Origin of the sequence: Microbulbifer sp. CAU 1566, from assembly GCF_023156515.1 — a bacterium.
Taxonomy (GTDB): domain Bacteria; phylum Pseudomonadota; class Gammaproteobacteria; order Pseudomonadales; family Cellvibrionaceae; genus Microbulbifer.
The window spans coordinates 407,501-522,843 of the sequence record NZ_JALNMG010000003.1 but is presented as its reverse complement, the minus strand read 5'-3'; the positions used below and the strand labels follow the sequence as shown (position 1 = coordinate 522,843).

Sequence of the window (115,343 nt, the reverse complement as noted above, 5' to 3'; positions counted from 1 at the left end):
GTGCCAAATTCTCTGCGCATATCGATCGCCACGGCCTGATCTGCACCGGCCCCAATGAATTCCAGTACGCCGCCTTTGTGTCTGGGCGCCGTTCGGACCTGCTGGGCAACTCCGTATCTGAAAAGCTGATGACGAAAATTGTCGACCGCTTTCAGGGCGTGTCGGTGACCGCCTATGAGCCCTGGTCCGGTTCCTACTTCGGTTCCGGCACCATCCGCCGCGCTTACGTGTGCGGTTACCGCAACAACCTGATTTTTGAAGTGGCGGGGCTGGAACATGTGGTTGCGGGTACCCCCGTGGCCTTTACCGACCGCCTTAAGATTGCCGACGGCATCCTGAGCGCGCAACTGGATAACGTGCTGACCGCCGCGCACCTGGTGCATCTCTACGCCCTCGGTTTCCAGGGCACCGCGTTTTTTACCGCTCAGGAAGAGTCCGGCAGTAGCTGGCGTTATCTGCTGGAATGGTTCCGGCGCTTTAACGGCGGTACCGAAAAACTGATCGTGGTGGATACCAGCCCCTACCCGGATCGGGACAGCGCGGACGAGCAGCAGGTGGTTCTTCGCCGGCGGGACGCCAACGCGACTTTCCACACAGAGACCACCGAGCGCCTGGCGGCCCTGTGCGAATCGCGGGGTATCAGTTACAGCTACAAAGACACCTATATCGAGGCGCAAAACCGCCTGGCGGTGGCCGAGGGGCAGGAGCCGCAATCCCTCGGCAGTACCGAATTGGGGCGGATCGTTTCCGCATCTGCCGGGTTTGTGCAGGGCACCACGTTGCAGATTCCCACCACCGGCTACCACACCATGCAGGAGTCGGCGTCCATTGCGGCCAACAGTGCCTTCAGCGATCTGCTGGTGGCTATTGCCGCGGACGGCTAGTGGCCTGATTGCTACTCAGAACTCGTCACTGATCTGGTAGCGGTTACAGCGGTTGTTGCAGTAGGGTTTGTCGGAACGCAAAACGCCAGTTTCCGGGTGCACCGTAAGCTGGCGTTTTTTATTGCCGTGGTAGGCGACCACATTCCAGTAGCCGTTGCGGAAGTAGATGTTGCTGAACGAGTGAAAGCCCAGTTTTTGCAGGCGTGTGCGGACCATACCCGCGCTGAGGGCGATTTCCGACGGGGTGCCGCCGTCCAGGTCGGGGCCGTACAGGTGAGGGGGGATTTGCCGCTGCCCCGATGGGCTCGAAAACTGAAAGTCGTTGGCCGTGAAGGGCCCCGGTTGCTGGGCCAGTGCACTGCCCGCGGCGAGTGCTGCGATAAGGGCCAGTAGCTGGCGCTTTCTGTGATTTCCGGGTTTCTGAATGCCGGGTATCAGACTCCTGCTGGCAAACCGCATGGTATTCCCCAAATTGCCTTTATCAGGCCATTGATAGGGTGGAAGTACCCGGATTCCAAATGGGGTGGGTTCGGCCGTTAGCGGCGATCTCGGTGTGATAGTTGGCGCCATGGTCAATGGGACAAGGTGAGCCCCTGGTACGTTGACCTGCGGGTGACTGAATCGACGGTCACGGCTTGGCTGCTAAAATGGCGCGCTATTTATCATTATAAGTGTGAATGGCGCCACCTCATGAACGTAATTTCGATCTGCCGCCGCCTTGGAGCGGTCTTCGTCAATGTCGGTATCGGCATCAGTGTCAGCACTGTGGCACTGGCCGCTGACCCCCTCAATGTCACCGGTGACAAGTTCCGTCAGCTGGAAGAGCTGCTGCCTACCCCGAATACCTACCGCGCCGCGTCCGGTGCCCCGGGCCACGCCTACTGGCAGCAGCAGGCAGACTACGACATCAAAGTCTCCCTGGACGATGACAAGCAGCGCATCACCGCGTCCGAGACCATCACTTACCAGAACAACTCCCCGGATACCCTGCGCTACCTGTGGCTGCAGCTGGACCAGAACCGCTTCAAGCCGAATTCTTCCGGCAACCTGGCGGCACCGGTAGATGTGGAGTCTATTGCCCCGGATACCATTCCTTTCGGCAGCTTCCGTCGCGAAGTGGTTTCCGCAGAATTTGATGGTGGCTACCAGATCACCAAAGTTGCGGATGCCAAGGGCCGCGACCTGCGCCACACCATCGTCGATACCGGAATGCGCATCGACCTGCCGCAACCGCTGAAGTCCGGCGAAAGTGTGTCTTTCCGGGTGGACTGGGAATACAACATCATCGAGCAGAAGGCCCTGGGTGGCCGTTCCGGCTACGAGTTCTTCGAGCGCGATGGCAACTACCTGTATGAGATTGCGCAGTGGTTCCCGCGCATGGCCGCCTACAACGATGTCAGCGGCTGGCAGAACAAGCAGTTCCTCGGTCGCGGCGAGTTTGCGCTGGAGTTTGGCGACTACCGCGTGGCCATCGAGGTCCCCGCAGACCATATTGTTGCCTCCACCGGTGTACTGCAGAACCCGGGCGATGTACTGACCCGCCAGCAGCGTGCGCGCCTGGAAAAAGCGCGTACCGCGAAGAAGCCGGTGATGATCGTCACCAAAGAAGAAGCGCTGGAAAACGAAAAAGATCGCGCCAGCGGCCGCAAGACCTGGGTGTTTGAAGCGGAAAATGTGCGTGACTTCGCCTGGGCTTCCTCGCGTAAGTTCCTGTGGGATGCCCAGGGTTACAAGAAGGGCGGCACCGATACCATTGCGATGTCCTTCTACCCGGAAGAAGGCACGCCCCTGTGGGACAAGTATTCCACCGAGTCCATCATCCACACCATGGATGTGTACAACCGCTACAGCTTCGATTACCCCTATCCGACCTCCATTTCCGTAAACGGCCCTGTGGGCGGTATGGAATACCCGATGATCACCTTCAACGGTCCGCGTCCGGAGATCGATGAAGAGGATCGCGAGAAGCGCACCTATTCCCGCCGCACCAAATACGGCCTGATCTCCGTCATCATTCACGAGGTAGGCCACAACTACTACCCGATGATTGTGAACTCCGATGAGCGCCAGTGGACCTGGATGGACGAAGGCCTGAACACCTACGTACAGTTCCTGGCGGAGCAGGAGTGGGAAGAAAAATATCCTTCCCGTCGCGGCGATGCGCGCAAGATTGTGGATTACATGAAGAGCGAGAACCAGGTTCCGATCATGACCAATTCGGAATCCATTCTGCAGTTCGGCAATAACGCCTACGGCAAGCCTGCTACTGCGCTGAATATCCTGCGCGAATCTATCATGGGCCGTGAGCTGTTCGATTTCGCCTTCCGTGAATACGCCCAGCGTTGGAAGTTCAAACGCCCGATGCCGGCGGATTTCTTCCGCACCATGGAAGATGCGTCCGGCATGGATCTGGACTGGTTCTGGCGCGGCTGGTTCTACACCACTGACCACGTGGATATCAGCCTGGACGGAGTGAAGCACTACAACGTAGGCACCAAGAACCCGGAAATCGAAAATCCGTGGAAACGTGACCAGTTCGAGCAGGAGCCGGAGACGGTCACCAAGCGTAAAAACCGTGCGAATAACCTGACCCGGATCGTGGACGGCAAGCCGGAACTGTCGGATTTCTATAACGAGCACGACGAGTTCGATGTATCCAATGCCGACCGCAACAAGTACCAGGGTATGGTCGAAGGTCTCAAGGATTGGGAAAAAGACCTGCTGAAGGTGGAGAGCAACGTTTACGTGCTGGACTTCAGCAATATCGGTGGCCTGGTGATGCCGCTGATCCTGAAGCTGGACTATGAGGACGGCAGCAGCGAAACCCTGCGTATCCCGGCAGAAATCTGGACGCGCAATGCCCAGAAGACGTCCAAAATGCTGGTGCGCGGCAAAGACAAAGTATTGAAGTCCGTGGTGCTGGATCCCAACTGGGAAACGGCGGATACCGATGTGGAAAACAATTATTTCCCGCGCCGTATCATCAAGTCCCGCCTGGAGCTGTTCAAGGATGAAGAAGCCCGCAACCTGATGAAGGACTGGGAAGTCGAGCTTAAAGAAGACTGATTCCCGTCGTTCGACAATTCGGGGTGGCCGTTCCGGTCACCCCATGCTCTCCTTAAACTCCTAATCCATCGCACAGACCGTGTCCTTTCCGCGCCTGTGGAATTTTGAGGTATCAATCATGCCATACGGAAATAGCCGCTTGCTGCACTTTGGCTTTTGGGTGTTGTCGCTGTTACTGCTGACGGCCAATGCCGAGGCCCACCGTTACCATTTCGGGATAACCGAGCTTTCGGTCAATGAGCGCACCCAATCCCTGGAAATCTCTCACCGCTTTTTCGTGGCGGATATCGAGCGCGCCCTGTCCCTCAGTGCCAGCAAGGAGATGAAGGATGCCCAGAAGCAAATGGAAGCCTATGTGAATGCGCGCTTCCAGCTGGGGACCGCGGAGGGCACAAACCTGAAACCCAAGTGGGTGGGTATGGAATCCGATGTACACGATGTGTGGGTGTACCAGGAAATTCCCCTGGCGGAAGTGCAGGGGAAAACCTTGAAACTGTCGCAATCCATGCTGATGGAAATCGAACGGGATCAGGTGAATACGGTAAACGTGACCCGCGATGGCAAAACGGAAAGCTATACGCTGAAGCCGGGTTCCAGCCAAGTTACTTTTGAGCTGTAGCAAACGCTCAGGCTGGGGCTAGCCGCAGTTGCAGCAACGCCGGGTTTTATCGGTCTTGCCGATGCCCGGGTTGAAAGTGTTGGTGGGGTCCAGTCGCTCAAAAAAATGCCGCTGGGCATCCGGCGCCTGATACAGGTGCCCCACATTGTGTTCTGCCGGATAGCAGGCGCCGCGCTGGTCCAGTAGCGCCAGCATGGCCTGCTTGACTGCCTTCGGGTCTGCGTCTTTCTTCAGGACGTAATCCTGGTGGAACACATGGCAGAGGAAGTGGCCGTAGTAGAGCCGCTGTTCCAGCTGATCGGCAATGTCCGCAGGCAGTTGCTCCTGCCAGTGCAAATCATTGCGTCGCAGGGCGATGTCCAGCGGCAGCAACTCCCCCACGGTTTTCTCGTGAATCGACTGATAGCGCATGGCGGCACCGGCAGAGACAAAACGGTGCAGCATGGCCTTGCGCGCCTCTTCCTCACTGCAATTGAAAAAGGCTCCTGAGTTTTCACTCCCGGCAAAGAAATTCTGCAGCCACTGTTGCGTACTTTCGATACCCGGATCCGCCACCTTCAGGATCAGGTGATGCTCGTATTCTTCGCGATACGCCAGCATGCGCTCTGGCAGATGCTGGGGTAGCAGGCGGCTGAGCTTCTGCAAAAGGCGGTCACTGAAAAAGCGCGGCAGGAAACGGCGCTTTTCCAGCCAGGCATCCATACGCCCCTTGATGCTGAAAAACTGCGGCATTCTTCCGGTGCCGAGTTTCTCGATGATGTAGAAGCTGTCTTTGCCGTAAGTCGCCGCCAGGTCAAACATGTCCCGGTGCAGGTATTCACCGAGTATTGGTAGCTGTGGTAATTCACTGAGTAACCCGCGACGCAGGCGGGCGAAGACCGCCGGGCTGTTGCTGCCGATATAAAACGTCTGGGTACGTTCGGGTACCGGAAACGTATCCAGACGTACGGCGAACACCGCCAGCTTGCCGGCGCAGCCGCTGGCTTCAAACAATCGCCGCGGGTCGGCATTGAAGCGCGCGGGGGTGTCTGCATCAATATTGCGGATGCGCTCAATGTACTCCCCATCCGACGCCATGCGCGGCTTCGGGTTTGTTTCAGAGTAGGGCGGCACTGTGTCGGGCGTTACTGCAGTAGAAAAAGTGCCGCGTTCGAGGTTAGTGAGTATTTCCTGCGGGGAATTTCCCAATGCAATCCCGAGGTTATTGACGAGTTGCAGTTGCCCGGATTTGTCCACCTGCGCATAGACGGCCAGTTCGGTGTATGCCGGTCCGCGCTGGCACAGGGCGCCGCCAGAATTGTTCGCAATACCGCCAACAATGGAAGCGCCGATACAGGAAGAGCCGATTTCCGAGTGGGGGGCGCGTTTAAGAGGTGCGAGGCGTTTTTCCAGACCGTGCAGCGTGGCGCCGGGAAGGGCGACAATCTGCTCACCTCTGTGGTTGCCTTCGCCCAGCAGGTGGATGGCGTTCATCTGCAGCGTGTTGATGATCACCAGGTTGCGGTCGTAATCGGAACCGCTGGGGGTGGAGCCCTCGGTCAAGCCGGTGTTGGCGGCTTGCATGATGATGATTGCACCGGCATCCACGCAGGCCTGCAATACCTGCCACAGGTCAAACAAATGCCGCGGAAATACCACAGCCAGTGCCGGCCCCTCACCGGAGCGGAAACCTTTGCGGTAGTGCTCGTTGCGTTGCGGGTCGGTGACGACTGCGTCGCTACCGATCAGCTGCTCCAGGGTCTGGAGCAGCGCGCGGCTTTCAGTTTTGATCTGGGTGGATTGCGTCATGCATCGTATTGTTGTCGGTCAGTCTTTGTCGATTTTTGATTCAAGGATTTCCCCGCTATTGGGGTCTACCTCCAGCTCCCACTTTTTGCCTTCTTTATAGGCTTCAATCTCCCAGCGCCCCTTGTCCAGGGAGGCGTCGACGATTGGGGTAAAGCCCTGTTGCTCCAGCTTAGTCAGCAGCACCGAGAGGGCCATCGCACCGGGTGGCGGCAATTCATCTTTGGCGCTGGCCTGTCCGGCACCCACCATGGCGAAGCTGCTGAGGGTGACGGCGAGCAGTGAATTTTTGACGTTCTTCATGCTATTCACTCTTGTATTCAATGAAACAAAACGCAACTGCTATTGGCGTTAGTCGCTGCTTCCCAGGCGCTGTTGCATCATAAAGCACCATTCGTCGCTGCCGCCGTCGGGGCCGTGGGCGCCGTCGCCACCGGTGAGCTTGTCAGCGGCGATAAACCATTCCTGGCTACCTACCGAGGGCATGCCATCCGGATACTGCTCAGCGATTGCTTCGCTGTAGCGGGTCATCAGCTGGCCATTCACCCACTCGAACCATTCCGCATTGCAGATTAACTGGCCTTCGCTGTTCGGGCTTTCACCGCTCAGGTTCTCGCTCGTCTCGGGGGATGTTGCCGGAGGGGCGGTGGTCTCGTCCACGATGACTTCCTCGCGCACCTCGGTTTGCGGTGCCTTGTCCGTCGAGTGGTCCGGGTCATGGGTGTCGGATTGTCGGCTGCAGCCGGTCGACAGAAGAGAGGACATGAAAGTGGACAGAACAGCGGCGATCAAAAGGGGACGAACCATAAATACTCCGGGTGATGTTTTGCTGCTGGCGCGGAATTGATTGGGCCAATGGAAATAAGCATAGGAGGAATTGCGCGACTTGCACGCTCTCTGTAGCGGGGTGAGCGGGCGCAATCGGGTAAGTGATACCAGAGCGAGGCATGGCTGTCGCGCCGGCGTCACAGGATTGGGGGCTGGGTCGCAATTACAGCTTGCTGCGGATGGGAAGTGAATACGTCGTTTGTCTATTAAGTGATATTGTATTATAAAACTGCTCGCTGGCTCCGAGGCCGTCTGTAGGCCCGGTGTCGAGCAGGTACACAACAATAAAAAATACGCCATTTCCGGGATGATATTCATCGTGGTTCCCACCTGGCTCCCCTGTGGCCAAGCGTCGATTCCCGACGTGCAGTCTGGTCCAAATAATAAATAGCGACGAGGCTTATATGTCTTTAAAACAACTGTGGCGAGCATGCTCGCTTCTGGTCGTATTCGGCCTGGGTATCAGTACCAGTGCCAACGCGATGATCGAAAACGGTACCTATTCCATTGTTTCCAAACACAGCGGCAAGCTGGTTGAGGTGGGAAATGGCGACACCGCCAACGGTGCCAACATCAACCAGTGGCCGGGCAACGGCCATGCCACCCAGCAATGGGTGATTACCCATATCAGCGGTGACGATTACTCGGTGATCAATGCCCACAGCGGCCTGGCGATGGAGGTGTACAACTTTGATACCAGCGATGGTGCCAATATCGCCCAGTGGGCCTACTGGGGCGGAAACACCCAGACCTGGACCATCATTGACCGGGGCAACGGGTATTTTTCGCTGATCAACAAGCATTCCGGCAAGGCACTGGATTTGCTCAACTGGGATACCAGTGATGGCGCCAATATCGGTCAGTGGTCCTGGTGGGGAGGCGATGCCCAGCTGTGGTCCCTGAATCTGCTCAAATCCAGCCAACCTGAGTCCATCAATTACGTCAGCCCCAGTTTCGGCAATATTGCGGTGCACGATCCATCGGTGATCCGCGCCAATAACCAGTACTACGTATTTGGCTCGCACCTGAGTGCTGCGCGCTCCAGTTATCTCACCAGTTGGGAGCGGGTGGCCGACGGGGTGTTTGCAAATAACCCGCTGTTCAACGATGTCACCTCTGAGCTTTCCGAGGCGCTGAGCTGGGCGCAGACGAGCACACTGTGGGCACCGGATGTGATCCAGATGAACGGCGAGTACCTGATGTTCTACAACGCCTGCCGCGGCGATTCTCCCCGCTCTGCCATGGGTATTGCGGCGTCGTCCAGTATCGAGGGGCCCTACAGTGACCGCGGTATTTTCCTGAAGTCGGGTATGTGGGGCGAGGCCAGCGAGGACGGCGCGGTTTACGATGCGACGGTGCACCCCAATGTGGTGGACCCGGTGGTGTTTCGCAGTGCTGACAATCGTTTGTGGATGACGTACGGCTCTTATTCCGGCGGCATTTTTATCATGGAACTGAATCCTGCCACCGGTTTTCCCTATGCCGGGCAGGGTTACGGCAAGCACCTGATGGGGGGCAATCACGCCCGTATTGAGGCGGCCTACACCCTGTATGCCCCGGAAACCGGTTACTACTACATGTTTGTAAGCTACGGCGGCCTGGCGGCGGACGGCGGTTACAACATCCGGGTTGCCCGTGCTACCAGTCCTGACGGCCCCTACTACGACGCCAGCGGGACCGATATGGCCAGCGTCAAAGGTGCCCCGGGGAGCATATTTGACGATGCCAGTATTGCGCCGCACGGGGTCAAGCTGATGGGCAACTACCTGTTTGCCAACAGTAATAACCAGCTGGGGTACGTTTCCCCGGGGCACAATTCTGCCTATCGCAAGGAGGACACGGGGCAGTACTTTATCTTCTTCCACACCCGCTTCCCCAACCGTGGCGAAGAGCACGAGGTGCGGGTGCATGAGTTCTTTATCAATGATGCGGGCTGGCCGGTGGTGGCGCCGCTGCGCTATGCGGAAAAGGTCGATGGCAGTAATCCGGGCCGCTCCCGGGAACAGCTTGAGGCGGTATACGCGAGCGAAATTCCCGGCAGCTATCAGCTGGTCAATCACGGCAAGGACATTACCGCCAGTATCAAAGGGTCCAGCAATATCCAGTTGAATGCAGGTGGCAGCGTCAGCGGTGCCCAGTCTGGCAGCTGGATTTACAACGAAGTGACCCGAGCCGTCACCCTGACTCTGAACGGCGTCAGCTATCAGGGAGTGGTATCCAGGCAGTGGAACCAGGTGCGATACCGCTATGAGGTCACTTTCTCTGCCCTGTCCGGGGATGGCACGGCGGTATGGGGGATCAATTCCGACTGAATTTCTGTGGGAGTTAAAAGTAAAACAGGCGGCTAAGGCCGCCTGTTTTTGTAGGTAGGGTAGCTGTACGGATCAGAGCGCCGGGGCAGATCCGCTGGCCTCGGCCAGGGGCGCATCCGCCAGGGATTCACCGTCATCGTTGGCGGCGGCGGCTGCGAGGCGCTGCTCCTCAATCCGGCTGGTCCAGGTCAGGAGCGCCTGATAGTGGCGGATATTCTGCACGTAGGTGACCGGTTCCCAGCCGCGGGCATAGCCGTGTTTCAGGTGTTTGTAGTGCTGGCGCTTGGCCAGCAGCGGCAGGTTGTCGCGCACGTCGGACCAGCGATCGGCGTTTCCACCCAGCTTCTGGGTCAGCACCCGCGCGTCTTCAAGGTGACCGTAGCCGATGTTGTAGGCGGCCAGCGCCATCCAGGTGCGGTCCGGTTCGCGGATACGCTCGGGGATCTTGTCGCGTACCTGTACAAAGTAGCGCGCGCCGCCGTCGATACTTTCGATGGGGTCGAGACGATTGACGCCCATCTCCCGCGCGGTAGCCCGGGTCAGCATCATCAGGCCGCGCACCCCGGTGGGGGATTTGGCGCGGGGGTTCCAGTGGGACTCCTGGTAGCTCAGGGCCGCCAGCAGCTCCCAGTCCAGTTCATACTTGTCGGCGGCCTTTTGCAGCTCTTCGCGCCAGTTGGGCAGGCGGTCCCGGGTCAGCTGGGCAAAGGTCTGGGCGCCGCCCACATTCATTTTGCTCACATGGCCGAAATACAGCTCCCGCAGCTCGGCGACCAGGCCACTGGTATTGGCGCGCAGCATGAAATTGCGCGCCGCACGGTAGAGGCTGTCGTCGTCGCCCCGGGGGAAAGCCCAGGAGACCGGCTGGAACTGGGTCAGGTTAAAGGCGATGTGGGTGTTTGGGTAGAGACCGCGATGCACCGCATAGGCGTTGGAGTCTACGATCGCGTAGTGGTATTTGCCCTCGTGCACCATTTCCACCAGTTCCATGGCGTCCACATCGGAAATTTCTTCCCAGGTCAGGTCCGGGTAGCGGTGCGAGAGTTTGCGCAGCTGTTCCGCGTGGGCACTGCCGGCAATCACCGCGATATTTTTATCTGCCAGGTCGGCAACACTGCGCGGACGAGACTCGCCCAGGCGGTAGATAACCTGCTGGCGAATTTCAAAATAGGAGGGGGCAAAACGCACCTGGGCCCGGCGCTCCGGGGTAACCGTCAGGCCGGCGGCGGCCAGGTGGGCGCCGGATTCGGGGTTTTCTAGTTCCCGGAACAGGTGGCTCAGGTCATGGACGTCGCGGATTTCCAGCTTTACGCCCAGTTCCTTGGCAAAGGCCTTGAGCATGCCGTATTCAAAACCGGTGTAATTGCCGTTGGCGTCTTCGAAGTAGGTCGTTGGACCGTTCTGCGAAAGTACCACCAGCTTACCGGATACTTTGACCTGTTCCAGCAGGCTAGGCGCCTTGCTGGCCACCAACAGAGAAGCACAACAGGCCAGCGCCGCACCTTTCAGCAGGCGGCGGCTGTATCGCAACAGTCGGCTTTTCATGATCATAAGTTGGTCCCTTGAGTCCGTTCTTTGCTTTATTGTCATTGCCCCAGCGAAGAGGAAGTTCGGCTACAGGCGTTGTTTCCCGTGGGTTGCGGCTCCATTGCCACCCCCGGCTAAAGCTGCGCTGTCTATTATTTGCGCAGGCTTGGGTCAAAAGCGCTGCAATTTTACCTTAAACCCCGTTGCTCTGACTAATTTCTTGTTAATGTCGTCTGATACTTTGTGAACGGTCGGCTTGTTTTGACCAGTTAAGTGTAGTAGATCGCGCCTGTTTTGCTTCGGGCCCAGGGCATTCTCCACCTTGTCTCAGGGGTGTCTCAGGGGAAAACCGCGACAGCGAAATAGTCCCAGGAGGTGGCCAGTGGGAGCGCCTTCATCTTTACTGCACTTATGGCAGTGTTGGAGCGGCGGTGCTTCAGGTACAATGCGCGCGCTCACGATACCCTTCAGTCCCTGTGCGGTACTCTCTAGACCTTTTTCTAGACCTTGCATTGATCGGCCATAGCCCGAATGCTGCCGCCCCACAGGTGCTCAAATCCAGAGAAGAGGCCTACTCCCGCGATGCTAGTTCTGCGTGGTGCTCCTGCACTGTCGAAATTTCGCCATCAAAAACTCCTTACTCAACTTCGCGCGCTGCAGCCTGCCATTGCTGACGTGTACGCCGAATTCGTGCACTTTGCCGACAGTGAAAAACTCGGCAAAAAAGATCAGGTGCTGCTGGAGCGCCTGCTGCAGTACGGCCCCACCGAGGAGAAGCACCAGCCGGAAGGCGCGCTGCTGCTGGTCGTGCCCCGTCCGGGCACCATTTCACCCTGGTCCTCCAAGGCCACGGATATTGCGCACAACGCGGGCCTGACCCAGATCCACCGCTTGGAGCGGGGTCTTGCCTACTACATTACCGGTGTCAAATTAACCGAGGCTGAATGGGGCGAGCTGGCGGCTGCATTGCACGACCGCATGGTGGAGAGCGTTTACGGTAAGCTCGAACAGGCGGAACAGCTGTTCCAGGTGGAAGATGCACGCCCCATGGGCAGTGTGGACATCCTGGAAGGCGGCCGCGAGGCGCTGGAAGGCGCCAATGTCAGCCTGGGCCTGGCTCTGGCCGACGACGAAATCGATTACCTGATGACCAGCTTTGAAGAGCTGGAGCGCAACCCCACCGACGTGGAGTTGATGATGTTCGCCCAGGCGAACTCCGAGCACTGCCGTCACAAGATCTTCAATGCCAGCTGGACTATCGACGGCGAAGAGATGCCGCACTCCCTGTTCGGCATGATCAAGAACACCTACCGCCTGGGTGGCGAGGACGTGCTGTCTGCCTACGCGGATAACGCCGCGGTGGTGGTCGGTCACGAGGCCGGGCGCTTCTATCCCGATCCGGAAACCAAAGAGTACGGATTCAGCCAGGAAGCCATCCATCTATTAATGAAGGTGGAAACCCACAACCACCCGACCGCCATTGCGCCATTCTCTGGTGCTGGCACCGGTGCCGGCGGTGAAATCCGCGACGAGGGCGCCGTGGGCCGTGGCTCCAAGCCCAAAGTGGGCCTGACAGGCTTTACCGTGTCTAACCTGCAGATCCCGGGCTACCTGCAGCCCTGGGAAGTGAACTACGGCAAGCCCGAGCGCATTGTGACCGCGCTGGACATCATGATCGAAGGCCCTATCGGTGGTGCCGCTTTCAACAATGAATTCGGTCGCCCCAACATTTGCGGTTATTTCCGAACCTTTGAAGAAGACTTCAATGGCGAACGTCGCGGCTACCACAAGCCGATCATGCTGGCCGGTGGCTACGGCAACATCCGCGAAGAGCATGTCGACAAGCCTGAATTCCAGCCCGGTGCCAAGCTGATTGTGCTGGGTGGCCCGGCGATGCTGATCGGCCTGGGCGGCGGTGCCGCTTCCAGTATGGCCAGCGGCTCCAGCTCGGAAGATCTGGACTTTGCCTCGGTACAGCGCCAGAACCCGGAAATCGAGCGCCGTTGTCAGGAGGTCATCGACCAGTGCTGGCAGCTGGGTGCCAAGAACCCGATCGCGTTTATTCACGACGTGGGCGCCGGCGGCCTGTCCAATGCCTTCCCGGAGCTGGTAAAAGACGGCGGCACCGGCGGCAACTTCGAGCTGCGCAATGTGCCTTCCGACGAGCCGGGCATGAGCCCGCTGGAAATCTGGTGTAACGAATCCCAGGAGCGCTACGTTCTGGCCGTGATGCCGGGCGACCTGGAGCGCTTCCAGCAGATCTGCGAGCGCGAGCGCGCGCCTTTCGCTGTGGTGGGTGAGGCCACCAGCGAGAAACACCTGACCCTGAATGACAAGCAGCTGGATGCCAAGCCGGTAGACCTGCCGATGTCCGTGCTGTTCGGCAAGCCACCGAAAATGCACCGCGAGGCGAGCAAGGTAGAGGTAGCGACCACGGCGTTTGATACCAGCAACATCGACCTCGCTGAGGCCGCCGAGCGCGTACTGCGCCTGCCCACCGTGGCCAGCAAGAACTTCCTGATCACCATTGGCGACCGTACCGTAACCGGCCAGGTAAGCCGCGATCAGATGGTTGGCCCCTGGCAGGTGCCGGTAGCAGACTGTGCCGTGACCACCGTGGCCTACGACAGCACCAAGGGCGAAGCCATGTCCATGGGCGAGCGCACCCCGGTAGCGCTGCTGGATGCCCCCGCGTCTGGTCGCTTGGCGGTGGGTGAAGCCATCACCAACATCGCCTGTACCCCGATCAAGCAGCTGTCTGACATCAAACTTTCCGCCAACTGGATGTGCGCCGCCGGCCACCCGGGCGAGGAAGAAAAACTGTACCGCACCGTGGAAGCGGTCGGTATGGAGCTGTGCCCGGACCTGAACATCACCATCCCGGTCGGCAAGGATTCCATGTCCATGCGTACCGCCTGGAACGACGGCGGTGCAGACAAGGCCGTTACCGCGCCTATGTCGCTGGTGATCTCTGCCTTCTCGCCGGTATCGGATGTGCGCAAAGTGGTGACCCCGCAACTGCGCCGCACCAAGAAAGGCGAGAGCGAGCTGATCCTGGTGGACCTGGGTGCGGGTAAAAACCGCCTCGGCGCCTCCTGCCTGGCGCAGGTGTACAACGAGCTGGGCGACAAGCCCGCCGACCTGGACGATGCCAAGCGCTTAAAAGCCTTCTTCGAAGTCATGCAGCAGTTACTGGAAGAAGAAAAAGTCATTGCCTACCACGACCGTGCCGACGGCGGTCTTTTCGCCACCCTGGCGGAAATGAGCTTCGCCGGCCGTGTGGGTATCGATGTGGAAGTCTTCGACCTGGGTGACGACCCCATTGCCGCGCTGTTTAACGAAGAACTGGGGGCGGTACTGCAGGTACCGGCGTCGGAAGCGGAAATGCTGGTAATGCGTTTTGCGGCGGTGGGTGTTCCCGCCCACCAGATCGGTGAGCTGAACGACAAAGAGCAGCTGCGCATTACCCGTAACGGCAAGCAGATCTTCAATCGCAAGCGCGCCGAGCTGCAGCAGATCTGGTCCGAGACCAGCTACCGCATCCAGTCCCTGCGCGATAACGCCGACTGTGCCAAGCAGGAGTTCGATGCCATCGCCAAGACGGCACAGCAGGACCCGGGCCTGTCGGTAAGCCTGAGCTACGACATCAACGAAGACATCGCGGCACCTTATATCAAGAAAGGTGTTCGTCCGAAGATTGCGATCCTGCGCGAGCAGGGCGTCAACAGTCAGGTGGAAATGGCACACTCCTTCCACCGCGCCGGCTTCAATGCCGTCGACGTGCACATGAGCGATATCCTCAGTGGCCGTGTCGAACTGGATCAGTTTAAAGGCCTGGTGGGTTGTGGTGGCTTCTCTTACGGTGACGTGCTGGGTGCCGGTGAAGGCTGGGCCAAAACCATCCTGTTTAACGACCGCGCTCGCGATCAGTTTGAAGGCTTCTTCAACCGCAAGGACACCTTCGGTCTCGGCGTGTGTAACGGCTGCCAGATGTTCTCCGTGATCAAGGAATTGATTCCGGGTGCCGATCACTGGCCGCGCTTTGTGCGCAACCTGTCCGAGCAGTACGAAGCGCGCTTTGCGTTAGTGGGCGTGGAAGAATCCCCGTCGGTACTGTTCAAGGGCATGGCCGGTTCCTACATGCCGGTGGCGGTGGCCCACGGTGAAGGCCGAGTGGAATTTGCAGATCAGAAAGCGCTGGAGGCCTGTGAAAAATCCGGCACCATCGCCATGCGTTTCCTGAACAACAACCAGCAGATTACCGAAACCTACCCGGCCAACCCCAACGGCTCGGTCAACGGTATTACCTCTTTGTGTTCCGATGACGGTCGCGTCACCATCATGATGCCGCACCCGGAGCGTGTCGCCCGCGCGGTCAGCAACAGCTGGCACCCGGACGACTGGCAGGAGGATTCCGGCTGGATGCGCCTGTTCCGCAACGCGCGGGTATTTGTCGATTGATCACTGATCCGTGTCGGCATAAAACAAAAAAACCGCTCTGATGAGCGGTTTTTTTGTATCTGCAGAAATGTTTGCCAGATTTCAGTTTGTGAGTTCGATCAATCGTCTTTATTCAATGACGAAAGGATGGTCGCAATATCGCGACGATTTAGCTTGCCGGTGGGCGGCATAAACCCGGAGTCGCTGGTCAGTTTCTGCTCCAGCAGCGTCGCGCCGTTTTTTTTCTGCAGCCAACCGTCAACCCGGTTGAGCAGTTCTCCCGGGTTGCCCTGCAGCTCCAGGTGGCAACCGGTGCAATTGTTCAGCAGCAGCTGCCGTGTCGCCCCATCGAAATGTAGTCCGTCGATCTGTGTAACCTGCTGTTGCTGGCTGACTCCCGTATAGGCTTCCCCGCGGGAAAGGCGCAATAGCGCCGCGTTTTTGTCATCGACGATCAGCAGCGAGCCGTCTTTCAGTTGCAGCAAGCCGACGGGCGCGCCCTCCGGTCGCAATCCATCGACCTTGTTCCATTGGCCAATCACTTCCTGGTGCTGCGCATCGGCACTGGAGCCGCCGCGGGGGGCCATGGTGTGTGAGGTGAAAACCTGGGCGGGCGCAATTGGGTCCCGGTTGAAGGTAACCCGCTCCGTCAGTTGCGGCAGCCCATCGGAGGAAGTCGCATAGCTGACCAGTCTGTTACCCACCACCCGATAGCCGTGCCAGCTGACCAGTAATTGATTTTTTAACGTCGGCAGTAAATCACCGTCGTAATACAACATATCCAGCGGAGCTACGTGGGGAGGCATCAGACTGTAGGGCTCGACGTAGTCCGGGCGATCACAGTGCGCGCTGTCTTTACCGACGCTCAACCGCCGGTTGAAGCAGTAAGGCCAGCCGTAGAAGCCGCCAGGCTGGATTACATTGATTTCTTCGTAGGGCTCCTCGGCGTCTTTAAAGTCGGTGCTGTTTTCTCCCTGCAGCACGGTACCGCTGGCGTGTACCACCAGAGCCATGGAATTGCGCAGGCCGGTGGCGAGCAGTGTGAAGTCATCGGCCCACTGGTTAAGTTCTGCCTGGTAGCGATAGCGGCGAAGACCTGTGGTGTTGAGCTCGCTACAGGTTTGTTGTTCGGAACTCAGACCGCAGTCATCGGTTTTCGAACCCGCGTTTACCAGAAGGTCGCCGCCGGGCAGGAAGACAAAACTGGTCAGTGGGTGCAGGTGGTCGCCGGCGGTGTAGGGCAGGCCATCGATTACTGTTTCCCGCTGGATCACTTGGTCACCCTGAAGCTGGAAGCGGGTAATTTGATTGGCTTCACCTACGTAAATCAGTCCGTCAGGGCCGAGCTTGATGTCGTGGGGCAGGTTCATTCCGGTAATGAGTTTGCGCGTGTGTGTCCGCTGTGTATAGCCGCCTTCTTTGTATTCAAGCAGCCAGAGGATGCCTTTACCCCCGCCCCAGCCGCCCATGTCAGTAACCAGAATTCGGTTACCTTCGGGGAGCTCCAGTGCCTTGCGGGGCTTGATAAAGGCATCTCCGGAGTCGGTGCCTGCCAGTAGCCCGAGGCAGGTGCCCGGCATGGTGCCAACGGGGAGTTTGGGCAACCCATCGCACGTCTGGCCTAGCGGTTGATAGCCGGTGGCGAATGCGGCCGCAGCCGTGAGGGGAAGTGCCAGGATGCTAAGTAACATAGCGCCCAGGCGAATTGCCTGGCTGCTGGTGCAAAATCGGGGCGTGTTCATACGGCGGGCTACTCAATCATTCTTGTCGAACTATCAGGGGGGGCAGAACTTAAACCATCTTCCGGTGGCTGTTAAGTAGCAAACTGGTATCGCATCACAGCTCGGTAGTACTATCTCGCGCAATTCGAAAAGTCATATTCAAACAGGGACGTCTGATGGAAGCAGAATATCAATACCGGAAGCGGCGGGTTCCACTGGATCGAAGCAGTGAATTTCGCTGGGGGGAAGGAAAAATCAGTGGATACCTGTCAGTAACACTCGGAGTTTTGAGTTTGCTGGCGGTGCTGGCCTACCGCTACCCGGCCTATCTCACCACGATTGAAGTGCGGCAGGTCTACGATGCGGCCTTTCTTCAGCAGCTCCTCAAGTACGGGATGTATTTTTCCCTGTTTTTCGGTTTGCTGACTTTATTCCTGAATCGTCACAAGCGCTTGGGGCTTGCGGGCATCGCGCTGACTTCGCTGGGCTTTTTGTTCGGTGGCTACGATATTCCCGTGGGGCCGGTGGAACCGGTGCGTCTGTCACTGGGGATTGACTGGCTGATACTTGCCTTTCTCGGTTCGGTTGCGGTGTTCATGACACTGGAGAAGCTGTTTCCCAAATACCGCAACCAGGTAATTTTGCGGGACGAGTGGGGGCTGGATCTTTTCTATTTCTGTTTCAATCACCTGATGATTTCCGCCATCCTGATTTATGGCAACTACCATGCCAGTCATTTTCAGTGGGCGGTGAGTGAGAGCGTGCAACAAGCGGTGCAGTCGGTGCCGGTATTGCTGCAGGTGTGTTTGATCATCGTCTGCGCCGATTTTGTACTCTACTGGGAGCACCGCCTGTATCACGAGGTGCGCGTGCTCTGGCCGGTGCACGCGGTACACCACTCGGTGGAAAGCATGGACTGGCTGGCCGGATCGCGAGGGCATTTTATCCAGGTCTTTTCCGAGCGCGCGATGGTGATGGTACCGCTGTACCTGTTGGGCTCTGACCAGGCTGCACTGGATATCTACGTTGCCTTTGCGGCACTGCAGGCGATTTTGATTCACAGCAACCTGCGGTTTTCCTTCGGCCCCCTGAAATACATATTCGTAACGCCGCAATTCCACCATTGGCACCACAGCTCGGAAAAGCCCGCCATCGATACCAATTACTCCGCACATACGGTGCTGTTTGATCGCCTTTTCAATACCTACCACATGCCCGAGCAGCACTGGCCCGCGGAGTACGGAACCACCGTGCGCTTGCCCCGCAGCTATCTCGGCCAATTGCTGCACCCATTGCGGGCGTTGTTCACGTCTCGCGGAGCTGATGGCTGAGACAAGTTCCGTGAGCGGGTCTCATTGACGCCAAAATCGTCTACGCTCAAAGGAGTGCCGCCGAGGCCGGTAACATCCTTCTTTGTAGACGAGCTTTGTAGACGAGGCGAAGTATGAACAGTAAACCCACGGACCCGCATGCCTGCCAGTCGCCGGATACGTCGCGACGGGGCCTGTTAAAAGCCGCGCTCGGCGCTGGTGCAGTGGGGATGGTTGGAGGTGTCGGGCTTGCGGGCTTTTCTGGAGTGAGCTATGCCGCGGCGCTGAGTAAAGAAGCGCGCGATGCCATGAGTCCGGACGATGTGATTCAAATGCTGGAGCAGGGTAACGAACGTTTCCGCAATGGCCAAATGCAGCAACACGATTATTTGGCCCAGAAGCGCGCCAGTGCCACCGGACAATATCCGGCCGCGGCCATTCTCAGCTGTATCGATTCGCGGACGCCGGCTGAAATACTGCTGGATATGGGGCTGGGTGAATCCTTCAATACCCGGGTGGCCGGCAATATCTGTAATGACGATGTGGTCGGCAGCCTGGAGTTTGCCTGCGCGGCCGCTGGCGCGAAAGTGATTCTGGTGATGGGGCATACCGCCTGTGGTGCGGTGAAGGGCGCTATTGATGGCGTGAAAATGGGCAAGCTCACTGATCTGCTGGATGAAATCAAGCCTGCGGTAAAGGCCACTACTTATGACGGTGACCGCAGCAGCAAGAATGAGGAGTTTGTCGACCTGGTAGCGGCCAGTAATGTCCGCCGGGCGATGAATGAAATCCGCGATGAGAGCGAAATCCTCTCTGCGTTGGAGAAAGAGGGCAAGCTCAAGATTGTCGGCGCCATGTACCACCTCAATGGCGGCCGCCTGGAAATGCTCGATTGACCGCCGATAGCGGTTTATAACCCCGCCAATGACCTGGCCGGATAGCGGGTAGGGGAGAAAATCTCCTGCCAGCCGGCGCCTTTCATATTCTTTGCTACACTTACAACGATAATGGCAAAAAATTTTCTCGCATGGCGCAGATTCCGCAACTACTTGCTGAGTATATTAGCCTGCTCCCTCCCAAGCGTAGTGAGCGTATTCAGGCGTTGCACAATGATACTGCCAGCCAGAAGAATTACATCTCCCTTTACACCTGCTACACCTGCTACACCTGCGCACGCGAATATATCCAAGCCTATTTGAACCTGCACCCGAAAACCCGGTGCGGCACCGGCTGCCTGAATTTCCACGACAGAATTTATAAAGGAAGGAGTGAGTAATGGCTTACAACGAAGAGTTGGCGAAGAAAGTGCGCTACCTGCTGAAAGAGAGCGATGGCCTGAGTGAAAAGCAGATGTTCGGTGGCCTGGCCTTTATGCTCAACGGCAATATGGCCTGTGGTGTGGTGGGGGAAGAACTGATGGTCCGGGTGGGGCCAGACAACTACCAGGATGCACTGGGTGAGCGCTACACACGTCCCATGGATTACACCGGCAGACCCCTCAAAGGCATGGTCTATGTAGAAGAAGATGCGATCGTCGAAGACCTGAATGGTTGGGTAAATAAAGGCGTGGAATTTGCCGGCTCGCTGCCGCCGAAATAGTGCCGGTGTGAAGCCGGCACTGTCATTTTATTGAGGCATCCGTCGAGTATCGGTGGAGCCTCACAGTCCCTCGTTTAATTGCTGCGGGTTGTCCAGTTTCGACGGCGGCGCTATGCCGTCAATTTCAATCGTGAGATGGAAAACCCTGGGGCAGCGCTGTTTCAATTCGGTCTCCAGTTCATCAATCAGCTCTTCGGTTGCCTCCAGTGTCGCCTGCACAATTGCGCGGGTCTCCGCGTATTCCAGTACGGCCTCGGTGCGCCGGTGCTCTGGCACCCGCTCCAATAGCTGGCGCGCGTGATTGCTAATCCGCTCCCGCATATCCCGCATCAATACTTCTTCCCGAAGTTCAACTTCCGCCACGACCACGGTGTGGGTGTCGTCGACGATCACTGAACGCAGGTCGTGATAGCGCTCTACCTCGCGATGATGTTTGACGATGTCATGGAAGGCGCGCTCGGCGTCCTTATCGCGAATATTGGTGAGGTAGCGCATATTGATCTTGCCGAGAAAGATCGCGGTAAACCCGAGCATCAGGGCAATCAATACGGAGAAGCCGATATCCCACATGGGGTTGCCGGTAGACTGGGTCATGCCAATACCGGTGGCGGCAAGAATCACCCCGGTCACTGCGATGGAATCCTCCAACAGTACGGCAATCAGTGTCGGGTCATCGGCATCGGTAAGGTAGCGAAAGGGATTGCGCTTGCCTTCCGCACGCATGCGCGAGAGAAATTCTTTCCCTGCCACGATTAACACATAACCTTCCAGCAGGAAGGCGATGATCAGCACCACCGCCGAAATCCAGATAGGGGCAATTTCCAGGCCGAACACGGAGATGGCTTCGGGGCGCTGGATGTGTCCCAGATTGTGCCAGGCGTGCCAGGCATGGGCGAGACCGAGGCCGCAGCCAATGGAAAACAAGCCAATGGCACTCCACAGGTTCCACAGGTATTTCTTCTGGCCGTGCCCGAAGGCGTACTGCGTATCCGCCGGTTGGCTGCCGCGTTTGAGGCCGATCAGCAGGAAAACCTGATTCAGCGTATCCATCAGGCTGTGAACGGCTTCGTTCATCATTGCCGCTGAGTGGGTGGCCATTGCGGCAATCCCTTTCAAGACGGTGATAATCGCATTGACACAAATGGCGTATAGAACGGCTTTCTTTGAACCCTGAGCCATGGTTTCCCCTTAATGCTGGCTGAGTGGTGATCACTGATGTTCGAAAACAGCGCCCAAATTACCGTATTTATCGGTCTCTTGGCGACAGCTGATTATAGAAGCTGTGAAACTTTATCCTATTTTCACAAGGAGAGCCTTCGCCGCCATTTCTACAGCGCGGAAATATTCGCTGCCTATACTTGCCTCAGCCGGATTCCAGTAAATTTTCGCAAAACTGTTGGTTTTCTCTGAGGTAATAATGAAAACATTGTACAAGTGCGCAGCCGCGCTCTACTTGTGTCTCGCGTCCCTGGTCACGAGTGCTGCAGACAAGCCCAATATTCTCATTATCTGGGGCGATGATATTGGCATGTGGAATGTCAGTGCCTATCACCGCGGCATGATGGGCGGCTCCACGCCCAATATCGATCGCATCGCCAAAGACGGCATGATTTTCATGGATCACTATGCGCATGCCTCCTGTACTGCGGGCCGCGCATCGTTTATCACAGGCCAGTACCCCATGCGTATCGGCCTCAGTACCGTTGGGCTGCCTGGCGCCGAGCAGGGGATAAAGGCAGAGACGCCGACGCTGGCCGAACTGCTCAAGCCGCACGGTTATGTCACCGGGCAGTTTGGTAAAAACCACCTGGGCGACCGGGATGAGCATCTGCCAACGGCGCACGGGTTTGATGAGTTCTTTGGCATTCTCTATCACCTGAACGCCGGTGAATATCCCGAGCAATACGATTACCCGAAAGACCCGGCAATACAGAAGCAGTTCGGGCTGAAAATGCGTGGGGTTGTGCATTCCAGGGCACAGTCCGATGGCAAGCAACAAATCGAGGACATGGGCGCCTGGGGTCAGGAGCGCCAGCGCAACCTCGACTGGGAAGTGCTCGAACAATCCAAGCGCTTTATTACCGAGTCGGTCAAAGCCGGAAAGCCATTTTTTGTGTGGCACAACACCACCCGCATGCACTACCGCACAAATTTGAATAAAAAGTACATGGGCAAAAGCGGTTACGGTATTTATGCGGATGGCATGATGGAGCTGGACGATATTGTCGGCGAACTGCTCGATTTACTGGATGAGCTTGGCGTGGCAGATAACACCCTGGTGATGTTCTCCACCGACAATGGCGCCGCATCCAATTCCTGGCCGGATGGCGGCAATCAGCCGTTTCACGGTGAAAAGGGCGTTGGTGGTTGGGAAGGCGGTTTTCGGGTTCCCATGCTCGTGAGCTGGAAAGGACATATTCCGGCCGGTGTTTCCACCGGCGAATTCATGGCCATGGAAGACTGGGTCCCCACCATCCTGTCCATTGTTGGTGAAAAAGACATCAAAGGAAAACTGCTGTCGGGTGCCAAGATCGGCGACAAGAGCTTCAAGGTGCATCTCGATGGCTACGACCAGACCGACTTACTGCTGAATCAGGGTAAAACCAAGCGCAAGGAGTTCTATTACTTCACCGAAACCACGTTTCATGGCATGCGCCATGGCGACTGGAAGTTCCTGTTTATCGATCAGGAAGAGTGGTTCCGTGCCAGCCAGATACCGTTGACCACGCCCTATATCATCAACCTGAAACTGGATCCGTTTGAGCGCTTCATCGACGCGCGCGGATACGACGAATGGGCGGAAAACCGCAGTTGGACTTTGGGCCCGGCGGGCGCACAGATCGAGCAGTTTGTGAAAAGCTTTCAGGAATTTCCGCCTGTGCAGAAGAGTTTTTCTGCGCAGGTAGGTGAGGTCAGTACGTTGATCAACTCACTGGCAATAAAGGCGAGGTGATGTTGTCAAAATTGTGCTGCGATTATTAAAAGGCGCAGCTGCTACCCCGTCTCTATTGGCTCCCCCGTGAAAGAAGGTGGCCCGAATAGAGCGGGGTAGTTTCGTTTCAATACCTAAGTACCGGGAAGGAAGATATGGATAAGCAGAGATTGGCTCTATCGATTCTGGTGGTCGCAATTGCACTGTCTGCCTGTAGTGGCGATCACGATCGAGAGAAGCAAGAAGCGAGCGAATCGGCCGGCGGAAAAGGTGAGGCCCTAGTCGAGGAAGAATACGGTACAGCGGATGGCCCCGTATCGGATGTAACAGGCAAGGCCCCCATGCCCGACGCGACGCCATCGTCCCAGTCATCGCAGCCTGCCGGTACCGCTTACCCGACTCAGGCGTATTTTGGTGATACCCACGTACACACCGGCTGGTCTGCCGATGCGGGAATGGATGGTGCCATTCTCACGCCGGAAGATGCTTACCGATTTGCCCTGGGCGAAGAAGTGAAATCCAATACCGGGCTTCCGGCCAGGCTCAGTCGACCGTATGACTGGTTCATGATTACCGACCATTCCGATGGTATGGGCGTAATCAATGAGCTCATTGCCGGCAATCCGGAAATGATGGCGGACCCGACGCTGAAGCGCTGGAACGAGGCCCTCAATTCCGGGGATGAAAAAAAGGCGGCGGATGCCAAAAGTGAACTGATTGTGCTGCAATCGGAAGGCAAACTGCCCAAGGTCGTGATGGATCCCAAGTGGATGAAATCCGCCTGGGAACAAACAGTGGATGCCGCCGAGAAATACAATAAGCCGGGTGAGTTCACTACGTTCATTGCCTACGAGTGGACCGTAAACGCCGATGGCGGCGACAATCTGCACCGCAACGTGATCTTCCGCGACGATGCCAGTAAAACCCGCAGTCTGCTGCCTCTGACCACCTTCGAAACCCAGGATCCGGAAAAGCTCTGGGCCTGGATGAAAGCCTACGAAGACAAAACCGGTGGCCAGGTACTGGCCATTCCCCACAACGGCAATATGTCCAATGGCCGCATGTTCGAGGAAAAGCGTTTCGACGGCTCGCCCATGACCAAAGAGTGGGCGGAAATGCGCGCGCGCTACGAGCCACTGTATGAAGTCACTCAGATCAAAGGGCAGAGTGAATCCCATCCCAGCCTGTCACCGGAAGACGAGTTTTCCGACTGGGATCTGTGGGACCGCGGTAACCTGATTTTAAAGCCCAAACCACCGGGCTCGTTCAAATATGAATACTGGCGCCCGGCCCTGAAGGCCGGTATGCGGCTTGAAGATAAACTCGGAACCAACCCCTTCCAGTACGGTGCCAACGGCGGGACAGACACCCACACGGGTTTGTCCACACCGGACGACGACAACTTCTTTGGCAAGTTCAAAACCCTGGAACCCAGTAACAAGACCCGTTGGGACTTTCCCCTGTTAAGTGGGCCGACCGACGTCTACATGGGCTGGGAAATGGCCGCTTCCGGCAGCATGGGGGTCTGGGCGGTTGAAAATACCCGTGAAGCCATCTGGGATGCCATGATGCGCAAGGAAACCTTTGCCACCACTGGACCACGTATGACCCTGCGCTTTTTCGGTGGCTTCGATTTCAGCCCGGAAGATGCCGAAGCGGATATGGTCAAACGCGGTTATGAAAAAGGCGTCCCCATGGGGGGCAAGCTGAAAGGCGATAAAGGTACCAAGGGAATCAAATTCCTCGTTGCCGCCATGAAAGACCCGCAAGGCGCCAACCTGGATCGTATCCAAATTATCAAAGGGTGGGTGGATGGCAGCGGAAACACCCACGAAAAAGTGTACAACGTGAAGTGGTCGGGCAATCGCAAGCTGGATAGTCAGGGACATATCCAACATGTGGGTACTACGGTAGACACGAAAACCGCCAAGTACACCAACGATATCGGCGATGCCCAGCTAATCGGTTACTTTGAGGACAAGGAATTCAATCCCGCGCATAAAGCTGTGTATTACGTGCGGGTACTACAGATTCCTACGCCCCGCTGGACCCTGTACGACAAGGTAAGAAACAAGATCGAGATGGATAAGAAGGTTCCTATGGTTCAGCAGGAACGTGCCTTCTCCAGTCCCATTTGGTATACGCCGTGAGCTTTCTTGGAAAAATCACAGAGAGCTAGCTTTGCTTAGGACGCTCCACGGAAGGAGAGCCGGAATGAAGACTATTGGTGTCGCTTTGTCGGTATTGGCGTTGTCTCTCGCAGTAGTCGGCTGCTCTCGAGAAGCTGCGCCGCCGGCATCAGGTACGGAGACCTCCAATAACGCGATCAGCAACGAAGAAAAATCGACGGTCGTTGTTGACGATCAATCAGCGACCAGTTCGGTGGGGTCCGACAGTGCTTCCTGGCCGGACCGGAAAAATCTGCCCAATGACCTGTCGCCGTTTGAAGGCAAGATCGGCAAGACCTACAAGGAATCCGAATCCAGTTGGCAACAGGTACCCACCGCGCCGAAGGGTGCCCCGAATGTGATCGTCATTCTGTTGGACGATGTGGGCTTCGGTCAGACGTCCACCTTCGGTGGCCTGATCCCCACGCCGAATCTGGATGAACTGGCCAACGAAGGGCTGCGCTATAACCGTTTCCATACCACCGCTATCTGCGGCCCATCGCGCGCGGCGCTGTTGACCGGACGCAACCATCACCAGTCGGGCAGCGGTTTCCTGATGGAGTGGGCAACGGGCTTTCCCAGCTATTCCTCCTATATCCCGAAAAGCACCGCCACCATTGCTGAAATCTTGAAAGACAACGGTTACAGCACCTGGTGGTATGGAAAGAACCACAATACCCCGGACTGGGAGGCAACGGTATCCGGCCCCTTCGACCGATGGCCCACGGGCCTCGGCTTTGATTACTTCTACGGATTTAATGCCGGGGAAACGCACCAGTACTATCCGGTGTTGTTCGAGAACACGGTGCCGGTGGAACCGGACAAGTCCCCGGAAGAGGGCTACCACTTCATGACGGACATGACCGACCGCGCCATCGCCCGTATGAAGTTTGCCAAGTCTGTGGCACCGGACAAACCTTTCTTTATGTACTTCGCCCCGGGGGCCATGCACGCGCCCCATCACGTCACTGCCGAGTGGCGCGAAAAGTTCAAGGGCAAGTTCGATATGGGCTGGGACAAGTATCGTGAGCAGGTGTTCGAACGTCAGAAGAAAATGGGCATAGTGCCGTCCGATACCAAACTGACGGATCGCCCGGAGTGGGTGCCCGCGTGGGACAGCCTGAGCGATGATCAGAAAAAAGCCTACAACGCGCTGTTTGAAAACTTTGCCGGCTACTTTGCCTTTACCGATCACGAAGTCGGGCGTCTTATAGACGCGGTGGATGAATTGCCCGATACCGACAATACGCTGGTGATCTACATCGTTGGCGACAATGGTGCATCCGCGGAGGGCGGGCCGGACGGCACAATGAATGAGATTAAAAACCTCAACGGCCTGCCGACGACACTGGACGAAATCCTGGAAAATCTCGACAAACTGGGTGGTCCGGAATCGGAGCCCCATTATCCGGTTGGCTGGGCCTGGGCCGGCAATACGCCGTTCCAGTGGGTAAAACAGGTTGCGTCACACCTGGGGGGTACCCGCAACCCCATGGTGATCCGTTGGCCCGCCAAGATCAAACACGATGACGCGCCACGGGATGCCTTCCTGCATCTGGTAGATGTGGTACCCACCATTCTGGAAGCCGCCAATATACCTATGCCGGAAACGGTGAACGGCATCGAGCAGAAGCCACTGGTGGGCAAGTCGTTCCTTGCGAGTTTCAGCGACCCGCAGTTTAGTGGGCGCGACGAGCAGTACTTCGAGGTATTCAGTAACCGTTCCATGTATGCGGATGGATGGAAGGCCAATGCCCAGCACACGCTGCCGTGGCGCCAAGATCTGGCGCCGGGCAATTGGGACAAAGACGAGTGGGAGCTCTATAACCTCAACGAGGATTTTTCTGAGGCCAATAACCTCGCCGCAGAAAATCCCGACAAACTTGCCGAACTGAAGAAAAAATTTGACCAGGCTGCAAAGGACAACGAGGTGTATCCAATGGACGACCGCGGTGCGGGCCGGTTGGGTATGCCCAAGCCGCCGGTGCCAGGGGCTAATCCTGATTCCAAGGTCTACACCTATTATCCGGGCGCTGTGCGTATTCCCGAAGTGGCCGGCCCTTCCATGAAGAACGCTTCCTGGACACTGACTGCGAATGTGAACGCCGAGGGTGCCAAGACTGAAGGGGTGATCCTGGCCGTAGGTGGTGTGGCCGCCGGACTGGTGTTGTATCTGGATAGCGGCGTACCGGTATTTGATTACAACTTTTTTGAAAAGCACACCACTTTGAAAGGTACCAAAGCTGTTTCCGGTGACGCGACTATTGAAGTGGACTTCGATTACCAGGGCGATAAGCCCGGCGGCGCGGCGAAGCTGGCGCTCAAGGTCAACGGCGAGACGGTCGCCACCGGAGAAGTACCCGAGACCGTTGCCGGACGTTTTGGTATCGATACCTTCGGAATTGGCGAAGACACCGGGCAGCCTGTGACCCATGAATATGAGCCGTCACATGCGTTTACCGGTGAGATTCAAAAGGTCGTGGTGGAAATGAAGTAGCGGAATAGTTCGGAAGATTTGAAAAACACTAAGAGGTCATCATGCGTTTCCAATTTGCAGGGTTCCTGGTACTTCTCGCTTTGGCGGGGTGCAGCGAGGACGATTCACAGATTGCAGTAAGTCTGCCGGTCGTAGCACAGGCGGTTGCCGATCCCCAGCAGGATCAGACACCGCCTCCTGTCGTCATATCGCCAAATCCTGACGAGACGAGTCAACAGGTGCCGAGTCAGGCTGTGCCAAGTCAGACAGTTCCAAGCCAATCAGTACCAATCACGACAAGCACGAATTCCAGCAGTGGCAAGCCCAATATTCTGCTGATCGTTTCTGACGATACCGGTTACGGTGATCTTGGCCCCTATGGTGGCGGAGAGGGGCGGGGAATGCCGACCCCGAATATTGACCGCATGGCAGCTGAAGGCATGACCTTCTTTTCATTTTATGCGCAACCCAGCTGTACACCCGGCCGCGCAGCCATTCAGACGGGTCGTATTCCCAATCGCAGCGGTATGACGACAGTGGCATTCCAGGGGCAGGGTGGCGGTCTCCCCAAGGCGGAATGGACCTTGGCGTCTGTGTTGAAAACTGCTGGTTACAAAACGTATTTCACCGGTAAGTGGCACCTTGGGGAATCTGATTACGCCCTGCCCAATGCCCAGGGTTACGACGTGATGAAGCATGCGTTTCTGTATCACGCGAACGCCTACACCTACGCTGACCCCACCTGGTTCCCGGACATGGATCCAAAACTGAGGGCGATGTTCAAACAGGTTACCAAGGGATCTCTTTCCGGTAATGCGGGAGAAACCGCCAGGGAAGACTGGAAAGTAAATGGCCAGTACGACAATACGCCGGGTAAAGGTGTGGTTGGGTTGCCGTTCGTTGATGGCTATGTAGAAAAATCCGGCCTTGAGTTTCTGGAAGATGCGGCGAAAGACCCGGGCACGCCGTTCTTTATCAATATCAACTTCATGAAGAACCATCAGCCGAATATGCCGGCACCGGAGTTCAAGCACACATCCATGTCCAAGTCCAAGTACGCCGACGCGGTTGTGGAGCTGGATACCCGTATCGGCCATGTCATGGACAAGCTTCGGGAACTGGGACTGGATCAAAATACCCTAGTGTTTTACACCGTGGACAACGGTGCCTGGCAGGACGTTTTCCCGGATGCGGGTTATACGCCATTTCGCGGCACCAAAGGTACGGTGCGTGAGGGCGGCAACCGGGTGCCGGCCATCGCGGTCTGGCCGGGGAAAATCAAGGCCAACGTGCGAAACCATGATATTGCTGGCGGTCTCGACCTGATGGCTACCTTCGCCTCGGTCGCAGGTGTGCAGCTGCCGAGTCAGGACCGCGAGGGTCAGCCCATTATCTTCGACAGCGTTGATATGACGCCGATATTGACTGGAAGCGGCAAGAGCGCGCGTACATCCTGGTTCTACTTTACCGAGGATGAGCTGTCGCCAGGTGCCGCGCGCGTGGGCAATTACAAGGCGGTGTTCAATCTGCGTGGTGACGATGGCGCGCACACCGGTGGTATGGCGGTAGACACTAACCTCGGCTGGAAAGGCGAGTCCAAGTATGTTGCCACTGTGCCTCAGGTGTTCGATCTGTGGCAGGATCCTCAGGAGCGGTACGACCTGTTCATGAATAACTTTACCGAACGTACCTGGACCATGGTGACGATCAGTAAAGAGGTCGAAGACCTCGTCAAGACCTACGTCAAATACCCACCACGTAAACTCCAGAGTGAAACTTACACCGGGCCAATCACTATTAGCGGTTACCAGCGCTTTAAATGGGTGCGGGAGCAGCTTGAGAAGGAGGGCGTTAAGATTCCGTTACCCACCGGGAATTGATCGATAACGGGAAGCTGGTCGGTGAGTAGAATAAAAAGGCCCGTGAATTTGCGGGCCTTTCTTTTTTTGCACTATGGGAAAATAGTGGACTGTCGTCAGGCTTCGGGTTTCCATTCCAGATTCTCCAACGGGTAGCCGGAAAACCACTTAGGGCGTTCCATAACGATATTGGAAATGATTCGGTTGACACCGATGTCCGCTCCTAGCAATTGATTGGCCAGCGTATTCAGGGCTTCAATATTGGAGCTGACAACAAACGCCACAAAATCCACATCACCACTGACTTTCAGGCAGTCGACGATTTCAGGCGTCTGGTTGACGAAATCATAGAACCGCTTAGTCGTGATTGGCTCATGGCTCTGCATGGTGATATTGAAGTATGCCTGGACGTTGTAACAGATCTTGTCCAGGTCCGCGGCCATTACGTAATCGCGGATACAGCCGCTGTTTTCCAGTTGCTTGGTGCGCTTGAGGCAGGCGCTGGGGGACAGGGCGACCTTTTCGGCGAGTTCCAGGTTACTGATACGCGCGTTCTTTTGCAGCTCAGTCAGGATTCGACGATTGATGTTGTCGATTTTGACAGTTTTCTTCATGTCAGGGTCCCCAGGGCCGCGCGGTACCAATAATTTCCCCGCAGTGTGCCGAAGCGCATGAAGTTTCGCAAGCCGCCGGCACTTTGATCATTTATGCACAGCGCTCCCGTTTAGACTGGATGGCCTATTTGCAAAGGTATGGTCATGACAACATCTATAAGAATGTCCAGCGACGTCGGGGGAACCTTTACCGATCTGGTCTGCGTAAAAGATGGACACATAAGCGTAGTCAAAAGTGATACCACGGTTGGCAATTTTGAGCAGGGCGTGCTGAACGCGATCGGCAAGAGCGGGGCCAATTTGCATGACGTGGTCTTTTTCGCCCACGGCTCCACCGTGGTCATCAATGCCATCACCGAGCGCAAGGGCGTCAAAACCGCGCTGATTACCACCCGGGGATTTCGCGATGTGCTGGAAATCGCCCGCGGTAATAACCCCGATATCTACAATGCCTGTTACCAGAAGCCGCGTCCCTTTGTGGAGCGTGCGTTGCGCTTTGAGCTGACCGAGCGACTGGATAGCCAGGGGCAGGTCATTACCGCACCGGTGTTGTCGGAACTGGACGACATCATTGCGCAACTCAAGGCCGAGGGCGTTGAAGCCATAGCTGTGGCCTTTCTGCATGCCTACCTGAATCCGTCCCACGAGCGCGAGGCGGTACAACACATCAAGGCCCTGTGGCCGCAGGTGGATGTGATTGCCTCCCATGAAGTGTGCAACGAGTGGCGCGAATACGAGCGCACCAATACCGCGGTGCTGTCCGCCTATGTACTGCCGCCCACCAAGGCTTACTTGCAGCGATTGCAGGGGGCCCTGCAGCAGGAAGGCCTCCAGTCATCCCCGTTTATCATGCAGTCTAACGGCGGTATCGAGACGGTGTCTGCGGTGATTCGCAACCCGGTCACCCTGATCGAGTCTGGTCCGGTGGGCGGTATGCTGGCCGCCGCCACCTATGGCGCACTGGTCGGTGAGAACGACATTCTGGCACTGGACATCGGCGGTACCACCGCCAAGTGCACCCTGATTCGCGATGGCAAGGTGCCGGTCAATACCGACTACATCATCGAAAAAAGCCCGAAAACCGCCGGTTACCCGATCAAGACCCCGGTGGTGGATATCGTTGAAATTGGCAATGGCGGTGGCAGCCAGGCGTGGGTGGATGCGGCGGGGTCGCTGCATGTGGGCCCGCAAAGTGCCGGGTCTTATCCCGGGCCGGTGGCCTATGGGCGCGGCGGTGTGCAGCCTACTACCACCGATGCCAACCTGCTCACCGGGCGTATCAATCCCGACCTGTTTGTGGGCGGCACGGTCACCCCGGATATCGATGCGGCCAGGCAGGCCTGTGCGCTGGTGGGTGAATCCCTGGGTGGCCTGGACAGCCAGCAGGTGGCGCGGGGCATCCTGCGCATTGCCAACGCGAATATGAGCAACGCGCTGAAACTGGTCTCCGTGAGCCGCGGCCACGATCCCCGCCGGTTGTCGCTGATGGCCTTTGGCGGTGGCGGGGCCATGCACGCGGTGTCCCTGGCGCGCGAGCTGAATATTCCCAAAGTCATTATTCCCCCGCACTCCGCGGTGTTTTCCGCCTGGGGCATGCTGATGATCGATCTGCGCCGGGATTACCTGCAAACCCGATTGCTGGACTCCACAGTGGCGCACGCCGCTGAACTGTCTCAGGCGTTCCACCTTCTGGCTGCTAATGCCGTTGCAGACTTCGCCAATGAAGGCTACGGCGAGGAGCAGGTGCGTCTGGAATGCTACGCGGAACTGCGTTACCAGGGGCAGGAACACACCGTAAAAGTTGCCTACTCGCATGTTGCTTACGCCCAGCACAGCGAAGACGCCGCGACAAAACACCGTGTTGCGCTGGAAACCATGAACGTCGATTTTCATAAAGCCCACGAACGGGAGTACAGCTTCGAGCTGGATTTGCCGATCGAGATTGTTAGCCTGCATCTGGTGGCGTTTGCCGAAGTGGAAAAATCCCCCATCAATGCCCTGCCCAACTGTGGCGAGGACGCGTCGCCGGCCTTGAAAGGGGAGCGCGAGGTGGATTTCGACGAGTGCGGAATTCACCTGGCGAAAACCTATTACCGGGAAGAGCTTTGTGCGGGAATGAAGTTGACCGGACCGGCGATCATCGAGGAATCCGGTACCACCACGCCGGTGTATCCCGGCAACAGGGTAACCGTGGACGCCTATGGCGGTTTGCATATTGAACTGACTGCCGCGGAGGCCAACCCATGAGCGTCGATCTGTTTACCCTGGAAGTCATCAAGAGTGGCCTGGTAGCACTGGGCGAGGAAATGTTTGAAGCGCTCCGTCGCTCAAGTATGAGCCCGATTATTTATGAGGCGCTGGATTACGGTATCGGCATCACCGACGCCGAGGGCCGGCTGATTTCCCAGGGCAATGGTATCCCTGGTTTTGTCGGCACTCTGGACGGTGCCGTGCAGGAGGTCCTGAAAAAGTTTGGCGCGGACCGGATTCACCCCGGCGACATATTCATGACCAACACGCCGTACATTGGCGGCGGCACCCATTTGTCGGATGTCGCCATGGTGATGCCGGTTTTCTGTGACGGTGTATTGATGGCGTTCGCGGCCAACAAGGCGCACTGGACGGAAGTGGGTGGCGCCTACGCGGGAAGCTTCAGCTCCGGCGCCACTGAGGTGTATCAGGAAGGCCTGCAGTTTCCGGTCATCAAAATTTCCGAGCGCGGCCACATCGTTCAGTCGGTGGTGGATATGATCGAGGCCAATGTCCGTTTGCCGGATATGACCCTGGGAGATATGTGGTCCGGCATCGCGGCCCTGAAGATGGGCGGTAAGCGCTTTCAGGAACTGGTCGCGCGCTATGGCGCAACGGTGGTGAATGAAGCGATTGCTTATTTGTTGGACCACGGCGAGAAAATGGTACGCGACCGCTTTCGCAGTCTGCCCAAGGGCGTATTCGTTGCCGAGGATGTGATCGATCACGACGGGCAGGGCAATGGTCCCTTCCCGGTAAAGGTCAAAATCACCATCACGGAAAGTGAGTTTATTGCGGACTTCACCGGCAGCGCGCCCATGGCGCCCGGTTCGATCAACTGCACGCGCTGTGCGCTGGAATCTTCTGCCCGCGAAGTGTTTATGGGGGTAGTGGACCCTGGCGTATCGGCTACCGAGGGATGCTTCCGGCCGCTTCGGGTCATCTGCCCGGAGGGCACGGTATTCACGGCGACGCGGCCGGCGCCGGTCTCCAATTATTTCGAAGCGATGGTGGGCGCGGCGGACCTGATGCGCAAAGCCCTGGTAAACGCGGTACCGGACAAGTTGATTGCCGGCCAGTTTGGTTCCATCTGTGCGTTCACACTGAATGGCACGGCGCCCACAACCGGAGAGCCGTTTATCCTGGTACAGCCATTGGTGGGCGGCTGGGGCGCCGGGGCCAACAAGGCCGGGGAAAGCGCCCAGTTTTGTGTTGGCAACGGTGAGACCTCCAATATTCCCGTAGAAATTCAGGAGTCCCGTTACGGGGTCCGGGTCGAACGATACAGCCTGAGCGATGATCCATCGGGTCGCGGTCGCTTCAGTGGCGGCCGCGGCGCGGTCATTGAATATCGGATCCTCGGAGAGGATACCTGCCTGTCCATGCATCTGGGCCGCAGCGATACGCCGCCGGCCGGTGTGAACGGTGGCGAACAGGGTTCCTGTAACTATGCGGAGATTGTCAGCAATGGAAAGGTTTCAGAACGTTTTTCCACCGCTGTCTCACGCCCATTGCAAAAGGGCGACCTGGTGCGCGTTGTGACCGGCAACGGTGGCGGCTGGGGAGCCGTGGAAAGTGATTCATCTGGCCAGGCAGTCACTCCTCCGCTCGATGGCGGCTGTTTGGAGCTTCAGGAAATTTAATTCTCTTTTTTACAAAAATAAGAAATTTATGTGAGAGTTTGAGCGCAGTCCGACATTTCATTCACGCGGTTTCGTGACCTAATTAGGTCAATAAATTCCAAGAAACCACCTTCGCCCATGCGAAGTCCAGGACGTCAGGAGCAATAATGAACAAGCACGAAGTGACAGCCGAAGAGATACCGGTAGCGGCAGGTGGAAATACCGTCAGAAATCAGGGCATGCAAAAAACATCGATGCTGGGAACTTTGTTGTCTGCTGCCATCGCTGCAACGGGCCTGACGATTCCTGTCGTCGGCAACGCCCAGGCCAGCGAAACGGTTCTGGAAGAGGTGATGGTCACGTCGCGCAAGCGGCCGGAAAACCTGCAGGATATTTCCGACTCGGTGACCGTATTCAATGCGCAGCAAATTCAGGACGCGCGCATCACTACCATCAAGGATTTCTCTGCGCTGACACCCAACCTGACTGTGGCATCGAACTTCCGCAGCGGCCTTAACTTCGTCACTATTCGCGGCCTGATTACTCCCCAGGTGGGGGAGGCACCACTGGCGTTTGTGGTTGACGGCGTGACCGTGCCCAGTATCGAGTTTATCAACCAGGGCCTGCAACAGATTGAGCGCATTGAAGTACTGCGCGGACCGCAGGGCGCCCTGTACGGCAAGAACGCTATCGGCGGTGCGGTGAATATCGTCACCAGGCAGCCATCGGATGTGTTTGAAGGCTCAGTGCAAACCTCTTATGGACAGGGTGGTGATGAGCGCATCTCCGCAGCCATCAGCGGGCCGCTGAGCGATCGCGTGCGCTATCGTCTTTCCGGTAATTACCGCAGTTTCGACGGCCTGATCGAAAACGACTTCCTCAATGAAGAAGTGGATTATGTGGACGGGGAATATGGTGTCCAGGGCCTGATCAGCATTGATGTGTCGGATAGAACCAACCTGGAACTGCAGGGGCGCTATTCGGATGTGACCCAGGGCAGCAACTATATGGCCTTTATCACCAAGGACCAGCTGGAAGATTTTTCCATCAAAAATGATGGCAATGCCCTGGGCCGGGACGAGTCTACCCTGTGGAATCTGACCACTAAACTGGAGCACGAGACCGAATACGGTGATTTGACCGTAATTGCCGGCTACAACGATGCGGATGTGCTGTTCTTCTCCGATGGCGACTTCACCCATTTGCCCGAGTCCGAGGAAAACTTCTACTTCCCGATTACCCAGAACAACCCCATCAGGGAAGACTCCACCAACCTGGAAGTGCGCTTCGCATCTGATGCCCACGACACGCTGGAGTGGCTGGTGGGGGGCTTCTACGAACGCCGCGATCGCCGTGTTGAGTTCGACCAGATCTGGGATATGACACCGGAAGAGCGGGTGACCTACGCAGACCTGAACGGTATTGATCCCTCGCTGGTGTTCGTTGGTGAGAGAACGGTACAGGACTCCGAATCCTTCGCGCTGTTTGGCAATCTCGGTTATGCCCTGAGCGATACCCTGACGCTGACCAGTGCCCTGCGTTACGACGAGGAGCGACGCGAAGCCTATGATAAGCGCGCACCGCAGGAATCCGCCGCGGACGATACCTACAGCGAGCTGCAGCCAAAGCTGTCCCTGGCCTGGGATGCCTACGACAATGTGCTGTTGTCGGCCACCTATTCCCGTGGTTTCCGCTCCGGCGGTTTCAACGAGTATGCGCCTACCGTACAGCGTGACTACGCCGAAGAAATTTCCGATACCTTCGAGCTGGGTGCCAAAACCAGCTGGCTGGGAGGGCGTTTGTTGCTCAATAGTGCGCTGTTCTATATCGAGCAGGAAAATGCGCAGTTTACCCGACTCAATCCGAGCACCTTCACCCTGGAAAACCTGAACGTGCCGGAAGTGCAGATTCGCGGTTTCGAGGCGGAGATGACTGCGCGCGCGAGCGATAACCTTTCCCTGAGTTTGGGCGTTGGTGTGATCGATAACGAAATCACCAAAAATGCCGGGTTCGATGCCTATACCGGGCTGGATCTGGCGGGTACCGTGGGCGACTCCATGCCCTATGTTTCCGATTACAACCTCAATGGCTCCATCGATTACACCCGGCCGCTGTCGGGTCTGTTTACCATGACTTCCCGCCTGGCGTTCAACACGCTGGGGCCGAGATCCTTCGATCTGTTTGAGGAGGTCAGTGGCCGCTCCGATACCCACACCTTCGTGAACGGCAGTATTGGCCTGGAAACCGAGGACTGGGGCGTGTCATTCTATGGCAATAACCTTTTCGATGAGGCGTCCCCGGAAACGGTGTTCCTGTTCAATCCACTTATCCGCCTGCGCAATCAGCCGCGTCAGTTTGGTATTCAGGGCACTGTCAATTTCTGACAATTGCTGATAATTGGTTTGGCGATTGACTGCAAGCCCGCTCACGCCTGGTCGTGAGCGGGCGTTTATGTTTTAAGGGCCCGGATTCAAGGCTTCCCGCGGATGGGAAGCGGGGGCCAATAGTTAGCAGCCGTCCGTGGAGGACAAACAGATGTCAGAGCAGAATGATTATGCGCGCACGCCGGTGCCGGATACGGCGACGGTGGGCTGGTACAACATCGCTCTGATTATTCTCGGTATTGGTATTACGCTGCCGGTGTTTCTTGTCGGTTCCGAACTGACCCTGGCCCAGGGAATTCCAGGTGCACTCGGCGTTTTCGCGCTCAGTGGCGCGGTGGTGGGGGTTCTGCTGGCGCTCACATCTCTGGTCGGCGCACGCACGCGCCTGTCCACCTACATGATCCTGGAGTTCTGCTTCGGTCGCACTGGTGCCAAACTGGTCAACCTGATAATGGCGGTTGTACTGGTGGCCTGGTTTGCGTTCACCGCAGAAATTCTGGGGGTAGCCGTTGCCGATGCGTTGCGAGCAAACTTCGCGATTGACCTGCCGGTGCCGCTGTATACGTTGAGCGGTGGTGTACTGATGACGTTGACCGCGATTTTCGGCTTCCACGTGATGGAGCGATTTTCACAGATTGCGGTGCCGCTGCTGGCGCTGTTTATGCTCTACGTGCTCTATCTGGCACTGCAGCAAGGTGATGTAACGGAGCTGCTCGCCAAACCCGGTAATGGCTCCATGAGTTTTGGGGTGGCGGTGTCCACGGTGATCGGCACCAATATCCTGATGGCGGTCATGGCCCCGGACCTGACCCGCTTTGCCCGCACCGATCGCGATGCGTTGCTGTCCATCAGCGGTCTGGTGATTGGTTATCCGCTGGTCATGCTGGCCTCGGGGTTGCCATCGCTGGTGCTGGGTGAGGTAGACATCATGAAGATCATGATGGGGCTGGGACTGAGCGCCGTGGCCCTGGTGATTCTGGTGTTGTCCACCTGGACTACAAATACCGTGAATCTGTATTCCTCCATTCTCACGCTTTCCACCATTGCCACCCGCGCGCGCGGATGGGTACTTGGGGTGGTTGCCGCCGCTGCGGGACTGGCGGCGACGCTCGGTGGGGTGATGGAACACTTTTTTGAATTTGTGATTCTGATGGGGGTGGCGGCCACGCCGGTGGCCGGCATCTACATTGCAGACTTTTTTCTGATCCGCCGCCAGAGCTACCAGCTTGCGGATCTGGAGCGCGAGCCGGCGATCAAGCCGGCGGCGTTTATTGCCTGGGGACTGGGGACACTGATCGGCTATCTCGGTTCAGCAGATCTGCTGACGTTGAGCAGTATTCCCGCGCTGGATTCCGTTACCGTGGCTTTCCTCGCCTATTGGGGCCTGGCGCGTATCGGCCATTTCAGTCGCGGACCAGCGTTGCCCCGGTAATGGGGATGGGTGTCTGCAAATAATCTTTGGTTTCCGCCAGAGCAAACACCTGCTGCAACACTTCCATGCCGCTGGTGACTTCGGCAAACGCTGCAAACCCCTGGCCATCGGGATGCCGCGTGCCGCCGAAGTCGAGGCTCGGGCAATCTTCCATACAAATAAACACACTGTGGTACACCGCACCGGGTGCGTAGCGCGCGAGTGAAACGGTGCCGCGGCGGTGACGTAATCCGGTTTGTTCTGTGGTTTCGTGGGCGATGGACGGGGCAATGTCTTCGCTGGTGTGAATATGCCCCAGTTGCACCACGGCAATCGGCGGGCTGGCCTCGGGCGTATCATTCTGATGGTTGACAATGCGGAACACGTTGCCGCTGGCGAAGCGCCCGGACTCGATATCCTCGATAAAGTATTGACAGGAAGCCGGCGCCTGTTCGGAAAATAACTTAAGTTTTATGGTTCCCTGGGGAAGGGAGAATTTAACGTGCATATACACAACCATTGGCGATGGACGGACAGCGATTTTTCGCGGAGCTGCATTGTATTAGTAGGTGCAGATTAGCGCTATCACACTGAGCCAATTAATACTGTCGGTGGGATTGAAGCGGTCGTGGTGGAATTGACGTGGGCGGATTATTCCTGGGTTATAAACGAAAATGCCCGCACTGGTGTACGGGCATTTTTTTTCGGTTGAATGTTTAGTTACTGTGCGTAGCGCCTGATCTCAATTGTTCCTCGATTTTCTTGAGGTTAAACGCACCGGGTGTTTGGCTCGGCGGGTAGTCTTCCATCGTCTTGAGGAAGTCTGCGGCCATCTTCTGCAGGGGTACCAGCGCAAAGCCGCGGTCGATCAGCCAGTTGTAGTAGCCGTTGGCATTGTGCTGGGCGCGCTCCATAGGGTCCCGCCGCAGGTTGAACATCAGCGGTATACGGAGTTCGGTGAAGGGTTCCATCCACACACCGAAGGCCTTGCCGCGGTTTTCCAGGAAGACCGCTTTCCAGGCATCGTAGCGCATGGCGACAATCTGGCCGTCATCATTGACGTAGATGAACTGCATGCGTGGCGCTTCCTCGGTTTTGCCGCTGAAATAGTCGAGCATATTCGTGCCGTCGATATAGTTGCGGTACTTGCGGCCATTCAGGTTTACGCCTTTTGATAACTGTTCCTTGATGTTGGGATTGCCCGCCACCGCGGCAAAGGTGGGTAGCCAGTCTTCATGGCCCACAATACCGTTCAGGGTTTTGCCCGCTGGGAACTTGCCCGGCCAGCGTACGAAGGCAGGTACGCGATAGGCACCCTCCCAGTTTGAATTCTTCTCACCGCGGAAAATGGTGGTGCCGGCGTCGGGCCAGGTGTTGAAGTGCGGGCCATTATCCGTAGAGTAAAAGACGATGGTGTTGTCGGCGATCTTCAACTCATCGAGGAGGTCCAGCAGCTTCCCTACATGCTGGTCATGTTCGACCATACCATCCGCATACTCGTTACTTTGCGGGCCGGCCAGGTTTTTGTGGCTTTCTTTCACATAGGTGGGAAAGTGCATCCGGGTGGCATTCCACCATACAAAGAAGGGTTTGCCGGCGCTTGCCTGCTGTTTGATAAAGTCCATGGCCGCGGCGAGGGTCTCCTCATCCACGGTTTCCATGCGCTTCATGGTCAGTGGGCCAGTATCTTCTATCTTGCCGTCGGCGGTCGATTTGATAACACCGCGCGGTCCAAAATTCTTGCGGAATTCCGGGTCTTTCGGATAGTCGCGGTTTTCTGGTTCCTGCTCCGCGTTCAGGTGGTATAGGTTACCGAAGAACACGTCGAAGCCGTGGTTGGTTGGCAGATGTTCATCCCGGTCGCCGAAGTGGTTCTTGCCAAACTGGCCGGTAGCGTAACCCTGGCTTTTCATCACCGTGGCAACGGTGACATCCGTCTCTTGCCAGCCCTCTTTGGCACCTGGCATACCCACCTTGGTCATTCCGGTACGAATCGGGACGTTACCGCCGACAAATGCGGCCCGGCCCGCGGTGCAGGACTGCTGGCCGTAGTAGTCGGTAAACGACAGCCCCTCTTTGGCGATACGATCGATGTTCGGGGTTTTGTAACCCATCATGCCGCGGTTGTTGTAGCTGATATTCCACATGCCGATGTCATCGCCCCAGATCACCAGAATATTGGGTTTATCCTGTGCCTGGGCGACGCCGTGGAATACGGTCAGTATTGCCGCGGCCGTGAGTGAAATGGGCACTTTGAATAATCGGCGTATTGAAAGTCGCTTCATAGATTCCTCCGGGGCTTTCGGTAGGTGGTGGTACAGCGTTGGTGTTGGGTACTGGATCAGGGCTTTTCGTGAGGAAACACCATGTTCCAGTCCTTTTGCATGTCGATAACGGTCCAGCCTCTTTTGCCGGCGTCATCGAGTCCTTTATTCAGTTGACCGATATGGGAGTCGCGATCGTAGGCCCATTCCCGTTTGGCATCGGTGTGATGCAGTATCAGGCCGAAGCGAGGGCCTTCGCCGGCGGTGGTCCACTCCAGCATTTGGTAGTCGCCGTCGGAATTACCCGAGGCAAAGATGGGGCGCTGGCCGATGTACTGGTGAATACCGACGGGCTTGCCTTCCTTGTCGTCCACCAGGTTGATTTCCGGCAGCTTGATAATTACCGGTTTTCCATCGCGCACCTCGTATTTGGCTTTCAGGCTGGACCCCACTACTTGATCCGGTGGAATACCGTAAGCCTGTTCTGCGAATACCCGCATAAAATCCACACCGCCGCCGGAAACGATAAACGTTTTGAAGCCATTCGCGCGCAGGTAGTCCAGCAGCTCCAGCATGGGCTGGTAAATCATTTCGTTGAACGGACGATTGGTTTTCGGGTGGCGAGCGGTCTTCAGCCAATCACTGACATTGGACTGGAATTCTTCCGCGGTCATGTTGGCGTGGGTGGCGGCGAGGATTTTCATCAAACCTTCTTTGCCACTGGCCATCACTTTTTTCGTGTCGCCCTTGAGTACAGAGGCAAAGGGTTCCTGAGTCTTCCACTCGGGATGCTGGGGGGCCATTTTCTTGACCTGATCCAGCGCATAGATCAATTGGAAATAAACGGGCTGCTCCGCCCATAAATTGCCGTCGTTGTCGAAGGTGGCAATACGCTGGTTTTCGGGCACGAAGTCTGGGGATCCTTTTTTCGTGACCTTTTCTACAAAGCTGACAACAGCCTCTTTGGTAGGGCCGTCATTCCAGGAGGGTAATGGGTCTGCGGAAGCGGATGTGGCTATCGCCAGTGAACAAAACAGAATGAACAGAAAGCGCTGAGTCATTGGAAACTGCATGGTTACATCTCGCAGTATCTGTGCCGCCAGTGGCGGGCAGGTAAATCTACATCTCTAATCACCTTAGACGGATTTTCTCGATGTTGCCTATGGCGTAGGAAAATTTGTGATGTGTATCCGTCGAAGCGAATCGAGAGCGGCATTGGAGGCGCCTCTAGCACCGTGTCAGGGGTTCAGCGGTGGCAGCGGGGCCTGGCGTATGTGCGCGGCATCGGGCCTCAATGCCTCGATGGCCTGGGTTAATTGTTGCCAGGCGGCGGCGCTGGAAACACTGGCTGGAGTGTCGCCGTACTGGATGGCACCGAGGGTGAACAGTGCCGGCTGCAGGGACTGTGCTGCCGAGGGCGCTCGACGCCGATATTCCCCTGCTGCCTGTAGTACCGCAGAGTAATCCTGGGCATTACAGGCGGAGTACAAACGCTGCCAGGCGGCGAGCCCGCTGGCTTCGGCCCGCTTTGTGCGCTCGCTCTGGAACTGGTGGATCCTGGGTACAGCCCATTGCCAGAGCAGCCAGAAGAGCAGGGCTGCGCCCGCGAGTATGAGAAGTTTTTCCCATAGGCTGGTGCCTGAGAATGCGCCGGGTCCACGGGCGTGTACTTTTATGGCGTCCACACTGCTGGTTTTGATCTGGCCGTCGTCCAGGTCGTACCAGCGCAGGGTGATCGCGGGCAGGGTACCGCGCACGCCGCTCTCGGCCACGTAGGTCATGCGCTCGTTGCGGGTTCCGGTGGTTTCGTCGGTGCGTGGGTCGGTTTTATCTTCGGCCTTGTGGGTGTCAGGGTAGGCAGCGAGGCCCTCGGGGGCGCGGCTATCCAGTAGCTGCGGAATAAACATCACCGTGGAACCTTCGATGGTAGCGGTGACATTACGGGAAAAGGCATCGCCCGCGTGCAGCGCTTCAGGCTCGCCTTCGATCTCCTGAGAGAGCGTCAGCTCACGGGCGGCAATAAACGGGTTCAGGCCCGCGGCCCCCTCGGGTGTGGTGACCTCGATCGGGGGCGGCGCGAGTTTGAGTGTGGCTTGCAGGTCGTCACCGTCATCCGGATTTTTGTAGGCCAGCTTGACCTGCCCTGCAGGCAGCCGATAGGTACCGGGTGCCAGGGGAATGATCAGATATTCCCGGGCGACCCCGGACCAGGTGTTGCCGTCGATGACCTGACTGATTGCTTGGGATGAGCGTCCTGGCAGGGTGACAGAGAGGTTGGGCTGGTCGAACTCGGGAAAGTCCGGTGGCTGGGTCATCCAGGTGGGTACCAGAATGGTGACAAACAGGGAGATGGACTGGCCGGGAACCGCCTTTTCTTCCGACAACTTGTACTTGATTATCGGCTTGTCGGCGGCTGCGGCCTGAGCACCGCATAGCAGCCCGAGGATGAAACACAGGAGCCATCGCTTCATGGACGATTCTCCTCACTGTTTTGGTCATCGCGATTGGTATTGCCGCTGCCACCGGCTGCCTCGGCGGCAAAGCGTTGTTTCAGGTATTCACTGGTGCCGGTGTCGAGAGTGGACATCCACTGGTCGGGGCTGACCGGGTTGTCTTTTTTCGCCACCTCCTGCTCCTGAGGAACCTGCTCCTGTTCGAAGTCGGATTCTTCTCCCTCTTCGTCGGACTGCTCCAGCTTTTCTTCCTCCTCGCCGCGAGATGCCTCCATATACGCGAGTATTTTTTTCGTAATCTCCAGATTTTCTCGTGCCCCGGGAAATTCCGGATCGAACTGCAACACCTGCTGAAAGGCGGCAATGGCGCCCTCGTATTGCCCGGTCTTGGTCATTGCCATAGCGCGGGTAAAGATGGCTTCCGGGGTATTGACCTCGGCAAGTACATTGGCGGCGTCTTCGAACTGACCGGCCTGGTACAGCGCGTAACCTTTTCGGTACGGGTCCAGAAAACTGGCTGCAGCGCGGCGGTAATTCTCCCGGTAGCTGAACCACTGCCCCTGTTGGTCTGGTGTCAGCAGCAGGCCCAGAATTCCACCCGCGGTGGTCGGTTCAGCTTCCTCGCTACCTTGAGCCCTCGCCGTATCGGGGATAAAGGGCAGCAGCACGAGAATCACAATGGCGCCGGTACTTTTTACGGCGGCCCCGTTGGGGTTGATCCTGCCTCTCAGGGCCCAGCCGCGGCGAAACCACAACAGCGCCAGCAGCGCGGCGGGCCAGGCCAGCCACCAGCCGCGGTCTTCCCACTGCAGGTTTTTGTCCGAGGCCAGTGCCTGGCGGAAGGCGCTGTCGAAATAGCGATTGAGCGCGCGCAGGTCGCTCTTGTCCGGTGTCACGCGTTCCACTTTCGCATTGCGTACTTTGGAAACCGCACCGCCGTTTTCATTGCCCGGTGCTACCAGCAGCAAACCGAGTCCGTTTGTGTCCGTACGTTGGGATAAGGCGCTCGCATCGCCATCGCTGAGACTGTCGAGCAGGAACAGGATGCCACCGGGTGTTTCGTCCTTGGCCAGTATCTGTTCTGCCAGTTTCAGCGCGGTTGCGGCGTTTTCGCCCGGTACCGGCATCACCTCGGGGTTGAGGCCTTCCAGATAGGGGCGCAGCAGGTCCTGGTCTTCGGTCAGCGGCACTACGCGGTGGGCACTGCCGGCGTAGGCTACGAGTGCGGTGGGGGCACCGTCGCGGGTTTCCAGCAGGTCCAGCACTTTCTGTTTGGCGCGGGCCAGGCGCTCTGGCGGCACGTCTTTTTCTGTCATGCTGTCGCTGACTTTCAACACCACCACCAGCGGCGTGGTTTTGGCCATCAGCGGATCCGGCAGGCGCGTCCAGCTGGGGCCGGCGGTGCCGAGGGTCAGCAGTGTGAGCAGGAGGGCGATCAGGTCAATGGGCCTGAAACGGCGTCGGCTGTGATCCCCCACAGCGAGGGCCCGTGCAAGGTGTGGCGCAATCTGGCCACTGGTCGCGGCATCGCTGCGCTGGTCGCGGCGCAAGGACCACCACAGCAACAAAATTGGCACCAACAACAGCAGCCACGCCGGGCGCAGGAAGTGGAATACGGAGAAGGCATCGAGCAGGCTACTCATGAGTTAGCCCTGCGAAGATCTGTTTTGGCGAAAGTGCCGCTACCGACCAAACGACTGGCGAGGGCCAGCAGCCCCAGTAGCAGCGCCAGGCCCAATGGCCAGTGGGCCAGGGAGTGGTGGGGTCGGTAGGTTTCGCTGTCGACCATTTTCGGTGCCAGTTTGTCGATTTGGTCGTAGACCGCAGCCAGGGCTTTTTCGTCGTTGGCGAAATAGAATTCGCCACCGGTGCGTTTGGCGATGGCTTGGAGCGTATCCACGTCCACGCGGTTTTCTTTTTCTTCACTGTCGGGGTCACCCACGCCGATGGTGAGAATTTTCACTTTGCGCTGGGCCGCAATGGCGGCGGCATTGACCGGGCTCATGGTACTGGCGGTATCACTGCCGTCACTCAATAGAATCAGCAGGCGCTGCTCCACTTCACTGCTCTCAAACTGGCGGATGGCGAGGCCAATAGCATCACCCAATGCGGTGTGTGGGCCGGCCATGCCCACGTCGGTTTGCTGCAGCAGTTCGAGTAACGTATCCAGGTCGGTGGTCAGCGGTGCCTGCACAAATGCCTTGGTGCCGAATACGATCAAGGCCACACGCTCGCCTTCGCGACCTTCCAGAAATGGTTTGAGAACCCGTTTGACGCCTTCAAGGCGCTCCATTTTTTCACCGTTACCGGCGATAAAATCCACCTGTTCCATGGAGCCGGAAATATCCACCGCGACAATCAAGTCCCGCGCCGGATTTTGCAGCGTCACGGCATTGCCCTCGTATTCCGGGCGCGCCATGGCGGTGACGATCAGCGCCCAGATCACGCAGCCAAGTAGCCACTGCCACCAGCTGCGGTCGAGCACTATGGCACCGGAACCGGGTTTGATGCCGATGGCTTCCACCAGTTGCTGGAAGAAGGGCACCCGCAGGGCACGCACACGCTCGCGGTGGGCCGGTGCGAATTTCCACACCAGGAATGGCAGCGGCAACAGTAAAAAGGCCCAGGGTGCAGCAAAGTCAATCACTTGGCGACCTCGGGTTTTTTTAGGGGCGAGTTTCTGTGAGAGTTTCTGTGAGAGTTTCTGTGAGAGCTTCGGTGTGAGTTTCGAGGTAAACGCAACCAGCCCACACTTGGTTTTTCGATTTTGTGCTGGCGGATCCAGTCGCGCGCGGCCTGGGCCAGGGTATTGGATTGGTCTGTGGCGGTTTTTCGGTAAGGGCTTTCCAGCAGGGTGCGGCCCACCTCGCCATCGAAGGCATTGCCGGGGTAATGCTGATTGAGAAACTGGAGCCAGTCGTCTCCGGTAAGCGCGGCTACTTGTTCGCGCGGGTAGGCGGCGAGCGCCGTGCGACGGAGTATTTCGGCGATCTGAGCGGCATCACCCTCGACCTGGTGCAGTTCGGCGAGGGCGGCGCGGCGATAGGCGTTGGCGCGGTAGATCTGAATCTGTCGCCAGATAAAGAACAACAGCAGCAGTAACAACAGTGCACAGAGTCCTTTGGCCGCGGGCGTTGCCGGCCACATGGAAACGGTCGGCGGCTCTGGCGGCGGTACCAGCTGCGCGATCATATCCGGCAGGGTTTCTTCGCCCGCAGCGGGGTTTGTATTTGCCGGGCTTGTGTTTACCGGATCTATAGTTTGCGCTTGCGGATTCGGGCTCGGTTTAACGTTGGTTTCCTGCATCGGCGCTTACTCCTCCCCTGCTTGCTCAGGAGGCAATTTCGCCGATTGTGGAACCAGGCCCAGCAATCGCTGCAGTTGCGGCAGAGTGTCTTCACCGGTGGAAAGCTGGGCGACCGGGAGGCCGTAGCGCAATCGCCAGTCGTTGATCACCTGGCGGCGCTGGCGGTTGAACTGGTCCATGGCCTCCACGGTGTCGCCACTGCGGGTATCCAGGGTAGCCTGCAGGTCGCCATCGGAAATGGCACTGACCAGGGATTCGGGTACCGACTCACCGGTAGGGTCGACCACCGGTACCAGAATCACATCGTTGTGCCGCGCAATGCCGCTCAGCAAGCGCTCGGTGGCGGGGCCCACCACATCGAAATCACTGATCAGCAGTACCAGGTGATCGCGGCGGGCGATATTCGCCACGGCCTGGAGCACGGTGTCCAGGGAAGTGGGATCGGCCGGAGGCGCGTCCGCATGCAGTTGTTGATTGGCGAGTGCGAGTTCGCTGAGAAAGCGGGTGAGGGCGCGGCGGTTGCGTTTGGGGCGCTGGGTATAGAGCCCATCATCGCGCACTACGATACCGCCCACGCGGTCGTCCTGGTCCAGTACGGCGAAGGCGGCGAGTGCGGCTGCCTCGGCGGCGGTGGTGGATTTCATCGCGTGGCGGGTGCCGAAGAACATGGACATGCGCTGGTCCACCACAATCAATGCCGGGCGATCGCGCTCTTCGGTGTAAACACGCACGTGGGGTTCGCCGGTGCGCGCGGTTACCTTCCAGTCGATCGCGCGCACATCATCGGAGGGCCAGTATTCGCGTAGCTCTTCAAAATTCAGTCCGCGCCCGCGCAATCGGGAAGCGTGCCGTCCGGCAAGTACGCTGCGGGCGGGTTGGCGTGGCAATAGATTCAGGGTGTGTGCCGGACCTTCCAGTGCCTGCAAATGGGCCAGATCCACGTGGATACGCGGATCTGTTGCCGTTTCCGGGGCGGCGACGGTGGCGACCCCGGCTCGAGTCCGATTGCGACTGCGAATCTGAAAGTTGAACATGGTGGCCTGATCTTCCGGGCTCAGGGCAGAGCGACGAGTTTTAGCAGTTCGTCGATCACCCGATCGGCACTGATGCCTTCCCCCTGGGCCTCGAAGCTCAACCCCAGGCGGTGGCGCAGGCAGTCGTGAATCACCGCGTGAATATCCTGCGGGTCCACATAATCGCGCCCTTCCAGCCAGGCGTTGGTGCGTCCGGCCTTGTCCAGGGCAATAGAGCCTCGCGGACTGGCGCCAATCTCTATCCAGCGTGCCAGTTCTTCGGACAGTTTGGTCGGGTGGCGGCTGGCTTCGATCAGGTCGGCCATATAGCGTGCCATGGCATCGGATACGTGGATGGCGGCAATTTCGCGGCGGGCGTCGAACACTGCCTGTTGGGGAATCACGTCTGCGGGTTGATGGGATTCTTCCGCGGCCGCTTCAGTGCTCGCTGCATTGGCGGCTGCAATCTCTTCACTGCGAACCAGTTCGATTACTTCCACCTCGTCTTCCACTGGCGGGTAGGTGATCAACACATGCATCAGAAAGCGGTCCATCTGCGCTTCCGGCAGTGGGTAAGTACCTTCCTGTTCGATGGGGTTCTGGGTGGCCATCACCATAAACAGCGGCGGCATCTTGTGGGTCTTGCCGGCCACGGTGACCTGGCGCTCTTCCATGGCTTCTAGCAGTGCCGACTGTACTTTTGCAGGCGCGCGGTTGATTTCGTCTGCTAGCACGATGTTGGCGAATATGGGGCCAGGGTGAAAGCGGAACTCGGACTTCTGCTCGTCGCGATAGAGCATATCGGTGCCGGTGACATCCGCCGGCAGCAAGTCGGGGGTGAACTGGATACGGCTGAAATCCGCCTCCAGGTTTTTCGCCAACGCTTTGATGGCGCGGGTTTTGGCAAGCCCCGGCAGGCCTTCCACCAGCAGGTTGCCGTTTGCCAGCAAACCGATAATCAAGCGCCGGATGACATCCCGCTGGCCCACAATGGCGTGGCCCATTCCCTCTTCCAGTGCTGCGATCTGTTCCCGTGCGGACATGGCGCTTCCTTTTCTGCCATCGATTCAGAGTTCCTCATTAACGCTAGCAGATGGAAGGCTGAGGAAGAGGGCGCAAGAGGCTATACTCTGTGCCAATTAAAAACATAATCCGGAGACAAGATGCGGACGCTGATTATTCTTCTGCTCGCGGCGGTGTTGGTAAGCGCCTGTGATAAAAACGCAGAAGGGGGGGATGCCGAAGTTCATAAGGCGCCAGTTGCGAAGTCGATGACGCAATCCGACGCACCCGGCTCTCCTGAATCGAAACCGACGCCAAAACCGAAAGCGCAACCGGTTTCCGGTATGTCTCCACAAGCCGATGGCAGCGCGGAATATGTCGGCGTGGAGCAGTGTGCCAGTTGCCATCAACAGGCATTTGACGACTGGCAGAAATCCCACCACGACCTGGCGATGAAAACCCCGGACGCGGAAACCGTGGTGGGTAACTTCGATAACGCAACATTCGACTACTTTGGCACCGAGTCAGCCTTTTATCAGCGCGATGGCAAGTACTTCGTGCGCACCGATAACACCGAAGGTGAGTTGCAGGAGTTTCCCATCGCTTACACTTTCGGCGTTTACCCGTTACAGCAATACCTGATCGAAATGCCCGGAGGCCGGTTACAGGCACTGAGCCTGTCATGGGATTCCCGCACAAAAGAAGAGGGCGGTCAGCGCTGGTTTCACCTCTACCCGGATGAAGACATCAAACCCGGCGATCCGCTGCATTGGACCGGTATCAACCAGAACTGGAACTTTCAGTGCGCCGACTGCCACTCCACCAATCTGCACAAAAACTACGACGCAACATCACAGACCTTTGCCACCCAGTGGTCCGAGATCAATGTGGGCTGTGAATCCTGCCACGGCCCCGGGCGCAAGCACGTAGAGTGGGCGGGATTGCCCGAAGCGGAACGCGCCTCGGTGAAAGATCAGGGGTTTGATGTCCGGTTTGATGGCCGCCGCCAGGCGCGCTGGACCATGGATGCCAACACCGGCATTGCGGATATTGCCAATGCGGTGGGCACCCAGACGGAGATCCCCGTGTGCGCCCAGTGCCATTCCCGTCGCGGCACCCAGCACCCCGGAGTAAAACCGGACGACGACTTTCTGGATTTCTTCCAACCCGCGCTGCTGAGCGGTGGCCTGTATCACGCCGATGGCCAGATCAATGATGAGGTTTATGTGTGGGGCTCGTTTATGCAGAGCAAGATGCACGCCGCCGGTGTCACCTGCAGCAACTGCCACAACCCCCACAGTCTGGAATTGCGCGCGAAAGGCAACGATGTATGCGCCCAGTGCCACCTGCCGACAAAATTCGATACCGTAGAACATCACTTCCATCCCACGGGTAGCGAAGGCGCCCAGTGTGTGAACTGCCATATGACCGACAAGGTATATATGCAGGTGGATGCCCGCCGCGACCATAGCTTCCGCGTGCCGCGCCCGGACCTGTCGGAAAAAATCGGCTCCCCCAATGCCTGTATCGCCTGTCACACGGATCAGTCCAATACCTGGGCGGCACAGGTTCTAGAGAAAAAATTTGGTGCGCCGGATCCCCACTATGGCGAGGCGCTGTTCGCAGGTCGCATTGGCGCACCGGATGCGGAAAGTCGGTTGCTGAAACTGATAATGGACGACACCCAGCCGGAAATTGTGCGGGCAACCGCGGTTTCCCTGTTACCGCGCTATCTGTCGCAGACCAGTGCGCAGGTGCTGCAGGTAATCGCCCAGGGTGACGATGCGCTGCTACACCTCGGATTGGCACAATCCCTGGATCAGGTACCGCAACAGGTGCGCCCGGCACTGGCGATTCCGCTGCTGTATGAAGACGAGCGGGTAACCGCATCCCTCGCCGCCAGTGCCATGGCCGGCGCACCTCTGGGGCAGTACCCGGAAGAAGTGCGCAAACGCTATGAACAGGGGCTGGCAGACGTTGTGGCAACGGCGGAGTTCAACGGCGATCGGCCCGAAAGCCTGGTCAACCTGGCATCGCTACGGGGGCGTGAGGGCGATGCAGCCTCCGCAGAGCGGCTGCTGAAACAGGCGGTGGCGCTCGCTCCTTATTACACCCCTGCGGTGATCAACCTTGCAGACCTCTACCGTGCCAATGGTCGCGAGGCGGACAGCGAGGGCCTGTTGCGCAATGCCATGGCCAACGCATTCGACAAGGCACCGATTCAACATACCCTGGGACTGAATCTGGTTCGGCAGAAAAAAATGTCGGAGGCGGTGGAAATGTTACAGGTGTCGGCCCACGCCGATTCGGCAACGCCGCGCTATGTGTATGTGTACGGCATAGCGCTGAATTCTCAGGGCAGGCCCAAAGAGGCGATCAAGGAGCTGGAAAAAGGGCTGGAGCGATTCCCCGGCGACCGGCAGATTTTGTCGGCCCTGGCGTCCATTCATCATGAACAGGGCAATGACGCAGCGGCGCAGAAATATCAGCAGCAACTGCAATAGCAGGCCAAAGATGTAAGACAAAAAAGCGCGGCCGAAACTGGCCGCGCTTCTTTTTAGAGGGTGGATTGGGCGATTAATGGTTTTCCTGAGTTTCCATCGCGGCTTCAATCGCTTTGTTGATATTCAGTGATGCGGATTTATGTCGCGGCGGGAACTTCTTAAAGGTGGCCAGATGCTCGTTCAGGATCTGGATCGCCGGCTGGAACACCCAGCTTTTGCGCATGATCTGATGAAAGCCGGTGACACCGTCGTAGTGTTCCAGCGGGTCTTTGCGCAGGTTGAACAGCTTGGGCATGGTGTGAAAAACCAGATCGCCGTAATAGAGGCCATCGGGTTTGGTCGCGAAGTGCATCTTCCAGGGGCCGACGCGCAGTGCCGTTAGCTGTGATTCGTAGTAATAGAAAATTTTGTTACGCGCGGATTCCTTGCTCTTGCCGGTCCAGTAATCGAGGTTGTTCTCACCGTCGATATACACCTTGTCCGATTTCATCAGCTTGCCACGCAGATCCGGCTCGCCCAGCGCCGCGGCAATCGTCGGGAACACATCCTCGTGGGAGGAAATGCCGTTTAGCGCGAGACCGGGGGGAATGTGTCCGGGCCAGCGCACCAGGAAAGGTACCCGCACACCGCCTTCCCAGGTCGTCATTTTCTCCCCGCGGAACCCGGTGGTGCCGGCATCGGGCCAGGTACTTTGCTCGGGGCCGTTATCGGTGGTGTAGATGACAATGGTGTTGTCAGCGACTCCCAGCTCATCCAGCTTGTCCAGCAACTTGCCGATTTGCGCGTCGTGCTCAATCAGGCCGCTGCCGAACAGGTCGTCTTCGGAGCTGATCTGGGTTGCTAGGTGACGACTTTCCGGCTTCAGGTGTGTGTACACGTGCATGCGGCTGGTGTTGTGCCAGATAAAAAACGGCTTGCCCGCCTTTTGTGCCTTCTCCATAAAGTTCAGACTGCGCTCGAGGACTTCCTCGTCGAAAGTTTCCATGCGCTTGCGGGTCAGCGGACCGGTGTCGGTAATCTTTCCGTCGGCGTAGGACTCGATCACCCCGCGCGGGCCAAATTTCTTTTTGAACTCCGCGTCTTTCGGATAATCCTCCTGCTCCGGTTCCTCGGAAACGTTCAGGTGGTAGAGGTTGCCGTAAAACTCATCGAAGCCATGTTTGGTGGGCAGGTGCTGATCCAGGTCACCAAGGTGGTTTTTGCCGTATTGGGCCGTCATATAACCCTGTGCCTTCAGGAACTCTGCCATGGTGGGATCTTTTTCATCGATCCCCAGCGGGTTGCCCGGCTGGCCTACGGTGGCCAGGCCGGAGCGCACCGGCAACTGCCCGAGGAAGAATGCGGCGCGGCCGGCGGTGCAACTCGGCTGTGCGTAGTGATCGGTGAACAGCGCGCCTTCGTTGGCAATGCGATCAATATTGGGGGTGGGGTAAGTCATGCCGTGGGAGTATGCGCTGAGTGATAGCGACGCCACGTCATCCACCATGATGGCGAGAATATTGGGTTTCTCCGCAGCTTCTACTGCGGCAGTTGCGACAAGTCCAACCAGCAGACTGACGAAAGCAAATGAATTACGTAAATGGCCCAAGAGATACCCTCCTTAGTGCGCGAATGTGTTTTTTCCACAATGTGCCATTAAGCCTAGACGGAGTTTGCTGAAGAGCGCCGAGGATTGGATGGGCAGTCGAAGATTTTCGCTGACGGTAAACCGGTGTTCGATTACTTGCCGCGCCGGGATTCTGCGGCGGAGGGAGGAAAGCCAAACCAGCGTTTGAAACTGCGACTGAATACGGCGAGGTCTGCGTAGCCTAGATTCAGCGCGATATTCGTCAGCGGCATATTACTGTTGAATACCGCGTTTTCGGCAATTTCCCTGCGGGTTTCTTCCAGCAATGCGCGAAAACTGGTGTGACTGGCATCCAGGGCGCGCTGCAGCTTTTTGGGATGTATGTCGAGAGCGAGTGCGACATTGGTCTTGTTGCAGTCTCCGGTCGGGAGGAGTCCGTGGATCGCGTGTTTTACCAGCGGCGTCAAATCCTCGTCGATTTTCAACTGTTCAAATTGCGAGAAGATCACCTGGTTTACTAGCCCTTCTGGCGTCATGGGTTTTTGCGCCAGGGTGGCCTGGTCAATGGTGATGGCGTCGCGGTCGCTATTGAATTCCACAGCACAGGCAAAGAAGTCCTTGTAGTTGTCCCGTGTTTTCTGGTGTGCTGGGTGGCGAAACTTGATGCGACGGGCATGCCAGTGATCGCCGGCCATATCGCGCAGTATCTGAATAACCATGCCGATACTCAGGTCCACCAGTTGTGGAAATTCACCGCCATGTATAAAGGTAATGTTCAGGCGCAGCTCAAGATTCCCATTTTCTGCCGGCTCTATTGCCAGCACCACACCCTGAGCGTGTAGATGGGCGTAGCGGCTACCGATGTTCAAGGCTTCCGCGATTGTTCCCTGGCGCGACATATAGGCGCCAAATAATCCCAATACATGCAGTCCGTTACTCTCAGCCAGTTGCAGACCGAACGTCGGCGTACCGGATTCCAGTGCGGCTAATTCAAGAACCTTACCCACTTTTCGATAGGGAATGAGGTTGTCCGGATTGCGTAACTGGCTTGCGGGTAACCCGGCAGCTTTGAGCAACTTCAGTGGGTTCACACCGAGCCGGCGCGCAAGATCGTCGAAGCCGTAGAGGGCTCCGGCTCTAAGGAGATCCGTCATATTTTCCTGATGCGTCGATATTCTATTCTTTTCTGTCGCTGCAGATCTGACTTCTGAAGAGTAAACGGGGTGTCCTAAATTGCAAAGCCCTTGTCCCAAAAAGTCAAACAGGGGATCGGTGGCTCCAGTAATCTGGCTGTAATCGGAACAGGCTTGAGTCCTTGGGTACGGATCGATGTTTGCCGGACTCAGCTGGCTCCGTAAGGCCAGTCCGATCGCCAGCACTTAATCCTGTGCTGGGAATGATGAGCTGAAAACCAGTCCGAACTGGACACACATAATAACGATGCCCAAAGCCGGCAGATTATCCGCGAGGCCCCTATGGTGACCCCTACCCGTGAAAGCATTTCCACAGAATCCTTCGCTACCGAAAATACGCCACAAAACATGAAGTCCATTGTGATGCGCGATGGCAGCATTCATCTGGAAACCCAACCTGTTCCTGAGCCTGGACCCGGGCAGGTGCTGGTGAAAACCCTGGCCTGTGGTATCTGTGGCTCCGACCTTCACCTCACCAACCACAGCGATGAAGTCTTCGACCTGTACAAAAAGCTGGGCATGATGCCAGCGGATGACAGCGTCAAACCCGAGATTATGCTCGGGCACGAATACAGCGCGGAAGTGGTGGCCTACGGACCGGAAACCAAGGCGACACTCCCGGTGGGGAGTCGGGTGACCAGTATTCCTGTTTTGATGTCTCAACAGGGCGCTGCCATCGGCGTTACCCCCGAGGTGCCGGGAGCCTACTCCGAATATTTCCTGCTCGACGAGGCGTTGATGCTGGCACTGCCAGAGCATCTACCCGCCCAGGCCGCTGCGGTTACCGAGCCACTGGCCGTCGGTCTCCACTCGGTCAAGCGCTCTGGAATTTCTGCGGATGAAGTCGCGCTGGTCGCCGGCTGTGGCCCGATCGGATTGTCGGTGATTGCCGCGCTGCGCGCGCGTGGGGTAGGCCATATCATAGCGTCTGACCCCAGGGCGTCTGGCCGCGCACGTGCACTCGCTATGGGCGCACACGAGGCAGTTGACCCGACTGCGGAAGATGAAGTGGCTAAAGCCGCGAGTGTGGCCGGTGCGAGCCGCCTGGTGATTTTTGAGTGTGTGGGTATTCACCAGTTACTGAATGGGTTTATTCAGCGCGCCCCGGTCAATGCATGTCTGGTGGTCACCGGTGTGCACACCGCCGAGAGCAAAGTGAATTTTGCCTATGGACTGGTGAAAGAGCTGGATATCAAATTTTCGTATATGTGCACGGCAGAAGATTTTGCCGAGTGCCTGCAGCAGCTTGCCAGCGGAGAGATCAACTGGCGTGTACTGTGGACGGGCAAGGTGGGGATTGATGGCGTCTCTGCCGCCTTTGAAACCCTTACGCAACCAAACTCGCACGTCAAAGTACTTGTGGAGCCCTGGCGCACCGGCGCTCTGGAAGCTGTGGAATAAAGATCCGCGGAACAAAAAGCCGGGGAACAAAGAAAGCCGCGGGTCCGTTAATCGTCGGGTTTATTCAGCCCCTTACTTTTAGCCCGCCACTCCCGCGGCGACAGTTGCGTCCAGCGCTTGAAATTGCGACTGAAAATGGCCACATCGGCATAGCCCAGGTTAAGAGCCAGGTCGGTGATGCTGAGCTGGCCGTGTTGCAGATTGCGCTGGGCGATTTCCATGCGGGTCTGTTGCAGCAGTGCGCGGAAACTGGTGCCGTCCTGCTGCAATTTTTTCTGCAGTACCCGCGGGTGCAGGTTGAGCGCGGCGGAGACGCGCTCGATACCGCATTCGCCGCTCGGCAGCAGGTTGCCGATGATGTGACAGACCTGTGCCTGCAGGTTGCCAGGATAAATGGACTCCAGCAGATGAATGCGCTGTTGAAAATGTTCGCGTAACAGTTGTTCATCGTACTGCGGCTTGCGCGAGAGCCAGCTCAGTGGAAATCCGACGCCGCCAAAATTGCTGTTGTAGTAGATGTGTTCCCCGTAGGCCGCAGGTACCACGGACTCGGCTTTGGGAGCAGGCTGCGGCAGGTGCAGTTTCAGGGCATTGCCGGTACTGCCGAGCATTTGCGACACTAGGTTGAATGCTTGCCCGGCACTGAGCTGCATCAACTGAGCGAGCCCACTGGCGTTGGAAAAATCAAACGTCAGTTGTAGTTCCAGTATGTCCCCACGGGGCTCCTGCTGCAGGTGCACGCCATGGGCGTGCAGACTGATATGTTGTCTTGAATAGGTCAGGGCATCCGCCAGCGAAGGCTGCTGGCGAATGGATAGGCCGATTTCACCCAGCGCCAGCAGACTCTGCCCCGCAGCCAGGTTCAGGCCAAACAGTGGGTCGCCGCAGGCGAGGGCCGTGTCATCCAAAAGGGCGGCGAGGCGGGTATAGGACACGTAGGTATTCGGGTCCCGCAGTTGCGCGCTGCTGAATCCAAATTGCTGCAATAGACTGGCTGGGTTCTGCCCATGCAGTGTGACCAATTGTTCATAGCCTTCGATGGCACCGCTGCGAATCAGGAACATGGCGTGCTCGACGTTTGTCTAGGTTGGCTGTTCGCAAATAGTCAAATTCTGTTCGCAAAAAGTCAAGTTGGGTTTGTGCCATCTTCCCTAGACTGGGTGAATTCCTTCGCGCCTGCGACCAGGTTCTGAAGGCAGGGGGAAAACACAATAACAAACACCAACCCAACTACTGGAGATGCGCGATGAGTGACACGAAAACCCCGATTCTTGAGATGCTGGCGGCAATGCAAACCGGCGGCGTAGTTTCCCGCGACCACGCTCGCGAAGCGATCCTGATCCAGGAAGCCGACCTGCCATGGGTTGCCCTGCCGGATGGTTCTCTGTTACAGGTGCTGCACGTAGACCTGAACCAGAACCTCTGGGTGATCAAGAACAAATTCAAACCCGGCTTCTGTGTCGATACGCACTATCACACTGGCCCGGTGTTCGCCGTGACCACCAAGGGTGAATGGTTCTATAAAGAATACCCGGACAAGGTGAACAAGGCTGGCTCCTACCTGTTCGAGCCTGCGCACTCCGTACACACCCTGACCGTATCTGAAGATTGCACTGAAGATGCCGAAGTCTGGTTCGCGGTCTTCGGCAGTAACGTCAACATCGACGACGACGGCAATGTTACCAGCGTGCTCGACGCCAAAATGGTCATGACCGTCTATCGCGCGCTGTGCGAAGCCGAAGGCAAAACCTGCGAAAACATGATCGTGGTTGGCGAGTAAGCCTCTCTTACATCTGAAAAGAGCCCGGAGAGGTCTGTATGAGCCAGTTGAACTCGGCCTTCGTGACTGGTGCTGGCGGCTTTATCGGCCGCCACCTGGTGCGCCAGCTATTAACGGAAAAAGTAAACGTCGTCGCCTTGATGGTGCCCGGGGAACCTGTGCCCGAAGAGTGGGCAGCCTGGGGTGACCAGCTGCGTATGGTCATTGGCGATGTACGCACGCTTACCAACCTGGCAGACGAAATCGGTCCGGTGGATGCGATTTTCCACCTGGCCGCGATTGTCGGCGACTGGGGTGCGCTTCAGTCCCACGTGGACATTACCGTGCACGGTACTGAGCAGGCCATTGCGCTGGCCCAGCGCTGGGGTTCCCACTTTGTGGTGACCACCAGTGTCTGCGCTTATGCCAGTGCGCTGGCCAAGGGCAGGCTGGATGAAGAGAGCCCACTGGGCAAGCCCTGTTCCCCCTATGAGTTCTGCAAGCAGGAACAGGAGCGGGTCACTCTGGAAGCCGTGAAGCACGGTGGACTCAAGGCTACGATCGTGCGTCCGGCCAATGTGTTCGGTGTCGGCAGCGGCCCCTGGGTAAACACCATGCTGGAGCTGTTACGCAGTGGTCAACCCTGTCTGCTGGGCAAGGGCGACTGGGATGCCGGGCTGGTGCACGTGGAAAACCTCGTGGCCATTCTGATCGGCGCTGCGCGTTCAGATTGTAAAAACGGTGACATTTTTATTGCCGCGGATGGATATGATGTGACCTGGCAGCAGTATTTGCAGCGCCTGGCCGATCTGGCCGGTGCGCCTGCGCCCAAGTCTGTCCCCAACGGCCTGGCCCGTACACTGGCCCCCGTGCTGGAGTTTATCGGTCACCTGTTGCGCCAGAAAGAGCGCCCCATGATCACCCGGCAGTCCTATCGCCTGATGGGCGGGCCGAACGAATTTTCCAATGAAAAAGCACGCCGTCTGCTGGGCTATACACCCGTGGTCACCTTCGACCAGGCAATGGACGAATTGCAAGCACACTTCAACAAGTCTGCCGCTGCGGCGACCGCTTAAAAGGTTTTAAACGTTATGAGCAATTGGAAACACGGCGCGCCCAAAGTGGCGTTTGTCTCGGGTGGTGGCAGCGGTATCGGTTTGAACCTGACCCGCGCCCTGTTGGCGGACGGTGCTTCGGTGGCGATCTTCGACCTCAAGGTCGACGATGCGCTGCTGAATGAATTGCAGGGACTGTCACCGCAAAACGCGCGGGTCGAGCGGTATCTGGTGGATATCACCGATCCGGACGCAGTGGAAAAAGCGATGGACGAAGCCGCTGGCACTTTGGGCGCCCCGGACTTTGCCATCAATTGTGCCGGTATCCTGCGCACAGCGGTATTTACGGAAATGTCCTACGCCATGTTTGATCAGAGCATGCGCGTCAATCTATACGGAAGCCGCAATTTTGCCGCCGGTGTACTGAAGCATATGCAACCCGGTGGCCACCTGGCCCTGATCGCGTCCCTGGCTGGCATGTGTGGTAGCTATACCCACGGTGCCTATGCCACATCAAAATTCGGCGTTGTTGGCCTGGCGGAAGTACTGCGTACAGAGATGAAACCGAGGGGCATCGATGTGTCGGTGGTTTGCCCGGGTGAAATCTCCACGCCGATGCTGGCAGAAGAGCGCCGGGTTGGCAGCAAGGTAACGGAGATTGTGAATGAGTTTGCCGGTGTGCTTCCGGTGGACGTGGCAGTGCAGGGGATTCTCGATGGACTGCGCAAGCGCACCTTTATGATTACCCCGGGCTTCAAGGCAAAACTGACCCGTTATCTGGCGCGCAGCCACACCGGGCTTTTCCGCTGGATTGTGGACAAGAAAGTGGCCAAGGCCCTGAAACTCTTTGGCGATAAGACTGCCGTATAACCTGTGGTACATTGAATCGTACCGTAACCGGTAAAGGTGTAGTTCCCAAAACGACTATTAGTAACTTGAGTAGTACCCGAAAAATAAAACAATAATTCTGGAGCGCAAATGAGAGAGCAAACTATGAATGCACGCGATCTGAGCCAGGCTTCTGCCAACCTTGCAGAATATATCGGCCAATGCCTGAAACGCTTTCACGACAAGCCGGCCTACCACTGCCTCGGCCAGACGCTGACCTTCGGCGAGATCGACGAAAAGTCCCGCTATCTTGCCCAGTGGCTGCGCCATGAGTGCGGCCTTGAGGCTGGCGACCGGATCGCCATTCAATTGCCCAATATCACCCAGTACCCCATTGCCGCCTACGCGGCGTTGCGTGCGGGCCTGGTGGTGGTGAATACCAACCCGCTGTATACGCCGCGGGAAATGCAGCACCAGTTTTCCGATTCCGGTGCCAAGGCGCTGGTGATCCTGGCGGACTTTGTCGGCAAGTACGAGGAAATTAAAGCTTCTACCGGCATCGAGCACGTACTGGTCACCGCGCCCGCCGATCTGCTGGGCAAGATTGCTCCTGCACCCGAGGGCTACCACGGTTTTGTCGATGCGCTGGAGCGCGGAGCCAACTGCCCGGAAGTTGAGGCAAGTACCGCGGCACTCGAGGACATTGCGGTATTGCAGTACACCGGTGGCACTACCGGTGTGGCCAAGGGCGCGAGCCTCACCCATGCCAACCTGCTGGCGAATACCGACCAGATGCTGCAACGTATCCTGCAGCGCGGTAACGAAGGCGAGGAGATTTTCGTCTGCCCACTGCCGCTGTATCACATCTATGCATTTACCGTGAACATGCTGACCTTCTTCGGCATGGGCAGCATGAACATACTGATTCCGAATCCGCGGGATATCGACGGCTTCGTGAAAATGATTGCGCCATTCCGCTTTACCGGTCTCGCGGGCCTCAACACCCTGTTTGTCGGCCTGTGCCGTCACCCGGAGTTCAAGAAGCTGGATTTCAGCGCGCTGAAAATGACTTTCTCCGGTGGCACCGCACTGACCAGCAGCGCTGCCGAGCTGTGGCATCAGGTGACCGGTTGCCCGGTGACCGAGGGCTGGGGGTTGTCGGAAACCTCACCGGTTATCTGCCTGAACGCATTCGACCGCGAAGAAATCGGCACCGTGGGCCCGGTATTGGAAAATACCGAGGTGCAGGTGTGGGATGAGCAGGGCAACCCGGTGCCCCAGGGGGAGAGTGGTGAACTGGTGGTGCGCGGCCCGCAGGTAATGCAGGGTTACTGGAAGCGCCCGGAAGCGACCGCCGAGGTGATGCACAACGGCTTCTTCCGTACTGGTGATGTGGGCCTGATCCAGGACAACGGCAACATCCGCATCGTTGATCGCCTCAAGGACATGATCATCGTGTCCGGTTTCAATGTGTACCCGAACGAGGTCGAAGACGTACTCTGCCGTTACCCGCAGGTGGTTGAGGCCGCGGTCATCGGTGTTCCCAGCGAGCAGACCGGTGAAGCGGTGTGTGCGCACCTGGTCGTAGACGGGGAAATCGATGAGGCGGCGTTGATCGAGTTCTGTCGCACCCAGCTGACCGCCTACAAGGTGCCCAAGCAGATCGTTATTCAAAGCGAGCTGCCGAAGTCCACCGTCGGCAAGATCCTGCGCAGGGAGCTGCGCACAGCGCCAGTTTCTGAATCCGCATAAGCTCAGTTCGAACCTTAAAAAACGCAGCCATTGGCTGCGTTTTTTTTCGCCTGTGCACAGCGGCTTGGCACTATGTGCTTGTGAATTGCGGGTATAAAAAAGCCGCCGGTGCTTTCGCACTGGCGGCTTGCAGTTACGCTACTGGCTGAAGATTAATTCAGCTTGTAGCTGCGCAGGGTCGTCTGCTCGGAGTGGCTGCCTTGTTGGCTGCTCATTTCTACTCGCAGGTGTACAAAGTCGCCGGCGGGCGCGTCATTGGGAACTACCGCTACCCATTCGCCATCGATCTTTTTCACTTCTGCATCCATCCAGCCACTGGCAGAGAACTTGGTCGTTACCGGGCAATATGCATAGGCGGAAATGTAGTCGGTTACACACTCTTGTCCGTAGCCGTATTGCAGGGATACTGAAGCCAGTTCCTCTTCACCCAGGTCGGTGATACCGGAGAGTTTGACCTCCATCGGCTCGCCGGCGGGCGCGGTGTTTTCGACACTGACCGGCAGATCAATGACCGGCATCAGCACCGACTGCGCACCTTGCTGGCTGTTGTCGGTGTTGAAGGTATAGAGCCCCTGGAAGAAGGAGCCCAGCTCGTCACGGATGGGAGAGCGCTCGCCCACGCCGCGGGAGTAGTATCGGGTTTCCAGAGTGATCTGGGTTGCACCGTGGGGCACGGTGAGCATGCCGCCGTCCAGATACTGCGCTTCGCCATTCACCCGGATACCGTACGCGGAAGAGCCGTTGTAGCCACCGGTGCCATCGTGTCCGGACGCGTCGCCGAAGGGCGCGAAGTTGAACTGGATGGCGTTGGTGTTGCGGTAGGCAATCGGCGAGCCGCTGGTTAACAGGGTGCTGCTGCGGGGCGTCTTGAACCAGGTGGTTTCTTCTTTGGCGCCGGCGGTCATCAAGCGCGGACCATCGAAGTAGCCACCGTTGGGGCCAAGCTGTTGGTACGGCATGACGATGTTGGTCCAGGCATTTCTGCTGGTCGCGGTGTAGTACTCATCGCGCTTCACCGGAGTCATCACCAGTTGCGGGCTGCCGGTTGAGTAAAACTCGCCGGTGCTGTTGGTCATCGCCATCACATCGGTCCAGGCGGGTCTGTCGCCGTTCTGGGAATGGTATTGGGCAGTGATCTTGTGCATCTGGTCGTCGTGGATGCGTACCTGGCCGCCGTCAATCTGACCCAGGGTGATGTGGTTGATGGAGTAGGCGTAGGGGCTGCGCTCCGGCGCGATACCGGACCAGCTGACCTTGTTGTTACCCGCTTCCACTTCGGCGTGCAGACGCGCGCCCTGTTCTGCGCTCAATGCCACCACAGGGATTTTCGGCGTGCCGGAAATGATGCCCTTGTAGCGGCCATTGGTATTTGGACGGTAGGCGATCACCCCGATGGCGCCGGCGCTCATGGCGTTACCGACCATGTACGACGTGAGGTAATAAGGGTTGGAAATGAGGGCAATCTTGCCTTCCAGGTCAAACTGGGACCAGTCTGTGCTGTAGCCGGCATCACCCACAGGGACGATTTCGGCACTGCCTTCACCGTGGTAACTCAGAGCGAGGCCCTGGTTTACATACTCGAGCACTTCGCCATTTTCCATGGTCATAACGGTTTCCGGCGCTACCGCACGGGTCGTCACAAAGGAGCGGAAACGATCGTCGTGGCCCTGGGACCAGGCATAGAAGTTGTTGACGTAGTCCGGAGCCAGTTCGATGGCTGCGAGTTTGGCAACTTTGGCGTCGTCCAAGGCGTAGGTAAAGCCGAAGGAGTAGCCCTGGGGTGCCAGTGGCTGGTCTGCCTTGAACTCCAGCTTCTGAGCATTGCGCGCGTCGAAATCGATATGCGTATCCGCGCTGACCTTGCGACGCAGTACCGCCATTTGCGCCGCGGATTCGACCAGTCCACCGACGTCGGCGTCGTTATCGTAGGTCATGATGTTGGCGACAATGCTGTATTCGCCTTCCGGTACCGCAACGGTAGCCGTACCATTTTGCAGGCTTACATAGCGGCCCCAGTCGTCCTCATCGTTCATCAGGTAGACTTTGGACGGAGAAGCTGCTGGCTTGCCGCGGTTGTCGGTGACGTTGAAGCTAAGCTCGACGGTCGGCTGGTCGATCCAGAAGGACACGGGCACGGTGATGCGTTCGTCGCTGTTACCCGTGCTGGTTCCGGTAATGCGGCCGGTGATGGTGCCGTAAGCGCCACTGCGCAGGGACACTTCCGGGTCTATCCAAACCGGTACTGCGGCGGTGCTGTTGGCCGGCACGGTGACGGATTTGATACCCAGGCCTGCAATGGTGGCCGGCAGTTGGGTGGAGCCGTCTTCACCGATCAGGTCCAGTTTCAGCTTGAAGGTTTTGTCTTCGCCGGACAGGTTTTCCAGGGTGATGGAGGTCTCTGTCAGTTCGTAGGCTTGGCCGTAGGCGAAACGTCCGAGTTCGCGGTTCGGCTCGGCGACGACTGCCTGTACTACTGCTGCATTGACGTCCATCGGTCCGGCGCCTTGTTCCAGCACGTGTGCGTCACTGAGGGCTACGGAGGAGGTCAGGACTTTTTTCAGCTGGCGCGGGGTCAGGTCCGGGCGCGATTGTTTGAGAATGGCGGCGCCACCGGATACGTGGGGCGCGGACATGGAAGTACCGGACAGGGAAACATAACCGGTATCACCAAAACCACCGGAAGCGGCGGCGACCACATCCACACCCTGGGAAGTAATATCCGGCTTGGCGGAATGGCCATCCGGAGAAGGACCGCGCGAGGAAAAGACCGCAGTCTGGTTTTCCCGGTCGACCGCACCCACCGTCAGTGCGCTCGGTGCGCAGCCTGGAGAGCCGACGGTTTCACGGGTGAAGTTATTGCCCGCAGAGATCACGAACAGGGCCTGGTCGCTCAGGGCTTCTACCAGATCCACCATTGGACCGTCACAGGAAGTAGCGCTGCCGCCGAGGGACATGCTGACAATGTCGGCGCCCTGGTTAACTGCCCAGATCATGCCGTTCATAATGCCGTAAGTGGAGCCACCGCCGGTGTTGCCGAGTACTTTTCCGACCACAAGGTCTGCACCGGGTGCCATGCCTGCCCAGAGGCCATTTGACTCGGCGCCGGTACCGGCAATGGTTGAAGCGGTGTGGGTACCGTGGCCGTTCAAATCATCCACGCCGTTGCGGGAGTAGGTGAAGTCCATGGAGGCGATAACCTGGCCCGCGAGGTCGGTGTGCTCCACATCATAGCCAGTGTCCAGCACCGCGACGGTTACGCCTTCACCATTGAACTGCGCGGCAAATTCACCCTTGGCGCCAGTGAGAGGTACCGTGGGCGTCAAGGTTTGCGCGCTGGAAACCTTGTGCGCGTGCACAAACGCATCCAGCCATACGCCTTCCACATTGCCTTTGCTGGTCAGCTTTGCCCAGACTTCGGCGGCTTGCGACTTATCGATACCAAAAGCCGCGCTGTCGATGATTTCGATTTCGCCGGTCAATGACATACCGTTGAGCACTTCCGGAGTGGCAGCACCCGCAAGGGCGCCATCGGTATATTCGACGATCACCGGCAATTTGCTGGTAGACGCGTCGTCGTAACCGCTTTCGTGCAGCTTGCTGATGTTGAACAGCTCCAGGTCTACGGCTTTCGCATCCACCAGCGGTTGCGCTTTCGGAGGGATTACATAGGTGCCCTTGCCGTACTGGAAAATACTGGTAATGACTTCATTGCCGTCTTCACCAAGAAGCCGGATGCCGGCGAGCGCACCGTCATTTTTAACAACGGCAGTAACCTTGTCACCGGTAATTAATGTGAATGTCAGTTCGCCGCCGGCAGGTACTTCACTGAGTGTCTCTTCTTGAGCAAGTGCGGGAACTGTTGCCAGTCCACTTGAAGCGGCAATGATTGCCGCGGCAATACGACGCACTCCGAAAAATTGTTTCATTTTATTAGCCTTATCTTTCGAAATTTATTTTACCAACGAACCTTTCAACCAATTGCAAGTTGGCGCATGCGGCAGTTGCACGGTCTGAGCAGGTATTCAATTTCACGAGCATATAGCAATATCGCTGCACTATACCGGTGCTTGCGCGGTCGGGTTTGGTGCAAGAAATATTGGGGTGGCTGATGTGCTTTCAGGTCACAACGAAACTGCTCGGATAGTGCATAACTACTTCAAAACCTTTAGCACTGAGGCTGGCGCCCATATGCGGGATAGTCAGAAAACTAGGTGTTGGTATTAACCTACCCGATCGATTCTATGTACGAGCGTTTTTTCTTGTCTACCGGTCATTTGTAATATTTTTGGATTTTTTAAGTGGTTCAAACATTTTGAGGAATTTGTTTTTTCTGGTGTGGTTTTTTGACCGGGTTGTCGATTTTATATTGGTGGTTTTATGTTGATGGAGTTAACAAATAGGAGAGAAACTCGATGAGTTTTTTAACCCGGCTTGTGGATTCGTGAAGGGCAGCACTCAGCTTTCAAAGAGGAAAAGATTCCATATAGGTACTTTTTATTTTTTATTTTTTGAATAAATCTCAGGTTTTATGAGAATACGTTTTAAAAGTGCCGCTATTGCAGTGTTGGGAGCAAAGGAGATAAATATCTTCTTTAGAAGGGGCGGTATTTTTTACTGTTATTCGCGGACGCCATTAAAAACCGGTGGCCTTAAATAACCTTAATCGAGGTGGTGGAGTGTGCCTGGGTTCTGCACTGCCGGCGGCTGGCGTTGGTAGAGGTGTTGGTAGAGGTGTAGGTGGCGGCACTGAAGTAGTAGTTGCCAACTTCAGAAGCAGGAGGCCATTCACCCTTGTCGAGGGTTCTCGAGTACCAGAAATGGGCTTCACAAGTGCTGGAAAAGTGGCGACACTGGACGCAAAACAATAATCAATCCCAGCGAGGAAGCGATAGTAAGCGATGTCTGTGCACCATATTGAGACCCTGATCATCGGCGCCGGTCTGTCCGGCATCGGCACCGCCTGCCACCTGATGCGCGACTGCCCCGAACGGCAGTTCGCTATTCTGGAGCGCCGCCAGCGCATCGGCGGCACCTGGGACCTGTTCCGTTACCCGGGGATTCGTTCGGACTCCGACATGTTCACCTTCGGGTACAGCTTTCGCCCCTGGAACGGCGACCAGGTTCTGGCCGACGGCCCATCCATTCGCCAGTACCTGGCGGAAACCGCTGAGGCTTATAACGTCAGTGAGCGCATTCATTTTGGCGTCGACCTGATATCCGCCAACTGGGACAGCGCCAAGCAGCGTTGGGAGTTGGTTGCTCAGTGTGACGGTGCAGAAGTGCGCTACCGCTGTTCGGTACTCATCTCATGCACCGGATACTATGACTATGCCGGGGGTCACGCACCGGCGTTTCCCGGGCAGGAAACATATGCGGGCCAGCTGGTGCACCCGCAGCACTGGCCGGAGGACCTGGATTACCGCGGCAAGAAGGTCATTGTGATTGGCAGTGGTGCCACCGCGGTGACCCTGGTGCCGGCGCTGGCGGAGCAGGCTGCGCAGGTCACCATGCTGCAGCGGTCGCCGACTTATATCCTGTCGATGCCGGGCCGCGATCATCTGCTGGCTCTACTGAACAAGCTACTTCCGGAATCCTGGGTATACCGCTTTGCCCGGCGCCGCAACCTGACACTGCACCGACTGTTGTTCAAGCTTTCCAAACGCTGGCCAAATCTCATCCGTCGGCTGATGCTGCGCGGCGTCAGGAAGTCTCTGGCGGGCAGCGCGGACATGCGCCACTTTACTCCGAGCTACCAACCCTGGGACCAGCGCCTGTGCGCCGTGCCGGACGGCGATCTGTTCGAAGCCATCAAGTCCGGGCGCGCGGCGGTGGTGACCGACGAAATTGACCGTTTTACGGAAGATGGCATTCGCCTGAAATCCGGTACCGAGCTGGCGGCGGATCTGGTGGTCACCGCGACCGGGTTGAAGCTGCAACTACTTGGAGGCATGTCGCTCACGGTGGATGGCCAGGCGGTGGATATGCGCAACCGCCTGACTTACAAGGGCGTGCTGATGGAGGGGGTGCCCAATATGGCCTGGGTGTTTGGTTACACCAATGCCGCCTGGACACTGAAGTCGGATCTGTCCGGCGCCTATATCGGCCGCTTGCTCAAGCACATGCGGGCATCAGGCTACGGCGTCTTCCTGCCGGTTGATCGCGAAGGCTGTCTTGCAGAAGAGTCGGTAATGGCGGCCCTGCAGTCCGGCTACGTGGCCAGGGCCGACCACCTGCTGCCCCGCCAGGGCACCAGTTACCCTTGGCGACTGCTGAATGATTACGAGCGGGATAAAGCGATACTGCTGGAAGCACCTATCGAGGATGGCGTCCTCAACTTTTATTCCGCGCTGACCGAACAAGGGGGAAAAGAGGAACATCAACTCGCAAAGGATCACGCGGCAGTGGAATAGCCGCAGTGCCGACAGGGGATAGCTGCGAGTGAGCGACTAGACTGTATTCTGAAGACCCGGCGAGACACTTGTGAATCCCCGTGACGCTCGGGCGCGTTGTGTTACCAGGTCGAATTCTTCAGCATCATGATTCCAGTTCCCGCAACTCGTTTACTGAACCTGGCCTTATTGGTGGCGTTATTGGTGGCGCTGCTGTCGGGTTGTGGGGACTCCTCGGATACCGGTACCGGGATGACTGCAAAACAGCGAACCGTGACAACCAGCCTGAAACCCGCCATCGATTCCCGGCTTGCCGTCGGTATCCACGACGCCCTGGCGACACAGTCCGCGAGTGAGTCCGGGTTTTACCTCTTGTCCGATGGCCTGTCAGCCTTTGTGGCCCGCGCGGTGCTGGTCGAAGAGGCGACGGTGTCCCTCGATCTCAAGTACTACATCTACGAAGACGACAGCGTCGGCCACCTGCTCACCAGCCTGTTGTTGAAGGCGGCAGATCGCGGTGTACGTGTACGCCTGCTGGTGGACGATCTCGGCACCCGCGTCGTCAATCCCTGGATCCTGGCCCTGGATCGGCACCCGAATATGCAAATCCGGGTGTTCAATCCGGTGGAGGGGCGCAGCGGTCCCAAGCGTGTGTTGGAGCAGGCGTTGAATCTGGGGCGCATCAATCACCGCATGCACAACAAACTGCTGGTGGCCGATGGTCTGGCGATGATTACCGGCGGGCGCAATATTGCCGATGGGTACTTTTCCAAATCCACCGTCGAGTTTCTCGATGTGGATTTGCTGGCCATTGGCGAAGTGTTACCGCAGGCGGGGAAAATCTTCGATAACTACTGGAACAATCAGGTTTCGGTCCCTGTGTCTGAGTTGCTGATTGCGAATGACGAGACACATACCCTGGATGAACTGCGCAAGCGCACCCGCAAGCTGCTGGCGGAGGAAAAGGGCAGTGAATTTTCCCGCGCGCTGGAGCAAAGCCGCTTGGCCGCGGAGTTGTCCGATGGTGACCTGCCTTTCCAATGGGGAAAAGCGCGGCTGTTGGCCGACCCTCCGGAAAAAGCACTGGGTGAAGACAATATTCCCCGCGAGGAATATCCGGGATTCCAGTTGGAGGAAATCATTCAAAGCGCGAGCGAGCGGCTCAATATCAGCGCCGCGTATTTTATTCCCGGTGTTATCGGTACCGATCTGTTTACTGGGCTGGAGAAGCGGGGGGTGAATGTCGGCATTCTCACCAATTCGTTGAGCAGTAACGATGTGGCTATTGTGCACGGCGCTTACGCGCGCTATCGCAAACGCCTGTTGCAAGCGGGGGTTGGCCTGTGGGAGTTGCGCACGGTAGCGGGACAAGAGCGACGCAAGAAATGGTTCCGAGGAGAGTCCCGGGCAACGCTGCATGCAAAAACCTTTGTGGTCGATCGCAATCTCGGATTTGTCGGCTCGATCAATCTCGATGGTCGTTCACTGTTGCTCAACACCGAGATCGGCTTGTTGATGGAAAATGCGGAGATCAACCAACAGCTTCAGGACTTATTTGAAGATTGGGTAGCGGCAGACTCGGCCTGGGCGGTGAAACTGTCAGACGCCAATCAGCTTGAATGGCACGCGCAGGATGATGAAGGAAATCCTCTGGTAATGCACAAAGACCCGGAAACTACCTGGTGGCAGCGGACGCTATCCTGGCTGCTTTCCTGGTTGCCGGTTGAGTCGCAAATCTGACGAGTGGACTTTGAATGGCAGATCGCGCTTGGTGCCGGTTCAGGGCGCGGGCACCACTTCGTAGACGACCTGGGTACCGGCATAGCTAGGGCGATACCAGGTACCGCCACAGTTCTTGTAAGTGACATCGTTGACGACCCGCTCTACGCACTCTCCCGGCAGGCTGTACACCATGCCTCCGACTGCCGCGCCGGTGGCGACACCGGCCCAGTATCCGGGGGCGGGGTAGGGCCAGTAGTGGCCGTGGTGGTGGTCATTGTGATGATGATCTCCGCCGCCGCCATGGGGTGGGAGATGCTCCGGGCGCGGGCCATGGTAGGGCGGTACCCGGTGAATTCCCCCTTCCATTGGCCGCATCGGCCGCATTGGTCGCATGGTGCGAATTCCCACTCCACCGCCGAACCCGGGGTGAATATTCATCATTGGCCCGCCAAAGTGTCCACCGCCGAATCCCGGACGTGCCAGTGCCACACTGGCGCCCCACAGCAGGACACTCGTCGTGGCCAGTGTGGCAAGGACTCTGGTCAGTGCCGAGGGTTTGAAATACGAGGGGCTATTCACTGCCTGCCTCCTTGCGTCCGCTGTTTTCTTCCATCGTGTTCGCATCCGCGGCGTTCGCTGGCTGCAGTTTTTTAAACGGAATTTTGCGAAAGTCTTTGTCCATCTTCGGGGTAAACAGGCTGTCCCGGATAGACGCGCGCTCGTTCCATTTGATGATGGCGGTAAATCGCGGCTGACTGGGGTCGTGGTAGCTGACGGTGGAAATTTTTAATGGCAGTGGGTCTTCCCCCTGGGTTACCCAAACTTCCCAGTCCAGTCTGGGGCCGCGAAACGCCCAGTGATCCACGGCTTTACCCTGTACCCGGGTTTCGCCGATATAAACAGCAGAATCGACCTTCAGTGACTCAGTCCCTTTTGCGCCCCAGGCGATCAGGTCTACCAGCGGAACCTGGAGACCGTAGTCATTGGCGGCGCTCATCATGGCTTCGATGCTGGAGGAGTCTGCATCGATGATGCCGTAATATTTTTCGTTCGGCGCGATCACCGTCAGCTGTTTGCCATCGTGATAAATCTGTCGACGGATGCTGTCGGTTTCCAGTTCCACCATCAGCTGGTTGGGGCGCTTGAAGTACACCTGAGTGGTGCCGGCGATCTGGATTTTCTGCCCGTTGTCGAGCACAACATCGGAGGTGAGTTGGGTTTCGTAAGTGAGGCGGGGCTTACCCGACAGATGTTCTTCAAGGGAGCGCACAATTTTTCTGGCTTCCGTTGCCGCTTCGTTAATGGCGGTATTCGGTGATTCGTGCGGCGATGTATCCGGTTTCGCATCTTGCTGCGCCCAGAGCGCGAAGCTGGCGAGCGCAAGGCAGAAAAATAGAAGTGTCGGCGTCTTCATATTGTGCCCTCCTGGCGATCCATGAATTTCTCAGAATTCAAATTGAATGGAGCCGCCGAGGAAGTGAAGTACGGTGTCTTCAAAGGTGCCCTGCAGGCGTGGACTGAAGGGCGGGCGTCCCTGCTGGTTGATGTCGATATCACCCAGGGAAACATAGTTGTAGCCCATGTCCATGGTAACTCCCGGGCACAATTTCTTGCCCGCTCCCAACCCAAATGTTACGGATTCGTTGGTCACGGTATCGGCGGTAATGGCATAGGTTTCCGCCATGGTGCTTTCCAGGGCAATACCCGTAGACAGGTACCAGCCTTCCAGCATGCCCCGATTGAATTCATGGCGTACTCCCAGCGCGAAAGCACCGGTGTCTTTATAGCCACGGTCGACTTTAACGGAGGTCTGGGCGGGGTTGTCCAGGGCCAGGCTGACACCGGCGTATTCGGACCAGTCCTGCCACGCCAGGTTCACATATAGTGTGGTGGCGTCGGTCAGCTCCTGTTGCAGGCTGGCGGTGACCGTTGCCGGCACGTTGATATCAATGGTGGTGCGGGTGCCGTCAAAGCGGCCAACGGCAAGCTCGAACAGCGGGCCGAAATCCCGCAGTTTCAGGTCATCTTTGAATTCAAACTCCACCTTGGAGGTGTAGGTAATACCGAAGGTGGTGCCACTCACCGGGCGGTAGATGATACCGAGGTTACCACCGTACCCCATATCCAGATCCTTGAAGCGCAGGTAGGCGTCTTCATCAATCAATCCTGCGCGGGGCGCCGACTGGAAACTGAAATAGCTGGCCATGGCATTCAGGCCGAGGCCAACGGACAGGCAGTCGTTTACCTGCCAGCTGAGGGAGGGAATCAGGCTCATGCCCAGCAGGTCCACGTTCTGAACAAAGCGCCGCCCTTCCCAGTTGTCGTGGTAATCGAGTCCCAGGCCAAAGTTGCCGGCCATGGCAAAACCCCAGCCGATGTTGTCCGTCAATTTGCCCGCGGCGAAGGCGCCCATGCCGGGAAACCACTCGATGGGGTTGCCACCGTCATTGCCGGGTACATTACTCAGGCCGCCATCGGTGAATCCCACATCGCCGTAAAGTGCCTGTCCAGCAGCACGTATTTCCGTACTGTCACGCCATGCGGTGCCTGCAGGATTGGTAAATGCCGTGGATGCATCTTCGGGCATTGCCGCCCAGCCAGCGCTGGCCGTGCCGAGGGTGGGTGTACCTATCTGCCACAACATGATGCCACCCGCCTGTGCTGCGGGTGCCGCGAGTGCGACGATGAACAGCGGCAGCATTTTTTTTGCGGTGCACAATTTTCTCGGTTGCTGTTGTTGCATAACCTGTTCCCTCAGGGAATGACGCTGGCAGAAAATTTCAATACTAACGAAACGGGATCTTGGCTATTTCGATTTGGGGAACAGCATTACCCAGGCGAGCCGGAAGCCCCAGTCCTGGGCACCGCCGTCGGGGCTTTCCGCGTAATACCGCGGTCCAGCAGTCACCTGATAGGTTTGCTTGCCCACTTTGAACACTTTCCCCACCAGAAAGTGCACCGGCACATTCCATTGCTCGGTTTCCCAATCGTAGGTGGACTCGGTTTGCACGGTGAAGGTCCAGGATGTGGGGGTGTTGTAGGCGAGGAATGGTTGGATGAAGGTGCTGTTGACGTCGGCGCGGTTGTCGTCTCCCGCAAAAGACCAGATATGGTTGGCGAGGGTGCCAATGGTCCAGGGGCCTGCCTGTTTCAGTACCACGCCGGTGGGACCTGCACCCCATTTTTCAGTACCCAGTAGCGGCTCTGTCCCTGTGGGTAGTAAAAAGGCCGGGCCTGCGCCCCAGGTGATACCGCCGGCGGTTGGTTGCTTTGGGGAAAAAAAGAGGCTTTGCACCGTATCGCCGAGGCCGGTCTGGTCTCCGCTGCCGGGAAAAATGGCTTCCTGGCTGATCACCGGCAGAATAGTGCGGCTGATCAGATTCCAGTTTTCACTGATGGAGATAGGAATGACCGGTTGGATATTCAGGGTGTACTTGCGTCCGCCCTCAATGGGGCCGACGCGGTTATCCCAGTTGTGCTGGAAGGGAACACTGATCAGATCCGAGACCGGGTTACTGAGTTGTTTGGCAAGGTCGGAATCAGCGACTGCGTTGACACTGCACAGGGCGAGAATCAGGGCAAAGATCGCGGCGAAACGTTGATACATCTTTTTCACCTATGGGGAAAGGTCGTGAAACAGCTTTCCTCAGTCTAGATGGATCAGGTGTATTTTGTTTTTCTGCGTCGCTCTGCTCGACATCGATGTTGGGGGGGGAGCAATCAGGCGACGACATCTAACGTCGCCTGATCTGAACGACGAAATTTATTTGGCCGCGATGGCCAGTGCCACGGTGCCGGGGCCGAGGTTGATGCCGCCGGACAGACTCATCACCGAGCGGTAGATTTTTACCTTGTGCTCGGCGGCCTTTTTTTCAAACGCCTTGAATCCGGGTACCTTTTCAAGGTCTTTGAGAGGGCCGGCGATACTGACCACCACGGCAGGCATCAGTAATTCATCGGCCGCCATTTTTTCTTCGGCCAGTTCAAACAGGCGGTGGGTACAGCCGTCGTAGGTTTTTACCGTGTCGGCTACCGCGGATCCCTGGTAGGTCATGGAGAGGATCGGGTGCAGGTCGAGGGAGCGGGCCATAAATGCCTTCAGCCAGCTCACACTTTTTTCATTTTTCTGGCGGCCGCGTTCACGCAGGTAGTAAACATCCTGAATGGCTGCATAACCCACCATTTTGCGTCCGAACTCTTCCGCACGGGATTTGATTTGTGCGCCGGTAAGTCCCTTTTGGATCAGCGACAGGGTGTAGAGCGCCAGTAGCCCCTGGCCGGAGAAGAGGGTGTGGGAATCCACGGTGTTGATGTTCACCGTGTCACTACCCAGTTTGCGCGCCACATTGACCGCGTTGGTGTAGGTGGGACTGTTGGCGGCATTGATGGTCTGGACCAGGATGTCCGTCTGCCCCTGTCGGATCAGTCTGGAAATGACCTTTTCGATCTCGGGTTCACCGGCGGGGCCGGAATTGACCTGGCGGGAGCGGTCAACCAGGGAGCGAGCGTAGAAGTGGCTCATCTGTGCGGGGTTACGCTGGTCACCAAAAGAGTCTTTGCCCACGCTGACACTGTGCGGCAAAACCGCAACATTGTATTTGCGCAAAAATTCATCAGGTAAATCGCAGCCGGAATCGACGACTAACTGAACCATGGGGGTACCTCTTATTGTCTGGTCCACTGCCGGAGGCATTTGGCGTCAAATTTAGCACTTTGTCATAAGCGGTGACAGTTGAGGTGAGGAAGTTTGACCTAACGATTTGTGACTGGCTGGTGCCGCGTGGGAATGCGGGGCAAAAAAAACCGCGGTAATTACCGCGGCACAAGCGAGTCAAGGTGCTGACTGTATTCGGGTGAATTGCGGATTTGGCGCCGGGGAATTCACTGGGATGCTGGATACTGGGGTACTGGATACAGGACGCTCGGCCAGCTGCACCTGGTCGCGGGCGAATTGCATCAGGGCGTGGGAACCACTGTGTATCGCCACCGTCTCGGGAATCGGGACCAAACGCCACAGCACGGACCAGTTGAGTGCCTCGCCCGATTTCAGTGGTTGCGCGGCACTCTGCACTTCCAGCTCCAGATACGGCAGCTCACCACTGAGGTACAGCTCGATATCGCCCTCGCCGGTGGCCATGTCGTCCATCGCCACCGGGGGATAAATCTTCAAATACAGCAGGCGGTCCACCGCGTAGGCCAGCCAGCCCTCGGTGCTGTTGGCAATGACCTTGCCTTCGACCAGCGGCGCGCTGTCGTCCAGCGTCAGCCACAGGGTGTCGCGATTCAGTGTGTAGGCGACCTTGCCACGCACGGTTTTCACGCTGTCGGTGGTCACCGGGGCAAAGGCCAGGCCCCGGTTCGGAACGCGGGTTATTTCCCAGGCCGCTATTTCCGGGAAGTCTCTGTCGGCATCGATACGGTAGTGCACGCGGGCGTCGTTGCCGTTGTCCAGGGTTACGGTTTTGCTCACCCGGGCGCCGTGGCCAAAGGCGCTGGTGAGCGTGGCCGAATCCGCCGTTTTTGCGGACACGGCATAGGGCGCGGTGTCGTGCTCCGGAATCGGCGGCCAGTCCCACAGGGTCTGCGGGCTCAGCCAGAAGGTGGAGCCGAAGCTGTTTTCGCCCGGCTCCGGTACTGCCAGCAGGTCGCGGTTGCCGTACCAGAGTTCGGTAATGCGGCCGCCGTAATGTGGGTCCAGTGCCAGCTTCAGGGAATCCTTTGTCAGCTGGATAGAGGCGTTTTCCGCCGCACTGGCAGACGTTGCCAGCAGCGCGGATACCCCCAGAATGGCGGCGATTCTGGTAACCCCTCCCTTGATCATCACGCCTCAGCTCCCACAGCGAATCTGGGCCTGGTCGCCCGCGCCGGGGACAAACTTGATATTGGCCACGGCCATCGCCAGTTTGCCCTCACTGTGCAACGACAGGCCCTGGGAGACGTTGGAAAAATCGGCACCGGCGTCGGCGAAGCAGCGCAGGTCAATGGACACGTGCGACCAGTCGCCCAGAGGCAGGGCTTCCAGCGTAGGTTGCAGGGGCAGGGCGCCGCGACAATTTTTTCCTTCGCAGGAAATCTGTGCGTACACCGGCGCCTGCGGTGCCTGATCAACGCGAATATCCATGGTCAGAGCGGCGCCTTCATCCAGGTAACGGCTGAGGTCTTGGGGCTTTTGCGTCTGCAATACCACACTGCCGGCGCGCAGGCCTTTCCAGGTCAGTGCGCGGGCGTCTTCCTGGGACAGCATATCGATGGAAGCCACGGTGATATTGTCGTCGGCACTGCGGGCCATATTGCCGTTCACCCAGACCGGTTGCTGTTCGCCATCGGCAATGAACAGCTTCCACGGCGCCTGTGGACGAGAGACCATCAGCCAGGCGTCTTCCAGCTTGCCGTCCACATAGGATTCGCCATCTTCGTTCAGCGTATTGGCCAGTTGTACGTCGCTTGAATAATCCAGACCGAAGCCGTAGGAAAACAGGGGTGTTTTGTTTTCGTCGCGCTCTTCATCGCCGCGGTTGATAACCGTCTGGTGCACCAGCTCCGGCCAGCTGAAGGAAAGGCGGCCGGTAAAGTCGTAGCGTTGGTTGCCATCACCGTCAGTGAGCAGCACATCCGCAACTCCGGCGCCTTCCGAACCAGGCAGCCAGGCAGCGACGAAGGCGTCGGAAAGGTTCAGTTCTTTATTCACCCACAGTGGGCGGCCGGACAGGAATACGCTGACCACCGGAATATTCTGAGCATTGAGTTTCTGCAGCAATTCCAGGTCTTCCTTACTGCCGAGCTGGAATTCGATACTGGCCAGGTCGCCGTGCCACTCCGCGTAGGGATCTTCGCCGAAGACCACGATGGCCACATCGGGCTTTTTGCCATTGAATGAACTGGCGTCCAGCTTGCCGTTTTCACTCAGCACCACCTTGCCGCCGGCGGCGTCCACCGCCTGTTTGATACCGGTGTAGATGGAAGTTGCGCCCGGGAAATCTTCGGCAGTATTGCCGGTGCCCTGCCAGGAAATGGTCCAGCCGCCGCTTTGCTTGGAAATGCTGTCGGCGCCGTTACCGGCCACCAGAATGTTTTTGCGTGCGTCTACCGGCAGCAGCTGGTCGTTGTTTTTCAGCAGTACCAGGGATTTGCGCACCGCTTCGCGGGCAATGGCGCGGTGCTCGGTGCTGCCGAGAATACCGTTCTTGCCTGCCAGCGGGCGGTCGCGCTCAAACAGCCCCGCGCGGATTTTGACCCGCAGGATACGGCTCACCGCATCGTCGATACGGCTCATGGGAATTTCGCCACTGTTTACCTGGGCGATGGTGTTTTTGATTAGGGCCTTCCACTCGGCGGTGATCATAAACATATCCAGACCGGCGTTAACCGCCGCGGCACAGCTGTCCACGGTGCAGCCGTCCACAAAGCGGTGGCCGTTCCAGTCGCCCACTACGAAGCCGTCAAAGCCCAGGCGATTTTTCAGTACCGCTGTGAGCAGGTATTGATGGCCGTGCAGGCGTTTGCCATTCCAGCTGTTGAAGGAGGCCATCACCGATTGCACACCGGATTCCAGCGCGGTGATGTAGCCGGCGGCGTGGATCTCTGCCAGTTCTTTTTCGCTTACCTGGGTGTCGCCACGATCGATACCGCGGGTAGTGCCGCCGTCGCCAACAAAGTGTTTGGCGGCGGATACCAGATGGCGGCCATCGAGGAATTCGTCGGAAGATTTATCGCCCTGGATACCCTTGATCATTTCCCGGGCGTAGGCGGCGACGATTTCCGGATCTTCGGAATAGCTTTCAAAGGTGCGGCCCCAGCGGTCGTCGCGCACTACTGCAATGGTGGGAGCGAAAGTCCAGTCCACACCGGTAACGGCAACTTCACGGGCCGTGGCTTCGCCGATGCGGCGAATCAGCTCCGGGTCGCGAGCAGCACCGAGGCCAATGTTGTGGGGGAAGAGGGTCGCGCCGATCACATTGTTATGACCGTGTACCGCGTCTGATCCCCAGATAATCGGGATGGCCACGCCGCCGTCACTGGTGTCCATGGATGCGGCAAAGTAGTCGTCCGCCAGCTGGCGCCAGTCGTCCGGGGTTGCGAACTTGTCGTTGTTGGGGAAGGTGCCGCCGCCGTTGAGGATGGAACCGATGTGGTATTGCTTCACTTCTTCCGGCGTTATCGACTTGATCTCTGCCTGCATCATCTGCCCGACTTTTTCTTCCAGGGTCATCTTCCCAAGAAGGCCGGCGATACGGGCTTCGAGCTTTTCATCCCGGGGCAAAGCGGGTTTGAGCGCGGGCCAGTTATCCAGGGAAAAATTTGCTTCGGTGTTTGCAGCGCTGGGTTCCGGAGAGGAAGCTGCTGTGACGTTCGATACTTGCTGTCCTGCGTCGCCACACGCGCTGAGACCGATCGCGATAGCGATGGAGCCGGCCAGGCGTTTGGCGGAGCGGTAGTTGGATATGTGGTTGGAACGGCAGGAGGGGCGACGGGTCTTCTGAATCATGGTGACTCCGGAGGTGAAGCTGAATCTGACTGGGGGAATGCGTGTAAAAAAAGCCGGGCGCCCCGCTAAAGGGTGAAGGCGGGAGCGCCCGGTCAGGCCTGGGGTGGTGAGCTAGCTGGGAGTGCAGGCTCACTTCTCCGTTGATAAGACGCACAATGCGCCGGAAACGGCCCCGTTTAGGCTTTCATTTAGCCTTTCATTTGTTCCAGTTCGAGGCCCTTGGTCTCGTGCACCATGTAGAGCACAAAAGCGACAGACAACAGGGCGAACAGGGTGTAAATGCCGTAGGCGCCCGCCAGGCCGATACTGGTCAACATGATCGGGAAGGTCATGGTGATGCCGAAGTTGGCTACCCACTGGGCCAGGCCGGAGACCGCAAGACCAGAGCCGCGGATCTGGTTGGGGAACATTTCACCGAGCATGGTCCACATGGCTGGGCCCCAGGAACCGTTGAAGAAGAAGACGTAAGCATTAGCGGCAATCAGTGCCAGCATGCCCATGCTCTGGGACAGTTGCAGTTTGCCGTCCACCACGGAAGAGTTGGCGAAGGCAAAGGCCACCAGACCGAGAGTCACCGCCATACCGATGGAGCCTACCAGCAGCAACGGTTTGCGGCCGATTTTGTCGATCAGGACCATGGTGATCAGGCAGGCCGCAATACTCACGCCGCCAGAGATGATGTTGATCAGCAGGGCATCGGACTCGGAGAAGCCCACCGCCTGCCACAGCACCGCGCCGTAATAGAACACTACGTTGATGCCGACCAACTGCTGGAATACCGCCAGGCCGATGCCGACCCACACGATCTTGCGCACTTTGCCTACGCGCTGGCCAGCGTTTTCCAGAAGGTCCGACATGCGCGGGCGGTGATCGCCGGCCACAGATTCGCGGATGCTTTTCAGCTTTTCCTCAACCGCTGCTTCGCCGTACAGCTTGCGCAGCACCTCGGTGGCGCGGGAGGTTTGTTTGGACAGCACCAGATAGCGGGGGCTCTCCGGAATCAGCAGCAGGGCGAGGAAGAACAGGGTGGCCGGAGCGATTTCGATCCAGAACATCCAGCGCCAGGCGCTGTAGCCCATCCACCACTCATTCACTGCGGAGCCGGCGGTATTGGCCAGCCAGTAGTTGCTGACAAAAGCAGTGAAAAGGCCAGAAATGATCGCGATCTGGTTGATGGTGATCAGACGCCCACGAATCGCCGCCGGGGCAATCTCACTGATGTACGCCGGTGACATCACGCTGGCCGCACCCACCGCGAGGCCGCCCAGAATGCGATAAAACACGAACTCCGGCGAACTGCTGGCGATACCTGAGCCCCAGGCACTGATCACAAACAAAACGGCGGAGATCAGTAGCAGGGTTTTGCGGCCCCAAAGGTCCGCCAGGCGTCCGGCAAAGAAGGCGCCCACGGCGCAACCGAGCAACATGGAGGCCACATTGAATCCGGTACCGGCGGTGTTGGAGTTAAACGCCTGCTGTAGCCCGGTGACGGTCCCGTTGATCACGCCGCTGTCAAAACCGAACAGGAAGCCGCCAATGGTGGCAACACCACAGATCAGCAGGATAAAGGGGAGTGGAGGGGCGTCTTGACGGCTTTGGGCACTGCCCTGAAGTCCGTCGATGGAGTTCTCAATCGCTTGCATGGGTGGTTACCTGCATTTTTATTGTTGTTACTTTACTTAGACTCGCGGGCAACAGGGTACCCACTTGCCTTGTTGTATTTTTATAGGCTCCCGTTTGGGGGAGTCGCTATGTTGACGTGTATACCGGCGAAAAGCGTCCTACTTTGCGATAAAACTTAAAATCGGACGCCCCAATTGATCCACTTTGTCACTTATTCCGGAATGAAGTGGGACAGTCACCACTTTCAGGGGACTTTGGCGGCCTCCAGCCAGTTCAGATTCCAGCCGCCGTCTGTGGCATCCAGCCGCAACACGGATTCACCGGCCGGTAACTCCACCGTGGCCTCCACGGTGGTCCAGGCCTGCCAGTCCCCGGTGTCCGGTACCGCCACCGCATGTGCAATGTCGCCGCCATCCACCGACAGACTGAAGCCGTTGCTGCCACCACCGCTCGCCAATCGATAGTGGATGGTATAGGTGCTCGCGGTGGGGGAGGAGACTCGGTATTCCAGCCAGTCACCCGGGTCCAGCCAGGCGACATTAAGACCGCCTCCGTTATCGGTGCAGTTTTCCAGCTGGATGCCGGACATGGCGCTGAAGGTTTCCGCCTCGATACGTCCGGGTAGGTTCTGGGCCACCACGGCGGTTGCCACCTCGTTGCCCGGGTAGCTCTCGGCATATCCGCGCACCGCGGTCACCCGGTAGTAATAGGTCACTGCGGCACTCTCATCGGTATAGGTGGTACCGGCAACGGGGCCTGCAATCTGCGTATATCCGCTGCCCGATGTGGTGGAGCGGTAGATGTTGTAGCCATCAATGTCCGCGGTGTCACTGGCGCTCCAGCTGAGTTCAGTGCCCGCTGTGGTCTCTGCCAGCACCAGCTGCGTCGGTGCCGCAGGCAGGTCGAAGAGGTCCGGGCCGGTCTCCGCCGTCAATGCTTCCCGGGCGGTCTCGTGGATGTCATAGGGGACGCTACCGAAAGCCCGGAACAGGGCCTCAATCTCTTCCTTGGGGGCGCTGTTGAAGTCCAGCGAGGCAAAAGGCCCCTCCGCCAGTACATCGGTGCCATCTACCGGTTGGCTCGCGACCAGATAGATTTCGGCCCAGGCATTGGTACTGCCATTGTCCCTGAACACCCCGGAGAATTGGTAATTCCTGCCGGACTCCAGGGTAACCGGCTGGTAGATGCCGCCATTGACGTCCGCCGCGCCGCTCATGTGCAGTACCGGCCCATCGCTGCCGGTGGGGGTGAGGGCGGCATCGGTGGCGTTGAAGTTCAGGGTCGGCGGCGCGCTCTGGTACCAGCTTGTCCAGCCGCTTTCGCTGCCGAAGCCGCCATTGGCGAGCAGTTCATTACCGGTCTCGGTGTCGACAATACTGAGGCTGTCGATACTGGCATCCAGCGCGCCGTCGCAGCAGCTGCCGAATTTCACCACCAGAAAATAGGTCTGCGCGCCGGCGCGATCCGGAGTGAAGTTGCTGCGTGCACTGCCGCAGGCACTTTCCAGGGCGCTATCCCAGCCGGGGCAGGCCCAGGTATCCGCTTTGGCCAGTAGGCCGAGCCCCTGCTCATTGGTGACCAGGCCCCAGGTGCCATTACCCTCGCCCCCCTGATGGGTGATCAGTTTGTAGGACCAGGCGGTGGAGGCCCAGCCAAAGCTGGCATAGGTGTCGTAGGTGGCACGGGTGATCTGGGCGCCGAGTTCTGGGCCGAGGCCGGTCCAGGGCTGGAATTCGCCAATCAGGAAGGGGGCGTCCAGTTGTCGGAGTTTTTCGTCCCACGCGCAGACGCCGCCGCTGCCGTCTTCACCGCAGGTCAGCCAGTCGCGGTTTACCGGGTAGCCGATTTCGCCCCAGCCGAAAATGCCGGGATAGAAGTGCATTTCAAAGGCCACATTGGTCTGTCCGGCATCGGCGGGTTTGGGGTAGGCGTCGAGTCCGGCGGAGTGGCCCGGAAGAATGACGATGGTGGTGCCGTCGACTTCGCGAATGGCATCGTAGAGTTCGCCGGCTTCCATTGCGAGATTATCCGGCGTGGTTCCCCAGGGTTCATTCAATACACCGTAGCCGGCAACCGCAGGGCGATCGGCGTAGCGGCTGGCGACCTGCTGCCACAACCACTCGGTCCGTGCCTGGTATTCCGGGGTGTCCCAGTAGAGGTTTTTCCCGGCACAGCCGCTGTGGTGCTCCCAGCCCTGGGCGCCCACTGCGCCGTGCAGGTCGAGGATCACGTAGATGCCGCGAGCTTCCGCTTGTGCGATGGCACTGTCGAGATACTGCCAGGCATCGTCGCGCAGGTGCATGGGGTTCTGTTCGTCCTCGATCAGGTTCCAGATAAATGGCAGGCGTACCACATTGAAGCCGAAAGACTCGATCAGGTCCCAGTCTCGCTCGCCAATCCAGTTGTCCCGGAACAGGTCCATAAGGCGCTCGCGTTCGGCGAAACCGAAACGGCTATCGAAGATGCCTTCGAGCGTACACTGATCGTTCACGGCCTCCGAACTCTGGCCCATCATCCAGAACTCCTGCAATAACCAGTTGCCGAGGTTGACGCCCTTCAGCAGTACCTGCTCGCCGTCGGCATTGATCCAGCGGGTCCCCTCGGTTTGCAGGCGGGTAAAGCTGGGGGGCTCGGGTTCCGGTTGGGGTTGCGGCTCTGGTTGCGGTTCTGGCAGAGGCTCAGGTTCTGGTGTGGAAGTGTCGCTGTCACTGCTGCCGCAGGCAGTGAGGAGTAGTGTGGTAAATACTGCGGCCAATATCGGCAACAGTAATCGGTGAGCGCGCGCCAGCGGCGCAGCGGGTGAATGCACTCGCATGGTTTTCTCTCCTTGGCAGCGCCACCCCGCGAGCCGCGCGGAGTGGCACTGCGAATGCCGGAATTATTGTTTTATGTTTTTTTGGTGTTTCGGTCAGCGCAGGGTAAAGCCGCCTTCCAGGCCGGATTCCGCGTCCGGGGCGACCCACACGCGGAACTCCCCCGGTTCGATCACCGGCTGCATCTGTGCGTTGTGGAACGCCAACTGGCTGGCCTTCAGGGTGAAGTCCACTTCGCGGGATTCGCCGGGGGCGAGGGTGATGCGCTCAAAGCCTTTCAGTTCACGCACCGGCCGCGACACGCTGCCCACCAGATCGCGCACATACAGCTGCGCGGTTTCTGTGGCGGAGACCTTGCCGGCATTGGTGAGGGTGGCGGAAATGGTGAGCTGGCCATCACCGTCCAGCTCGCGACTGCTGAGCACTAGATTGCTGTATTCGAAGGTACTGTAGGTAAGTCCATATCCGAACGGGAATTGCGGTTTGTGTCCGTAGTCCAGCTGGTTGGAGGAGTTGCCCGGCTGGTGCTGGAAAACCTCGCGGCCTATCTTGTCGATACGGGTGTAGTTATCGTCCGTTGCCGGTCGACCGGTGGCCAGGTGGTTGTAGTAAATCGGAATCTGCCCCGCGCCTACCGGCCAGCTGAGCGGGAGCCGGCCAGATGGGGAGGTCTCGCCATAGAGTACATCCGCCAGCGCTGGCCCGGCCATGGTGCCCGGGTGCCAGGCCATCATCACCGCGTCGGCCTGCTCCAGGGTTTGATCCAGTTGCAGCGGGCGGCCCGCCATCAACACCATCGCCAGGGGTTTACCGGTTTTCGCCAGTTCCGCCACCAGCTCGGCCTGGGCACCGGGCAGGCGGATGTCGCCACGGCTGTGGCCTTCGCCGGAGAGGATCGCCTCTTCGCCGCCCACAAATAGAATCACATCGGCTTTCTTCGCGGCTTTGAGCGCGGCCCTGAATCCGCGTGTGCTGATGTCGCGGCTGTAGTCGAGGCCAGCGGCAAACAGGATTTCACCATCGTCACCCACCATGTCGCGCAGGGCTGGCAGGAGGGTGTGGGAGTACTTCTTGTCACCGTTATAGATCCAGGTGCCCAGCTGGTCGTGGGCGGCATCCGCCAGGGGGCCGATCACCGCGACACTCTGCCCTTTCTTCAGCGGCAGTACCTGGTTGTCATTCTTGAGCAGTACGAAAGTTTCCTTGGCGGCGGCTTTGGCGGTGTTCAGGAATTGGTCATTGCGGATGATCTGGTCGCGCTCCGCTTTGGATGTGGCGCGGGGGTAGGGGTGGTTCCACAGGTCCAGGCGCAGCTTGACTCGTAGGATATTGGCTACCGCTGTATCGAGTTGGGCTTCCGAGAATTTCCCTTCATCCATCAGCTGCGGCAGGAACTTCTCGTAGGTATCGGTGTGCATCTCCATATCGATACCGGCGTTGGCGGCGAGGGTGGCCGCGTGTTTGGCATCGCGGGCGAAGCCGTGGGGCACCATCTCCATCACCGCGTTCCAGTCGCTCACCACAAAGCCGTCAAAGCCCCATTCGTCGCGCAGTATCTGTTTGAACAGGAAAGGGCTACCGGTACCGGGCACATCGTTCAGGGTGCTGTAGGTGCTCATGATGCTCTGCATGCCCGCGTCGATACTGGCCTTGAACGGCGGCAGGTAGATATCGCGCAGCAGGCGCTCGGGAATATAGGCACTGTTGTAATCGCGACCGCCCTCGGCAGCACCGTAGCCGGCAAAGTGTTTGCCGCAGGCGGCGAGGCTGGTGGGGTCGGCGAGATTGTCGCTCTGGAAACCTTCGACCATTGCCACGCCCAAGGTAGAGGTCAGATAGGGGTCTTCACCCAGGGTTTCGGCGATACGGCCCCAGCGCGGGTCGCGGCTGATGTCGATCATGGGGGCGAAAGTCCAGCGGATACCGTCGGCACTGGCTTCCTGGGCGGCGACACGTGCACCGTCTTTGATCAGCTGCGGGTTCCAGCTGGCGGCCTGGCCCAGTGGGATCGGGAAGATGGTTTCGTAACCGTGGATGACGTCCTGACCAAACAGCAGCGGAACGCCCAGCGGGCTTTCTTCCACGGCGATGCGTTGCAGCTCCTCAAATGCGTTTTGGTCGACGGAACTGAAATTGACGTTCAGGAATCCACCCACGCGCCCCTCGCGCACCGCCTGTTTGATGACCTTCATATCAGCGGCGCCAAAGGTGCCCCAGTCCCGCAGGGCCAGCTGGCCGATTTTTTCCTGGGTGGACATCTGCGTGAGCAGCTGTTGAATTTGGGACTCGATGGCGTCTTGTTGCTGGCTTTGCGCAACTGCCGTTGGCGCCACGGATTCATTGGCGGCTTGCAAGGGCAGGGTGGTGGCGAGCGAAAGAAGCCCGGCCATAACGCCGACATAAAGGGGATGCTTTTTCATGGTATTCACTCTGGTACTTTTGTCTCTCGGATACTGCTGTGCCGACATCGGTTCGCTTGTACGCTTCCTGATGACTTCCCGTTTTTAAGGGAGACGTAGGAAAAAGGCCCCCACCGCGTAGGGTGGAGGCAAGAGAGACAAGCGAAGATGACGATCGCTTTTTGGGTTAGCGCTTTTTGCGCTTAGATATTGTCGCGGTTAGAAGTTGTAATTACCGCGTACGCCGTAGAAGCGCGGCATGGAAACCGGGCCCTTGATCAGGCCATCGCCGCCACCGGCCCAGTAGGTTTCTCGCTGGTCGGTGAGGTTGTAGACGAAGGCTTCCACATTCCATTTGTTATCCGGCGCTTCCAGCTTGAGAGTGCTGTTCACACTGTGGAATGCCGGGCGCACATCGCTGAACGCATCGGGGGTTTCCGTGGCAAAAGCGTCGTAGTGTTTATCCACGTTCTGGAAGGTGTGGTACGACTTGTCGCGCCAGAAGTAGCTGAGGTGCGGGACAATCGCGAAGCCGTTGTTGAAACGGAAGGTATGGGTGTAGTTCAGCTTGGCACTGAGTTTTGGTGACGCCGCCAGCTCGTTGCCTTTCAGGTTGACCTTCATGGCGTCGTTGTCTGGATTGGTGGCCGCACCGTGATCCACTTCGAACAGGTCGGTGGCGGCGAAATCCCAGTGGTAGATAAAATCGCTGGTGATTTCGGTATCCAGCCAGGTCACGTAACCGTCGAAGCGACCGTTCTCGATCGGCGCCCAGTCAAACTCGATCTCCAGGCCTTTGATGGCGGCGCTGCCGATGTTGGCGGTCTGGAAAACGGTCTGGGTTTCGGTGGTGATTTCGCCAGTCAGTTCACCGCTCTGGTCATCCCGCTCTTCCACGTAATAGGGGAAGATGCCCTTGGCGGAGGCCGCCTGCATATCCTCATAGTCGCTGTAGAAGAGGGTGGCCATCAGGTTCAGGCTGCCATCGAGATAGGTGCCCTTGGTACCTAGCTCGTACGTCGTTACTACCTCCGGATCGTAGGTATTCTGGTGACGCTGCTTGACGATACGATCGCCATTGGCATCCAGGTCGTATTCCGCGGTGAGCGGGTCCTGCTCGTATTGCACAAAGACGTCGCCTATACCGCCGGACTTGAAGCCGTTGGCCACGTAGCCGAACACCATCAGTTCGTCGTTGACGATGTAGTCCAGGCCTACGCGGTAGTTGGTGAAGTCCCAGCTGCCCTTGGTCTGGTTGTCGCTGACGGTGGTGTAAATGGACGGATCGTAGAAGTAGTCTGGGGGCAACTGGTTAAACGCATTGCGGTCCCAGGCCGGGAAACAAGCTTCGCCGGTTTGCGGATTGATGGTGTCACCGTTACAGGTCATGTTGTGGCCGCCCACATCCTGCTTGGTGTCTTCGGTGTAGCGTACACCCAAGGTCAGGTTCAGCTGGTCGGTGACCGCGTAGGTACCCTGGGTGAAAAAGGCCTGGGACTTGAGGGTGCGGTTGGGCTGGTTCCAGTAGTCCGCATTCTGGCCACTGTTGATCCAGCCACCCTGCATGTTGTTGTCTTCTTCAAAATAGAAGGCGCCGGCGATCCACTGCAGCGGGCCGGAACCGGTGGATTGCAGCTGGATCTCGTGGGACTGGGAGGTAAAGGTCGCATCGCGGAAGAAGATGGACATATCCCAGCCGGTGATACCGCGGTCCTGGTCAGAGTGTTGTGAGCGCACCTGCTCGGCCCAGCCTGCGTTGTACACCAGGGCGATTTCGTCAGAGACGTCCCAGCTCATGTTGGAGCGCACCGAGTCGATGCTCAGGTCGAGGAACCCGGGCACACTGACGTTCACGGTGTAGTCATCGGCACCGGGGCCGTACACGCTTTCACAACCCAGCTGGCCGGGCACCGGCACACCGGAGATATTGCCGTCGGCATCGAGATAGTTGCCGTCGCCGTCTTTGCGGATGCGCTTCGCCGCCATGTCACAGTTGAGGGTGTCGGCACCACCGGCGCTGTTATCCTGGAATTGCTCGTAGGCCAGCATCCACGACAGGGACTCGGAGGGTTCCCACAGGGCGCTGACGCGGAAGGCGTACTGGTCGGAATTGTTGTAGAAGTCGGAGGGATCGGCTTTTACCAGCTCCTGCACGTCACCATCTCCCCAGCGTTCGCGCTGGCGCAGGCTGCGGTCTTCGTCGGCACCGGTATAGACCGGAGCGTTCTGGACTTCTTCCGGCAGGTAGCGCACGTCCCACTGGTTGGGGTCGTAATAGCCGTCGAGATAGGAGTCGCGGGTTTCCTGCATAAAGGAGGCGCGCAGGGCGAAGGTTTCGCTCACCGGGATATTGATCATGCCGCGGGTCTGCTGGTGATTCCAGCGGCCGGCCTCGATGCCGACAGACGCATCGAACTCGTTGAAGTCCGGGCGTTTGGAAATGATGTTGACGTTACCCACGGTGGAGTTGCGCCCGAACAGCGTGCCCTGGGGGCCGCGCATGGCTTCCACCCGCTCCACGTCGAACATCAACGCCATGGCGCCCTGGGGGCGGGGTGAGTAAATACCGTCCAGGTGCAGGCCTACGGAAGGATCGCCCAGTTCGGTGATGTTGGTGGAGCGCACGCCGCGCATGGCAACCACCGGGGCAGTCTGGGACGAGTCCATGGAAATCTCCATGTTCGGCACCATCTGCGCCATGTCCTTGACGTTGGTCAGTCCCTCGCGGTCGAGTTTTTCCTGGCTAAAGGCGGTAATGGAAATCGGGGTTTCCATCAGGTTGGTTTCGCGCTTGGTGGCGGTGACGGTCACTTCTTCCAGGGCGGTGGTGGCGTACGCACTCTGAGTTTCTTCTGGCGCGTCTTGTTGCGCCTCTTCTTGAGCAAAGGCGAAGCCGGAGTTCACCAGCGCTATGGAGAGCGCCAGAGGCTTGTGCAGTCTCTTCATCGGTATTCCTCTCATGTTTATTGTTTTCGGTCGCCAATGTGGGCGACGGAGGAAATTTGCCAAATGCCGTGGGGGTGGGCGTCCGGATGCGGTTATTCGAACGCAAAAAACGGGATTTTTTTGGCGTTCGACTATCCTACGTCTACTCGAACGTCTCGTAAATGTCGGAAAATCAATGGCTTAGATGTTTTTCTCGGGTGGGATGGGTGTCGGCGAGAATATCGAAAAAAAGGGCCGCGGGAGGGGTTCCTGCGGCCCAAAAAAGAGCGGATTAAGAGAGAGTTGGTAGCGGCTGGTTAGTTTTCAAACAGCCACAGCTGGTTGTCATTACCGTGATAGGTCCACTGCTGGATATTGCCGCCGGCGCTGGTGGAGCCATCCTGAACATCGAGGGATTTTCCGCTCATGGCGGACAAGATACGGAACTGGTTGCCGGAAACCGGCTCAATGATCCAGTGCTGGTTGTCACCACCGCCGTACTCCCACTGTTGGATATTGGCGCCGTTGCTGGAGGACACATCCTGCACGTCCAGAGCCAGTCCGCTGTAGCTGTTTTCGATCCGGTAGTTGCCGTCGCTGAGCAGGGTGACCTGCCAGGACTGGTTACCCCCCTGAATCACATTGCCGCCGTTGCTGGTGGCATTGTTGGCAACGCCCAGAAACAGGCCACTGGCCAGGTTGCGGATCTGGTATTCGCCATCGGCAATGTCGCCAGATGGCGGTGGGGTGGGGTCCACGGGTTCTTCCTCCCCGCCGTTCACTGCCAGCTCAAACCAGTTGAGATTGAAACCGGGGCCCGCCACCTGCAGGCGCAGAGTCTGGACGCCAGCGCTCAGGCTCGCGGTGGTGGAAACGGACTGCCAGTTCTGCCAGCCACCGGTGTTGGGCAGGCTGGTGTCGGCGACCTGAGTACCACCGGCTAGTAGTCGTAATTGCCCGGTATTGGCGGTGCTGGCAACGCGGTAGGTCAGTGTGTATTCACCACTTTCGGGCAGGTTTACTCGATAATCGAGCCAGTCGCCGCTATCGGTCCAACCGACATTCTGACCGCCGCCATTATCGCTGGTGTCCTCCGTTTGGATACCAGACATGGCGCAGTAGCTCTCTGCTTCGATGCGCTCACTACTCTGCGGATTGGCTGTATCACAGCCGGCAGGAGGTGGGGTGCTGCCACCACTAGTTTTGATGGCATCGTAAAAACCCTGGTGCCAGCTCACGTTGCTCGCGCCGTTGCCGATATGGTTCTGGGCAAAATCGATCATGCCCGCATAGGCGTTGGCCGGCGGTGTGCCGCCATGATTGATGTAGTTCACTACCTGGCTGTAGATGCTGTTGGGGGCAATGGTCCACAGGGTGCGGTCGTGGCTCATCTTCTTGAACGACCATGGGAATTGGCCGGCGATATTGTTGACGGACCAATCGGTGAGCTGGCGGATGATGTCGTTTGTGTCCTCCCCGTATTCCCCAAGGATCATTGGAACGCCCATATTGTTGGTGCGGTCCGCGCGAGGGTACAGGTCCGGGATCCAGCCCGTATTGCCGAATACATAGTGGTGGGTCTGGTATACCAGATTGTCATCCCAGCGAGTGCTGATGCCGGTATTGGTCTGGGTATCGGCATCGGTCCAGTCGATCTTCTGCATATCCGATCCCCACCAGCTGCCCTCGGCGATGATCGCGTGGTTGGTATCAACTTCGCGGATGGCGTCGCGCATGGCGATCAGCGATGGCAGCAGCTCGTACTCGCGCCCTGCCTGGGGCACGGGCTCGTTGATCAGGTCGTAACCCCAGATCACTGGCTCATTTTTGTAGCGGTTGGCAATGTGTCGCCACACCTGGCTGGCAATCTGAACATTGTTGCCATCCCAGAATTTCACCGAATCCCGCGGCTGGCCGGCGTTGGAGTCGATATTATCGCTGTGGTCACCGGGGTTCTGGTAACCGGGGGCGGCGTGCATATCCAGCAGCACATAAATGTCGTGGGTGCGGCAGAAGTCGATCAGGCGGTCGAAGTACCGGAAGCCGTGGTCCGACAATTGCCCGTTTTCCCAGAACAGGTTGTAGTGGAAGGGCACCCGCACGGTGTTGAAGCCGAGACTTTTCAGGTCTGCGATCTCCCGCTCGGTCACGTAATTGAGCCGCCATTGGTGCTCAAACTCCTTCGCCTGTGCCATGCTGCCAAAAGTGTTGGCGAGGCTATTGAGGAACTGGGTATGGGTGCGGTAGTTGAAGTCACCCATCATCAGGTAGCCTTCCCACAGCAGCCAGTTGCCGAGGTTGATACCGTTCAGATGAATGGGATTGCCGTCACCGTCCACAATCTGGGTTCCGTCGGTGTGGACATACTGGGCCTGCGCCTTGTCGGCGGCGGTAAACGAGGACAATAAGACCAGCAGTATCAATAGACTGCCGAGCCTGTTTGCGGAGTTAAATCTCATCATGCTTTCCTTTATTATGCGTTGAGATGTTGAGAGATAAAGGCGAATAAATCGCCATCCGCACCCTAAGAGGGGAGCGCACCCTGCGTCGTTCTGACGGCGTGAAATGTGCGGTATGCGATCAGTCGAACCCGTTCGGCTGCCGCGCGGCATTCAAACGTCCCCGATTCACTGGATAAAAATCATAAAAATGAGCCAGGTTCTGTTTAATTTTCACGATGTCGTTCTGCTGATGACGGCCATGCAGTGCCTATTTTTTGCGGTGCTGCTGCTGGCTACCAATACCAGCAAACAGATAAGTACCTACTTTCTTGCAGCATTCCTTTTTGCCCACGCCTTTATTCCGTTGCACGAACTGGTGCTTTGGGGCGCCGAGTTCAAATTTGCCGTACGCGAGTGGTTGCCGCAGGTGTATTTCCTCGGTGGTTTCGCCTATTACCTGGATGGCATGTTGCTGTTCTTTTGTGTGAAATCCTTGATCTTCCGCGACTTTTCCCTGCGCCCGCGCGATGGAGTGCACCTGCTACCGTTTGTGTTTGCGCTGGTGTATATGAGTGTTGTGTTCTTCCGTTTACCACTGGATGAACGCCTGATTCTGATCAATAGCGAAACCCTAGTGTACGGCTGGCATTACGTGTTGGTGGAGTTTTTGTGCAAGGGGCTGCGTGTGGCTTACTGCCTGTGGTCGCTGCTGTTGATCGTGAAATACACCCAGCGTCTGAAAAGCACCCACTCCAATGTGGAAAAAGTCGACGTGACCTGGATTCGTACCCAGGTGCTCGGGTTTATGCTGGTGATGCTGATGGAGGTGGTGCTGAGCATCGCCAAGATGTTCAGCCTGTATCAGCATTACGACCTGGGGGTGTTCGAGAAGATCGGACTCACCGGGTACTACACCGTATTCGTACTGGTGAACCTGCTGGTGTTTACCGGTGTGCGCTATTTCGCCAGTTTTGAGTCACTACGCGAGCCGGAAAAGCCGCGCAAAGCCGCGGGTGAGCAGGTGTGCAATCCGGCGCTGGCGGAAGAGATTGATCGCAAGATGCACGAAGGCAAGCTCTATCTTCAGCCGGATGTGACCATCGACCTGCTGGCGGAGAGCTTGCAAGTGCCTACCCGGGATCTGTCGATGATTATCAACCGGCACTTCGAGGTGAACTTTTACGAGTTCATCAATCGCTACCGCATTCAGGAAGCCATGCGCCTGCTGCGGAGTGCCGATGGGGAGGGTAAGACGATTACCGATATCTATCTGGAAGTTGGCTTTAACAGCAAGTCGGTTTTCAATACCTTCTTTAAAAAGGCCGCTGGTATGACACCGTCACAGTACCGACGGGCTGATGCGACTCCCCTGGGGGCTTAGGGTTCAGCGGGAATAGAGGAAGAGGCGAGCGCCCATCAGCCCTGATGGGCGGTTATAATCTGCGCTTTCCTCTTTTACTGGCCCCTTCTTTACTGGCCCCTTTTTTACCGGACCCCTCGTAAGCCCCATGTCTGAATTGTCCTCCAAGCTCACCGAACTGCTGCGCAGCAGTTTGCTGCGTCACCCCTCTGCGGGGAAGCTGTGGCTGGGGTATTCCGGTGGGCTGGACTCCGCGGTGCTATTGCATCTGTTGGCGCGCGCCGGGATCCCGGTCACAGCGCTGTATATTCATCATGGATTGAGCGAGCGGGCGGCGGAGTGGCAAGTCCACTGTGAATCGCAGGCGCTGAAGCTCGGTGTTGCTTTTGTTTCCCGCGAAGTGCGTGTGGATCGGTCAGATGGCGGTCTGGAGCAGGGCGCGCGGAACGCCCGCTACCTGGCATTCGAGCAGTGTATGGCGCCGGGCGACCAGATCCTGTTGGCCCATCATGGCGATGATCAGGCGGAGACCTTTTTTTTACGATTATTGCGTGGCGCTGGAGTACTCGGGCTTGGCGCAATGCCCGAGTGTCGCCCTGTTGGGCGTAAGCGTGATGGCAGGAGCCTGTTGCGGCCTTTGTTGAGGGCAACTCGGTCGGAACTGGAGTCTTACGCCCGCGAGCACGAGCTGGCCTGGGTTGAGGACGAGAGCAACGCGGATCTCTCGATCGACCGAAACTACCTTCGCAGTCAGGTGCTTTCTTCTTTGACGGAACGTTGGCCGCTGCAGGTTCGGGTGGAACAGGCGTCAGAGAATCTGCGCGAAGCGGCAGACCTGTTAAATGAACTGGCAAGTGAAGACCTGCAGCGGTGTGGGTGCCGGCAGGAGCGATTTGGCCACAGTATTGATCTGGTTAACTTCTCTGTGCTTACCAAGGCGCGTCGCAAGAACTTACTGCGCGGTTGGTTGGGGCGAGTAGGTTCCGTAATGCCGGAAGCCGCACATCTGGATCAGGCGCTGCGGCAGGCAGAAGCCGCCGATGATGCCGTGCCTGAAGTAACCCTGGGTGAGCGGGTATTGCGCCGCTATCGCGATCGCTTGTTTCTCACACCACAATTGCAGCCTCTCAACGGGTTTGATGGGGGTGAGGCCAAGTGGAATGGGAAGTGGAATGGCCAGTGGGATGGATCTGGCGAACTGATATTACCGGGGAGCTGGGCGCTGGCACCCAGCCAGGGTTGGCCTGTGGCCGACTACCAGGTCCGCTTCCGTGTCGGTGGCGAACGGGCCAAACCGCGAGAGCGTCATCACTCCCAGACCCTGAAAAAGCTGCTTCAGGAGTATGGTCTTCCTCCCTGGCTGCGGGACCGGGTACCGCTGGTCTACCGGGGCGAGGCCCTGGTGGCAGTGGGCGATCTCTTCACTACACCGGATGGGCCGTCACAGCCGCCAATCTGGCGGTTTTTAGATTGAGCAGAAAACTGCTTTCTGGTAGTCTGGCGTCCCATCTCAAAGGCACTAGGAAGCGCGACTTCGCGCCCCTGAGCCAGTCCCGCACGCCCGTACTCGTCGGGCATTCAACTGACCAAGGTTTTGCATGACGCGCTATATATTTGTCACTGGCGGCGTGGTTTCCTCATTGGGGAAAGGTATCGCCTCCGCTTCTCTGGCCGCAATCCTCGAAGCCCGTGGCCTCAAAGTCACGATTCTGAAGCTTGACCCTTATATCAACGTTGACCCGGGCACCATGAGCCCCTTCCAGCACGGCGAGGTCTATGTGACCGAAGATGGCGCCGAGACGGATCTGGACCTGGGCCACTATGAGCGCTTCATCCGTACGCGCATGTCCAAGCGCAACAACTTCACCACCGGCCGCGTCTACGAGACCGTACTGCGCAAAGAGCGTCGTGGTGATTACCTGGGCGGTACCGTTCAGGTTATTCCGCATATCACCGACGAGATCAAGCGTCGTGTGATCGAAGGCGGCCGCGATGTGGACGTCGCCATCGTCGAGATCGGCGGCACCGTGGGTGACATCGAATCCCAACCGTTCCTGGAATCCGTACGCCAATTGCGTGTGGAGATGGGCACCAATCGCGCCCTGCTTATTCACCTGAGCTATGTGCCTTACCTGGGCACTGCCGGTGAAACGAAAACCAAGCCCACCCAGCACTCGGTAAAAGAGCTGCGCTCCATTGGCTTGCAGCCGGACATCCTGTTGTGCCGTTCCGAACGCGCCATTGATGATGATTCCCGCCGCAAGATTGCGTTGTTCACCAACGTCGAAGAGCGTGCGGTAGTGCCGCTGCCCGATGCCAAAACCATCTACGGCGTGCCGCGCATGCTGCACGGCTACGGTCTCGATGCCATTGTGGTGGAAAAGCTGCAGCTGGAGTGTGAAGCCCCGGACCTGTCTGAATGGGATGCGGTGGTTGATGGCAAGCTGAACCCGCAGCACGAAATCAAGATTGCCATGGTCGGCAAGTACATGGAGCTGCTGGACGCCTACAAATCCCTGATTGAATCCCTGGTGCACGCGGGCATCAAGAACCGCACCAAGGTCAATATTGATTACATCAACGCCGAAGATGTGGAAGGCGAGAATGGCCTCGACCTGATCAAGGGTGCCGATGCCATTCTGGTTCCTGGCGGTTTCGGTGAACGCGGCTTGGAAGGCAAGCTGGAATCGGTGCGCTACGCCCGTGAAAACAATATCCCCTTCCTGGGCATCTGCCTGGGCCTGCAGTCTGTCGTGATCGAATACGCGCGCAACGTATTGGGACTCGAGGGTGCCAACAGCACCGAGTTCAACGCCAAGACCCCACACCCGGTCATCGGTCTGATTACCGAGTGGATCGACAGTGAAGGCAATATCGAGAAGCGCGATGAAAAATCCGATCTCGGCGGCACCATGCGCCTTGGTGGTCAGGAGTGTCGACTGGCGAAAGACTCCAAAGCCCGGGAAATTTACGGTAAAGACGTCATCGTAGAGCGCCACCGCCATCGCTACGAAGTCAACAACAACTACGTTGACCGCCTGCAGCAGGCCGGCCTGAAAATTGGTGGCTGGTCAGCGGACGACACCCTGGTGGAAATGGTTGAACTGCCCGAGCACAACTGGTTTGTGGCCTGTCAGTTCCACCCGGAATTCACCTCCACCCCGCGTGACGGCCACCCTCTGTTTGAAAGCTTCGTGGCGGCGGCGCTGGCTCACAAGAAATCGTAACGTACAGATAGCGACAAGCGAGCTGTTAAGTTGCAAATAGAGTGGGCGGCAAGCGCGTGTGACCAAGCAGCGCCTGCCGCTCACTTGAATAAATGATTTGACGCGATGACCAGAGGCAATCTGGCTCAGGATGAGAAAGAATGAAAACAATCGCAGTGGGTAACCTGCAGGTTGCCAACGACAGACCGTTCACCCTGTTTGGCGGCATGAACGTGTTGGAATCCCGCGACATGGCCATGAAAGTGGCTGAGCACTATGTCAATGTGACCGATAAACTCGGTATTCCCTACGTTTTCAAAGCCTCTTTCGACAAAGCCAACCGCTCCTCGATCCACTCCTACCGCGGTCCGGGTATGGAAGAGGGATTGAAAATTTTTGAAGAAATCAAAAAAACCTTCGGCGTCCCCCTGATCACCGACGTGCATGAGCCACACCAGGCCGCGCCCGTGGCCGAAGTGGTAGATGTGATCCAGCTGCCCGCATTCCTCGCCCGCCAGACCGACCTGGTTGCCGCTATGGCCGCCACCGGTGCGGTAATCAACGTGAAAAAGCCGCAGTTCATGAGCCCGCCGCAGATGAAAAATGTGGTGGAGAAGTTCGCGGAAGGTGGTAACGAAAAGATCATCCTGTGCGAGCGCGGTGCCTGCTTCGGCTACGACAACCTCGTCGTGGATATGCTCGGCTTCCGCACCATGATCGATTCCACTGGCGGTGCCCCGCTGATCTTCGACGTGACCCACTCGCTGCAGATGCGCGACCCCGGTGGCGCCGCTTCCGGAGGCCGCCGCTCCCAGGTGACAGAGCTCGGACGTGCCGGCCTGGCGATCGGCATCGCCGGCCTATTCCTGGAAGCGCACCCGAACCCGGAAAAAGCCCTGTGCGATGGCCCCAGTGCATTGCCGCTGGAAAAACTGGAGCCGTTCCTGGCACAGATGAAAGCCGTCGACGACCTGGTGAAGAATTTCGAACCGCTGGATACCAAGTAAGCAGCGATTCAATAATCATTAATCGAGTACCGAATAACTAAAACGAGTGGCCCCCACAAGGCGGCCTCCAAGTCCAAACCTCACAGAAATATTATTTCCTAATTTAACAAGGAGCCCGTTGTAGAAATGAGCAAGATTGTTGCTGTAAAAGCGTTTGAAGTTTTAGATTCCCGCGGTAACCCCACCGTTAATGCCGATGTCATCCTGGAATGCGGCGCGGTAGGTTCTGCCTGCGCACCCTCTGGCGCTTCCACCGGTTCCCGCGAAGCCCTCGAGCTGCGCGACGGCGACAAAAGCCGTTACCTGGGTAAAGGCGTACTGAAAGCGGTTGAAAACATCAACGGCGAAATCGCCAGTCTGCTGGTAGGCAAAGACGCTACCGATCAACGGGCACTCGACCAGGTCATGATCGACGCCGACGGCACCGAGAACAAATCCAAGCTGGGCGCCAACGCCATCCTGGCTGTCTCCCTCGCCGCCGCCAAAGCTGCCGCCATCTCCAAGGGCGTCCCCCTGTACCAGCACATTGCCGAAGTAAACGGCACCCCTGGCCAGTACACCCTGCCGGTGCCGATGATGAACATCATCAATGGTGGTGAGCACGCCGACAACAACGTCGACATCCAGGAATTCATGATTCAGCCGGTGAAAGCCAAAACCTTCGCCGAAGCCCTGCGTCAGGGTGCTGAAATCTTCCACGCCCTGAAAAAAGTCCTGTCTTCCCAGGGCCTGAACACCGCCGTAGGTGACGAAGGTGGCTTCGCCCCCAACCTGCCGTCCAACGAAGGTGCCTTGAAGGTAATCGCTGAAGCTGTCGAAGCCGCCGGTTACAAACTGGGCGACGACATCACCCTCGCCCTGGACTGCGCCTCTTCCGAATTCTACAAAGACGGCAAGTACAACCTGTCTGGCGAAGGCAAAGAATTCGACAGCGAAGGCTTCGCGTCCTACCTGCAGGAACTTTCTGAAAACTACCCGATCATCTCCATCGAAGACGGCATGGACGAGAGCGACTGGGACGGCTGGAAAATTCTGACCGACAAAATCGGCAAGAAAGTACAGCTGGTCGGCGACGACCTGTTCGTCACCAACACCAAGATCCTGAAAGAAGGCATCGAAAAAGGCGTTGGCAACTCCATCCTGATCAAGTTCAACCAGATCGGCTCTTTGTCCGAAACCCTGGACGCGATCAAAATGGCCAAAGACGCTGGCTTCACCGCGGTTATCTCCCACCGCTCCGGTGAAACCGAAGACACCACCATCGCCGACCTGGCCGTTGCCACCGCTGCTGGCCAGATCAAAACCGGCTCCCTGTGCCGCTCCGACCGCGTAGCCAAGTACAACCGTCTGCTGCGCATCGAAGCCGAGCTGGAAGGCCAAGCGCCTTACCGCGGCATTGCTGAGTTCAAGTAAGAACTGAAGCCCGGTAAACTGGCTAGATCTTGCATCGAAGCTCGATTTTACGCGCTTTGATGCGAAGGCTTCGCCGCCGGAAGTTGTTTGCGAGACCGTCTGCGGCCAGGACGGCCGCAGCCGAGCCCCCATGGATGGGTTTACGGCGTGTCTCGCAAACAACTTCCGGCGGCGGAGCCGCCACAAGATCCGAAAACATCGGACCACTTTAGCCAGAAGAGAACGCAATAGATGAAATGGCTGCTGGCAATCCTCACCGTAATGCTGCTGGTCACCCAATACCGACTTTGGGTGGGCGAGGGCAGTTTTGCAGAAGTGACCCGACTGGAACGCCAACTCGGCGAACAGCAGCAGAAAAACGCCGCGCTTGAGCGTGAAAACCGCCAACTGCTGCGCGAAGTCCGAAGCCTCAAACAGGGCACCGACGGCGTAGAAGCCAAAGCCCGTTACGATCTCGGCCTTATCAAAGAAGGCGAAACCCTCTTTATTTTTCTCGACCCCGACAAAAAAGCACCATCGCGAGAAAAACAATGACCGCCACCGAATACAGCGCCCCCGAAGTTATCGGGACGCCCTATTGGGTCATAGTACCCGCCGCCGGCTCCGGCAAACGTATGGGTGCCGATAAACCCAAGCAATACCTGCCACTCAACGGCAAACCCCTTATCGCCCACACACTGGAAAATATTCTTAGCTGGCCTGGTCTGGCCGGCATCATCGTCGCCATCGCCGCCGACGACCAGGAATTCCAGACCCTGACCCAGGCCCGCGATGCAAAAATCCAAATCGTCATCGGCGGCAAAGAGCGTGCAGACTCCGTACTCGCAGGCCTCGACTACCTGATCGGAAAGGTTCCGCCAGAAACACCCATACTGGTGCACGACGCCGCGCGCCCCCTGGTAAGCGTCAGCGATATTCAAAAACTCCTCAACGCTGACCCCATAGCACTACTCGCCCAGCCCGCCAGCGACACCGTAAAACAGGCCGGGCAACAGATTGGGAATAAGGGGAGCGGACAGGGCAAAGTACTGGTATCCCAGACCCTGCCGCGAGAACAGATCTGGCTCGCCCAGACCCCACAAAAAGCGCCGCTGCAACTATTGCACGAGTGCCTGCGCCAGGGCCTCACACAAACACCGCAGGCCATCACCGATGAAGCCAGTGCACTGGAACTGGCCGGGTATCAGCCGGAACTCGTTGCCGCTTGCCGCAGTAACTTTAAAGTCACTCACCCGGCGGACCTGATCCTCGCCGAGGCACTGCTGCGGCACCCATCAGAGCAATTTCAGACAGGAACACCTTCATGAGTCTCAGAATCGGCCAGGGCATTGATGTCCACGCCTTCGGCCCCGGTGATCACGTCGTCCTCGGTGGCGTCACCATTCCCTACGAACAGGGGCTGGTCGCCCACTCCGATGGTGACGTACTCCTGCACGCGCTGGCCGATGCCTTGCTCGGCGCGCTGGCCCTAGGGGATATCGGCAAGCATTTTCCTGATACCGATGCTGTCTACGCCGGTGCCGACAGTCGCGCGCTGCTGCGCCACGTGATCGGGCTGATTCACGAACGCGGCTATCGCCTGGTCAACGCCGATACCACCCTGATTGCCCAGGCCCCGAAGATGGCCCCGCATATTGTCGCCATGCGTGAAAATATCGCTGCCGACTGCCAGGTAGTGGCCGATGCCATCAGCGTCAAAGCCACTACCAGTGAGAAACTCGGCTTCACTGGCCGCAAAGAAGGTATCGCCGCACAGGCGGTCGTACTACTGGAATCGCTCCGTGACTGAACCTGGTAAAGAAAGCCCAAACGAAAACTGGAATCTGGACTGGCCCCGGGCCCTCGGTGGCAGTGCCATTGCGGGCGACTTCCGTTGCGAGCCGGAAGATTTTGTCGTCGACGAATTGGCCGCTCCGCAGGCGGGGGAGGGGGAGCATGTCTATCTCCTGATCCGTAAGCGCGGCGCGAACACTGGTTATGTGGCGCAGCAGCTGGCACAACTGGCAGGCGTACAAAGCAACGACGCTGGGTACTACGGGCTCAAGGATCGCCACGCCGTGACCACCCAATGGTTCAGTGTATGGCTGGCGCAAAAGCCGGAACCGGATTGGGCGCAGATCCAGAATGATGAAATACAGGTTCTCCAGCATTTTCGCGGGCCGCGCAAATTGCGCCGGGGCGAACATATTGGCAATCGCTTCCGGATTTGCCTGCGCAATGTCAGCGGTGACCGGGAAGCGGCCGAGCAGGTATTGCAGCAGATACCCCGGGGTGTACCCAACTATTTTGGTGAACAGCGTTTTGGCCACAGCGGCGGTAACCTGGACCTGGTAGAAAGGTTCGTTGCCGATGAAGCGGCGGGGAAACGTCGGAAAGTTAACCGCAATCAAAAGGCGTTCGCCATGTCGGCAGGGCGCAGCTGGCTGTTCAATCATGTGTTGGCAGCCCGGGTAGAACAGGGCAATTGGCAGCAGGTGCTCGAAGGGGAGCCCGAGACCGCGGCGACAGGCCCGCTCTGGGGCCGAGGGCGCAATCCAGCCACCGCCGCCCAATTGGCGCTCGAGGATGCGGCAATGGCGCAGTGGAAACCCTGGTGTGACTGGCTGGAGCACTGCGGTCTCAGCCAGGAGCGGCGCCCGCTGGTATTGGTGCCCGAAGGCTTTCGCCATCAGTGGCAGGACGATCAACTGATCCTGGAATTTGCCCTGCCGCCGGGTGCGTTTGCCACTGCGGTAGTGCGGGAGCTTGCGGAGCTGGCCAATCTGTCGGCTCCCACAATAAAATAAACGACAACAAAAATGTGACCGGTGGCACAGTGGTGACCCCGGCCAGTCGTCGAAGGCGTCATCACCTTATTATTGGAACCATCTAGATGTTGGAGCTTTCTAGGGGTTGCTTGGGGAATGGGCAACGGCGCTTCGCTTGCAGGGAGACTGTGCGTTCTTATGGACCGATTTAAACACGAAGGCCTGGGCATGACCTCCCAGCGCACTCGCAATCGCCTGATTCAGCGGTTGCGAGACGAAGGTATCAGCAATGAAGAGGTGTTGGATGTTATGGCATCCACCCCCCGGCACCTGTTTCTGGACGAGGCCCTGGCGATTCGCGCCTACGAAGACACGGCGCTGCCCATCGGTTACGGTCAGACCATCTCCCAACCCTATATCGTGGCCCGCATGACCGAACTCCTGATGAGCCGGGCGCGCTCACGTGCACGCGTGCTGGAAGTGGGAGCGGGTTCCGGTTACCAGACCGCCATTCTTGCCCGCCTGGTGGATAAGCTCTATTCGGTAGAACGGGTCGAGCCACTGTTGATCAAGGCCCGTCAGCGAATGCGCGAGCTGGGTATCTTCAATGTGGAAATGCGCCTCAGCAGCGGCGGTTTCGGGTGGCCGGAGCAGGGCCCCTATGATGCGATTCTGTGCGCCGCAGCCCCGGCCAGTATTCCCGATGAGTTACGCGAGCAACTGGCCCCGGGTGGCGTGCTGGTGATTCCGGTAGGCAGTGACCGCCAGTACCTGACGATTGTCACTCGCAGTGAGGACGGTAGTCGCTTTGATGTGGAAAAGGCTGAGCCAGTGCGCTTCGTGCCCTTGTTGAGTGGGGTAGTACGCTGATGTCTCTGTTTCGAAGCCGTTACTGGGGTGTCGCGGCCCGGGGGTTGGCGATGGGCGCTGCCGATGTCGTGCCCGGTGTGTCCGGCGGCACGATTGCTTTTATCACCGGTATTTACCAAGAGTTGCTGGATTCCCTCAGTCGTATCGGCCCCCACACCCTGACCACCCTGCTGCGCGAGGGATTCGCGGCGGCCTGGCGGCAGGTGAACGGCAGCTTCCTGCTGGCGCTGTTTGCGGGCATCCTAGTCAGCATCTTCAGTCTCGCCAAATTGATCAGTTTCCTGCTGGCGAATTACCCCATTGTGGTTTGGAGTTTCTTTTTCGGATTGATCCTGGCCTCGGTAGTGCCCATTGCCCGGCGGGTTCCGCAGTGGACCTGGCAATGTGGCCTGGCGGTAGTGCTGGGCATCGCGCTCGCTATTCTGGTGAGTGAAATGCGTCCCACCGAGATAACCGCTACGCCGACAACACTCTTTGTTTCCGGTGCAGTGGCGATCTGCGCCATGATCCTGCCTGGAATCTCCGGTTCCTTTATTTTGCTGATGATCGGGATCTACCCCCAGGTGATTGCGGCTGTGCATCAGTTGCAGCTGGGCGCGCTTGTATGGTTTGGCGCCGGCGCAGCCAGTGGTTTGTTACTGTTCAGTCGTCTGCTGTCCTGGTTGATGCACCGCTTTCCCTCAATAACTCTGTCGTTTCTGGTGGGAGTGTTGCTGGGTAGCCTGAAAATTGTTTGGCCCTGGAAATTACCTACGGACGCCATGGCAGGGGAGCTGGCGAGTGGAAAGCTGGCACCGATGATGTCTAACGCGCTTCCGGCAGATTTCGCCGCGGTGGCTGGCCAGCCTTCCTATATAGTGGGTGCGACACTGGCCGCGCTTTCCGCAGTGGCGCTGGTTCTGGCCATCGAGTGGTTGCACTGGCGCAATGTAGGAAAAGTCGTACAAGCGTCGTGACTGAAATCTGACATCCTGGTTGCCGCTGGATTACCGGGAATTTCCGGCTGACTTGCAGGTCTGTTACCAGGGATTTCCCCCGAAAATACGATTGGTCGTTTTCCGGGGAAAGTGCCAATTTTTCTATCGCTTGCAAGTGCGAAAAAAGCAGTTTTCTTTAGACACTTTTTCCATAAATGCACCCCTTTGATGTAAAAAGAGAATAATGAAACGGCGTATTAATCGACACTCTGGAGGCTCTAAATCGGAAAGTTGGCCACGCAATGTGCGCCATTTGTCCCTTTTGGCGCGTAAGGTTTTTGTCATTCTTACCCTGAGTGTCGGCGTCGTATCCTGTGCCAGTAATCTGGCGCCCACCTCATCTTTAAATCAACCGCCCAGTCAGAGAATCCAGCATCACACTGTCAGCAAAGGCGAGACGCTTTATTCGATCGCTTGGAGATATAGTAAGGATTTCAAAGACTTAGCGGCGATCAATCGCATTCCTTCGCCCTATCGCATTTTCCCTGGGCAACGTCTGCAGCTCACCGGGCGTGTACCTGTAGCGGCTACAGCAGCGCCAAAGGTTGCGGCGAAGCAGCCGGTAAAAGTGACCAGAAAGCCTCCGCCTAAAGTAGTAAAACAGCCGGTCAAGGTGGCAAAAAAATCGTCAAATTCGGCCAGAAACAAATTTGACATAAATTGGCACTGGCCAGTGCGGGGCCGGGTGCTTGCCCGCTTCCAGCCCAACGACCCCCTGCGAAAGGGTGTTGATATCGCCGGGAAAAAGGGGGAATCTGTTCAGGCAGCAGCGGATGGCACAGTGATTTACGCCGGAAGCGCACTGAGAGGTTACGGCAAGCTTCTGATCATCAAGCACAGCGAGGAGTTCCTCAGTGCTTATGCCCACAACGACAAGTTGCTTGTTGGCGAGGGTACGGCGGTCAAGGCGGGGCAACGGATAGCGGAACTGGGTTCAAGTGGTACCGACCGCGATATGCTCCACTTTGAAATTCGTCGGAATGGTCAGCCGGTAGACCCCATGGCCTACCTACCTTGATTTGCTCAGTGTTGGTTAGTCGGTGCGAGTATCTGCCTGTCTTTACGCTGTTGTGTAATAAAAATGGACTTTTATTGATAACCACTTGAGGTAGTCACCGGGATCGGCAGTAACTGCCCTGCAGTGACAAGACTCACCAACGGAGGTGAGTTGCCAGGAACGGAGGCTGTCGCGTCGACAGCGACCGGTTGTTCAGCGATCGCAAGCTTTAGATGCGGCTGATACAGGCAAAGTACAAGGAGTTGGGGAAATGGAAGCACAACGTCACGATCATCTGGAATTTGGCTCCAGAGCCGATCTTTCACCCGAACCGATGGATTGCGAAAAATCCACATCGGGATCCGAAACTAAAGCAAGCCGCTCTCGGAGTAAGGCTTCAAAAAAAAACTCTGAAACAATCTCGCAGAAAGCAAATACTCAAACAACAAAAACCTCCTCCCAGAAAACATCTGTTCGTAAATTAGATGATGCCCACGGGGCAAAGAACCTAGACGCCACTCAGTTATATCTCAACGAAATCGGTTTCTCTCCTCTGCTGACGGCAGAAGAAGAAGTTTACTATGCACGCAAAGCCCTGCGAGGTGACGCGGCAGCGCGTAAGCGCATGATTGAAAGCAACCTGAGACTGGTTGTAAAAATCGCCCGCCGTTATGTCAGCCGTGGCCTGGCTTTGCTGGACCTGATTGAAGAGGGCAACCTCGGCCTTATCCGCGCCGTAGAAAAGTTTGATCCTGAGCGCGGTTTCCGTTTCTCCACCTATGCCACCTGGTGGATTCGCCAGACGATAGAACGTGCGATCATGAATCAGACGCGTACGATTCGCCTGCCCATTCACGTGGTGAAAGAACTCAACGTTTACCTGCGCGCTTCCCGCGAACTGGCACAGAAGCTGGATCATGAACCGTCAGCGGAAGAAATAGCCAATCTGCTGGAAAAGCCGGTTGAAGACGTTGAACGTATGCTGGGCCTTAACGAGCGTGTGACGTCGGTAGACACACCAATAGGCCCATCTTCTGAAAAGACGTTAGTCGATACTATTCCGGATCAACAGGAATCTGATCCGGCGGAATTGCTGCAAGACAAGGACTTGTTTGACAGTATCAACCGCTGGCTTGGCGAGCTTCCGGACAAGCAGTGTGAAGTGGTTTCCCGCCGCTTTGGCCTGCGCGGCTACGAAGCCAGTACACTGGAAGAAGTTGGCCGCGAAATCGGGCTTACCCGGGAGCGCGTGCGGCAAATCCAGGTAGATGCCCTGAAGCGTCTGCGTGAAGTGATGGAGAGTCAGGGACTGGATGGCATGTCTCTGTTTGCCAACCTGTAACGGTTACCAGGCAATCAGCGATTAATCATTTCCCTGATTAAACCCCGCAATCCAGATTTGGGTTGCGGGGTTTTTTAATGGCTGAACGATTATTTCTGCTTCCAGCGCCCCAGGTTGTCCTGGTAATACTCGCCCTTGGCGAGGCGTGCTTCCAGTTTCTCTGCAGCCCGTGCCGCCACCTGGCTGATATCAATATTGTTACGCTTGGCAATTGCTGCGTATTCCGCTTTGCGCTTGTTGTTGACCTCTGCAACAAGCTTTTCAATTTCCGGGGATCCGCCCTGTACTGGCGCGATATAGCCACTGTTGGCTTCACCCACCAGCCCCTGGCTTTGTGCCTCTTTCAGGGTGATGGCACTGGCTGGGACGGCAAGGAAAAGGCTTAACGAAAACAGGCCAGCGATCAATTTTTTAAACGATGCTTTGGTTGGCATGGCATTGGGTTCCTTGGCAAATTCAGTATTGGTTCAACATTCTGATGGGGTATCAACGGATTGATGGGCCGGCAATCAGAAGATTCCTTCTTTATCTTCGAACAGGTTATCCAGCTCTTTGTCCACCTTGACGCGGATTTCATGTTCGATTTTGACATTCAGATTGACGGTGATTGGCTCACTGGGGGCCTGTACCGCGACGGTTGGCGTGCAGGCGGACGTCACCGCTGCCCCCAATATCAGCGCGAGCACAATGCTCGAGCGCTTTTTGATGCCTGTTGGATTCACTGAATACTCCTGTGTTTCTCAGCCTTTAGGGTCTGCAATGGCCGGGTAAATACCACTCCTGGACGGCAGCCTGGGGAGAGTTGATGGTTACTATAGATGGTGCAAAATTAACCGCGACTGAACACCAGCCAAATTGGTCAAATTCTGCGTATATCGCTCGATTTCACATTGTTGTTGGTTGTTCGTGTGGTTCCACCAGTTTCTGTTGTCCTGTTCAGTACGCTTATCTATTGTACCTGTTGCTCCAGCACATCCGTAAGGTCGCGGCTGGCTTGCAGGGAACGCAACATGGTCGGGATATTGTTTTCCAGATTGAGGTTGATGATCAGATCCCGGTTGGCATCAATGGCGGCGCTGCGTCCGGTCAATTTGAGGTTGAGTGTCAGGTCGCCGCTCAAGGGATAAGTGATGGTGCCACGAATGTCCTGGTAGTTGTAATCCTCCAGGGCGCCCGCCAGCAGTTTCAGCTGGGGGTTACTGCCCAGCATACTGGGGGAAAATGCGCCGTAATACCGCAGCCGCCCGCCGGGCGCCCGGGATTGTAGAGTACCGTTTTCAACGGTGATGCCCTGGGCATCGGCAGTGATGGGAATGGTGGCGTCCAGAAGCCCACTGGCGGCAAAGTTCTGGGATTCCATTTCTTTCGCCAGCGCACCCATCGAAATGCCCGTGAACTGCAGGAGCGATTGCCGCTCCTCACCTTTCAGGCTCCAGGTCAGCGCATCGGAGGTCAGCACGCCGTCCAGAAGCTCGGCGGCAAAGCGCTGGAGTGTTACATCCCCAGAGTTGGCAGCGGAAAGGGAAAAATGCAGGTTTTCGATCGCGACACCCGCGTCGACTTTCTGTATCGATACCGGTGCTGGTGTGGGGGTTACCCAGTTGCCGGATTGCTGTAGCAAGGTGGTCGACAGGTTGATGCCGACCGCGACCGTATCCCCGTACTGGATCGCGGCGTTCTCCATCGACAGGGTTACCTGATCCCGGTCTGATTGCGGCCAGTGTACCTTTGCATCGGCGCTCAATGTGCCGTCGACGATATCCGCGGGCAATCCCTGGATAGCGTGGCTGAGTGGGCTGACCGGCGTGAATGTGGCCTGTGGCAGATTCAACTGACTGCTGCCCTGGCCGGTCTTCAGATTGTGCTTCCAACTGGTCTCGATACTCAGCGGACCACTGGTAACCTGTCCGCTCCCGGTGACGAGATCATTGCTTAGCCTGAGTTGCCCTTTTGAAGCGAAGGTAGTCTTGTACTGCCCGAGTGCCGTCAGGTTGAGCGAGTCGGTGTGAAACTTGGCGGCAGCACTGATTGATGGTGTTCCCTCGTTATCCTGGCTATTGCGCGTGCCCGCAGGCGTTGTGCTATTTGCTTGTGGGAGTGGCTTCAGAGACCGTTTCTCCCCAGATTTTTTCTCCCAGGGTTTTTTCTCAATAGTGAGCTCCTCAAGGAACAGTACCCCGCTGAGTTGATTGTCCACTAGCGCCAGGGGTGCCAGACTGAGCGCCAGCTGTGGGCTGTTACAGCGAAGGGTGTCCGGTTCCATGTCACAGCCAGCCCTTTCCGCGAACACTTCTGGCGAGTCGATGGTTACAGCACCGGACTTCAGCTGGTCGGCGGTAATGTTCAAAGCCTGGAATACCAGGCGCGTTTGGGTGTTTTCTGATGGTCTGTCCAAGGTCAGTGAGGACTCTACGCTCAGGTCTTTCAATGACATGGCGGCATCCTCCACGGCTAGTGCCGGAAGTTCTGCCTTCAATTGCAGCTGGCAGTGCATACCCGGTAACCCGGAGCATTGCACGGCTTGCAGTCGGCCGTTCAATGAGGGGCTATCGGAAGAAAGTGGTTCTGAGCCGGCGCCCGCGGTTGACGCAATTTGCAGGTCGGCTGCTTTCAGTGTGACGCTGCCGGGCAACGCCGCAGCTGAAATTTCAATACCACTCTCGGTGGAAAGGCGAGTGTGGATGCGTTGCCATTGCGCGAACGCCAGTGGGTTGTTTTTTTCCGGTAGCGTGACAGTGAGCTCGGTACTTTGACCTTGCGCGGGGTGGATTGTCGCGGAAAAATCGTGAATTAGACCGTTTTTTATCCGGTTGGAAATCTCCTCGACTTTTGGCAATGAGAAGCGGCCCGTAATGCGATGGAGGCCACTGAGTTGACCTATACGATAGGGAGAGAGCACTTTTTGCCATTTCGGACTGCGAAGCAAATCGTTTGCCTGGGCCAGGTCGTACTCTCCATTAAATTCCACCAGGGGTATCTGTTCTTCAGTAGCCAGGGCGATATCGCTTTTCAATATTGTCGCCGGCCTTGATACATTGACGGCATTCGAGCCCGGGTTGGAGACCGCAACGGAGAATTCGCCGGCCAGTGATTCCACCTGAAATGGCGCCAGTGAAGGTACCTTTGCCGCGAGCGGTCGGATTGAATTTACCGAAATGGCCAGGGGGATTCCCCCGATCGTTTCCGGCAATTCTATGTGCAAAGCATCGGCGCCAAGCTCCAGTGTGATGTCTTTAAGGCCATTCAGCCGCTCAATCTGATCGGGCAATTCGCTCAGGGTTCTGGCATTCAGCGTTCCCGACAACGCTGTTCCCTCGGTCAAGGGTGAGGTGGGCATTGAAATAGCGGCCGCATTGAGTAGATTGAGCAAGGGTTGCGCAGCGGCTTCCAGTTTGGCTTCGGCATCCCAAACCACGCTGTTTTGGGGCACTGCATTCTGCCGCCGGGTGAGCGCGGCAGAGAGCTCGGCTACGGAGATATTCTGGTGGAAGAGTTGCAGCTGACTATTGGCCCTGGATATCTGGTTTACGAGTGACCAGGAAATACGGCACTCGCTACAGCGGCTACTGGTCAATTCCGCAGAAATCAGTTGGCGGCCAGTAGCATTCGCGGTTTTATCCTGAGAGGTTTCGGTCCGGAAGGTCGCCACTAGAGAAAGAGGCGTATCGATATGGTCGAGCCAGATGAGTCGATGGATAAGCAACTTCTGCAAAGGTAAGCCATACAGGGTGGCGAGCCCACGGCTGATACTGACTTGTTCCGGCCTTTTATCCCGAGCGGATGAATTGCTGGAAGAGGGTGCAGATACTGTGGGCGATAAACGTCCGCTGTCAGTATCGGCAGAGCCTGACGTAGAGGATTGATTTCCCGGGTTGGCCAACGCCGTAGCTTCCGAGGCGATTTCCATGCGCCCGAGGGTCAGTACCGCGCGATTTATCCTGTCGCCATTCTGGTCAGCGCTCGGCCTGAAAAGTGCCATGAGCTTATCGAGACGCAACTCCTGTACGCGGACGGTCAGCCGGTTTTCATTGACCAGTTCGAGTGCCTGTATCGATAGTCCCAGCCCCGGTTCTGTGCGAGAAATAGTCAAACCGTTGATCCGGCGCACTTCTATGCCATCCAGAAACTGATTGGCGAGTGGCGGGATCCAGTGATGCCGCGAAAGCCAGCCGGTGGTCCCCAGCAGCAGGAGTAGGAGCAGGGTGCTAGCTACTATCTTGAGAGTACGCTTGAGGGCGCGCGGGAAAGGGGGCACAGAAACCTCGGTTGACCGACTTGAGTATCGGGTACTAAATGTAGAGACTTGCTCTGAGAATAACGATTGAGGCAGAAATTGTGAAATTCGTGATGACACTTTTGAAATCTGGTCTTGCCCGGGGCCTTGCGACCGCCGTATCGGCCTTACTCGGCACTTGTTTGCTCGGGATAGGGTTGCTCGGGATTGGGTTGATGACCGCCAGTGTTCACGCTTATGACCGCGTCAACGGTGAAGGGTTCGCCAGTCGCTCGCCGGTACTGGCGACGGAAGGCATGGCCGCAACCAGCCAACCATTGGCTACTCAAGTGGCACTGGATATCCTCAAGCAGGGTGGGTCTGCAGTCGATGCCGCAATTGCAGCGAATGCGGTACAGGGGCTGATGGAACCCACGGGCAACGGTATTGGCGGCGACTTGTTTGCCATTGTCTGGAGTGCCAAAGACAAAAAACTGCACGGTTTGAACGCCAGTGGCCGTTCGCCAAAATCTCTCCCTTTCCGCTACTTTGCGGACAACAACCTCGACAAAATTCCCTCCCATGGCCCTCTGCCGGTTTCGGTGCCAGGTGCGGTGGATGGCTGGTTTGAATTACATGAAAAGTTCGGCAAGCTGCCGATGAAGGATATTCTGGCGCCGGCAATCGCTTACGCCAATAACGGTTTTCCCGTCACCCAACTGGTGGCCTACTACTGGAACCGCTCGGTACCATTGCTGGAAAAGTACCCCGGCTTTCGGGAAACCTATATGCCCGGCGGAAAAGCGCCCCAGGAGGGCGACCTTTTCCGCAATGAGCGCCTCGCCAACACGCTGCAGAAAATTGCTGACGGCGGTCGCGATGCCTTTTACAAAGGTGACATAGCGCGGGAGATTGGCCGATACATGAAAGCCAACGGCGGCTTTCTTTCCTATGAGGATCTGGCCAGCCATCAATCAGATTGGGTAGATCCGGTCTCCACCAATTACCGCGGCTACGATGTGTGGGAGCTGCCACCCAACGGCCAGGGCATTGCCGCGCTGCAAATCCTGAACATTCTGGAAGGTTACGATCTGGCAAAGCTCGGTCGTGAAAGCCCGGAATATGTGCACCTGTTTACCGAAGCAAAAAAACTCGCATTCGAAGATCGCGCCAAGTACTACGCGGACCCGGCGTTTAATAAGCTGCCGGTTCAGGAGCTGATCTCCAAGGGCTATGCCGAAAAACGCCGCAAACTGATCAACCCGGAGCGCGCGGCCAAGCGTTACGATGCGGGCACGGTGGCATTGCGCCATGGGGACACCATTTATCTCACCACCGCCGACAAAGACGGCAATATGGTCTCGCTGATTCAGAGCAACTACCGCGGTATGGGTTCCGGAATGACACCGGGAGACCTGGGTTTTATTCTGCAGGACCGCGGCGAAATGTTCAGTCTGACAGAGGGGCATTTCAACCAGTACCAGCCTGGTAAGCGTCCTTTTCACACCATTATCCCGGCGTTTGTGACCAAAGATGGTAAACCCTGGATGAGCTTTGGTGTTATGGGCGGCGCTACTCAGCCGCAAATGCATGCCCAAATCGTCATCAATATGGTGGACTTCGGGCTCAATGTGCAGGAAGCGGGCGATGCGCCCAGAATTTTGCACAGTGGCTCAAGCCAGCCTACGGATGAATTGATGGAAGACGGCGGATACCTGAGCCTTGAAGATGGCTTCCCGATGGAAACCCGGCGCACGCTGGTCCAGATGGGGCACCAGATTCGCTTCGAGAGCGGGCCCTACGGCGGCTACCAGGCGATTATGAAAGCGGATAATGGCGTATACCACGGCGCCAGCGAAAGCCGCAAAGACGGGAACGCGGCGGGGTACTAACTCCTATTTTCCGGCCCATGACCAAGCCTGGTTTGAGTGCTTTTTGCCGCTCGCCGGGTGAAATAGGGCAGCCCGCAGGCTGCCCCGACGTTAAAAGAGATTGCATTGAATGAAAGACACCCAGGCGCGCACGATTTTCCTGAAAGACTATCAGGTTCCCGAGTACCTGATTGATCGCACGGACCTGACCTTTGACCTGGATCCGCATGCGACCCTGGTGAAATCCAAATTGCGCGTAAGGCGAAACCCGGCGGCGGAGGTGAAAGAGTCGGATGCGTTGCCGGCACTGTGGCTGGATGGCGTGGATCTGGATTTACTCTCGATCGCCGTAAATGGCGAGTTACTACCGGCTCAGCGGTATCAAGAGAAACCGGGTGGCTTGTTACTGCAGGTCGATCAAGCGGAATTTGAGCTGGAGGTGCAGACCCGGATTGCCCCCGAAGCCAATACCTCCCTCGAGGGGCTTTACCTTTCCAATGGTATGTACTGCACCCAATGTGAGGCAGAGGGATTTCGCAAAATAACGTTTTACCCGGATCGCCCGGATATCATGTCGGTATTTACCACGACGATCATCGCGCCGGCAAAATATCCAGTGTTGCTGTCCAATGGTAATAAAGTGGACAGTGGTACCACAGAGGATGGTCGCTTGCGGGTGACCTGGGAAGACCCCTTTGCCAAACCCTCCTACTTGTTTGCACTGGTTGGCGGCGATCTCCAGTATGTGGAGGACAGTTTTACCACCGCCAGTGGGCGTACCGTAAAGCTGCAACTGTTTACTGAAGCCCGCAACATCGGCAAGTGTGAACACGCGATGATCTCCCTCAAGCACTCCATGGCCTGGGACGAAAAAGTCTATGGGCGGGAGTACGACCTGGATATTTTCATGATTGTCGCCGTGGACCATTTCAATATGGGTGCCATGGAAAACAAAGGGCTGAACATCTTTAACTCCGCCTGTGTACTGGCGAGCCCTGAAACGGCCACCGATGCCGCTTTCCAGCGTATTGAATCTATTGTTGCCCATGAGTATTTCCACAATTGGTCTGGTAACCGGGTGACCTGTCGTGACTGGTTCCAGCTCAGCCTCAAAGAGGGCTTTACTGTATTCCGCGACGCTGAATTTTCGGCAGATATGAACTCTCGTGCGGTAAAACGTATTGAAGACGTAACCCTGCTGCGCACCGCACAGTTTGCCGAAGACGCCGGGCCCATGTCGCACCCGGTGCGCCCGGATTCCTATATGGAAATCTCCAATTTCTACACTCTAACTATTTATGAAAAGGGTGCAGAAGTGGTGCGCATGATTCACACCATTCTCGGCCCCGAGGCATTTCGCAAGGGAAGTGACCTGTATTTTGAACGGCATGATGGTTGCGCGGTGACCTGCGAGGATTTTGTGGCGGCCATGGAAGATGCCAATGGTGCGGATCTGACGCAGTTCCGCCGCTGGTACAGCCAGGCGGGAACGCCGGTATTGGATGTGACCGATAGCTATGATCCGGCTACGTCGGAATACACCCTCACCATTCGCCAGCACACACCAGATACCCCCGGGCAGAAAGACAAGTTGCCGCTTCACATTCCCGTAGCTATCGGTTTGCTGGGAGCGAATGGGGAATCACTCGCCGTCGACGATTTCGGTGCGACGGAAGTAGTGCTACATCTCACCGAAGCGGAGCAGAGTTTTACGTTTTCCAATATTACAGAGCGGCCTCTGCCATCACTACTTCGCGGATTCTCGGCGCCGGTGAAAGTGCGCTATGGCTATTCCAGTGAACAGCTGCAATTCCTGATGCAGCACGATAGTGATTCGTTCAACCGCTGGGATGCCTGCCAACGTCTGGCCCTGAATACCTTGCAGGCGCTGCAACAACAATTCCGTGCGGGCGCAACCCTGACGGAGCCCCGGGCATTGATTGATGGTTATGCGGCGCTTCTGGAAAACACGGATCTGGACCCGGCGCTGGTGGCCAAAATGCTGGCGCTGCCCAGTGCCCAGGAACTGGCAGAGCAGGATGGAGAGGTAGATGCCGGGGCAATCGTTGCGGCGCGGGATTTTGTGCGGTCGGCCATAGCCCGCGCGCTAAAGCCCCGCTTTGTCACCCGATTCCAGCAATTGGATCTTCACAAACCCTATAGCCCTACCGCTGATGATATTGCCGAACGCAGTCTGAAGAACACCTGTCTGGCTTACCTGTGTATGACTCGGGATGACGATGCGTTACAACTGGCGCGAACACAGTTTGAGCGGGATGAAAACATGACCGACACTGCAGCAGCACTGGCCGCGTTGGTTGAGTACGGTGCAGGATCCGAGGCAGATACGGTTCTGCAGTCATTCTACGAGAAGTGGCAGCAGGATACCCAGGTCGTTGAAACCTGGCTGGGCTTGCAAAGTAGTAGCGCCGGTTATGGTTCTCTTGAGCGCGTCCGCCAGTTGATGGAACACCGCGCATTTGAAATGACTAACCCGAACAAGGTGCGCGCCGTTATTGGTGGTTTTGCCATGCGCAACTTTGCCCAGTTCCATAAAGAGGACGGCAGTGGTTTTGAGTTTCTGGCGGAACAGGTGATTGCACTGGATAAACTCAATCCACAGATTTCAGCCCGCTTGGTTACCCCTCTGACGCGCTGGAAGAAATACCGCACACAAGATTCCATTCTGATGCATGCGGCGCTGCAGAAAATATCGGACAGTGGTGAATTGTCCCGGGACCTTTACGAAGTTGTCAGCAAGAGCCTGGAGGTTCGTTGACGGGTAAGTAGCAGTTGCCGTGCAGAGCCTGCGTGTAGATGCTATGTGTAGATGCTATGTGTAGATGCTAAAAGGGGCCCAATATTGGGCCCCTTTTTTTGTTTGGATTATCCAGTAATCCTAGCGGTCACTATTGAATCAGGTTATCGATCGCCTTTTGCTGCCCGAGTTCTTCCACCGTTAATTTTCCCTGTTGCAGGTTCAGGCGTGTCTGCGAGGTGTAGTTCGGGTGGAACTGCACCACATTCAGATCATTGCGAATATGCGCCACAACGGAATTGATGACCATGAAATGGCAGAAGATGAGCGTGGTGTGGTATTCGTCACCTGGTTCTTCCAGCTGCAGCAAATAATCGATCATTTCACGACGCCACAGGCGTTGTGTGTTCGTCAGTTGGTCCCATTGCTGGTTGAGCAGTGCTCGAATCCAGTCGAGGCGCGCTGCCAGTGGCAGTCCCTCCGGGGAGGGGATCTCGATGGATCGCGGTTCTTGCACGATTTCCTTGTTCCATTGGACAGCGACCGGCATGGCGGTCTGCAGAGCTCTCGATTTGGGGCTACTGATCAGGCGCACACCTCGGCCGTCAGGGAATTGTTGCTGCAGGTGCTCGGCGAGTAATTGGGCCTGCTGCTGCCCAAGATTGGTCAATCCCGGATCAGCGTGATTCGGTGACTTGGCGGCTTCTCCGTGACGGATAAGAATGATCTGATGCAATGAACTGGGTTCCTGTTATCCGGTGTCTGATCCAATCATTCTAACCTCAGCGCAATCGGGATTGAAAACAGCGGCGATTGAAATCGATGGATGCACAATAGTTTTACCAGTATTCAGCCTGGCTACCTATAAGAACCCACGCAGTTGTTTGTCATCCAGGATTTCCCAGAGTGCATGTAATGCATCGGCATCGAGTGTTCTGTTTTCCTGATTGCCAAAGCATCGACTGTGCCCCTGCTCGAATCCGGGCCAATCGTCTCCCGGACTACCGCTTTCTGCAAAACTGAGCCAGGCGCTGCGCATGGATTCACTGAGTCGGTGCGGCTCTATCTCGCCACCGTAAAGGTGCTGAAGGGATTGGTCACCGTGAGTACCAAACACATACCCCAGTTCTGATGCGTGACAGGCGCCAAGCAGGGGTTGCGCACTCAGCGGCTGGGCAAAATGGTAGTGAAAGCGTTTGCCACTGTGGGCGCGCAGTAATCGCAGGCCGGGTACAGTGAATACCATGTCTGTCAGCATGAGGTTCCAGGCCCGGCTCCACATAGGCCATGGGTTATCTGGGATGGCCTCTGCGCGTGATCGATAGTGCTCCAGTAGGCTGCTAACGATGTGATCCGGGAGCAATCTTCCCAGGTGTCCCCGAATCTGTTGGTCGTCGAGGGTATAGCTTTCGGGGCGTGCGGCACTGAACAGATTCCATTCATCACAATTACTTCCCACCATCATGGCAACTTTGTCGCCGATACCGCGGCGCAATGCTTCTACCGGACGGTGTTTGATGAGCGCACCGTCTAGCACTGGTTTGAACGGGAGGTGACCCCAGTGCTGGTCCGTTGCCGGATCGTTAACCAGCGCCGCCTGCGTTTGCAGGATTTCCTGGGTGCTGGGCATCTGTTGCAGTGACTTGCCTTTGCGCAATGCTTCCAGCCGTTCACAGAACTTTTCTGCCAGTAGGGCGGCCTTCGTTTTGGAGTGGAACACGCTCGGGTTACCACTTTGTACTATGGCCTTGTGAAACAGCTGCCCGGCCAGCGATGACCCGGAGTCATCCCGGGCTCCAAATAAGCTGGCGATCGACATGGCACCGGCAGACTCTCCGAACAGGGTTACATTTTCCGGGTCGCCCCCGAATGCTGCGATGTTTTCCTGTATCCAGTGCAGCGCTGCAATCTGGTCCTGTAAACCCTCGTTACCGGTGGCCGGAATATCGCAAATGTCTTTTAGTCGCAAGAAACCCAATGCGCCCAGACGGTAGTTCAGTGTTACTACAATTGCCCGGCCACTTGCCGCCAGGTATTTGCCGTCATACAGGGCCTGGCAGCCGGAACCCATATAGAAGGAGCCGCCATGTATCCACACCATGACCGGCAGCGCAGCCTGCGCATCCGCTGCCTGCTTGTAAAAGGTCGGGGTATAGATATTCAGGTACAGGCAGTCTTCGTTCTCGGGCATTTCCCCATCGGGTCCGCGGATCTCAAATAAAGGCGAGGGGTTCTGTGGCGCCGGCATACCAAATCTGGTGGCCTGGTATATCCCGGTCCAGGGGGCAATTGGCTGCGGCGGGCGCCAGCGCAATTCGCCGGTAGGTGGAGTGGCGTAGGGTATGCCTAAAAATTGCCGCACCGTCCCCTGATCGTCAAGCTTGCCTGCTACGGCGCCACAGGGAGCTTCGACGAGCAATGACTCTTGGGCAGACGCCCGCCCGGCGGTGGCGTGACGATGCGGACGAGCTTTAGGGTTCTTGTCGGGCACAGACAACTTCCTTTGCGGTGAAAACTTTCCAACTCATTTTTCGATCGTTGGCGCACCGTGAGTCAGGTGAGGCTGTGACTGGCAGCCTATGACTGTTTCTCGGTGATTGAATTGAGTATAGAAGCTGTCATATTCGACGGTTTCCGTTGAGTCATTACGACATGACGAAAAAGTTACCGCGTTAAAAAATACGATATTTCTTGCGTTTTCGGTTGCATCGAGATTGAAGTCGGATATTATCTAACGTTCAAAAGTCAAGTAGTCCTGAAACGGCGAATTGCACGCAAGTCGCTCGCCGCCGATCGAAATTAAAAACCAGAGATATCAAAGAAGCCGCTCGCACATGAAACTCCTGAAGAACCTGACCACCAAGGCCATCTGGCAGAATCATTCTGATTCCATGCCAGTGCGCGCGGCTATTGGTATGGCGGTTTATTTGAAGGCAGTTTGTTGGCAAGCGGTTTGCTGGAACGCATCTGGCCTGCGAGTTTCTCTATCTAAACATACCGCTGCTACCACTCTGACTTCTGTCATTGTCGTTCGAGTACGTAGCATGATTACCTGACAGTTTGCTTTAAATAAGTGCTGGAGGGTTTTCGCAAGACCCTTCAGGAAAAAACCCGGAGGGCCTTGGCCTCCGGGTTTTTTTTTGCCGTTAATTAGGAGAAACCGGCGATGGACAGGCAATGGTGGCAATCACTGTATGGCTTACCGCCACTGATATGGATTGTTTTAATCGGGAGTTTTCTGGGGCGCGGAACCTATTTTATGGTTTGGCCTTTCCTTGCGATTTTACTCTACGAAAAATTTGCGTTGGGTCCGGCGACAATTGGGCTGATCCTGAGCCTCTCAGCCGTGGTGGCTGCGGTACTCGGGTTTTACGTGGGAACCCTGTCCGATCGCTTTGGGCGGCGAAATATTCTGGTGCTGGGTACGGCGATCAATACCCTGGCATTTGCGTACCTGGCCATGGCAGAGACCTTGGCGGCCTTTATCGTCTCAATCACCTTTTGTGCCATTGGTCGATCCATATGGGAGCCGCCAGCCAGTGCCCTGTTTGGCGATTTGATCCGGGATAAATCCGCTCGGGAACTGGCGCTGCAATTTCGCTATTTTCTGATTAATGTCGGAGCGGCGCTGGGTCCCATCGTGGGTGTCTGGGCGGGAATCAGCGCGCAACAATCAACCTTCGGTTTGACGGCTGCCAGTTATCTTTTACTGTGTATTGCATTTATTTTGGCATTCCGGTTTTCACAGGCGGGTAGGGCGTCATTAGCGCGAGGCTCTTCGGTGACGAGCTTCCGAAGCACTCTGGAGGTATTGGCGCGCGACAAAGTATTTCTGGTTGTGATTTTCGCCAATGTTTTGACGTTGTTTATCTATGCGCAC

The 115,343-nt window shown here is 57.4% G+C and carries 79 protein-coding genes (2 of these 79 running past the window's edge); 41 read left to right on the top strand and 38 right to left on the bottom strand.

Annotated elements, in window-relative coordinates:
- Positions 1-884 carry the 3' portion of a peptidase M42 gene (locus tag M0G74_RS10475; protein ID WP_248216552.1) on the top strand. Its footprint begins 172 nt before the window's first position, so only the last 884 of its 1,056 coding nucleotides appear in the window; its start codon lies beyond the left edge, outside the window; it ends in the stop codon at positions 882-884.
- A 15-nt stretch (positions 885-899) separates the two neighbouring features.
- Here the strand turns inward: M0G74_RS10475 and M0G74_RS10470 are convergent, their stop codons facing one another.
- On the bottom strand, positions 900-1,343 hold the full coding sequence (locus M0G74_RS10470; RefSeq protein WP_248216550.1) for a hypothetical protein: 444 nt from the start codon (positions 1,341-1,343) through the stop codon (positions 900-902).
- 231 nt (positions 1,344-1,574) lie between these two features.
- Here M0G74_RS10470 and M0G74_RS10465 point away from each other — a divergent pair, with 231 nt between their 5' ends.
- Positions 1,575-3,950 (top strand): M1 family metallopeptidase, encoded by a 2,376-nt coding sequence (locus M0G74_RS10465; RefSeq protein WP_248216549.1) that lies wholly within the window; start codon positions 1,575-1,577, stop codon positions 3,948-3,950.
- Positions 3,951-4,068: 118 nt separating this feature from the next.
- A complete protein-coding gene (locus M0G74_RS10460) occupies positions 4,069-4,569 on the top strand; it encodes a DUF6702 family protein (protein WP_248216547.1) in 501 nt (166 codons plus the stop codon).
- Positions 4,570-4,587: 18 nt separating this feature from the next.
- Here the strand turns inward: M0G74_RS10460 and dld are convergent, their stop codons facing one another.
- From dld to M0G74_RS10445, 3 genes are read right to left on the bottom strand one after another with little or no spacing between them, the layout of a single operon-like run.
- Positions 4,588-6,357: a D-lactate dehydrogenase gene (gene dld / locus M0G74_RS10455; RefSeq protein ID WP_248216545.1), complete on the bottom strand. Its 1,770-nt coding sequence runs from the start codon at positions 6,355-6,357 to the stop codon at positions 4,588-4,590.
- Positions 6,358-6,375: 18 nt separating this feature from the next.
- Positions 6,376-6,657, bottom strand: a complete 282-nt coding sequence (locus tag M0G74_RS10450; protein WP_248216543.1) for a PepSY domain-containing protein — start codon at positions 6,655-6,657, stop codon at positions 6,376-6,378.
- A 48-nt stretch (positions 6,658-6,705) separates the two neighbouring features.
- Positions 6,706-7,161, bottom strand: a complete 456-nt coding sequence (locus M0G74_RS10445) for a hypothetical protein (protein WP_248216542.1) — start codon at positions 7,159-7,161, stop codon at positions 6,706-6,708.
- 425 nt (positions 7,162-7,586) lie between these two features.
- Here M0G74_RS10445 and M0G74_RS10440 point away from each other — a divergent pair, with 425 nt between their 5' ends.
- On the top strand, positions 7,587-9,494 hold the full coding sequence (locus M0G74_RS10440) for an RICIN domain-containing protein (protein WP_248216539.1): 1,908 nt from the start codon (positions 7,587-7,589) through the stop codon (positions 9,492-9,494).
- A 72-nt stretch (positions 9,495-9,566) separates the two neighbouring features.
- Here the strand turns inward: M0G74_RS10440 and mltF are convergent, their stop codons facing one another.
- Positions 9,567-11,045: a membrane-bound lytic murein transglycosylase MltF gene (gene mltF, locus M0G74_RS10435; protein WP_248216537.1), complete on the bottom strand. Its 1,479-nt coding sequence runs from the start codon at positions 11,043-11,045 to the stop codon at positions 9,567-9,569.
- Between the two features lie 558 nt (positions 11,046-11,603).
- Between mltF and purL the strand changes: the two genes are divergently transcribed.
- Positions 11,604-15,482: a phosphoribosylformylglycinamidine synthase gene (gene purL, locus M0G74_RS10430; protein WP_248216535.1), complete on the top strand. Its 3,879-nt coding sequence runs from the start codon at positions 11,604-11,606 to the stop codon at positions 15,480-15,482.
- A gap of 98 nt (positions 15,483-15,580) precedes the next feature.
- Here purL and M0G74_RS10425 read toward each other — a convergent pair whose 3' ends face one another.
- Positions 15,581-17,203, bottom strand: coding sequence for a PQQ-dependent sugar dehydrogenase (locus M0G74_RS10425; RefSeq protein WP_248216534.1), 1,623 nt, complete (start codon positions 17,201-17,203; stop codon positions 15,581-15,583).
- 155 nt (positions 17,204-17,358) lie between these two features.
- Between M0G74_RS10425 and M0G74_RS10420 the strand changes: the two genes are divergently transcribed.
- From M0G74_RS10420 to M0G74_RS10405, 4 genes are all read left to right on the top strand, one after another.
- Positions 17,359-18,513 (top strand): sterol desaturase family protein, encoded by a 1,155-nt coding sequence (locus M0G74_RS10420; RefSeq protein ID WP_248216531.1) that lies wholly within the window; start codon positions 17,359-17,361, stop codon positions 18,511-18,513.
- 113 nt (positions 18,514-18,626) lie between these two features.
- Positions 18,627-19,388, top strand: coding sequence for a carbonic anhydrase family protein (locus M0G74_RS10415; protein WP_248216530.1), 762 nt, complete (start codon positions 18,627-18,629; stop codon positions 19,386-19,388).
- Between the two features lie 131 nt (positions 19,389-19,519).
- Positions 19,520-19,768, top strand: a complete 249-nt coding sequence (locus M0G74_RS10410; RefSeq protein ID WP_248216527.1) for a hypothetical protein — start codon at positions 19,520-19,522, stop codon at positions 19,766-19,768.
- Complete coding sequence (locus M0G74_RS10405; protein ID WP_160154095.1) at positions 19,768-20,091, top strand: TfoX/Sxy family protein; 324 nt, start codon at positions 19,768-19,770, stop codon at positions 20,089-20,091. Before M0G74_RS10410 ends, M0G74_RS10405 begins: the two co-directional genes overlap by 1 nt.
- 60 nt (positions 20,092-20,151) lie before the next feature.
- Here M0G74_RS10405 and M0G74_RS10400 read toward each other — a convergent pair whose 3' ends face one another.
- On the bottom strand, positions 20,152-21,270 hold the full coding sequence (locus M0G74_RS10400; protein ID WP_248216525.1) for a cation diffusion facilitator family transporter: 1,119 nt from the start codon (positions 21,268-21,270) through the stop codon (positions 20,152-20,154).
- Positions 21,271-21,508: 238 nt separating this feature from the next.
- Between M0G74_RS10400 and M0G74_RS10395 the strand changes: the two genes are divergently transcribed.
- From M0G74_RS10395 to M0G74_RS10380, 4 genes are all read left to right on the top strand, one after another.
- A complete protein-coding gene (locus M0G74_RS10395; RefSeq protein WP_248216523.1) occupies positions 21,509-23,044 on the top strand; it encodes an arylsulfatase in 1,536 nt (511 codons plus the stop codon).
- Positions 23,045-23,178: 134 nt separating this feature from the next.
- Positions 23,179-25,173: a DUF3604 domain-containing protein gene (locus M0G74_RS10390; protein WP_248216521.1), complete on the top strand. Its 1,995-nt coding sequence runs from the start codon at positions 23,179-23,181 to the stop codon at positions 25,171-25,173.
- A gap of 64 nt (positions 25,174-25,237) precedes the next feature.
- Positions 25,238-27,688, top strand: a complete 2,451-nt coding sequence (locus M0G74_RS10385) for a sulfatase-like hydrolase/transferase (RefSeq protein ID WP_248216519.1) — start codon at positions 25,238-25,240, stop codon at positions 27,686-27,688.
- A gap of 41 nt (positions 27,689-27,729) precedes the next feature.
- Positions 27,730-29,547, top strand: a complete 1,818-nt coding sequence (locus M0G74_RS10380) for an arylsulfatase (RefSeq protein ID WP_248216517.1) — start codon at positions 27,730-27,732, stop codon at positions 29,545-29,547.
- 95 nt (positions 29,548-29,642) lie between these two features.
- Here M0G74_RS10380 and M0G74_RS10375 read toward each other — a convergent pair whose 3' ends face one another.
- Positions 29,643-30,140: an Lrp/AsnC family transcriptional regulator gene (locus tag M0G74_RS10375; protein ID WP_248216515.1), complete on the bottom strand. Its 498-nt coding sequence runs from the start codon at positions 30,138-30,140 to the stop codon at positions 29,643-29,645.
- A 144-nt stretch (positions 30,141-30,284) separates the two neighbouring features.
- Between M0G74_RS10375 and M0G74_RS10370 the strand changes: the two genes are divergently transcribed.
- From M0G74_RS10370 to M0G74_RS10355, 4 genes are all read left to right on the top strand, one after another.
- Positions 30,285-32,387: a hydantoinase/oxoprolinase family protein gene (locus tag M0G74_RS10370; protein WP_248216513.1), complete on the top strand. Its 2,103-nt coding sequence runs from the start codon at positions 30,285-30,287 to the stop codon at positions 32,385-32,387.
- Positions 32,384-34,033, top strand: coding sequence for a hydantoinase B/oxoprolinase family protein (locus M0G74_RS10365; RefSeq protein WP_248216512.1), 1,650 nt, complete (start codon positions 32,384-32,386; stop codon positions 34,031-34,033). The genes M0G74_RS10370 and M0G74_RS10365 overlap by 4 nt, the downstream gene beginning before the upstream one ends.
- 146 nt (positions 34,034-34,179) lie before the next feature.
- The gene (locus M0G74_RS10360) at positions 34,180-36,396 is read left to right on the top strand and encodes a TonB-dependent receptor (RefSeq protein ID WP_248216509.1); all 2,217 of its coding nucleotides are present in this window, start codon (positions 34,180-34,182) and stop codon (positions 36,394-36,396) included.
- A 151-nt stretch (positions 36,397-36,547) separates the two neighbouring features.
- Entirely contained in the window at positions 36,548-37,828 is a 1,281-nt protein-coding gene (locus tag M0G74_RS10355) for a cytosine permease (protein WP_248216508.1), read from the top strand.
- Here the strand turns inward: M0G74_RS10355 and M0G74_RS10350 are convergent.
- The 9 genes from M0G74_RS10350 to M0G74_RS10310 all read right to left on the bottom strand — a co-directional run bounded on the left by M0G74_RS10350 (position 37,800) and on the right by M0G74_RS10310 (position 47,887).
- A complete protein-coding gene (locus M0G74_RS10350; RefSeq protein ID WP_248216506.1) occupies positions 37,800-38,315 on the bottom strand; it encodes a peptidylprolyl isomerase in 516 nt (171 codons plus the stop codon). The two genes, M0G74_RS10355 and M0G74_RS10350, sit on opposite strands and share 29 nt — an antisense overlap.
- 208 nt (positions 38,316-38,523) lie before the next feature.
- Complete coding sequence (locus M0G74_RS10345; RefSeq protein WP_248216504.1) at positions 38,524-40,092, bottom strand: arylsulfatase; 1,569 nt, start codon at positions 40,090-40,092, stop codon at positions 38,524-38,526.
- Positions 40,093-40,148: 56 nt separating this feature from the next.
- Entirely contained in the window at positions 40,149-41,132 is a 984-nt protein-coding gene (locus M0G74_RS10340; protein WP_248216502.1) for an HAD family hydrolase, read from the bottom strand.
- A 177-nt stretch (positions 41,133-41,309) separates the two neighbouring features.
- Positions 41,310-42,542, bottom strand: coding sequence for a BatD family protein (locus M0G74_RS10335; RefSeq protein ID WP_248216499.1), 1,233 nt, complete (start codon positions 42,540-42,542; stop codon positions 41,310-41,312).
- Positions 42,539-44,167, bottom strand: coding sequence for a VWA domain-containing protein (locus M0G74_RS10330; protein WP_248216497.1), 1,629 nt, complete (start codon positions 44,165-44,167; stop codon positions 42,539-42,541). The genes M0G74_RS10335 and M0G74_RS10330 overlap by 4 nt, the downstream gene beginning before the upstream one ends.
- The gene (locus M0G74_RS10325; protein WP_248216495.1) at positions 44,164-45,171 is read right to left on the bottom strand and encodes a VWA domain-containing protein; all 1,008 of its coding nucleotides are present in this window, start codon (positions 45,169-45,171) and stop codon (positions 44,164-44,166) included. Before M0G74_RS10325 ends, M0G74_RS10330 begins: the two co-directional genes overlap by 4 nt.
- A complete protein-coding gene (locus M0G74_RS10320) occupies positions 45,168-45,830 on the bottom strand; it encodes a DUF4381 domain-containing protein (protein WP_248216493.1) in 663 nt (220 codons plus the stop codon). The genes M0G74_RS10325 and M0G74_RS10320 overlap by 4 nt, the downstream gene beginning before the upstream one ends.
- 6 nt (positions 45,831-45,836) lie before the next feature.
- On the bottom strand, positions 45,837-46,865 hold the full coding sequence (locus M0G74_RS10315) for a DUF58 domain-containing protein (protein WP_248216492.1): 1,029 nt from the start codon (positions 46,863-46,865) through the stop codon (positions 45,837-45,839).
- Positions 46,866-46,885: 20 nt separating this feature from the next.
- Entirely contained in the window at positions 46,886-47,887 is a 1,002-nt protein-coding gene (locus M0G74_RS10310; RefSeq protein WP_248216491.1) for an AAA family ATPase, read from the bottom strand.
- 303 nt (positions 47,888-48,190) lie between these two features.
- On the opposite strand from M0G74_RS10310, the gene M0G74_RS10305 reads away from it, so the two are divergent.
- Positions 48,191-50,350 (top strand): multiheme c-type cytochrome, encoded by a 2,160-nt coding sequence (locus M0G74_RS10305; RefSeq protein WP_248216490.1) that lies wholly within the window; start codon positions 48,191-48,193, stop codon positions 50,348-50,350.
- A gap of 73 nt (positions 50,351-50,423) precedes the next feature.
- Here the strand turns inward: M0G74_RS10305 and M0G74_RS10300 are convergent, their stop codons facing one another.
- Together M0G74_RS10300 and M0G74_RS10295 are read right to left on the bottom strand one after the other, a co-directional pair.
- Positions 50,424-51,938: an arylsulfatase gene (locus tag M0G74_RS10300; RefSeq protein ID WP_248216489.1), complete on the bottom strand. Its 1,515-nt coding sequence runs from the start codon at positions 51,936-51,938 to the stop codon at positions 50,424-50,426.
- Positions 51,939-52,069: 131 nt separating this feature from the next.
- The gene (locus M0G74_RS10295) at positions 52,070-53,071 is read right to left on the bottom strand and encodes an AraC family transcriptional regulator (RefSeq protein WP_248216488.1); all 1,002 of its coding nucleotides are present in this window, start codon (positions 53,069-53,071) and stop codon (positions 52,070-52,072) included.
- Between the two features lie 321 nt (positions 53,072-53,392).
- Between M0G74_RS10295 and M0G74_RS10290 the strand changes: the two genes are divergently transcribed.
- Positions 53,393-54,511 carry a zinc-binding dehydrogenase gene (locus M0G74_RS10290; RefSeq protein ID WP_248216487.1) on the top strand — a complete coding sequence of 373 codons (1,119 nt, stop codon included), beginning with the start codon at positions 53,393-53,395 and terminating at the stop codon, positions 54,509-54,511.
- Between the two features lie 47 nt (positions 54,512-54,558).
- Here M0G74_RS10290 and M0G74_RS10285 read toward each other — a convergent pair whose 3' ends face one another.
- Positions 54,559-55,575 carry an AraC family transcriptional regulator gene (locus M0G74_RS10285; protein ID WP_248216486.1) on the bottom strand — a complete coding sequence of 339 codons (1,017 nt, stop codon included), beginning with the start codon at positions 55,573-55,575 and terminating at the stop codon, positions 54,559-54,561.
- Between the two features lie 182 nt (positions 55,576-55,757).
- Between M0G74_RS10285 and M0G74_RS10280 the strand changes: the two genes are divergently transcribed.
- The 4 genes from M0G74_RS10280 to M0G74_RS10265 all read left to right on the top strand — a co-directional run bounded on the left by M0G74_RS10280 (position 55,758) and on the right by M0G74_RS10265 (position 59,905).
- On the top strand, positions 55,758-56,291 hold the full coding sequence (locus M0G74_RS10280) for a 2,4'-dihydroxyacetophenone dioxygenase family protein (protein ID WP_248216485.1): 534 nt from the start codon (positions 55,758-55,760) through the stop codon (positions 56,289-56,291).
- Positions 56,292-56,329: 38 nt separating this feature from the next.
- Entirely contained in the window at positions 56,330-57,346 is a 1,017-nt protein-coding gene (locus tag M0G74_RS10275; RefSeq protein WP_248216484.1) for an NAD-dependent epimerase/dehydratase family protein, read from the top strand.
- A gap of 15 nt (positions 57,347-57,361) precedes the next feature.
- Positions 57,362-58,195 carry an SDR family NAD(P)-dependent oxidoreductase gene (locus M0G74_RS10270; protein WP_248216483.1) on the top strand — a complete coding sequence of 278 codons (834 nt, stop codon included), beginning with the start codon at positions 57,362-57,364 and terminating at the stop codon, positions 58,193-58,195.
- A gap of 108 nt (positions 58,196-58,303) precedes the next feature.
- Positions 58,304-59,905, top strand: coding sequence for an AMP-binding protein (locus M0G74_RS10265; protein WP_248216482.1), 1,602 nt, complete (start codon positions 58,304-58,306; stop codon positions 59,903-59,905).
- A gap of 152 nt (positions 59,906-60,057) precedes the next feature.
- Here the strand turns inward: M0G74_RS10265 and M0G74_RS10260 are convergent, their stop codons facing one another.
- On the bottom strand, positions 60,058-63,831 hold the full coding sequence (locus tag M0G74_RS10260; protein WP_248216481.1) for a S8 family serine peptidase: 3,774 nt from the start codon (positions 63,829-63,831) through the stop codon (positions 60,058-60,060).
- 972 nt (positions 63,832-64,803) lie between these two features.
- Here M0G74_RS10260 and M0G74_RS10255 point away from each other — a divergent pair.
- Positions 64,804-66,315: an NAD(P)/FAD-dependent oxidoreductase gene (locus M0G74_RS10255; protein ID WP_248216480.1), complete on the top strand. Its 1,512-nt coding sequence runs from the start codon at positions 64,804-64,806 to the stop codon at positions 66,313-66,315.
- Positions 66,316-66,441: 126 nt separating this feature from the next.
- Positions 66,442-68,034 (top strand): phospholipase D family protein, encoded by a 1,593-nt coding sequence (locus tag M0G74_RS10250; protein WP_248216479.1) that lies wholly within the window; start codon positions 66,442-66,444, stop codon positions 68,032-68,034.
- A 39-nt stretch (positions 68,035-68,073) separates the two neighbouring features.
- Here M0G74_RS10250 and M0G74_RS10245 read toward each other — a convergent pair whose 3' ends face one another.
- The 12 genes from M0G74_RS10245 to M0G74_RS10190 all read right to left on the bottom strand — a co-directional run bounded on the left by M0G74_RS10245 (position 68,074) and on the right by M0G74_RS10190 (position 88,720).
- Positions 68,074-68,595 carry a hypothetical protein gene (locus M0G74_RS10245; RefSeq protein ID WP_248216478.1) on the bottom strand — a complete coding sequence of 174 codons (522 nt, stop codon included), beginning with the start codon at positions 68,593-68,595 and terminating at the stop codon, positions 68,074-68,076.
- Positions 68,588-69,430: a DUF2092 domain-containing protein gene (locus tag M0G74_RS10240; RefSeq protein ID WP_248216477.1), complete on the bottom strand. Its 843-nt coding sequence runs from the start codon at positions 69,428-69,430 to the stop codon at positions 68,588-68,590. The genes M0G74_RS10245 and M0G74_RS10240 overlap by 8 nt, the downstream gene beginning before the upstream one ends.
- A 30-nt stretch (positions 69,431-69,460) precedes the next feature.
- Positions 69,461-70,759, bottom strand: a complete 1,299-nt coding sequence (locus M0G74_RS10235; protein ID WP_248216476.1) for an outer membrane protein transport protein — start codon at positions 70,757-70,759, stop codon at positions 69,461-69,463.
- A gap of 63 nt (positions 70,760-70,822) precedes the next feature.
- Positions 70,823-71,623 carry a transporter gene (locus M0G74_RS10230; protein WP_248216475.1) on the bottom strand — a complete coding sequence of 267 codons (801 nt, stop codon included), beginning with the start codon at positions 71,621-71,623 and terminating at the stop codon, positions 70,823-70,825.
- A 156-nt stretch (positions 71,624-71,779) separates the two neighbouring features.
- Entirely contained in the window at positions 71,780-72,670 is an 891-nt protein-coding gene (locus tag M0G74_RS10225) for a DegV family protein (RefSeq protein ID WP_248216474.1), read from the bottom strand.
- A 177-nt stretch (positions 72,671-72,847) separates the two neighbouring features.
- On the bottom strand, positions 72,848-73,837 hold the full coding sequence (locus tag M0G74_RS10220) for a DUF4380 domain-containing protein (protein WP_248216711.1): 990 nt from the start codon (positions 73,835-73,837) through the stop codon (positions 72,848-72,850).
- A gap of 6 nt (positions 73,838-73,843) precedes the next feature.
- On the bottom strand, positions 73,844-76,501 hold the full coding sequence (locus M0G74_RS10215) for an exo 1,3/1,4-beta-D-glucan glucohydrolase (RefSeq protein WP_248216473.1): 2,658 nt from the start codon (positions 76,499-76,501) through the stop codon (positions 73,844-73,846).
- A gap of 188 nt (positions 76,502-76,689) precedes the next feature.
- Complete coding sequence (locus M0G74_RS10210; RefSeq protein WP_248216472.1) at positions 76,690-78,144, bottom strand: sugar porter family MFS transporter; 1,455 nt, start codon at positions 78,142-78,144, stop codon at positions 76,690-76,692.
- A gap of 224 nt (positions 78,145-78,368) precedes the next feature.
- The gene (locus M0G74_RS10205; RefSeq protein WP_248216471.1) at positions 78,369-80,939 is read right to left on the bottom strand and encodes a carbohydrate-binding protein; all 2,571 of its coding nucleotides are present in this window, start codon (positions 80,937-80,939) and stop codon (positions 78,369-78,371) included.
- A gap of 93 nt (positions 80,940-81,032) precedes the next feature.
- Entirely contained in the window at positions 81,033-83,357 is a 2,325-nt protein-coding gene (locus tag M0G74_RS10200) for a glycoside hydrolase family 3 N-terminal domain-containing protein (RefSeq protein ID WP_248216470.1), read from the bottom strand.
- A gap of 198 nt (positions 83,358-83,555) precedes the next feature.
- A complete protein-coding gene (locus M0G74_RS10195) occupies positions 83,556-86,282 on the bottom strand; it encodes a TonB-dependent receptor (RefSeq protein WP_160154059.1) in 2,727 nt (908 codons plus the stop codon).
- 296 nt (positions 86,283-86,578) lie between these two features.
- Positions 86,579-88,720, bottom strand: coding sequence for a carbohydrate-binding protein (locus M0G74_RS10190; RefSeq protein WP_248216469.1), 2,142 nt, complete (start codon positions 88,718-88,720; stop codon positions 86,579-86,581).
- Positions 88,721-88,910: 190 nt separating this feature from the next.
- Between M0G74_RS10190 and M0G74_RS10185 the strand changes: the two genes are divergently transcribed.
- The 13 genes from M0G74_RS10185 to rpoS all read left to right on the top strand — a co-directional run bounded on the left by M0G74_RS10185 (position 88,911) and on the right by rpoS (position 102,621).
- Complete coding sequence (locus M0G74_RS10185; protein ID WP_248216468.1) at positions 88,911-90,083, top strand: helix-turn-helix domain-containing protein; 1,173 nt, start codon at positions 88,911-88,913, stop codon at positions 90,081-90,083.
- A 127-nt stretch (positions 90,084-90,210) separates the two neighbouring features.
- Positions 90,211-91,536 carry a tRNA lysidine(34) synthetase TilS gene (gene tilS, locus M0G74_RS10180; protein WP_248216467.1) on the top strand — a complete coding sequence of 442 codons (1,326 nt, stop codon included), beginning with the start codon at positions 90,211-90,213 and terminating at the stop codon, positions 91,534-91,536.
- A gap of 124 nt (positions 91,537-91,660) precedes the next feature.
- The gene (locus tag M0G74_RS10175; protein WP_160154055.1) at positions 91,661-93,289 is read left to right on the top strand and encodes a CTP synthase; all 1,629 of its coding nucleotides are present in this window, start codon (positions 91,661-91,663) and stop codon (positions 93,287-93,289) included.
- A 140-nt stretch (positions 93,290-93,429) separates the two neighbouring features.
- Positions 93,430-94,275 (top strand): 3-deoxy-8-phosphooctulonate synthase, encoded by an 846-nt coding sequence (gene kdsA, locus M0G74_RS10170; protein WP_160154054.1) that lies wholly within the window; start codon positions 93,430-93,432, stop codon positions 94,273-94,275.
- Between the two features lie 126 nt (positions 94,276-94,401).
- Positions 94,402-95,688, top strand: coding sequence for a phosphopyruvate hydratase (eno, locus tag M0G74_RS10165; protein ID WP_248216466.1), 1,287 nt, complete (start codon positions 94,402-94,404; stop codon positions 95,686-95,688).
- A 231-nt stretch (positions 95,689-95,919) separates the two neighbouring features.
- On the top strand, positions 95,920-96,222 hold the full coding sequence (locus tag M0G74_RS10160; RefSeq protein WP_248216465.1) for a septum formation initiator family protein: 303 nt from the start codon (positions 95,920-95,922) through the stop codon (positions 96,220-96,222).
- On the top strand, positions 96,219-96,995 hold the full coding sequence (gene ispD / locus M0G74_RS10155; RefSeq protein WP_248216464.1) for a 2-C-methyl-D-erythritol 4-phosphate cytidylyltransferase: 777 nt from the start codon (positions 96,219-96,221) through the stop codon (positions 96,993-96,995). Before M0G74_RS10160 ends, ispD begins: the two co-directional genes overlap by 4 nt.
- Positions 96,992-97,477, top strand: a complete 486-nt coding sequence (ispF, locus tag M0G74_RS10150; protein ID WP_248216463.1) for a 2-C-methyl-D-erythritol 2,4-cyclodiphosphate synthase — start codon at positions 96,992-96,994, stop codon at positions 97,475-97,477. Before ispD ends, ispF begins: the two co-directional genes overlap by 4 nt.
- A complete protein-coding gene (locus tag M0G74_RS10145) occupies positions 97,470-98,474 on the top strand; it encodes a tRNA pseudouridine(13) synthase TruD (RefSeq protein WP_248216462.1) in 1,005 nt (334 codons plus the stop codon). The genes ispF and M0G74_RS10145 overlap by 8 nt, the downstream gene beginning before the upstream one ends.
- A gap of 159 nt (positions 98,475-98,633) precedes the next feature.
- Positions 98,634-99,305 (top strand): protein-L-isoaspartate(D-aspartate) O-methyltransferase, encoded by a 672-nt coding sequence (locus M0G74_RS10140; RefSeq protein ID WP_248216461.1) that lies wholly within the window; start codon positions 98,634-98,636, stop codon positions 99,303-99,305.
- Positions 99,305-100,261, top strand: coding sequence for a DUF368 domain-containing protein (locus tag M0G74_RS10135; protein WP_160154048.1), 957 nt, complete (start codon positions 99,305-99,307; stop codon positions 100,259-100,261). Before M0G74_RS10140 ends, M0G74_RS10135 begins: the two co-directional genes overlap by 1 nt.
- A gap of 205 nt (positions 100,262-100,466) precedes the next feature.
- Positions 100,467-101,300 (top strand): peptidoglycan DD-metalloendopeptidase family protein, encoded by an 834-nt coding sequence (locus M0G74_RS10130; RefSeq protein WP_248216460.1) that lies wholly within the window; start codon positions 100,467-100,469, stop codon positions 101,298-101,300.
- A gap of 313 nt (positions 101,301-101,613) precedes the next feature.
- A complete protein-coding gene (rpoS, locus tag M0G74_RS10125; RefSeq protein WP_201277002.1) occupies positions 101,614-102,621 on the top strand; it encodes an RNA polymerase sigma factor RpoS in 1,008 nt (335 codons plus the stop codon).
- A gap of 89 nt (positions 102,622-102,710) precedes the next feature.
- On the opposite strand, the gene M0G74_RS10120 is transcribed toward rpoS, so the two are convergent.
- From M0G74_RS10120 to M0G74_RS18365, 3 genes are all read right to left on the bottom strand, one after another.
- The gene (locus tag M0G74_RS10120; protein WP_248216459.1) at positions 102,711-103,055 is read right to left on the bottom strand and encodes a YdbL family protein; all 345 of its coding nucleotides are present in this window, start codon (positions 103,053-103,055) and stop codon (positions 102,711-102,713) included.
- Positions 103,056-103,130: 75 nt separating this feature from the next.
- Complete coding sequence (locus M0G74_RS10115; RefSeq protein WP_236250389.1) at positions 103,131-103,343, bottom strand: YnbE family lipoprotein; 213 nt, start codon at positions 103,341-103,343, stop codon at positions 103,131-103,133.
- A 227-nt stretch (positions 103,344-103,570) separates the two neighbouring features.
- The gene (locus M0G74_RS18365) at positions 103,571-106,876 is read right to left on the bottom strand and encodes a YdbH domain-containing protein (RefSeq protein WP_248216458.1); all 3,306 of its coding nucleotides are present in this window, start codon (positions 106,874-106,876) and stop codon (positions 103,571-103,573) included.
- Positions 106,877-107,070: 194 nt separating this feature from the next.
- Between M0G74_RS18365 and ggt the strand changes: the two genes are divergently transcribed.
- Together ggt and pepN are read left to right on the top strand one after the other, a co-directional pair.
- Positions 107,071-108,726 carry a gamma-glutamyltransferase gene (gene ggt / locus M0G74_RS10105; protein WP_248216457.1) on the top strand — a complete coding sequence of 552 codons (1,656 nt, stop codon included), beginning with the start codon at positions 107,071-107,073 and terminating at the stop codon, positions 108,724-108,726.
- 109 nt (positions 108,727-108,835) lie between these two features.
- Positions 108,836-111,484, top strand: coding sequence for an aminopeptidase N (gene pepN / locus M0G74_RS10100; RefSeq protein ID WP_248216456.1), 2,649 nt, complete (start codon positions 108,836-108,838; stop codon positions 111,482-111,484).
- Positions 111,485-111,614: 130 nt separating this feature from the next.
- Here pepN and M0G74_RS10095 read toward each other — a convergent pair whose 3' ends face one another.
- Together M0G74_RS10095 and M0G74_RS10090 are read right to left on the bottom strand one after the other, a co-directional pair.
- Positions 111,615-112,199, bottom strand: coding sequence for a histidine phosphatase family protein (locus M0G74_RS10095; protein WP_248216455.1), 585 nt, complete (start codon positions 112,197-112,199; stop codon positions 111,615-111,617).
- A 126-nt stretch (positions 112,200-112,325) separates the two neighbouring features.
- Entirely contained in the window at positions 112,326-113,882 is a 1,557-nt protein-coding gene (locus M0G74_RS10090; RefSeq protein ID WP_248216708.1) for a carboxylesterase family protein, read from the bottom strand.
- A 747-nt stretch (positions 113,883-114,629) separates the two neighbouring features.
- Here M0G74_RS10090 and M0G74_RS10085 point away from each other — a divergent pair.
- Positions 114,630-115,343 carry the 5' portion of an MFS transporter gene (locus tag M0G74_RS10085; protein ID WP_248216454.1) on the top strand. It continues 585 nt past the right edge of the window, so 714 of the gene's 1,299 nt are visible here — the first part of the coding sequence; its start codon is at positions 114,630-114,632; the stop codon falls past the right edge of the window.

What these genes read in the sequence shown, in the direction of transcription:
- M0G74_RS10140 (WP_248216461.1), top strand. Translation starts at nt 98,634, where the DNA reads ATGGACCGATTTAAACACGAAGGCCTGGGCATGACCTCCCAGCGCACT.
- M0G74_RS10235 (WP_248216476.1), bottom strand. Translation starts at nt 70,759, where the DNA reads ATGCAACAACAGCAACCGAGAAAATTGTGCACCGCAAAAAAAATGCTG.
- M0G74_RS10420 (WP_248216531.1), top strand. Translation starts at nt 17,359, where the DNA reads ATGGAAGCAGAATATCAATACCGGAAGCGGCGGGTTCCACTGGATCGA.
- M0G74_RS10265 (WP_248216482.1), top strand. Translation starts at nt 58,304, where the DNA reads ATGAGAGAGCAAACTATGAATGCACGCGATCTGAGCCAGGCTTCTGCC.
- M0G74_RS10240 (WP_248216477.1), bottom strand. Translation starts at nt 69,430, where the DNA reads ATGAAGACGCCGACACTTCTATTTTTCTGCCTTGCGCTCGCCAGCTTC.
- M0G74_RS10205 (WP_248216471.1), bottom strand. Translation starts at nt 80,939, where the DNA reads ATGCGAGTGCATTCACCCGCTGCGCCGCTGGCGCGCGCTCACCGATTA.
- M0G74_RS10220 (WP_248216711.1), bottom strand. Translation starts at nt 73,837, where the DNA reads ATGATCAAGGGAGGGGTTACCAGAATCGCCGCCATTCTGGGGGTATCC.
- M0G74_RS10160 (WP_248216465.1), top strand. Translation starts at nt 95,920, where the DNA reads ATGAAATGGCTGCTGGCAATCCTCACCGTAATGCTGCTGGTCACCCAA.
- M0G74_RS10365 (WP_248216512.1), top strand. Translation starts at nt 32,384, where the DNA reads ATGAGCGTCGATCTGTTTACCCTGGAAGTCATCAAGAGTGGCCTGGTA.
- M0G74_RS10310 (WP_248216491.1), bottom strand. Translation starts at nt 47,887, where the DNA reads ATGTCCGCACGGGAACAGATCGCAGCACTGGAAGAGGGAATGGGCCAC.
- ispF (WP_248216463.1), top strand. Translation starts at nt 96,992, where the DNA reads ATGAGTCTCAGAATCGGCCAGGGCATTGATGTCCACGCCTTCGGCCCC.
- M0G74_RS10390 (WP_248216521.1), top strand. Translation starts at nt 23,179, where the DNA reads ATGGATAAGCAGAGATTGGCTCTATCGATTCTGGTGGTCGCAATTGCA.
- M0G74_RS10335 (WP_248216499.1), bottom strand. Translation starts at nt 42,542, where the DNA reads ATGAAGCGATGGCTCCTGTGTTTCATCCTCGGGCTGCTATGCGGTGCT.
- M0G74_RS10200 (WP_248216470.1), bottom strand. Translation starts at nt 83,357, where the DNA reads ATGAAAAAGCATCCCCTTTATGTCGGCGTTATGGCCGGGCTTCTTTCG.
- M0G74_RS10315 (WP_248216492.1), bottom strand. Translation starts at nt 46,865, where the DNA reads ATGTTCAACTTTCAGATTCGCAGTCGCAATCGGACTCGAGCCGGGGTC.
- rpoS (WP_201277002.1), top strand. Translation starts at nt 101,614, where the DNA reads ATGGATTGCGAAAAATCCACATCGGGATCCGAAACTAAAGCAAGCCGC.
- kdsA (WP_160154054.1), top strand. Translation starts at nt 93,430, where the DNA reads ATGAAAACAATCGCAGTGGGTAACCTGCAGGTTGCCAACGACAGACCG.
- M0G74_RS10405 (WP_160154095.1), top strand. Translation starts at nt 19,768, where the DNA reads ATGGCTTACAACGAAGAGTTGGCGAAGAAAGTGCGCTACCTGCTGAAA.
- M0G74_RS10225 (WP_248216474.1), bottom strand. Translation starts at nt 72,670, where the DNA reads ATGGTTCAGTTAGTCGTCGATTCCGGCTGCGATTTACCTGATGAATTT.
- dld (WP_248216545.1), bottom strand. Translation starts at nt 6,357, where the DNA reads ATGACGCAATCCACCCAGATCAAAACTGAAAGCCGCGCGCTGCTCCAG.
- M0G74_RS10450 (WP_248216543.1), bottom strand. Translation starts at nt 6,657, where the DNA reads ATGAAGAACGTCAAAAATTCACTGCTCGCCGTCACCCTCAGCAGCTTC.
- M0G74_RS10395 (WP_248216523.1), top strand. Translation starts at nt 21,509, where the DNA reads ATGAAAACATTGTACAAGTGCGCAGCCGCGCTCTACTTGTGTCTCGCG.
- M0G74_RS10370 (WP_248216513.1), top strand. Translation starts at nt 30,285, where the DNA reads ATGACAACATCTATAAGAATGTCCAGCGACGTCGGGGGAACCTTTACC.
- M0G74_RS10410 (WP_248216527.1), top strand. Translation starts at nt 19,520, where the DNA reads ATGGCGCAGATTCCGCAACTACTTGCTGAGTATATTAGCCTGCTCCCT.
- M0G74_RS10175 (WP_160154055.1), top strand. Translation starts at nt 91,661, where the DNA reads ATGACGCGCTATATATTTGTCACTGGCGGCGTGGTTTCCTCATTGGGG.
- M0G74_RS10215 (WP_248216473.1), bottom strand. Translation starts at nt 76,501, where the DNA reads ATGATTCAGAAGACCCGTCGCCCCTCCTGCCGTTCCAACCACATATCC.
- M0G74_RS10185 (WP_248216468.1), top strand. Translation starts at nt 88,911, where the DNA reads ATGAGCCAGGTTCTGTTTAATTTTCACGATGTCGTTCTGCTGATGACG.
- M0G74_RS10330 (WP_248216497.1), bottom strand. Translation starts at nt 44,167, where the DNA reads ATGAGTAGCCTGCTCGATGCCTTCTCCGTATTCCACTTCCTGCGCCCG.
- M0G74_RS10400 (WP_248216525.1), bottom strand. Translation starts at nt 21,270, where the DNA reads ATGGCTCAGGGTTCAAAGAAAGCCGTTCTATACGCCATTTGTGTCAAT.
- M0G74_RS10135 (WP_160154048.1), top strand. Translation starts at nt 99,305, where the DNA reads ATGTCTCTGTTTCGAAGCCGTTACTGGGGTGTCGCGGCCCGGGGGTTG.
- M0G74_RS10440 (WP_248216539.1), top strand. Translation starts at nt 7,587, where the DNA reads ATGTCTTTAAAACAACTGTGGCGAGCATGCTCGCTTCTGGTCGTATTC.
- M0G74_RS10255 (WP_248216480.1), top strand. Translation starts at nt 64,804, where the DNA reads ATGTCTGTGCACCATATTGAGACCCTGATCATCGGCGCCGGTCTGTCC.
- M0G74_RS10415 (WP_248216530.1), top strand. Translation starts at nt 18,627, where the DNA reads ATGAACAGTAAACCCACGGACCCGCATGCCTGCCAGTCGCCGGATACG.
- M0G74_RS10385 (WP_248216519.1), top strand. Translation starts at nt 25,238, where the DNA reads ATGAAGACTATTGGTGTCGCTTTGTCGGTATTGGCGTTGTCTCTCGCA.
- M0G74_RS10305 (WP_248216490.1), top strand. Translation starts at nt 48,191, where the DNA reads ATGTCTCCACAAGCCGATGGCAGCGCGGAATATGTCGGCGTGGAGCAG.
- pepN (WP_248216456.1), top strand. Translation starts at nt 108,836, where the DNA reads ATGAAAGACACCCAGGCGCGCACGATTTTCCTGAAAGACTATCAGGTT.
- M0G74_RS10460 (WP_248216547.1), top strand. Translation starts at nt 4,069, where the DNA reads ATGCCATACGGAAATAGCCGCTTGCTGCACTTTGGCTTTTGGGTGTTG.
- M0G74_RS10195 (WP_160154059.1), bottom strand. Translation starts at nt 86,282, where the DNA reads ATGAAGAGACTGCACAAGCCTCTGGCGCTCTCCATAGCGCTGGTGAAC.
- M0G74_RS10270 (WP_248216483.1), top strand. Translation starts at nt 57,362, where the DNA reads ATGAGCAATTGGAAACACGGCGCGCCCAAAGTGGCGTTTGTCTCGGGT.
- M0G74_RS10360 (WP_248216509.1), top strand. Translation starts at nt 34,180, where the DNA reads ATGAACAAGCACGAAGTGACAGCCGAAGAGATACCGGTAGCGGCAGGT.
- M0G74_RS10290 (WP_248216487.1), top strand. Translation starts at nt 53,393, where the DNA reads ATGGTGACCCCTACCCGTGAAAGCATTTCCACAGAATCCTTCGCTACC.
- M0G74_RS10465 (WP_248216549.1), top strand. Translation starts at nt 1,575, where the DNA reads ATGAACGTAATTTCGATCTGCCGCCGCCTTGGAGCGGTCTTCGTCAAT.
- M0G74_RS10355 (WP_248216508.1), top strand. Translation starts at nt 36,548, where the DNA reads ATGTCAGAGCAGAATGATTATGCGCGCACGCCGGTGCCGGATACGGCG.
- eno (WP_248216466.1), top strand. Translation starts at nt 94,402, where the DNA reads ATGAGCAAGATTGTTGCTGTAAAAGCGTTTGAAGTTTTAGATTCCCGC.
- M0G74_RS10295 (WP_248216488.1), bottom strand. Translation starts at nt 53,071, where the DNA reads ATGACGGATCTCCTTAGAGCCGGAGCCCTCTACGGCTTCGACGATCTT.
- purL (WP_248216535.1), top strand. Translation starts at nt 11,604, where the DNA reads ATGCTAGTTCTGCGTGGTGCTCCTGCACTGTCGAAATTTCGCCATCAA.
- M0G74_RS10340 (WP_248216502.1), bottom strand. Translation starts at nt 41,132, where the DNA reads ATGACTCAGCGCTTTCTGTTCATTCTGTTTTGTTCACTGGCGATAGCC.
- M0G74_RS10260 (WP_248216481.1), bottom strand. Translation starts at nt 63,831, where the DNA reads ATGAAACAATTTTTCGGAGTGCGTCGTATTGCCGCGGCAATCATTGCC.
- M0G74_RS10285 (WP_248216486.1), bottom strand. Translation starts at nt 55,575, where the DNA reads ATGTTCCTGATTCGCAGCGGTGCCATCGAAGGCTATGAACAATTGGTC.
- M0G74_RS10350 (WP_248216506.1), bottom strand. Translation starts at nt 38,315, where the DNA reads ATGCACGTTAAATTCTCCCTTCCCCAGGGAACCATAAAACTTAAGTTA.
- M0G74_RS10250 (WP_248216479.1), top strand. Translation starts at nt 66,442, where the DNA reads ATGATTCCAGTTCCCGCAACTCGTTTACTGAACCTGGCCTTATTGGTG.
- M0G74_RS10120 (WP_248216459.1), bottom strand. Translation starts at nt 103,055, where the DNA reads ATGCCAACCAAAGCATCGTTTAAAAAATTGATCGCTGGCCTGTTTTCG.
- M0G74_RS10210 (WP_248216472.1), bottom strand. Translation starts at nt 78,144, where the DNA reads ATGCAAGCGATTGAGAACTCCATCGACGGACTTCAGGGCAGTGCCCAA.
- M0G74_RS10230 (WP_248216475.1), bottom strand. Translation starts at nt 71,623, where the DNA reads ATGTATCAACGTTTCGCCGCGATCTTTGCCCTGATTCTCGCCCTGTGC.
- ggt (WP_248216457.1), top strand. Translation starts at nt 107,071, where the DNA reads ATGACCGCCAGTGTTCACGCTTATGACCGCGTCAACGGTGAAGGGTTC.
- M0G74_RS10130 (WP_248216460.1), top strand. Translation starts at nt 100,467, where the DNA reads ATGAAACGGCGTATTAATCGACACTCTGGAGGCTCTAAATCGGAAAGT.
- mltF (WP_248216537.1), bottom strand. Translation starts at nt 11,045, where the DNA reads ATGATCATGAAAAGCCGACTGTTGCGATACAGCCGCCGCCTGCTGAAA.
- M0G74_RS10445 (WP_248216542.1), bottom strand. Translation starts at nt 7,161, where the DNA reads ATGGTTCGTCCCCTTTTGATCGCCGCTGTTCTGTCCACTTTCATGTCC.
- ispD (WP_248216464.1), top strand. Translation starts at nt 96,219, where the DNA reads ATGACCGCCACCGAATACAGCGCCCCCGAAGTTATCGGGACGCCCTAT.
- M0G74_RS10380 (WP_248216517.1), top strand. Translation starts at nt 27,730, where the DNA reads ATGCGTTTCCAATTTGCAGGGTTCCTGGTACTTCTCGCTTTGGCGGGG.
- M0G74_RS10470 (WP_248216550.1), bottom strand. Translation starts at nt 1,343, where the DNA reads ATGCGGTTTGCCAGCAGGAGTCTGATACCCGGCATTCAGAAACCCGGA.
- M0G74_RS10425 (WP_248216534.1), bottom strand. Translation starts at nt 17,203, where the DNA reads ATGAACACGCCCCGATTTTGCACCAGCAGCCAGGCAATTCGCCTGGGC.
- M0G74_RS10320 (WP_248216493.1), bottom strand. Translation starts at nt 45,830, where the DNA reads ATGCAGGAAACCAACGTTAAACCGAGCCCGAATCCGCAAGCGCAAACT.
- tilS (WP_248216467.1), top strand. Translation starts at nt 90,211, where the DNA reads ATGTCTGAATTGTCCTCCAAGCTCACCGAACTGCTGCGCAGCAGTTTG.
- M0G74_RS10280 (WP_248216485.1), top strand. Translation starts at nt 55,758, where the DNA reads ATGAGTGACACGAAAACCCCGATTCTTGAGATGCTGGCGGCAATGCAA.
- M0G74_RS10345 (WP_248216504.1), bottom strand. Translation starts at nt 40,092, where the DNA reads ATGAAGCGACTTTCAATACGCCGATTATTCAAAGTGCCCATTTCACTC.
- M0G74_RS10190 (WP_248216469.1), bottom strand. Translation starts at nt 88,720, where the DNA reads ATGAGATTTAACTCCGCAAACAGGCTCGGCAGTCTATTGATACTGCTG.
- M0G74_RS10275 (WP_248216484.1), top strand. Translation starts at nt 56,330, where the DNA reads ATGAGCCAGTTGAACTCGGCCTTCGTGACTGGTGCTGGCGGCTTTATC.
- M0G74_RS10375 (WP_248216515.1), bottom strand. Translation starts at nt 30,140, where the DNA reads ATGAAGAAAACTGTCAAAATCGACAACATCAATCGTCGAATCCTGACT.